The 115343-nt window shown below is 43.5% G+C and carries 119 protein-coding genes (2 of these 119 cut by a window edge); 97 read left to right on the top strand and 22 right to left on the bottom strand.

Annotated elements, in window-relative coordinates:
* Window positions 1-1298, top strand: the 3' portion of a protein-coding gene (gene gcvPB, locus ACIGG7_RS06075; RefSeq protein WP_224940222.1) for an aminomethyl-transferring glycine dehydrogenase subunit GcvPB. Its footprint begins 166 nt before the window's first position; the window shows 1298 of its 1464 coding nt (coding positions 167-1464); the start codon falls outside the window, past its left edge; the stop codon is at window positions 1296-1298.
* Between the two features lie 354 nt (window positions 1299-1652).
* On the opposite strand, the gene ACIGG7_RS06070 is transcribed toward gcvPB, so the two are convergent.
* The gene (locus tag ACIGG7_RS06070) at window positions 1653-2036 is read right to left on the bottom strand and encodes a rhodanese-like domain-containing protein (protein ID WP_224941290.1); all 384 of its coding nucleotides are present in this window, start codon (window positions 2034-2036) and stop codon (window positions 1653-1655) included.
* Window positions 2037-2238: 202 nt separating this feature from the next.
* Here ACIGG7_RS06070 and ACIGG7_RS06065 point away from each other — a divergent pair, with 202 nt between their 5' ends.
* From ACIGG7_RS06065 to ACIGG7_RS06055, 3 genes are all read left to right on the top strand, one after another.
* Window positions 2239-3075, top strand: a complete 837-nt coding sequence (locus ACIGG7_RS06065; protein ID WP_224940223.1) for a lipoate--protein ligase family protein — start codon at window positions 2239-2241, stop codon at window positions 3073-3075.
* Window positions 3076-3423: 348 nt separating this feature from the next.
* Window positions 3424-5994 carry a vitamin B12-dependent ribonucleotide reductase gene (locus tag ACIGG7_RS06060; protein WP_224940224.1) on the top strand — a complete coding sequence of 857 codons (2571 nt, stop codon included), beginning with the start codon at window positions 3424-3426 and terminating at the stop codon, window positions 5992-5994.
* 107 nt (window positions 5995-6101) lie between these two features.
* Window positions 6102-6983 carry a patatin-like phospholipase family protein gene (locus ACIGG7_RS06055; protein ID WP_224940225.1) on the top strand — a complete coding sequence of 294 codons (882 nt, stop codon included), beginning with the start codon at window positions 6102-6104 and terminating at the stop codon, window positions 6981-6983.
* A gap of 16 nt (window positions 6984-6999) precedes the next feature.
* Here ACIGG7_RS06055 and ACIGG7_RS06050 read toward each other — a convergent pair whose 3' ends face one another.
* On the bottom strand, window positions 7000-7362 hold the full coding sequence (locus ACIGG7_RS06050) for an SA1362 family protein (RefSeq protein ID WP_224940226.1): 363 nt from the start codon (window positions 7360-7362) through the stop codon (window positions 7000-7002).
* Between the two features lie 299 nt (window positions 7363-7661).
* Here ACIGG7_RS06050 and ACIGG7_RS06045 point away from each other — a divergent pair, with 299 nt between their 5' ends.
* The 16 genes from ACIGG7_RS06045 (at window position 7662) to ACIGG7_RS05970 (ending at window position 18580) form a co-directional block, all read left to right on the top strand.
* Window positions 7662-8231, top strand: coding sequence for a YqhR family membrane protein (locus tag ACIGG7_RS06045; protein ID WP_224940227.1), 570 nt, complete (start codon window positions 7662-7664; stop codon window positions 8229-8231).
* A 94-nt stretch (window positions 8232-8325) separates the two neighbouring features.
* Window positions 8326-8772, top strand: coding sequence for a type II 3-dehydroquinate dehydratase (gene aroQ, locus ACIGG7_RS06040; protein WP_397549170.1), 447 nt, complete (start codon window positions 8326-8328; stop codon window positions 8770-8772).
* A gap of 1 nt (window position 8773) precedes the next feature.
* Window positions 8774-9838: a M24 family metallopeptidase gene (locus tag ACIGG7_RS06035; RefSeq protein ID WP_224940229.1), complete on the top strand. Its 1065-nt coding sequence runs from the start codon at window positions 8774-8776 to the stop codon at window positions 9836-9838.
* Between the two features lie 39 nt (window positions 9839-9877).
* A complete protein-coding gene (gene efp, locus ACIGG7_RS06030) occupies window positions 9878-10435 on the top strand; it encodes an elongation factor P (protein WP_224940230.1) in 558 nt (185 codons plus the stop codon).
* A 248-nt stretch (window positions 10436-10683) separates the two neighbouring features.
* Window positions 10684-11607 carry a stage III sporulation protein AA gene (gene spoIIIAA / locus ACIGG7_RS06025; RefSeq protein WP_224940231.1) on the top strand — a complete coding sequence of 308 codons (924 nt, stop codon included), beginning with the start codon at window positions 10684-10686 and terminating at the stop codon, window positions 11605-11607.
* Entirely contained in the window at window positions 11608-12123 is a 516-nt protein-coding gene (spoIIIAB, locus tag ACIGG7_RS06020; protein WP_224940232.1) for a stage III sporulation protein SpoIIIAB, read from the top strand. It abuts the gene before it with no gap.
* Window positions 12124-12176: 53 nt separating this feature from the next.
* Window positions 12177-12383 (top strand): stage III sporulation protein AC, encoded by a 207-nt coding sequence (gene spoIIIAC / locus ACIGG7_RS06015; RefSeq protein WP_034758004.1) that lies wholly within the window; start codon window positions 12177-12179, stop codon window positions 12381-12383.
* A gap of 14 nt (window positions 12384-12397) precedes the next feature.
* A complete protein-coding gene (gene spoIIIAD / locus ACIGG7_RS06010; protein ID WP_224941291.1) occupies window positions 12398-12790 on the top strand; it encodes a stage III sporulation protein AD in 393 nt (130 codons plus the stop codon).
* A 24-nt stretch (window positions 12791-12814) separates the two neighbouring features.
* Window positions 12815-14014: a stage III sporulation protein AE gene (spoIIIAE, locus tag ACIGG7_RS06005; protein WP_224940233.1), complete on the top strand. Its 1200-nt coding sequence runs from the start codon at window positions 12815-12817 to the stop codon at window positions 14012-14014.
* 18 nt (window positions 14015-14032) lie between these two features.
* A complete protein-coding gene (spoIIIAF, locus tag ACIGG7_RS06000) occupies window positions 14033-14662 on the top strand; it encodes a stage III sporulation protein AF (RefSeq protein ID WP_224940234.1) in 630 nt (209 codons plus the stop codon).
* The gene (gene spoIIIAG / locus ACIGG7_RS05995) at window positions 14652-15302 is read left to right on the top strand and encodes a stage III sporulation protein AG (protein WP_397549169.1); all 651 of its coding nucleotides are present in this window, start codon (window positions 14652-14654) and stop codon (window positions 15300-15302) included. Before spoIIIAF ends, spoIIIAG begins: the two co-directional genes overlap by 11 nt.
* 14 nt (window positions 15303-15316) lie before the next feature.
* Complete coding sequence (locus tag ACIGG7_RS05990) at window positions 15317-15865, top strand: SpoIIIAH-like family protein (RefSeq protein ID WP_224940236.1); 549 nt, start codon at window positions 15317-15319, stop codon at window positions 15863-15865.
* 244 nt (window positions 15866-16109) lie between these two features.
* The gene (accB, locus tag ACIGG7_RS05985) at window positions 16110-16613 is read left to right on the top strand and encodes an acetyl-CoA carboxylase biotin carboxyl carrier protein (RefSeq protein ID WP_224940237.1); all 504 of its coding nucleotides are present in this window, start codon (window positions 16110-16112) and stop codon (window positions 16611-16613) included.
* Between the two features lie 15 nt (window positions 16614-16628).
* Entirely contained in the window at window positions 16629-17981 is a 1353-nt protein-coding gene (gene accC, locus ACIGG7_RS05980; protein WP_224940238.1) for an acetyl-CoA carboxylase biotin carboxylase subunit, read from the top strand.
* 23 nt (window positions 17982-18004) lie between these two features.
* Entirely contained in the window at window positions 18005-18415 is a 411-nt protein-coding gene (locus ACIGG7_RS05975) for an Asp23/Gls24 family envelope stress response protein (protein WP_138775478.1), read from the top strand.
* A gap of 36 nt (window positions 18416-18451) precedes the next feature.
* Window positions 18452-18580: a hypothetical protein gene (locus tag ACIGG7_RS05970; RefSeq protein WP_397549168.1), complete on the top strand. Its 129-nt coding sequence runs from the start codon at window positions 18452-18454 to the stop codon at window positions 18578-18580.
* A 128-nt stretch (window positions 18581-18708) separates the two neighbouring features.
* Here ACIGG7_RS05970 and ACIGG7_RS05965 read toward each other — a convergent pair whose 3' ends face one another.
* Window positions 18709-18981: a hypothetical protein gene (locus tag ACIGG7_RS05965; protein ID WP_397549167.1), complete on the bottom strand. Its 273-nt coding sequence runs from the start codon at window positions 18979-18981 to the stop codon at window positions 18709-18711.
* A 241-nt stretch (window positions 18982-19222) separates the two neighbouring features.
* Between ACIGG7_RS05965 and nusB the strand changes: the two genes are divergently transcribed.
* The 13 genes from nusB (at window position 19223) to ACIGG7_RS05900 (ending at window position 33987) form a co-directional block, all read left to right on the top strand.
* Window positions 19223-19609 carry a transcription antitermination factor NusB gene (nusB, locus tag ACIGG7_RS05960; RefSeq protein ID WP_397549166.1) on the top strand — a complete coding sequence of 129 codons (387 nt, stop codon included), beginning with the start codon at window positions 19223-19225 and terminating at the stop codon, window positions 19607-19609.
* A 21-nt stretch (window positions 19610-19630) separates the two neighbouring features.
* Window positions 19631-20497, top strand: a complete 867-nt coding sequence (gene folD, locus ACIGG7_RS05955; protein WP_224940241.1) for a bifunctional methylenetetrahydrofolate dehydrogenase/methenyltetrahydrofolate cyclohydrolase FolD — start codon at window positions 19631-19633, stop codon at window positions 20495-20497.
* A 114-nt stretch (window positions 20498-20611) separates the two neighbouring features.
* A complete protein-coding gene (gene xseA / locus ACIGG7_RS05950) occupies window positions 20612-21979 on the top strand; it encodes an exodeoxyribonuclease VII large subunit (RefSeq protein WP_397549165.1) in 1368 nt (455 codons plus the stop codon).
* Entirely contained in the window at window positions 21966-22199 is a 234-nt protein-coding gene (gene xseB / locus ACIGG7_RS05945; RefSeq protein WP_224940243.1) for an exodeoxyribonuclease VII small subunit, read from the top strand. Before xseA ends, xseB begins: the two co-directional genes overlap by 14 nt.
* Window positions 22200-22202: 3 nt before the next feature.
* Complete coding sequence (locus ACIGG7_RS05940; protein WP_397549164.1) at window positions 22203-23093, top strand: polyprenyl synthetase family protein; 891 nt, start codon at window positions 22203-22205, stop codon at window positions 23091-23093.
* A gap of 704 nt (window positions 23094-23797) precedes the next feature.
* Window positions 23798-24427, top strand: coding sequence for a hypothetical protein (locus ACIGG7_RS05935; RefSeq protein ID WP_224940244.1), 630 nt, complete (start codon window positions 23798-23800; stop codon window positions 24425-24427).
* 21 nt (window positions 24428-24448) lie between these two features.
* Window positions 24449-26341 carry a 1-deoxy-D-xylulose-5-phosphate synthase gene (gene dxs, locus ACIGG7_RS05930; RefSeq protein ID WP_397549163.1) on the top strand — a complete coding sequence of 631 codons (1893 nt, stop codon included), beginning with the start codon at window positions 24449-24451 and terminating at the stop codon, window positions 26339-26341.
* 2 nt (window positions 26342-26343) lie between these two features.
* Window positions 26344-27177, top strand: coding sequence for a TlyA family RNA methyltransferase (locus tag ACIGG7_RS05925; protein WP_397549657.1), 834 nt, complete (start codon window positions 26344-26346; stop codon window positions 27175-27177).
* 645 nt (window positions 27178-27822) lie between these two features.
* Window positions 27823-28272: a transcriptional regulator AhrC/ArgR gene (gene ahrC / locus ACIGG7_RS05920; RefSeq protein ID WP_060672439.1), complete on the top strand. Its 450-nt coding sequence runs from the start codon at window positions 27823-27825 to the stop codon at window positions 28270-28272.
* A 109-nt stretch (window positions 28273-28381) separates the two neighbouring features.
* Window positions 28382-30091, top strand: a complete 1710-nt coding sequence (gene recN / locus ACIGG7_RS05915; protein WP_397549162.1) for a DNA repair protein RecN — start codon at window positions 28382-28384, stop codon at window positions 30089-30091.
* Window positions 30092-30216: 125 nt separating this feature from the next.
* Entirely contained in the window at window positions 30217-31506 is a 1290-nt protein-coding gene (gene spoIVB / locus ACIGG7_RS05910) for a SpoIVB peptidase (protein ID WP_224940247.1), read from the top strand.
* 324 nt (window positions 31507-31830) lie between these two features.
* Window positions 31831-32610, top strand: a complete 780-nt coding sequence (gene spo0A / locus ACIGG7_RS05905) for a sporulation transcription factor Spo0A (RefSeq protein WP_206849709.1) — start codon at window positions 31831-31833, stop codon at window positions 32608-32610.
* Between the two features lie 642 nt (window positions 32611-33252).
* A complete protein-coding gene (locus tag ACIGG7_RS05900; RefSeq protein WP_397549161.1) occupies window positions 33253-33987 on the top strand; it encodes a glycerophosphodiester phosphodiesterase in 735 nt (244 codons plus the stop codon).
* A gap of 14 nt (window positions 33988-34001) precedes the next feature.
* Here the strand turns inward: ACIGG7_RS05900 and ACIGG7_RS05895 are convergent, their stop codons facing one another.
* Entirely contained in the window at window positions 34002-34241 is a 240-nt protein-coding gene (locus ACIGG7_RS05895) for a DUF2627 domain-containing protein (RefSeq protein ID WP_224940249.1), read from the bottom strand.
* 126 nt (window positions 34242-34367) lie between these two features.
* Here ACIGG7_RS05895 and ACIGG7_RS05890 point away from each other — a divergent pair, with 126 nt between their 5' ends.
* From ACIGG7_RS05890 to ACIGG7_RS05805, 18 genes are all read left to right on the top strand, one after another.
* On the top strand, window positions 34368-36437 hold the full coding sequence (locus tag ACIGG7_RS05890) for a sigma 54-interacting transcriptional regulator (RefSeq protein WP_397549160.1): 2070 nt from the start codon (window positions 34368-34370) through the stop codon (window positions 36435-36437).
* Window positions 36438-36572: 135 nt separating this feature from the next.
* Window positions 36573-37478, top strand: a complete 906-nt coding sequence (gene yqiS, locus ACIGG7_RS05885; RefSeq protein WP_397549159.1) for a phosphate butyryltransferase — start codon at window positions 36573-36575, stop codon at window positions 37476-37478.
* A 46-nt stretch (window positions 37479-37524) separates the two neighbouring features.
* Window positions 37525-38622, top strand: coding sequence for a branched-chain amino acid dehydrogenase (bcd, locus tag ACIGG7_RS05880; RefSeq protein ID WP_224940252.1), 1098 nt, complete (start codon window positions 37525-37527; stop codon window positions 38620-38622).
* A 152-nt stretch (window positions 38623-38774) separates the two neighbouring features.
* Window positions 38775-39881 (top strand): butyrate kinase, encoded by a 1107-nt coding sequence (buk, locus tag ACIGG7_RS05875; RefSeq protein ID WP_219168466.1) that lies wholly within the window; start codon window positions 38775-38777, stop codon window positions 39879-39881.
* A gap of 19 nt (window positions 39882-39900) precedes the next feature.
* Window positions 39901-41325: a dihydrolipoyl dehydrogenase gene (gene lpdA / locus ACIGG7_RS05870; RefSeq protein WP_397549158.1), complete on the top strand. Its 1425-nt coding sequence runs from the start codon at window positions 39901-39903 to the stop codon at window positions 41323-41325.
* A 106-nt stretch (window positions 41326-41431) separates the two neighbouring features.
* A complete protein-coding gene (locus tag ACIGG7_RS05865) occupies window positions 41432-42430 on the top strand; it encodes a thiamine pyrophosphate-dependent dehydrogenase E1 component subunit alpha (RefSeq protein WP_224940254.1) in 999 nt (332 codons plus the stop codon).
* Between the two features lie 14 nt (window positions 42431-42444).
* On the top strand, window positions 42445-43428 hold the full coding sequence (locus ACIGG7_RS05860; RefSeq protein WP_397549157.1) for an alpha-ketoacid dehydrogenase subunit beta: 984 nt from the start codon (window positions 42445-42447) through the stop codon (window positions 43426-43428).
* A gap of 44 nt (window positions 43429-43472) precedes the next feature.
* Complete coding sequence (locus ACIGG7_RS05855) at window positions 43473-44786, top strand: dihydrolipoamide acetyltransferase family protein (RefSeq protein ID WP_397549156.1); 1314 nt, start codon at window positions 43473-43475, stop codon at window positions 44784-44786.
* 515 nt (window positions 44787-45301) lie between these two features.
* Window positions 45302-49639, top strand: a complete 4338-nt coding sequence (locus ACIGG7_RS05850) for a S8 family serine peptidase (protein WP_397549155.1) — start codon at window positions 45302-45304, stop codon at window positions 49637-49639.
* A 211-nt stretch (window positions 49640-49850) separates the two neighbouring features.
* A complete protein-coding gene (locus ACIGG7_RS05845) occupies window positions 49851-51647 on the top strand; it encodes a methylmalonyl-CoA mutase family protein (RefSeq protein ID WP_397549154.1) in 1797 nt (598 codons plus the stop codon).
* A complete protein-coding gene (gene scpA, locus ACIGG7_RS05840; protein ID WP_397549153.1) occupies window positions 51628-53790 on the top strand; it encodes a methylmalonyl-CoA mutase in 2163 nt (720 codons plus the stop codon). The genes ACIGG7_RS05845 and scpA overlap by 20 nt, the downstream gene beginning before the upstream one ends.
* Window positions 53790-54839 carry a methylmalonyl Co-A mutase-associated GTPase MeaB gene (meaB, locus tag ACIGG7_RS05835; protein WP_397549152.1) on the top strand — a complete coding sequence of 350 codons (1050 nt, stop codon included), beginning with the start codon at window positions 53790-53792 and terminating at the stop codon, window positions 54837-54839. Before scpA ends, meaB begins: the two co-directional genes overlap by 1 nt.
* A 105-nt stretch (window positions 54840-54944) precedes the next feature.
* Window positions 54945-55382 carry a BrxA/BrxB family bacilliredoxin gene (locus ACIGG7_RS05830; protein ID WP_169213592.1) on the top strand — a complete coding sequence of 146 codons (438 nt, stop codon included), beginning with the start codon at window positions 54945-54947 and terminating at the stop codon, window positions 55380-55382.
* Between the two features lie 557 nt (window positions 55383-55939).
* Window positions 55940-56716: a transporter substrate-binding domain-containing protein gene (locus ACIGG7_RS05825; protein WP_397549151.1), complete on the top strand. Its 777-nt coding sequence runs from the start codon at window positions 55940-55942 to the stop codon at window positions 56714-56716.
* A gap of 77 nt (window positions 56717-56793) precedes the next feature.
* On the top strand, window positions 56794-57450 hold the full coding sequence (locus ACIGG7_RS05820) for an amino acid ABC transporter permease (protein WP_224940261.1): 657 nt from the start codon (window positions 56794-56796) through the stop codon (window positions 57448-57450).
* Window positions 57443-58159, top strand: coding sequence for an amino acid ABC transporter ATP-binding protein (locus tag ACIGG7_RS05815; protein WP_397549150.1), 717 nt, complete (start codon window positions 57443-57445; stop codon window positions 58157-58159). The genes ACIGG7_RS05820 and ACIGG7_RS05815 overlap by 8 nt, the downstream gene beginning before the upstream one ends.
* Window positions 58160-58264: 105 nt before the next feature.
* Complete coding sequence (locus tag ACIGG7_RS05810; RefSeq protein WP_397549149.1) at window positions 58265-59242, top strand: aromatic acid exporter family protein; 978 nt, start codon at window positions 58265-58267, stop codon at window positions 59240-59242.
* A 20-nt stretch (window positions 59243-59262) separates the two neighbouring features.
* Window positions 59263-59766, top strand: coding sequence for a L,D-transpeptidase (locus ACIGG7_RS05805; protein WP_397549148.1), 504 nt, complete (start codon window positions 59263-59265; stop codon window positions 59764-59766).
* A gap of 47 nt (window positions 59767-59813) precedes the next feature.
* On the opposite strand, the gene prli42 is transcribed toward ACIGG7_RS05805, so the two are convergent.
* Complete coding sequence (prli42, locus tag ACIGG7_RS05800) at window positions 59814-59909, bottom strand: stressosome-associated protein Prli42 (protein WP_397549147.1); 96 nt, start codon at window positions 59907-59909, stop codon at window positions 59814-59816.
* 187 nt (window positions 59910-60096) lie between these two features.
* Between prli42 and mce the strand changes: the two genes are divergently transcribed.
* The 11 genes from mce to ACIGG7_RS05745 all read left to right on the top strand — a co-directional run bounded on the left by mce (window position 60097) and on the right by ACIGG7_RS05745 (window position 70893).
* On the top strand, window positions 60097-60510 hold the full coding sequence (gene mce, locus ACIGG7_RS05795; RefSeq protein WP_397549146.1) for a methylmalonyl-CoA epimerase: 414 nt from the start codon (window positions 60097-60099) through the stop codon (window positions 60508-60510).
* A gap of 5 nt (window positions 60511-60515) precedes the next feature.
* Window positions 60516-62063, top strand: coding sequence for an acyl-CoA carboxylase subunit beta (locus ACIGG7_RS05790; RefSeq protein ID WP_397549145.1), 1548 nt, complete (start codon window positions 60516-60518; stop codon window positions 62061-62063).
* Between the two features lie 76 nt (window positions 62064-62139).
* Window positions 62140-63264 carry a tripeptidase T gene (locus ACIGG7_RS05785; protein WP_397549144.1) on the top strand — a complete coding sequence of 375 codons (1125 nt, stop codon included), beginning with the start codon at window positions 62140-62142 and terminating at the stop codon, window positions 63262-63264.
* Window positions 63265-63691: 427 nt separating this feature from the next.
* Window positions 63692-64162, top strand: coding sequence for a chemotaxis protein CheW (locus ACIGG7_RS05780; RefSeq protein WP_397549143.1), 471 nt, complete (start codon window positions 63692-63694; stop codon window positions 64160-64162).
* A gap of 20 nt (window positions 64163-64182) precedes the next feature.
* Window positions 64183-65436: a DNA polymerase IV gene (locus tag ACIGG7_RS05775; protein ID WP_397549142.1), complete on the top strand. Its 1254-nt coding sequence runs from the start codon at window positions 64183-64185 to the stop codon at window positions 65434-65436.
* A gap of 152 nt (window positions 65437-65588) precedes the next feature.
* Window positions 65589-66995 carry an NADP-dependent phosphogluconate dehydrogenase gene (gndA, locus tag ACIGG7_RS05770; protein WP_224940271.1) on the top strand — a complete coding sequence of 469 codons (1407 nt, stop codon included), beginning with the start codon at window positions 65589-65591 and terminating at the stop codon, window positions 66993-66995.
* Between the two features lie 140 nt (window positions 66996-67135).
* The gene (locus ACIGG7_RS05765) at window positions 67136-68059 is read left to right on the top strand and encodes an AAA family ATPase (protein ID WP_397549141.1); all 924 of its coding nucleotides are present in this window, start codon (window positions 67136-67138) and stop codon (window positions 68057-68059) included.
* Complete coding sequence (locus ACIGG7_RS05760) at window positions 68056-69156, top strand: DUF58 domain-containing protein (protein ID WP_397549140.1); 1101 nt, start codon at window positions 68056-68058, stop codon at window positions 69154-69156. Before ACIGG7_RS05765 ends, ACIGG7_RS05760 begins: the two co-directional genes overlap by 4 nt.
* Before the next feature lie 22 nt (window positions 69157-69178).
* Window positions 69179-69850: a hypothetical protein gene (locus ACIGG7_RS05755; RefSeq protein ID WP_397549139.1), complete on the top strand. Its 672-nt coding sequence runs from the start codon at window positions 69179-69181 to the stop codon at window positions 69848-69850.
* 110 nt (window positions 69851-69960) lie between these two features.
* On the top strand, window positions 69961-70350 hold the full coding sequence (locus ACIGG7_RS05750) for an iron chaperone (protein WP_397549138.1): 390 nt from the start codon (window positions 69961-69963) through the stop codon (window positions 70348-70350).
* Between the two features lie 90 nt (window positions 70351-70440).
* Window positions 70441-70893: a GNAT family N-acetyltransferase gene (locus tag ACIGG7_RS05745; RefSeq protein ID WP_397549137.1), complete on the top strand. Its 453-nt coding sequence runs from the start codon at window positions 70441-70443 to the stop codon at window positions 70891-70893.
* Window positions 70894-70946: 53 nt separating this feature from the next.
* On the opposite strand, the gene ACIGG7_RS05740 is transcribed toward ACIGG7_RS05745, so the two are convergent.
* Genes ACIGG7_RS05740 through ACIGG7_RS05730 form a run of 3 tightly spaced genes read right to left on the bottom strand, consistent with a single transcriptional unit; the run spans window position 70947 to window position 74636 of the window.
* The gene (locus tag ACIGG7_RS05740) at window positions 70947-72044 is read right to left on the bottom strand and encodes a Ger(x)C family spore germination protein (RefSeq protein ID WP_397549656.1); all 1098 of its coding nucleotides are present in this window, start codon (window positions 72042-72044) and stop codon (window positions 70947-70949) included.
* A gap of 5 nt (window positions 72045-72049) precedes the next feature.
* Window positions 72050-73129, bottom strand: coding sequence for a GerAB/ArcD/ProY family transporter (locus ACIGG7_RS05735; protein WP_397549136.1), 1080 nt, complete (start codon window positions 73127-73129; stop codon window positions 72050-72052).
* Window positions 73130-73139: 10 nt separating this feature from the next.
* A complete protein-coding gene (locus ACIGG7_RS05730) occupies window positions 73140-74636 on the bottom strand; it encodes a spore germination protein (RefSeq protein ID WP_397549135.1) in 1497 nt (498 codons plus the stop codon).
* A 121-nt stretch (window positions 74637-74757) separates the two neighbouring features.
* Here ACIGG7_RS05730 and ACIGG7_RS05725 point away from each other — a divergent pair, with 121 nt between their 5' ends.
* A complete protein-coding gene (locus tag ACIGG7_RS05725; protein ID WP_397549134.1) occupies window positions 74758-75594 on the top strand; it encodes a DUF2935 domain-containing protein in 837 nt (278 codons plus the stop codon).
* A 323-nt stretch (window positions 75595-75917) separates the two neighbouring features.
* On the opposite strand, the gene ACIGG7_RS05720 is transcribed toward ACIGG7_RS05725, so the two are convergent.
* Both ACIGG7_RS05720 and zwf read right to left on the bottom strand, forming a co-directional pair.
* The gene (locus tag ACIGG7_RS05720; RefSeq protein ID WP_397549133.1) at window positions 75918-76538 is read right to left on the bottom strand and encodes a cyclase family protein; all 621 of its coding nucleotides are present in this window, start codon (window positions 76536-76538) and stop codon (window positions 75918-75920) included.
* A gap of 16 nt (window positions 76539-76554) precedes the next feature.
* Window positions 76555-78063 (bottom strand): glucose-6-phosphate dehydrogenase, encoded by a 1509-nt coding sequence (zwf, locus tag ACIGG7_RS05715; RefSeq protein ID WP_397549132.1) that lies wholly within the window; start codon window positions 78061-78063, stop codon window positions 76555-76557.
* Between the two features lie 280 nt (window positions 78064-78343).
* On the opposite strand from zwf, the gene rnz reads away from it, so the two are divergent.
* The 4 genes from rnz to ACIGG7_RS05695 all read left to right on the top strand — a co-directional run bounded on the left by rnz (window position 78344) and on the right by ACIGG7_RS05695 (window position 81048).
* Window positions 78344-79270, top strand: a complete 927-nt coding sequence (gene rnz / locus ACIGG7_RS05710; RefSeq protein WP_397549131.1) for a ribonuclease Z — start codon at window positions 78344-78346, stop codon at window positions 79268-79270.
* Window positions 79271-79280: 10 nt separating this feature from the next.
* Window positions 79281-79820, top strand: a complete 540-nt coding sequence (locus tag ACIGG7_RS05705; RefSeq protein WP_397549130.1) for a histidine phosphatase family protein — start codon at window positions 79281-79283, stop codon at window positions 79818-79820.
* A gap of 263 nt (window positions 79821-80083) precedes the next feature.
* Window positions 80084-80227, top strand: coding sequence for a hypothetical protein (locus ACIGG7_RS05700; RefSeq protein WP_397549129.1), 144 nt, complete (start codon window positions 80084-80086; stop codon window positions 80225-80227).
* 65 nt (window positions 80228-80292) lie between these two features.
* Window positions 80293-81048: a GNAT family N-acetyltransferase gene (locus ACIGG7_RS05695; protein WP_397549128.1), complete on the top strand. Its 756-nt coding sequence runs from the start codon at window positions 80293-80295 to the stop codon at window positions 81046-81048.
* 54 nt (window positions 81049-81102) lie between these two features.
* On the opposite strand, the gene namA is transcribed toward ACIGG7_RS05695, so the two are convergent.
* From namA to proC, 3 genes are all read right to left on the bottom strand, one after another.
* Complete coding sequence (gene namA, locus ACIGG7_RS05690) at window positions 81103-82119, bottom strand: NADPH dehydrogenase NamA (RefSeq protein ID WP_397549127.1); 1017 nt, start codon at window positions 82117-82119, stop codon at window positions 81103-81105.
* A 96-nt stretch (window positions 82120-82215) separates the two neighbouring features.
* Window positions 82216-83367, bottom strand: a complete 1152-nt coding sequence (locus ACIGG7_RS05685; RefSeq protein ID WP_397549126.1) for a glycosyltransferase family 2 protein — start codon at window positions 83365-83367, stop codon at window positions 82216-82218.
* A 74-nt stretch (window positions 83368-83441) separates the two neighbouring features.
* Window positions 83442-84260: a pyrroline-5-carboxylate reductase gene (proC, locus tag ACIGG7_RS05680; protein WP_397549125.1), complete on the bottom strand. Its 819-nt coding sequence runs from the start codon at window positions 84258-84260 to the stop codon at window positions 83442-83444.
* A gap of 515 nt (window positions 84261-84775) precedes the next feature.
* On the opposite strand from proC, the gene ACIGG7_RS05675 reads away from it, so the two are divergent.
* The 5 genes from ACIGG7_RS05675 (at window position 84776) to ACIGG7_RS05655 (ending at window position 88964) form a co-directional block, all read left to right on the top strand.
* Entirely contained in the window at window positions 84776-85735 is a 960-nt protein-coding gene (locus tag ACIGG7_RS05675; protein WP_224940289.1) for an MBL fold metallo-hydrolase, read from the top strand.
* A 16-nt stretch (window positions 85736-85751) separates the two neighbouring features.
* On the top strand, window positions 85752-86546 hold the full coding sequence (locus ACIGG7_RS05670; protein ID WP_224940290.1) for an SDR family NAD(P)-dependent oxidoreductase: 795 nt from the start codon (window positions 85752-85754) through the stop codon (window positions 86544-86546).
* 49 nt (window positions 86547-86595) lie between these two features.
* A complete protein-coding gene (locus ACIGG7_RS05665; RefSeq protein ID WP_224940291.1) occupies window positions 86596-87117 on the top strand; it encodes a DUF3221 domain-containing protein in 522 nt (173 codons plus the stop codon).
* A gap of 197 nt (window positions 87118-87314) precedes the next feature.
* On the top strand, window positions 87315-88166 hold the full coding sequence (locus ACIGG7_RS05660; protein ID WP_224941294.1) for a GRP family sugar transporter: 852 nt from the start codon (window positions 87315-87317) through the stop codon (window positions 88164-88166).
* Window positions 88167-88178: 12 nt separating this feature from the next.
* The gene (locus tag ACIGG7_RS05655) at window positions 88179-88964 is read left to right on the top strand and encodes a glucose-1-dehydrogenase (protein ID WP_397549124.1); all 786 of its coding nucleotides are present in this window, start codon (window positions 88179-88181) and stop codon (window positions 88962-88964) included.
* Window positions 88965-89012: 48 nt separating this feature from the next.
* Here the strand turns inward: ACIGG7_RS05655 and ACIGG7_RS05650 are convergent, their stop codons facing one another.
* Window positions 89013-89315, bottom strand: coding sequence for an EthD family reductase (locus ACIGG7_RS05650; RefSeq protein ID WP_224940293.1), 303 nt, complete (start codon window positions 89313-89315; stop codon window positions 89013-89015).
* Between the two features lie 522 nt (window positions 89316-89837).
* Here ACIGG7_RS05650 and ACIGG7_RS05645 point away from each other — a divergent pair.
* Together ACIGG7_RS05645 and ACIGG7_RS05640 are read left to right on the top strand one after the other, a co-directional pair.
* Window positions 89838-91100: a Y-family DNA polymerase gene (locus tag ACIGG7_RS05645; protein ID WP_224940294.1), complete on the top strand. Its 1263-nt coding sequence runs from the start codon at window positions 89838-89840 to the stop codon at window positions 91098-91100.
* Between the two features lie 19 nt (window positions 91101-91119).
* Window positions 91120-91452: a YolD-like family protein gene (locus ACIGG7_RS05640; RefSeq protein ID WP_224940295.1), complete on the top strand. Its 333-nt coding sequence runs from the start codon at window positions 91120-91122 to the stop codon at window positions 91450-91452.
* Window positions 91453-91491: 39 nt separating this feature from the next.
* Here the strand turns inward: ACIGG7_RS05640 and ACIGG7_RS05635 are convergent, their stop codons facing one another.
* On the bottom strand, window positions 91492-91707 hold the full coding sequence (locus ACIGG7_RS05635) for a CDGSH iron-sulfur domain-containing protein (protein WP_224940296.1): 216 nt from the start codon (window positions 91705-91707) through the stop codon (window positions 91492-91494).
* Window positions 91708-91836: 129 nt separating this feature from the next.
* Here ACIGG7_RS05635 and ACIGG7_RS05630 point away from each other — a divergent pair, with 129 nt between their 5' ends.
* A complete protein-coding gene (locus tag ACIGG7_RS05630; RefSeq protein ID WP_224940297.1) occupies window positions 91837-92175 on the top strand; it encodes an iron-sulfur cluster biosynthesis family protein in 339 nt (112 codons plus the stop codon).
* A gap of 102 nt (window positions 92176-92277) precedes the next feature.
* On the opposite strand, the gene ACIGG7_RS05625 is transcribed toward ACIGG7_RS05630, so the two are convergent.
* From ACIGG7_RS05625 to ACIGG7_RS05610, 4 genes are all read right to left on the bottom strand, one after another.
* Window positions 92278-93177 (bottom strand): aminoglycoside phosphotransferase family protein, encoded by a 900-nt coding sequence (locus ACIGG7_RS05625; protein ID WP_397549123.1) that lies wholly within the window; start codon window positions 93175-93177, stop codon window positions 92278-92280.
* Complete coding sequence (locus tag ACIGG7_RS05620; protein ID WP_397549122.1) at window positions 93174-94100, bottom strand: alpha/beta hydrolase; 927 nt, start codon at window positions 94098-94100, stop codon at window positions 93174-93176. The genes ACIGG7_RS05625 and ACIGG7_RS05620 overlap by 4 nt, the downstream gene beginning before the upstream one ends.
* Before the next feature lie 121 nt (window positions 94101-94221).
* A complete protein-coding gene (locus ACIGG7_RS05615; protein ID WP_263628056.1) occupies window positions 94222-94353 on the bottom strand; it encodes a hypothetical protein in 132 nt (43 codons plus the stop codon).
* 61 nt (window positions 94354-94414) lie between these two features.
* A complete protein-coding gene (locus tag ACIGG7_RS05610; RefSeq protein ID WP_397549121.1) occupies window positions 94415-95317 on the bottom strand; it encodes a hydroxymethylglutaryl-CoA lyase in 903 nt (300 codons plus the stop codon).
* A 173-nt stretch (window positions 95318-95490) separates the two neighbouring features.
* On the opposite strand from ACIGG7_RS05610, the gene ACIGG7_RS05605 reads away from it, so the two are divergent.
* The 5 genes from ACIGG7_RS05605 (at window position 95491) to ACIGG7_RS05585 (ending at window position 98962) form a co-directional block, all read left to right on the top strand.
* Window positions 95491-96678: an acetyl-CoA C-acetyltransferase gene (locus ACIGG7_RS05605; protein ID WP_224940300.1), complete on the top strand. Its 1188-nt coding sequence runs from the start codon at window positions 95491-95493 to the stop codon at window positions 96676-96678.
* Window positions 96679-96715: 37 nt separating this feature from the next.
* Window positions 96716-97408 (top strand): CoA transferase subunit A, encoded by a 693-nt coding sequence (locus ACIGG7_RS05600; RefSeq protein ID WP_224940301.1) that lies wholly within the window; start codon window positions 96716-96718, stop codon window positions 97406-97408.
* An 18-nt stretch (window positions 97409-97426) separates the two neighbouring features.
* Window positions 97427-98089, top strand: coding sequence for a CoA transferase subunit B (locus ACIGG7_RS05595; RefSeq protein ID WP_224940302.1), 663 nt, complete (start codon window positions 97427-97429; stop codon window positions 98087-98089).
* Between the two features lie 115 nt (window positions 98090-98204).
* Window positions 98205-98435: a YqkE family protein gene (locus ACIGG7_RS05590; RefSeq protein ID WP_224940303.1), complete on the top strand. Its 231-nt coding sequence runs from the start codon at window positions 98205-98207 to the stop codon at window positions 98433-98435.
* Window positions 98435-98962, top strand: coding sequence for a GrpB family protein (locus ACIGG7_RS05585; RefSeq protein WP_397549120.1), 528 nt, complete (start codon window positions 98435-98437; stop codon window positions 98960-98962). Before ACIGG7_RS05590 ends, ACIGG7_RS05585 begins: the two co-directional genes overlap by 1 nt.
* Before the next feature lie 27 nt (window positions 98963-98989).
* Here ACIGG7_RS05585 and ACIGG7_RS05580 read toward each other — a convergent pair whose 3' ends face one another.
* Window positions 98990-99913, bottom strand: coding sequence for an aldo/keto reductase (locus ACIGG7_RS05580; protein WP_397549119.1), 924 nt, complete (start codon window positions 99911-99913; stop codon window positions 98990-98992).
* Between the two features lie 80 nt (window positions 99914-99993).
* Window positions 99994-100119: a Z-ring formation inhibitor MciZ gene (gene mciZ, locus ACIGG7_RS05575; protein WP_224940306.1), complete on the bottom strand. Its 126-nt coding sequence runs from the start codon at window positions 100117-100119 to the stop codon at window positions 99994-99996.
* Window positions 100120-100200: 81 nt separating this feature from the next.
* Here mciZ and ACIGG7_RS05570 point away from each other — a divergent pair, with 81 nt between their 5' ends.
* The gene (locus ACIGG7_RS05570; RefSeq protein WP_397549655.1) at window positions 100201-100749 is read left to right on the top strand and encodes an NUDIX hydrolase; all 549 of its coding nucleotides are present in this window, start codon (window positions 100201-100203) and stop codon (window positions 100747-100749) included.
* A 442-nt stretch (window positions 100750-101191) separates the two neighbouring features.
* Here ACIGG7_RS05570 and ACIGG7_RS05565 read toward each other — a convergent pair whose 3' ends face one another.
* The gene (locus ACIGG7_RS05565; RefSeq protein ID WP_224940307.1) at window positions 101192-101773 is read right to left on the bottom strand and encodes a GNAT family N-acetyltransferase; all 582 of its coding nucleotides are present in this window, start codon (window positions 101771-101773) and stop codon (window positions 101192-101194) included.
* Between the two features lie 125 nt (window positions 101774-101898).
* On the opposite strand from ACIGG7_RS05565, the gene spoIIM reads away from it, so the two are divergent.
* The 16 genes from spoIIM to lysA all read left to right on the top strand — a co-directional run.
* On the top strand, window positions 101899-102552 hold the full coding sequence (spoIIM, locus tag ACIGG7_RS05560) for a stage II sporulation protein M (RefSeq protein WP_224941297.1): 654 nt from the start codon (window positions 101899-101901) through the stop codon (window positions 102550-102552).
* 111 nt (window positions 102553-102663) lie between these two features.
* On the top strand, window positions 102664-103122 hold the full coding sequence (gene fur, locus ACIGG7_RS05555; protein ID WP_224940308.1) for a ferric iron uptake transcriptional regulator: 459 nt from the start codon (window positions 102664-102666) through the stop codon (window positions 103120-103122).
* Between the two features lie 195 nt (window positions 103123-103317).
* Window positions 103318-103545 carry a YqzK family protein gene (locus tag ACIGG7_RS05550; RefSeq protein ID WP_224940309.1) on the top strand — a complete coding sequence of 76 codons (228 nt, stop codon included), beginning with the start codon at window positions 103318-103320 and terminating at the stop codon, window positions 103543-103545.
* Between the two features lie 6 nt (window positions 103546-103551).
* Window positions 103552-104445, top strand: coding sequence for a site-specific tyrosine recombinase XerD (gene xerD, locus ACIGG7_RS05545; protein ID WP_224940310.1), 894 nt, complete (start codon window positions 103552-103554; stop codon window positions 104443-104445).
* A gap of 209 nt (window positions 104446-104654) precedes the next feature.
* Window positions 104655-105839 carry a phosphopentomutase gene (deoB, locus tag ACIGG7_RS05540; RefSeq protein ID WP_397549118.1) on the top strand — a complete coding sequence of 395 codons (1185 nt, stop codon included), beginning with the start codon at window positions 104655-104657 and terminating at the stop codon, window positions 105837-105839.
* 85 nt (window positions 105840-105924) lie between these two features.
* Window positions 105925-106740 (top strand): purine-nucleoside phosphorylase, encoded by an 816-nt coding sequence (locus tag ACIGG7_RS05535; protein WP_224940312.1) that lies wholly within the window; start codon window positions 105925-105927, stop codon window positions 106738-106740.
* A 31-nt stretch (window positions 106741-106771) separates the two neighbouring features.
* Window positions 106772-108076 (top strand): pyrimidine-nucleoside phosphorylase, encoded by a 1305-nt coding sequence (locus tag ACIGG7_RS05530; protein WP_397549117.1) that lies wholly within the window; start codon window positions 106772-106774, stop codon window positions 108074-108076.
* A gap of 470 nt (window positions 108077-108546) precedes the next feature.
* Window positions 108547-109713 carry a D-alanyl-D-alanine carboxypeptidase family protein gene (locus tag ACIGG7_RS05525; protein ID WP_397549116.1) on the top strand — a complete coding sequence of 389 codons (1167 nt, stop codon included), beginning with the start codon at window positions 108547-108549 and terminating at the stop codon, window positions 109711-109713.
* Between the two features lie 121 nt (window positions 109714-109834).
* Window positions 109835-110185: an anti-sigma F factor antagonist gene (spoIIAA, locus tag ACIGG7_RS05520; protein WP_044340116.1), complete on the top strand. Its 351-nt coding sequence runs from the start codon at window positions 109835-109837 to the stop codon at window positions 110183-110185.
* Between the two features lies 1 nt (window position 110186).
* Window positions 110187-110630: an anti-sigma F factor gene (spoIIAB, locus tag ACIGG7_RS05515; RefSeq protein ID WP_224940315.1), complete on the top strand. Its 444-nt coding sequence runs from the start codon at window positions 110187-110189 to the stop codon at window positions 110628-110630.
* Between the two features lie 12 nt (window positions 110631-110642).
* Window positions 110643-111407, top strand: a complete 765-nt coding sequence (sigF, locus tag ACIGG7_RS05510) for an RNA polymerase sporulation sigma factor SigF (RefSeq protein ID WP_224940316.1) — start codon at window positions 110643-110645, stop codon at window positions 111405-111407.
* Window positions 111408-111643: 236 nt separating this feature from the next.
* Complete coding sequence (locus ACIGG7_RS05505; protein WP_224940317.1) at window positions 111644-112264, top strand: stage V sporulation protein AA; 621 nt, start codon at window positions 111644-111646, stop codon at window positions 112262-112264.
* Window positions 112254-112676, top strand: a complete 423-nt coding sequence (locus tag ACIGG7_RS05500) for a stage V sporulation protein AB (protein ID WP_224940318.1) — start codon at window positions 112254-112256, stop codon at window positions 112674-112676. Before ACIGG7_RS05505 ends, ACIGG7_RS05500 begins: the two co-directional genes overlap by 11 nt.
* 22 nt (window positions 112677-112698) lie before the next feature.
* On the top strand, window positions 112699-113295 hold the full coding sequence (gene spoVAEA, locus ACIGG7_RS05495) for a stage V sporulation protein SpoVABEA (RefSeq protein ID WP_224940319.1): 597 nt from the start codon (window positions 112699-112701) through the stop codon (window positions 113293-113295).
* Complete coding sequence (locus ACIGG7_RS05490) at window positions 113261-114739, top strand: spore germination protein (protein ID WP_224940320.1); 1479 nt, start codon at window positions 113261-113263, stop codon at window positions 114737-114739. The genes spoVAEA and ACIGG7_RS05490 overlap by 35 nt, the downstream gene beginning before the upstream one ends.
* Window positions 114740-114815: 76 nt before the next feature.
* Window positions 114816-115343, top strand: partial view of a diaminopimelate decarboxylase gene (lysA, locus tag ACIGG7_RS05485; RefSeq protein WP_397549115.1) — the 5' portion only. The gene runs 774 nt beyond the window's last position; the window shows 528 of its 1302 coding nt (coding positions 1-528); it begins with the start codon at window positions 114816-114818; its stop codon lies beyond the right edge, outside the window.

Here is a 115343-nt window from a genome sequence, read left to right as displayed (position 1 = left end):
TCATGCGCCATTATACAGCATTATCGAAACGCAATCATGGGGTGGATTCAGGTTTCTATCCACTTGGATCCTGTACGATGAAATACAATCCAAAAGTGAATGAGAACGTTGCGCGACTGAACGGATTCGCCCACATCAACCCTCTTCAGGAAGCTGAAAGCGTTCAAGGTGCTCTTGAACTGATGTATGATCTCCAGGAGCATTTGAAAGAAATCACGGGCATGGATGAAGTGACGCTTCAACCTGCTGCGGGAGCTCATGGAGAGTGGACCGGTCTGATGATGATACGCGCCTACCATGAGGCGAATGGGGATACCCATCGTACGAAGGTAATTGTACCTGACTCGGCTCATGGAACGAACCCTGCCAGTGCAACAGTTGCTGGGTTTGAAACGGTGACGGTAAAGTCGAATGAAAACGGTTTGGTCGATTTAGAAGATTTGAAGCGGGTAGTAGGGGATGATACAGCTGCCCTAATGCTGACAAATCCAAATACTCTTGGTTTATTCGAAGAAAACATCATGGAAATGGCTTCCATCATTCATGAAGCGGGTGGAAAGCTGTATTATGACGGAGCCAACCTGAATGCGGTCCTCTCAAAAGCAAGACCGGGGGATATGGGATTTGACGTCGTGCATTTGAATCTTCATAAGACGTTCACCGGTCCTCACGGAGGCGGCGGTCCAGGAAGCGGCCCTGTAGGAGTGAAGGAAGACTTAATCAAATATCTTCCAAAACCTGTCCTTGTAAAAAATGGTGACCAATATGAATTCGATTATAACCGTCCTGATTCTATCGGCCGTGTAAAACCATACTATGGAAACTTTGGAATCAACGTCCGTGCCTATACGTATATCCGCACCATGGGGCCGGACGGACTGAGAGCGGTGACGGAGAATGCTGTCCTGAATGCAAACTACATGATGCGCCGCCTTGCTCCTTACTTTGACCTCCCGTATGACCGTCATTGTAAGCATGAGTTCGTCATCAGTGGAAAACGCCAGAAGAAGCTTGGCGTACGTACGCTCGATATTGCGAAGCGACTGCTGGACTTCGGGTATCATCCGCCGACCATTTACTTCCCATTAAATGTGGAAGAGTGCATGATGATTGAACCAACGGAAACTGAATCAAAAGAAACCCTTGATTCTTTCATTGATGCCATGATCCAAATTGCCAAAGAAGCAGAAGAAACACCGGAAATCGTCCAGGAAGCTCCACACACGACCATCGTGAAGCGTATGGATGAGACACTTGCAGCAAGAAAACCGGTACTGCGCTATACGAAAGAAGGCTAATACGTATAACTAAACCCCTCCGTCTTATGACGGAGGGGTTTTTATAAAGGGACGGACCTTCAAAGGTAATTCAAGTCTTTAAAAGGATGGTGATTGTGGAAACATGGATAATCATGCAGATAAAATGGATTCATCTTTAGAGTTGTGATGCCGAATCCGAAAATGCGGAAAGGGAATCGTGCCGATTTGGCTGATTATCCAGCGGAAATGTGAAGGAATCCAGTCGATTCTCCCTTCAAAACAGCCATTTTCATCAAAAATTTAGCGGATATACATTTAATTCCATTTTCATCAAATGATGAACAAAACCCCATCCCACAAAAAAAGGATCACCCCAAGGTGATCCTTTCACAATCATTTTTTATGTTTTACTTTTCCTGTCCACTTTTTGAATCCGCCTTGCAAATGGTGAAGGTCGCGGTATCCTTTACGGTGCAGCATTTGGGCTGCCCTCCCGCTGCGTAGTCCGCTTTGGCAGTAAAGGTAAACGGGTTGATCCTGACGAATTTCCTTTTGTCTCATTTTGATCTGTGATAATGGAATATTTCGTGCACCCAGGACATGACCGTTTTCAAATTCATTCGCTTCACGTACATCTATCAATTGAGCTTTACGATAACCAGCTCGGAATTCCTCTTCAGTCAGTGTTTTCACGATTCTCTTTTGATAGAAGAACGTAAAAAGTGAATAGATGATGATTCCACCAAGTACGACTAAAAGAATATATAATCCTTCCATCATTCATGCTCCTTTCTACAAATGCGCTACCTTCTATTATATTCATGAAAGCCATGATAATCAAAACATATTTTTTATTTTACAGCAAAGACTTTCCAATCTGTTTTTCTTTGTTTTTCGAAGTGGATTTGATAGACTAGTAACGGACTTAAAAGATTACATATGAATGATCAATACAGAACACGCAAATGAGGTATGATGCATGAAAAAGGAAACATGGAGATTCATTGACTCAGGAAATTGTTCCCCTTCTTATAATATGGCCTTAGATGAGGCGCTGCTCGATTGGCACAGTGAAGGGAAGATTCCCCCAACGATCCGTTTTTACGGTTGGGATCCGGCTACACTATCAATCGGTTATTTTCAAAAGGTAGAAAAAGAAATCAATCTTGATGCCGTAAAAGAACACGGACTTGGATTTGTGAGACGTCCTACAGGTGGCAGGGGGGTTCTTCATGAACATGAATTGACGTACAGCGTCATTGTGTCTGAGGATCATCCTGAAATGCCTAAAACCGTTACGGAAGCGTACCGGGTCATTTCAGAAGGGATACTGAAAGGGTTCCAAGGTCTTGGTCTAGAAGCCTACTTTGCGGTACCGAAAACAGCAGAAGAGCGGGAAGGGTTAAAAAATCCCCGTTCGGCCGTTTGTTTCGATGCACCAAGCTGGTATGAGCTGGTGGTTGAAGGCAGAAAAGTGGCAGGTAGCGCACAGACCCGTCAAAAAGGCGTCATCCTTCAGCATGGTTCCATCCTGTTGGACCTGGATGAAGACAAGTTGTTCAGTCTGTTCAAATATCCATCCGACAGGGTGAAAGAGCGTATGCAGCGTGCATTTAAAAATAAGGCCGTTGCCATGAACGAAATCAGCTCTGAAACGGTCACGATGGATATGGCGAAGGAAGCATTCAAAAAAGGGTTTGAAGAAGGATTGAACATCCAGCTCGAACCATATGAGCTTTCTGAAGAAGAGACACAATATGTTGTGGATCTTGCCGAGTCCCGATATGAATCAGACGATTGGAACTTTAAACGATAAAAAATTTTGTAGAAAAAAAGCGATGATTGTCGCTTTTTTCCTATTTTACCAACGATTACGCGACTTTCTTTTATATCAAGTTCTAAATTAATAGAAATGGCCGGAGTATTATATGATTTTCTATTATTTTCTCCTGTTTTCTATTTTTATTGGCATATTATCCGTTTGACAAACAAATGACCTATTGACCTGAAACACAATATATGGTGTGTCGAATAATTTTTTGCACACAATATGTTGTGTTTATTTATTGCTTTTCCAGATTGGCTATGATATCTTAATACTTGAAATAAGACATCAGCGAAAAAAACAGAAACTGAAACATTTGAGATAGAAGGAGTTGTCTTTATGACTGTTGCGTCGAAAAACACGATGAATTTAAACACCGAGAGATTAAATAAGGATATTGGATTGTTTCCTCAAGTACATCCCATCACCCCGGATATGAAAACAACACACAAAGGTGTATCCCGTCTGGTCATGATCGATCGTTATTCTTTCAAAGACACCGAAAAGATCACTCTATCAGAAGGTGACTTCGTGGTCCTCACCATCAAGGAAGATCCCAAGTTCCCTGCAAGGGGATTAGGCTACATCTCAAGCATCGATTGGGAAACGAAAAAAGCATCCGTCTGGATCGAAGAAGAATACAGAAGCGCCATCGACAAGCCAGAGGAAATGGAGACGGGGATTGTTTCGAGGACATTGGATGTCATTGAGAAACCACTTGAAGTCTACTATGAACAAATTGCGAAGCGTAACGCAACAGGCTTGGCAGAAGTGGAAGAAACTCCTGAAAAGAGACAGGTTTGGTTTGAAAAATTCTATCATGAACTAGTGAATCTTCATTTTGTTCCTGCAGGACGTGTGCTATACGGAGCTGGTGCAGGTACGGATGTAACGTACTTCAACTGTTATGTGATGCCTTTTGTACAGGATTCCCGTGAAGGCATTTCAGAACACCGCAAGCAGGTCATGGAGATCATGAGCCGTGGTGGGGGAGTCGGAACGAATGGATCGACCCTTCGTCCTCGTAACACCCTTGCGAAAGGCGTTAACGGTAAATCCTCTGGTTCTGTTTCATGGCTGGATGATATTGCGAAATTGACACATCTGGTTGAGCAGGGCGGTTCAAGGCGTGGGGCACAAATGATTATGCTTTCAGATTGGCATCCCGATATTATCGAATTCATTATTTCCAAAATGCAAAACCCGCGTATCCTGCGTTATCTTCTTGAAAACACAGAAGATGAAACCATCAAAAAGGCTGCACAGGAAAAATTAAAATTCACGCCGCTGACAGAACAAGAGGAAGCGATGTATCAAGGGATCCTGAACTATAGACAAATCCCTGGTTACGGTGGATTTGATGCAAAGATCCTTAAGAATGCAGAAGAAAAGCTCCGCACAGGTGGAACATACAGCGTCCATAATTCAGAGTTCCTGACAGGAGCGAATATTTCCGTGTGTCTGACGAGCGACTTTATGGAAGCCGTGGAAAACGATACAGAATATGAACTGCGCTTCCCTGATGTGGAAAGCTACAATGAAGAACAGATGAAGTACTATAACGAAGAATGGCATAACGTCGGGGATGTCCGCGAGTGGGAAAAGCTTGGCTACAAAGTGCGTACGTATCGCAAGATCAAGGCTAAAGAGCTTTGGAACTTGATCAATGTGTGTGCAACATACTCCGCTGAGCCTGGAATCTTCTTCATTGATAACGCAAATGATATGACGAATGCGAAAGCATATGGCCAAAAGGTTGTTGCCACCAATCCATGTGGCGAACAGCCCCTTGCTCCATATTCCGTGTGTAACCTGGCAGCCGTCAATCTTGCTCAATTCGCGGATAAAGAAAAGAAAACCGTTGATTTTGAAAAATTGAAGCGTACCGTTGAAGTTGGTGTCCGAATGCAGGACAATGTCATTGATGCGACTCCATACTTCCTGGACGAAAATAAGAAGCAGGCACTTGGTGAGCGTCGTGTTGGCCTTGGAGTAATGGGTCTCGCCGATTTATTGATCTACTGTGAGAAAGAATACGGTTCAGAAGAGGGCAATAAACTTGTGGATGAAGTGTTTGAAGTCATCGCCACAACGGCTTACCGTGCATCGGTTGAATTATCGAAGGAAAAGGGAAGCTTCCCATTCCTCACAGGAAGCACCGACGAAGAAACAAAAGCCTTAAGAAAAGCGTTTGTGGAAACAGGATTTATGAAGAAAATGCCTGAAGATGTACGTGAAGACATTGAACAATATGGTATTCGAAACTCCCATCTGTTAACCGTCGCTCCAACGGGCTCTACGGGTACGATGGTCGGGGTTTCAACTGGTCTTGAACCATACTTCTCCTTCACGTATTACAGAAGTGGACGCCTGGGTAAATTCATTGAGGTGAAAGCGGATATTGTAGAGGATTATTTGAAGAGAAATCCAGAAGCAGATGCTGACAATCTTCCAGAGTGGTTTGTATCTTCCATGAGCCTTGCACCACAAGCACATGCAGACGTTCAATGCGTCATTCAGAACTGGATCGACAGCTCTATTTCCAAAACCGTCAATGCCCCTCGTGGTTATACGGTTGAGCAAGTGGAAAAAGTGTATGAGCGTCTTTATAAAGGTGGCGCCAAGGGAGGTACCGTTTACGTTGATGGAAGCCGTGATTCACAGGTATTGACCCTAAAGGCGGAAGAAAACAGCTTTGATGATGAAGAGGTACAGGATAAACATGATATTCCAACATCCAAAAAGCCGATTGTATTACTGGATACGATCCAGGATGTGCGTGCAACGGATGTGACCATCGGTTCTGAGGTGGGGAATACATGCCCTGTCTGTCGTAAAGGGACGGTAAAAGATATGGGCGGATGTAATACTTGTACAAACTGCGGTGCTCAGCTGAAGTGTGGACTATAATAATAGAAATGGGTAAGAGGGGACTGGTTCCCCTCTTATTTTTTTAGTCTAAAATCCTTCACGGTGAATTAAAGATGTAGTAATACACCTCAGAAGGAGTGGAGCCTATGGACATAGATGGCGTATTTTCCGGTGGAGGAATAAAGGGGCTTGCCCTGATTGGAGCCTATCAGGCTATTGAGGAGAAAGGATACACATTCAAGAGGCTTGCAGGAACAAGTGCAGGTGCTGTGATTGCCGCTTTTATTGCTGCTGGATACTCAAGCCGGGAACTTCTCGACATAATGGACGATATTGATTTGAAAGAACTAATGGATTCAAACGCAATCATATCCCTTCCAATTCTGAAGTGGTTTCGTGTCTATTATCGTTTAGGTTTATACAAAGGGGTGGCACTTGAAAACTGGCTGGAAGAAAAGCTGAAAGCGAGGGGGATTTATACGTTCGCTGATTTACCCCCTCATTCCCTCCGTGTCATAGCATCCGATTTGTCCAATGGCCGATTACTGGTTCTCCCGGATGATCTCGAGAAATATGGAATTGCCAAAGAAACCTTCCCCGTTGCACGGGCGATCAGGATGAGTGCGAGTCTTCCTTATTTTTTTGAACCAGTGAAGCTCCGCTCGTTGGAAGGAATCAGTTTCATGGTGGATGGAGGGGTGCTCAGCAATTTTCCCATATGGCTTTTTGACAGTGAGAATGTGAAAATGGAAAGGCCCGTTCTTGGAGTAAAACTGAGTCACGATGTGATCGGAAAACCGAAAAAACAGATCAACAATGCCATAGATTTATATGAAGCACTCTTCACAACCATGAAAGATGCCCATGATTCAAGGTACATCTCGAGAAAGCATGAAAAGAATATCATCTTTATCCCGACAGAGGGAGTTCTGACCACCGAATTCCAGCTGACTCCCGAAAGGAAAGCGGAACTCATTCAATACGGTAAATTAAAGGCTGAATGCTTTTTGCGAAAATGGCCGTATTAATAAAACAATCGAGCTCTTAAAAAGAGGCTCGATTGTTTTTTTTATTCTTTTTTCCTTCAATTACAGTTAGTTTGGCATTGGATTTTTTGCGAATCGGGCGCTTTTTAGACATATTGGATACTTGTGGCTTACTGGCCGATTTCTTTTTATGCCGTTTTTTTGATTGTTTGGCTGCTTTAACAAACGCTCTCTGTTCATTGCTATTACCAGCCCTTCTTCCACTGAACCATCTTCGGTATATAAAGTAGATGATCCCGATGACGGCTGCTGTTACCAGCAGTTTTCTTGCCAGCCCTAAAGGATTTCCGAACAGGGAAGCCCCAAGCCCGATCATAGCCAATAATATTAGTGTAGAGACAAAGATATTACGAGCGTTCAACAAAGCCACCTCCTTACATGACTATCCATCTTAAATAATATCTATACTATTATTCTAGACCATTTCTGTGTTCTTTAACCGTATTAATTGATTTTTTATAGTGTATTGAATGGAAGATGTTCGCATCTTTTTTCAGAAGTTTTGAAAGATATACTCTATTTTACTAAAAAAAGATGAAAAGCACTAGGAAGAAGGGTATTAAATCATGTATTTCGGTGGATTCTTGTGTAATTGAAAATTAAGCAATAATGTGCAAAGTATTCAAGCAATGGGACATACTACGAATGGAGGTGTTACAGATGGCAGAACAAAAAGGTCAACATGAAAAAGTCCAGGAGGGCACGGAAGAAAGCAAAGAAAATCCCCGCTTAGAACAGAATCAGAGTGAAAAGCCCCTTTCCTTCACGGCAATGGTCGTCGTCACCGGTTTTATCGGTGGGATGTTTTGGAGTTCGATTGCATATCTATGTTATTTCTTTTCCTTTACCAAAATTGAACCTAATATCATATTCGAACCTTGGGCTGTAGGAGATTGGGTCGACAAGTGGATCGGAATTGTCTTATCCATCGTCGCCTACGGTGTCATTTCGATCGGTGTGGCTCTCATTTATTATGGAGGTTTGCGGAAATTCAAATCTATGTGGGTAGGTGCTGGCTATGGGATTGTTCTTTATCTGGCTTTTTTCCTGGTACTTAATCCGCTTTTCCCGAGTATTAAATCCTTTACAGCGATAGATTATCATACATTGATCACCATTTTCTGTTTATATATTCTTTACGGTGTGTTCATAGGTTACTCGATTTCTTATGAAGAAAATGAATTGAGGCACCAGGATAATAAGGAGAAATCTGGAGAAGTATCTCATTAAGAAATGCTATTTATCAGACAATTATGTAGGTATAGGTAAATGGTTTATGTTAGAATGTTCATGATGAACATTCTATTTTTTTAGGAGTTTACATATGGTGAAAATTTTACTGTTGAATGGCCCGAATTTAAACAGGTTAGGAAAACGGGAGCCCGCAATTTACGGCCACGTCACATTAACCCAACTAGAAGAAAATGTCAGAATACAGGCAGAAAAAGAAGGGTTTCAATTGGTTTCAGCGCAGTCGAATCACGAAGGGGAAATCATTGATATGATCCACAAGGCGGAGGATGAAGGATATGGGGGAATTATCATGAATCCCGGCGCCTTCACCCATTACAGTTATGCCATAAGAGACGCGGTGGCATCCATATCCGTCCCGGTTGTGGAAGTGCACATATCCAATATTCATGCCCGTGAAGAGTTCAGGCATCAATCTGTCATAGCAGCTGAAACCATTGGGCAGATCGTGGGATTCGGCCTGTTTGGTTACGAGTTAGCCCTGCAGGCTATTATAAAGAACATTAAGGGAGTGGAGTAAAATGAAAATTGAACGATTACGTAAGACTTTTTCAGAAAATGCACTTGACGGGATTTTATTAACAAGTACGTATAATCGCCGCTACATGACGAACTTTACGGGTTCATCCGGTGTCGTGTTGATTTCCAAAGAAAAAGCCCTGTTCATTACAGATTTCAGATACATAGAGCAAGCGACAGAACAGGCGTCTGATTATGAAATCGTACAGCACACTGGACCGATTCATGAAGAAGTGGCGAAGCAGGCTAAAAATCTTGGTATTCAAAAGCTTGGCTTTGAAAAGAACGACATGACTTACAGTGCATATGAAATCTACCGTGATGCAGTAGAAGCGGAAATGGTGCCGGTATCCGGTCTAGTGGAAAAGTTACGCTTGATTAAGACACCTGAAGAGCTTAATATAATTAAGGATGCGGCGGATATTGCCGATGCAGCATTTAAGCATATTTTAGATTTTATCAAGCCGGGTGTGACAGAGTTAGAAGTTTCCAATGAATTAGAATTCTTCATGAGAAAAGCAGGAGCGACGTCATCATCTTTTGATATCATCGTAGCCTCAGGAAATCGTTCAGCACTTCCTCATGGAGTTGCCAGTGACAAAGTCATTGAAAAAGGTGATTTTGTAACATTGGATTATGGTGCATACTATAAAGGATATTGCTCCGATATGACACGCACTTTATCTGTAGGGGAACCAAGTGAGAAATTGAAAGAGATCTACGATGTCGTTCTCCAATCACAGCTTCTTGCAATGGAACAAATCAGACCTGGGATGACAGGGAAAGAAGCGGATGCGATCGCTCGTGATTACATAACAGAAAAAGGTTATGGTGAGTATTTCGGTCACTCGTTAGGACATGGAATCGGTCTTGAAGTACACGAAGGTCCAGGATTGTCCTCGCGCTCAGACGTGGTACTTGAGCCAGGAATGATCGTCACGGTTGAACCAGGTGTCTATGTTCCTGGTGTTGGCGGAGTACGTATTGAAGATGATACACTCATAACTGAAGATTCCAATGAAACACTGACACACTCAACAAAAGATCTAATCATTCTGCCATTTTAGTCCTGTCAAAGGGCCTACTAGACAATAGGAGGAAAAAATATGATTTCAGTAAATGATTTTCGTACAGGCTTAACGATTGAAGTCGATAACGGAATTTGGAGAGTAATGGATTTCCAACACGTTAAACCGGGAAAAGGAGCAGCATTCGTCCGCTCGAAACTACGTAATCTTCGCACAGGTGCCATCCAGGAAAAAACATTCCGTGCCGGTGAAAAAGTAGGGAAAGCCCAAATCGACAACCGTAAGATGCAGTACCTGTATGCAAATGGTGACATGCATGTATTCATGGACAATGAAAGCTACGATCAAATCGAGCTTCCTGCTTCTTCAATCGAAGAAGAATTAAAATACTTAAAAGAAAACATGGAAGTATCCATCATGATGTACGGTGGAGAGACTCTTGGAGTCGAGCTTCCGAACTCAGTAGAATTGAAAGTGACGGAAACAGAGCCTGGTATCAAAGGTGATACTGCTTCCGGTGGTTCAAAACCTGCGACTGTTGAAACAGGATTAGTGGTTAACGTACCATTCTTCGTCAACGAAGGGGATACATTAATCATCAATACGACAGACGGATCTTACGTATCACGTGGATAAATAATGTTAAAGCCTGAACGGGAACTTTCCCGCTCAGGCTTTTTTTATGTCAATCTGCTACAACTCCTCCCATTCTTTTCATTAATCGCGTTAATTTTATTTCGCGCTTCTGCTTCTCCAGAATTCTTCCATCTCCATTGTCATAATCTTATATTGCTAGAATACATTGTATTATCGGGAAGCATGTACGAGGGATCGTTCTCTGTTTCATTCATCCCGAAGTGGAACAAGATTAGGAGGTACTACAAATGCAAGAAGTTCTAGCCTTACTACCCAGCACTATTTCTGACAAAGTCCTGACCCTTCCACGAGATCTCATTGACCGGATTGAAGAAATCAGGGTTCGTACCAACCGAGTGCTGGAAGTCACAGCACGAGGTAAACCATACTTTCTTCCCTATACCGTGACAGAGGAAGATTGTGAACAGCTTATTAACAAGTTATCTCGTCATTCATTTTATACATTGGAAGAAGAATTAAAGCGAGGCTATATCACGATCGAAGGCGGACACCGTGTCGGACTTGCAGGGAAGGTGATACTCGAAGGAGGTATCGTTAAGGGGATTCGAAACCTTTCTTCCTTTAACATCCGCATCGCAAGAGAAAAAGTAGGCATAGCACAGTCTATATTTCCTTATGTTTACAACGATGGCTGGAAACATACGATGATGATCGGCTCCCCCCAGACCGGCAAAACAACACTGCTCAGAGATCTTGCCAGGATGATTTCGACGGGAGTACCTGAAAAAAACATCCCGCCGTATAAAGTAGGAATCGTCGATGAGCGATCTGAAATTGCCGGATGTGTGAATGGGATTCCTCAGCTGATGTTTGGACCGAGGGTGGACGTGCTGGATGCCTGTCCAAAAGCAGAAGGCATGATGATGTTGATTCGTTCCATGAGTCCCGAAGTCCTGATCGTCGATGAAATCGGTCGGGTGGAAGATGGCCAAGCCATCCAGGAAGCCGTAAATGCCGGTATCACTCTTATTATGACGACCCATGGAGCTACCCTGCGTGAAGTAAGTAAGAGACCAGTGATTAAAGACATAGTGAAACTTCAAACCATCGAGCGATTCGTGGAACTAAGGAGAGGAGATGAACCTGGTAAGGTTCATGAAGTGTGGGATCAAAACGGTCAATCTCTTCTCAAAAAAGTGAGTGTGACATAAATGATTAAACTGATTGGTGCTGTATTCATTCTATTATCCACTTCCTGGGCGGGCTTCGAGGCTTCGAAATACCTCACGGAACGACCTCGGCAGCTTCGGTTGCTGAAAGTCGCCCTTCAGTCATTGGAAGCTGAGATTACCTACAGTCATACCCCTTTGCATGAAGCAACGAGAAAGATTTCCAAGCAGCTGCAAAAGCCTGTTTCCTGGTTCTTTGAAACGTTCTCCAAGAAATTGACAGAGAAGGAGATTTCAGTGAAAAAAGCATGGGAAGAGAGTCTCAATGACATTTGGAAATTAACAGCTTTCAAGGCAGGAGAGTTTGAAATTCTGAAGCAATTTGGAGAGAACCTCGGCAGACACGATATGATGACTCAACAAAAACATATCCAGCTTGCTCTCAAACATCTTGAAAGGGAAGAAACAGAAGCTGTAGAAAAGCAACGGAAATATGAAAAGATGACGAAAAGCTTAGGTTTTCTATCGGGACTGCTGCTGATCATCCTATTACTATAATTTAGTCAATCCCCATTGGGGGATGAGCGTTTAGAGACCAGGAGGGAATGAATATGGGAATTGATGTAGATATTATTTTCAAAATTGCAGGAGTAGGGATAGTGGTGGCCTTTTTGCACACAATCTTAGATCAGGTAGGGAAAAAGGAATATGCTCAGTGGGTTACACTTTTCGGATTCATTTATATTCTGTTCATGGTGGCATCGATTGTTGATGATTTGTTCCAGAAGATTAAATCGGTCTTCTTATACCAAGGATAGAGGGGGCGTCCGCGATTGAAATCATCCAAATTGTAGGGATAGCACTGGTTGCGACCTTTCTCGCTTTAATCGTAAAAGAACAGAAACCAAATTTTGCATTCTTGCTCATTGTGTTTACAGGTTGTTCGATTTTTTTATTTCTCATCGACCAAATCTACTCCATCATTCATATGATTGAAAAACTTGCTGCTAACGCAAATGTGAACATGGTGTATGTGGAAACCATTCTTAAAATCATCGGCATCGCCTACATAGCGGAATTTGCTTCTCATATTACGAAAGATGCCGGACAGGGGGCTCTAGCCGCGAAGGTGGAACTTGCCGGGAAGATATTAATATTGGCAATGGCTGTTCCCATTCTTACAGTGATGATTGAAACCATCATCAATATGATTCCAACGGGATAAGCGAAACGTTAAGAGGTGGTAAAAATGTTGCAGCTATATCGAATTTTCGTCATGGCACTCGTTCTATTCATGATGGGCACCTCAAGTGGACAAGCAGAAGAAGGAGAAGGGCAAAGCCATCCCGATTCTACCATTCAGCAGGAGATGATCGATACCCAGCTTGATCGGTTAGGGATTGAAGAATTAACAGGGTACTGGAATGACATCGTGGATCAGTATGGGGGGTATCTCCCAGAAAGTCAAAAAGGCAGTCTAATTGATTTCATGAAGGGTGAGAAAGAGTTCTCATTCAAAGTGTGGTTCAGCGGAATCTTCAAATTTGCGTTTCAAGAACTTGTGATGAATGGGAAATTGTTAGGAACCCTGATCATGCTCACAATCTTTAGCATGTTTCTCCAATCCCTGCAGAATTCGTTTGAGGGAGGAAGTGTCAGTAAGGTGGCGTACAGCATTATATTCATGGTGTTGATCATCATCGCCCTGAACAGCTTTCATGTGGCGATTGACTACACGCGGGATGCCATCTCCACCATGGTTCATTTCATCATCGCTCTCATTCCCCTTTTGCTCGCCCTGATCGCCGCTTCTGGTGGAGTGGTTTCGGCAGCATTCTTTCATCCTGTCATCATTTTTCTGATGAATACAAGTGGCTTACTCATTCAGAATATCGTGCTGCCTCTCTTATTCCTATCTGCCCTCCTGAGCATCGTAAGCACCCTTTCCGTACATTATAAAGTGACTCAGTTGGCACAGTTATTACGGACATGGAGCATTGGGCTGCTAGGGGCTTTCATGACGGTCTTTCTCGGGGTGATTTCCGTGCAGGGAGCGACGGCAGCCGTGACGGACGGAATTACGATTCGCACGGCGAAATTTGTGACAGGCAACTTTGTCCCTGTTATTGGAAGGATGTTCACGGATGCCACGGATACTGTGATCAGTGCCTCGGTTCTATTAAAAAATACGGTGGGGATAGCGGGAGTCGCCATCGTATTGATCATAGCAGCCTTTCCTGCCATCAAGATCTTAATGATTGCATTCATCTATAAACTGGCTGCAGCCCTCCTGCAACCTCTCGGGGGTGGCCCGGTCATAGAGTGCCTGGATACCATTGCAAAGAGCGTCATCTATGTATTTGCAGCCCTTGCTATAGTATCTTTCATGTTTTTCTTGAGTCTCACCGTCATCATAGCAGCAGGAAACATCACGATGATGATGCGATAAGGAGGAAGGAGTTCCGTCATGTCATTTCTAACCGATTGGATTACAAATATCATAATCTTTGTTCTCTTAGCTACCGTCATTGACATGCTTCTTCCCAGCTCCAACATGCAGAAGTATACAAAGATTGTGACGGGCTTATTATTGATCACCATCATCCTTACCCCCCTCTTCAAACTAATGTCCACGGATTTTGATGAAGTAATGAAATCGATTGATTTTAATGGACAATCTCAGAATAAATCTGTGGAAAATGAAATAGAAATGAAGAAAAAAGAAATACAAGCCTCACAACGTGCATATATTTTAGAACAGATGGCTGTCCAAATGAAACAACAAGCAGAAAAGGAGCTGATGGATGAGCACGGTAAAGTCATTGAGAAGATTACGGTACAAGCAGAAGACCTGGAAAAAGTTCCAGATAGTATTACTGAAGTATCAGTAGTGATGAAAGACAAAGAAAGTGAAGAAGACAGCAGCATTGAAACAGTCCAACACGTGGAAATTGATACGGGGTCTGAAGCGAGAATGAAAGCACCCGAAGAGGATACGTCCCAAATGGCCTCCTTACTTGCCAAACAATGGAATCTTACACCAGACAAAATATTCATTACCGTTGAAGGGGGGACTGGGGAAGGAAATGAACTTTAATAAAGGTCCACTAAACGCATTAAAGGAATGGTTGTCAAAGGATAATGCGAATTCTCCGCCCAATGTAAAAAAAGGAAAAAGGCTTCATTATTTTCTCATCGTATTGCTGGTAGGTGTCGCCTTTATGTTGATCAGTGATCTTTGGAGCAGTGATAAAGGGATCGAAGTGGCAAAGCCTCTGGATGGGGGAACATCAGATGTAGCGACATTCGGTTCCGGTCAGAAGGAATCAGACGGTTCGATGAGGGGTTACGAGGATCGATATGAAAATCAGTTGAAAGAAGCCCTTGATCAAATTGTCGGGGTAAGCGATGTGTATGTCGTAGTCAATGTGGAAGCGACGGAATCAAAAGTGTATGAGAAAAAAGAATCAACCAAGGTGCAATCCACTAATGAAGAAGATAAAGAAGGTGGAAAGCGATCGATAGAAGATAAGTCCCAGGAAGAAGAAGTCGTCATTGTCAATAACGGAGACAAGGAAGTTCCCATTGTGAAAGAAACGAAAAAACCTAAAGTCAGCGGTGTCCTTGTAGTAGCAAAAGGAGCCGATAATATACAAATCAAAAAATGGATTATAGAGGCGGTCACCCGGGCACTCGATGTTCCTAGTCACCGGGTATCGGTCCTGCCCAAACAATAAGGGGGAAATGATAGATGTTACTTAAAAAACAAACAGTTTGGTTATTAACGATGTTGAGCCTTGTGATCGTGCTTTCGGTTTACTACATTACGTCACCAACGCAGCAAGCAACGGATATGGCCTATCAAGAAAAAGATGGAAAAGAGCAAGCGGGGGGTGGAGATAAAGAAACGATGTCTGACATGGAAGTGGTGACAGACGCTGCCGGTAATGAAATGTTCGAAGCACTCCGTCTTGAAGTGACCGACGAGCGTGAACAGCTTCGAGAAGAGCTCGAAGCGAAAGTAGCGAACGCAGATGTATCAGCAGAAGAAAAAAGTGCAGCATATGAGCAGATGGAAAACCTTCGTGAACTCGCCATGACAGAATCCGTCCTTGAGACTATGATCAAAACAATGGGGTACGAGGATGCATTGGTCAGAGCAAACGGAGAAAACATCCGTATCACAGTGAAATCTGACAAAGAGCACTCGAAGGCAGATGCCAACGAAATCATCCGTCTCGTCATGAGTGAAGTAGGACAAATGAAGCCAGTAGCTGTAGAATTCCAACCGGCAAATTAATCGATTCAAAAAAGACTGCCGCCTAAAGCATATCTTTAGGCGGCTTATTTATGTCTTTTTTAGCGGATAAATGAAAAATCCCTTTCTATTATTTTATTTTTTTCCGAAAAAGGTCTAGAATAGAGGAAGAGTTGTATGCGCTTTTACAGGATGGTAGGAATCGCATATTGAATTTATACGTGGTATTATCGTATGATATTAGTAGCTAGTCATAATTTTTTAAACTATAAGAGGGGTGTCAACAGTGTTGAAAATTCAAGAAATTCGCGAAATAATCAAACTCGTAGATCAGTCTAGTGTTGAAGAGTTTACATACGAGCATGATGGATCAAAGATCAACTTAAAGAAAAATAATGGTGTAACCGTTTCTGCCCAACCGCAAGTGGTACAGGCAGTGGAAGAAGTGAAGCCTGCTGCACAAGCCGTTCAACAAGCTCCTGTACAGGAAGCAGCAGCTCCTCAACAGCAAGTAAAAGAAGCTCCACAAGCTAATGTTGAGGATGCAAACTTACATAAAATCACTTCTCCGATGGTTGGTACGTTCTATCAATCTTCTTCTCCGGAATCAGGTCCATACGTGAAAGTCGGAGATAAGGTAGACGAGAGCTCAGTTGTATGTATCGTAGAAGCGATGAAACTGTTTAATGAAATTGAAGCCGAGGCGAAAGGCGAAATTGTAGAAATCTTAGTAAAAGACGGTCAATTAGTTGAGTATGGACAGCCGTTATTCTTGGTTAAACCTGAATAAGGAGCGAAAACAGATATGATTAAAAAGGTGTTAATTGCCAATCGAGGAGAAATTGCTGTACGAATCATTCGTGCATGCCGTGATTTAGGCATCGAAAGTGTAGCCGTTTATTCAGAAGCCGATAAAGAAGCGCTTCATGTACAATTAGCAGATGAGGCGTATTGTATAGGGCCTACTGCATCGAAAGACAGTTATCTTAATTTCACCAATATCATCAGTGTGGCAAAATTGACGGATTGTGATGCAATCCACCCAGGGTATGGATTTTTAGCTGAGAACTCTGACTTTGCCGATTTATGCCGCGATTGTAATATCATCTTCATTGGACCTTCTCCTGAAGCGATCTCGAAGATGGGTACAAAAGATGTGGCCCGTGAAACCATGAGGGAAGCGGGAGTTCCGATTGTACCTGGTTCAAAAGGGATTGTGAAGGACACCGAAGATGCCGTGAAACTTGCTGATTCCATGGGGTATCCTGTTATCATCAAAGCCACTGCCGGTGGTGGAGGAAAAGGGATCCGGGTCGCAAAAAGTGAGGAAGAACTGGTTAAAGGGGTTACGATCACCCAACAGGAAGCGATGACAGCATTCGGTAACCCGGGTGTCTATATCGAGAAATTCATTGAGGACTTCAGGCATGTTGAGATTCAGGTCCTCGCAGATAATTTCGGAAATGTGATCCATCTTGGGGAGAGGGACTGTACGATTCAGCGTCGCCTTCAGAAACTGATCGAAGAAACGCCGTCTCCTGCATTAACCGAAGAAATTCGCGTTAAAATGGGGGAAGCAGCGGTAAAAGCAGCCAAAGCGGTTGATTATACCGGTGCAGGCACGGTAGAATTTATATATGATTACGTAAATCAAACCTTCTACTTCATGGAGATGAATACACGTATCCAGGTGGAGCATCCAGTAACGGAACAAGTGACAGGAGTCGATTTGATTAAAGAACAGATTCTTGTTGCTTCAGGAGAGAAACTTTCTCTTACTCAAGAAGAAGTAACCTTCACTGGTTGGGCCATTGAGTGTCGTATTAATGCAGAGAACCCGGAGAAGAATTTCATGCCTTCAGCTGGCCGGATTGAAATGTATCTTCCACCAGGCGGCATTGGCGTAAGAATCGACTCAGCCGCATATCCTGGTTATATGATCCCTCCATATTACGATAGCATGATCGCTAAAGTCATTACCTATGGAGCGACTCGCGAAGAAGCCATTTCAAGAATGAGACGCGCCCTAAGTGAATTTGTGGTTGAGGGTATCCACACAACCATTCCGTTCCATCTGAAAGTGTTAGAACATGAAACCTTTGTTGGTGGAGAGTTTAATACGAAATTCTTAGAAAAATATGAAGTAATGAAATCTTAGTGTGAATTCAGGAGGTGCCATACATGGCGGAAAATCAAAACCTTTTACAAATGTCTCACGGTAAAGACGGTCTTGGGAAGATTGAAATCGCACCTGAAGTCATCGAAGTCATCGCAGGTATCGCCGCATCAGAGGTCGAGGGCGTATCCCAGATGCGTGGAAACTTCGCCACAGGTGTCGTCGAGCGTCTCGGCAAGAAAAACCACGGTAAAGGTGTAAAAGTGGAGCTTGCCGAAGAAGGAATTATTGTAGACGTATACTGCATCATGAAGTTCGGTGTAGCGATTCCGACGGTCGCTCAAAAAATTCAGGACAATATTCGTCAAGCCCTGCTTAATATGACTGCTCTGGAAGCAGACGAAGTCAATGTTCATATTGTAGGGGTTCAATTTGAAAATCAAAAGTATGAAGCTGAAATTGAAGACGAAATGTAATGGGGAAGGACGGTCCTTTAGGGGGCCGTTCTTTTTTTGTTGATTGTGCGGATATTTGGTGTGAATGCGAGGATGGATATTATTGTGAAACGGCTGGATTATTGCTTGAATCGGCGGGATTATTTGCTGAAACAGCTGGATAATCAAGGGCATTGGCTGGATTAGTTTGGTGATGGTAGGTCTTCTGCGTGATCAAAGCCCCTCCGCTTTTCGTTGTCCAGCTGCGCCTCCTTGTCCCTCGAGGTCATAAGCTAAATGGTCCATGAAGGCAAAAGAACGCCTTCTTGGCCCATTCATCTTATGCTTGTCGGGGCAACCCAGTCGGCTCCGCTTTTCTGATTGTCCAGCTCCGGCGGGTAGCCCCTCGAGGTCATTTCTGAAAAATCCCCAAAGGCAAAGAACGCCTTCAGGGATTTCCCAGAAATGCTTGTCGGGCCTGACCAACCCGCCTCCGCTTTTCTTTGTCCAGCTCCGGCGGGTAGCCCCTCGTGGTCATTTCTGAAAAATCCCCAAAGGCAAAGAACGCCTTCAGGGATTTCCCAGAAATGCTTGTCGGGCCTGACCAACCCGCCTCCGCTTTTCGTTGTCCAGCTCCGGGGCTTAGAGGCTCGAGGTCATAAGACAAACCATCCAAAAAGGCAAAAAACGCCTTTCCGGATGGTTCGTCTTATGCTTGTCGCCTCTGATCAAAGCCCCTCCGCTTTTCTTTCAGAATATTGATTTTTTTACATTGACGTGCGTATTGCCCTTGGTTTGTGCTATTATCAAAGGTATGAAAATTGATGGAGTAAAAGGAGTAATTATAAGATGAAGAGAAGAGTTGCCCGTGAAAAGGCCTTACAGGCGTTATTTCAAATAGATATGAGTGGGATTGAGCCGGATGTAGCGTTAAGGAATGTGTTGGAAGAAGAGGAGCAGTTGGATGTCTATCTAGAACAGCTCGTTCTGGGATTCATTGAAAATCAGGAGCGTATCGACGGACATATCCGTGAAAACCTTGAGAAATGGTCATTTGACCGTTTAGCGAAAGTGGATCGCAATATTTTGCGTATGGGGGTTTACGAGCTTCTGTTTGTAGACGATGTTCCGGATAAAGTCGTCATTAATGAAGCGGTTGAAATTGCCAAGGTCTTTGGCGATGATCAGTCCAGTAAATTTATCAATGGTGTTCTTTCAAAGGTAAGTCAATCTTAACAATGTTAGGGGACGAGTGAAATGTCAGCTTCCATCATTGATGGCAAACTCATTGCAGAACATTATCGGCAACAATTAAAGGGTCAGATTGAACAGTTGAAACACCAAAATGTCACTCCAGGCTTGGCTGTTGTCCTTGTCGGGGATAATCATGCCTCTCATTCCTACGTGAAAATGAAGAGAAAGGCCTGCAGTGAGCTGGGAATCCATTCAGAGCTTTATCCATATGAATCCAGCCTTACCCAAGAAGAACTATTAACCAAAATCAGGGAGCTGAATGAACAAGAGCATATTCATGGCATTCTTGTACAACTTCCCCTTCCTGAGCACATCAACCCGATCACAGTGATTGAAACGATTTCACCGTCGAAGGATGTAGACGGTTTTCATCCTGTCTCCATCGGGAAGATGGTCACAGATCAAGATACTTTCTATTCTTGTACGCCACTTGGGATCATGAAGATGCTTGAATATGAAAAGATATCGGTTGAAGGAAAGCATGTCGTGATTTTAGGCCGCAGCAATATCGTCGGGAAGCCGGCAGGTCATTTATTCCTGAATCGAAATGCGACAGTGACGTATTGCCATTCAAAGACAGCCGATATGTCATCTTACACGAAGCAGGCAGATATTATCGTTTCAGCAGTTGGTAAAGTTAACCTGATCGGTGCTGAAGATATTAAACCAGGCGCAGTTGTCATCGATGTAGGAATGAATCGTGATGAACAAGGTAAGCTTTGCGGGGATGTAAATTTTGCAGATGTGAAGGAAAAAGCAGGGAAAATCACACCGGTTCCTGGTGGTGTCGGACCGATGACGATCACGATGCTACTCTATAACACCGTGAAATCTGCTGAAACGGCCGCACAGAATCGCCAAAATGGTTAAATAATAGTACAATATAAGATACAAATGAGGGAAAGGGACAGGCTAATCGCTGGTCCCTTTCCGTCTTCTTACATAAAAAATTAGAACATGAACGGAACAAAGGAGTCAGTGAGCATGGAACTCGATCAATCACGTTATTTAACGGTACAAGCTCTGACAAAATACATAAAACGAAAATTCGATAGGGATCCCCACTTGTCCAACCTGTTTGTGCGAGGGGAAATTTCCAACTTTAAAAGGCATTCAAGCGGTCATATGTATTTCACCTTGAAAGATGAAAAGGCCCGCATTTTATCTGTGATGTTTTCAAGCCATAACCAATCCTTGAAGTTCAGACCTGAAAACGGAATGAATGTATTGATCCGTGGAGATATCTCTGTATATGAATCAGGTGGACAATATCAGATTTATGTGAAAGAAATGCAACCTGATGGGATAGGTGAACTGTATCTTGCATATGAACAGCTAAAGGAGAAGCTTGAAAAAGCGGGTTACTTTGATCAAAGTCGCAAACGGATGATCCCTAAATTTCCGAAGCGGATAGCCGTTGTCACTTCTCCAACGGGTGCTGCAATACGGGATATCATTACAACAATCAAACGGCGTTTTCCGATTGGTGAAATTCTTGTATTTCCCGCTCTGGTCCAAGGTGATCAGGCGGCGGCATCGATTGCCGGGGCAATGAGTAAGGCAAACGGTGTTGGGGATATTGACGTGATGATCATCGGCCGAGGTGGCGGATCGATTGAAGAATTGTGGGCGTTTAACGAAGAAATTGTGGCAAAGGCCATCGTCGAATCAGACATTCCTGTCATTTCAGCTGTCGGACACGAAACGGATTTTACGATCGCCGATTTTGTAGCGGATCTTCGTGCAGCGACTCCAACGGCTGCCGGGGAACTAGCAGTACCACATATTGATGATTTATTGGAAAGAATCATGAATCGTAAACTACGCCTTATTAAGTCCTTTAAATCCAAACTGCAAACGGAAAGAAATCGATTGAACGGTTTAACAAAATCGTATGCTTTAAGAAATCCACGAACACTTTATCAGCAGAAGATCGAGACCGTCGACCGGTTGACGGATCAGCTTCAAAGAAACATCAGTCTTCATGTGAAGGGGAACAGGGATCAATTAAGCGGGTTTCATTCGAGGCTGCAGCGCGTTCATCCATCACAGATCATCAAGGTGCAGAATGAACGGGTCCAGTTCATGCAAACACGGTTGGAAAAGCAATTTAAACAAGTGCTGAAGGAAAAGAATCATCGATTTAGTTCAGCCCTCTCTACCTTACATGCCCTAAGCCCTTTGAAAATCATGGACAGGGGATATAGTTTAGTTTATCAGGATGAAGGTCAATTGATTAAATCATCGAGACAAGTTAAAACAGGCGATCGCCTGGAGATCAATGTAAGAGATGGAAAAATACATTGCGAAGTGGAATCTGTCGAGGAGCGTGAGGAAAATGGCAAAGCCTAAAGAAGAGCAATCATTTGAAACAGCTATGGAACAATTGGAAGAAATCGTGGAGAAGTTGGAAGAAGGGGAAGTTCCTTTAGAAAAGGCACTGGAATTTTATCAAAAAGGAATGGACCTTTCAAAATACTGTCATGATACGTTGCAGAAAGCAGAAAATCAATTAACGAAAATGATGACAGATGAAGGGGAAAAATCCTTTGATCTTGATGAGGAGGAATAATCAGTGAACCCTCCGATTTCATTAAAGCAGTTTCAACAAGAACATGGAGAATGGATGACCAATCATATGGCTGAAACGGTGTCGGGCCTTTCGATGCCGGGAGTTTTAAAAGAAGCGATGGTGTATTCCTTACAGGCAGGTGGGAAAAGGATTCGGCCGATCCTTCTATTAGCAGTGATAAAGGCCTTTGATCATAACACGATGCTGGGACTGAATACTGCCGCTGCCCTTGAAATGATACATACCTATTCGCTGATCCATGATGATCTTCCCTCCATGGATGATGACGACTTAAGGAGAGGGAAACCGACCAATCACAAGATATATGGGGAAGCCGTCGCGATTTTAGCAGGTGACGGTTTGCTCACTTATAGCTTTCAGCTCATAGCTGAAGATGATGGGTTACCAAGTGATATAAAGGTAAAGCTGATCGCCCTTCTCGCTAAATGTGCCGGTCCGGAAGGCATGGTCGGCGGTCAAGTCGCCGACATTGAAGGGGAAAACAAGCAATTAACTGTTCAAGAACTGGAAAACGTCCACGTTCACAAAACTGGGAAGTTACTCACATTCAGTGTCTTGGCCGGGGGGATCATTTCCGGGGCTTCGCAGAAGGAACTCGAGCTCCTCGAACGATTCTCTCATCATATCGGCCTCGCCTTTCAAATCCAGGATGACATATTGGATATTGAAGGACTGGAAGAAATGATTGGTAAACCTGTTGGTAGTGATGAATCGAAACATAAGAGTACCTACCCGAGTCTCCTGACGATGAAAGGGGCAAAGGATAAGCTTCAATACCATTTGGACGAAGCGCTGACGGCACTCGACAAACTGCCGGTTAATACAAGTCTTCTGGCAGAAATTGCCCAATTAATCGTTACCAGGAATCATTGAAGCCAATCTATATTTGAGCAAAAGATTTAACATATGGTATAATACGGTTAGAATAAATTTTGGGGTGGTGCAGTATTCTAGTCAGTCCACCAATCCTGAAGGTGGGCCTAAAAATCCACTAAAGGGCACATCGATGAAGTTCCTGGAATTGGCTTGAGGCGCCCAGCTTTGGGTCATATCTGGGAGTAAGGCTTGAGGGCGATCCACAATGGCATGTGGGCGTTGACCCGCGAGCCGCGGAGGCTTTGTTTCTTATGCTGGCATCAAAGCATGTGCTATAAGAACAAAGTATGAACCTGCGATGTGATGATTCACTAGCAGCGTAGCCTGCCTTGAGTGAAGAGTGAGGGGATTATGGTTACAGGGTACACATCAGTTGGCCATTGATATGTGCTTTTTCGCCCATATGAAATCCTCTTTGCAAAAGAGGCTAAGGATTGCGTTAAGGACTGTTGAGGAAAACTCCTAGACTGTTCATATTCGGACATATAAAGAGGATTATAGTGCGGACTAAGTGGTAATCCAGTCTAGCTTGTGGTGACGCGGCTAAGTCGGGTTTAATGGGAAACCGCCGGTATGGCAACATCCGGTACCTGATTGGGAAAACCTACTGGACCTAAGCTGCAATTTTTACTTTTTATATGACCCCCCAATTACATATAAACAAACTATTTACACAGTAGAAACGGTGTGTTTAAACGATAATGAATGAAACGATGAAAAACTCAATAAAGTGGAGTGTCAGCATTGCCGTTATCACATTTGTGTTAGCGGCTATTTTTTCAGTTACATCAAATATGGTTTTAAATGGGGTTGCGTGGGTAACCGGTCTCGTGGTCGTGTTGATCATCGTCTTTATTGGGATCTTTTTTGATATGCTGGGAATCGCTGCAACAGCGGCTGATGAAACACCCTTTCATGCCATGGCGGCAAAAAAAGTGTACGGGGCCAAATATTCCATAAAAATAGTACGGAACGCTGATCGCTTCGCGAGCTTCTGTAATGATGTGATCGGTGATATTTCAGGGATCATAAGTGGAACGGCATCGGCCATTGTCCTGGTTCAACTGGCCCTTTCATTTCACCTTGAAGGCGGATCTCTAAGGGAATATATCGTTAGTGTCACGTTAACGAGCATCATCGCATCTTTGACAGTTGGAGGCAAAGCACTTGGAAAAACGTTTGCTATCACCTATTCTAAGGATATAATATTTAGAGTTGGTAAAGTTCTACAATTCCTTGAAGATCGATTCCATATTGTCATAATAAAAGATAAAAAAGACAAAAAAGATAAGAAGAAAAAGGGATATAAGCGTGAGAAACAAAATATTTAGTGATGAAAGTGAGTGGACCCCATGGATTTATTGTCAATAAAGGAGCCTTCTTTTCTAAAAAGCATGTCAAATGAACAATTGGAAGAGCTCAGCCAGGAGATTCGCCAATTCTTAATCAAGAATTTATCCAAAACCGGCGGTCATATTGGTCCAAATTTAGGGGTGGTCGAATTAACCGTTGCCCTTCATAAACATTTTAATAGTCCAAAAGATAAAATCCTTTGGGATGTAGGTCACCAATCGTATGTCCATAAAATTCTGACCGGCAGAGCTTGTCAATTTGATACTCTTCGTCAATATAAGGGATTATGCGGATTTCCCAAGCGAAACGAAAGTGAGCATGATGTTTGGGAAACCGGGCACAGCTCGACTTCGTTATCCGCAGCCATGGGTATGGCGATTGCAAGAGATGTGAAAAAAGAGGATTCCTACATCATCCCGGTAATCGGGGACGGTGCATTGACGGGTGGAATGGCCCTTGAAGCCCTTAACCACATCGGCCATGAAAAGAAGGACATGATCGTGGTGTTAAATGATAATGAAATGTCCATCGCTCCCAATGTAGGGGCCCTACACAGTGTCCTTGGACGGTTGCGGACGGCTGGAAAATACAACTGGGTCAAGGATGAAATGGAATACATCCTTAAGCGCATCCCTGCCGTAGGAGGTAAGTTGGCTAGTACTGCGGAGCGGGTGAAAGACAGCTTAAAGTACTTGTTCGTATCGGGCATGTTCTTTGAGGAGTTAGGATTTACGTATCTTGGACCGATCGATGGTCATGATTATAATGACTTGTCCGAAAACATCCAATATGCAAAGAAAACCAAAGGGCCCGTCCTGTTACACGTGATTACGAAAAAAGGAAAAGGGTTTCATCCGGCGGAATCTGATAAGCAGGGGACTTGGCATGGCACAGGACCTTACAAGATCGATACAGGGGATTTAATTAAACCAGTGAATGCACCTCCTTCATGGAGCGGACTTGTCAGTGAGACGGTTCGAAAGGTTGCCCGTGAGGATGAGAGGATCGTTGCCATCACGCCGGCCATGCCGGTAGGCTCGAATTTACTTGGATTCGCAGAAGAATTCCCGGATCGGATGTTCGATGTAGGGATTGCCGAACAGCATGCGACGACGGTTGCAGCCGGCCTTGCAACTCAGGATATGAAGCCGTTTTTAGCAATTTACTCTACCTTCCTGCAAAGGGCATATGATCAGGTGGTTCACGATATCTGCCGTCAGAATCTGAATGTCTTCATTGGAATTGATCGTGCCGGTTTAGTCGGGGCCGATGGTGAAACCCATCAAGGCGTATTCGATATCGCATTTTTAAGACATTTACCTAACATGGTCATTATGATGCCAAAGGATGAAAATGAAGGTCAACATCTTGTCAATACGGCCCTTCAATACAATGATGGTCCAATCGCGTTACGTTATCCACGTGGAAATGGATATGGAGTCAAGATGGATGCGGACTTAAAAACCATCCCTATTGGCACATGGGAAGTGCTGAAGCAGGGAACGGATGCTGCAATCCTGACCTTTGGTACAACGATTCCGATGGCGATGGAAGCTGCAGCTGACCTTGAAAAGCAGGGGGTCTCGGTTCGGGTTGTAAATGCCAGGTTCATTAAACCGATGGACGAGTGCATGCTGAAGAGTATCCTTGAAGAAGAAATGCCTGTACTGACAATTGAAGAGGCTGTCCTTCAAGGTGGATTCGGAAGTGGGGTTCTTGAATTTGCACAGGAACAGGGCTTCCATGATGCGGTGATCGACCGCATCGGTATCCCGGATTATTTCATCGAGCATGGAAGCGTGAAGGAATTATTGAATGAAATCGGCATGACCAAAGAAAATGTTGTGGATCGTATCTTAACAATCACACCAAAAAAACAAAAAAGGGCTTAATGATGAAAGTAAAAAAACAACGTGTAGATGTACTTCTGGTAGAAAGAGGATTAATTGAAACAAGAGAAAAAGCAAAACGCGCTGTCATGGCGGGTCTTGTTTATTCGAATGAAATGAGATTGGACAAGCCGGGGGAAAAAGTCAGTGAAGATATCCCCCTCACAATGAAAGGGAAAGTCATCCCCTATGTGAGCCGTGGTGGCTTAAAGCTTGAGAAAGCCTTGCAGGTCTTTGATGTGGATGTAGACAGCAAAGTCATGATTGACATCGGTGCATCCACCGGTGGATTTACCGATTGTGCCCTTCAAAATGGCGCGAAGATGTCTTATGCCCTGGATGTAGGCTACAACCAATTAGCATGGAAGCTGAGACAGGATGAGCGGGTAGTGGTCATGGAGAGAACCAACTTCCGATATGTCACCCCGGCTGATCTGGAAGGGGAAATGCCGAGCTTTGCATCCATCGATGTATCCTTCATATCCCTTTCCTTGATATTGCCTGTCCTGAAAACACTACTTGTGCCTGGTGGAGATTGTGTCGCATTAATCAAGCCTCAGTTTGAGGCCGGGAAGGACCAGGTAGGGAAGAAAGGAATCGTTAGAGATCCTGCTGTCCACAAGATGGTCATAGAGAAAATCATGACCTTGGCGCTTAATGAAGGCTATCATATTGCCGGATTGTCTTATTCCCCTATTACAGGCGGGGATGGGAATATTGAATTCCTTATCCATCTGAAATGGTCGGGGAATGAGGGAGAGGGAGAGTCCCTTTTAGACTATACCCCGGATGAAGTGATTGACGAAGCGCATAATCAATTAAAAGCAAAAACGCAGTGAGGAATTGCCGCTCTTCGACATAGGAGGGTGGCTTTTTTTATGAAGTCAAACACTGCTTTTGAAAATAAAATCCTAAAATTGAAAATAAGTTAGTCTGTTTTGAAAATAAAACTCTAAATTTGAAAATAAATGGGTCAGTTTTGAAAATAAAACAGCAAATTGATTCGATTACTGCATCTTAAAGCCTATCTAAATCAGGATTACTAATGAAAATAACACTCTGTGTAATCGAATAGAAGCAAATTAGGTTGAAACTTCATGAAATTGTTTCTTTGTTACGGTTAAACCTCCGCTTTTCCTAATGTTCAGCCCCGGTCGCATGAAATACAAGTCCATAAGTCAATTACCTTAAAAAAGGAAAAGGGGTACCTTTCCGAGTAACTCGCCTAATGCTTGTCGGGCCTACCCAAGCCCCTTCCGCTTTTCGATTGTCCAGCTCCAGGGGCTTGGGGCTCGAGGTCATAAGTCAAGCAACCCAAAAAGGCAAAGAACGCCTTTCCGGGTTACTCGTCTTATGCTTGTCGCCCCAGTGCGAGCCCCTTCCGCTTTTCTTTTTTATTGTACTTCGATACAAAATAGGCTAACATAAGCGTAGAGGTATATTTATACAGGCTTTAATCAAATGTAAGAGGTGTATGTTCTATGATGAACAAAGGGCAAAGACATATTAAAATCAGGGAAATCATTACGAATCGAGATGTGGAAACACAGGATGAGCTGGTGGAAAGCCTGAAGAATGCAGGGTTTAATGTGACCCAGGCAACCGTATCCAGGGATATCAAGGAGCTGCATCTTGTCAAGGTACCGCTGATGGATGGCAGATACAAATATAGCTTGCCTGCGGATCAGCGATTCAATCCACTTCAAAAATTAAAGCGGACATTGACCGATGCATTCGTGAAAGTGGATCAGGCAGGACATATGCTTGTGATGAAGACGTTACCCGGAAATGCGAATGCGATTGGTGCATTAATTGATAATCTGGACTGGGAAGAAATTCTTGGAACCATTTGTGGTGATGATACTTGTTTAATCATCTGCCGTACGGAAGAAGAAACGAAAGTCGTTTCAGAACGATTCTTAGATATGCTGTAATTTAAATAAAATATAAGGGTATTAGAATACCCATGATACAAAATCCAATAGGAAGCTTTTCTTTTGCGTTATTGAAAGGAAAAGTTCCTTTTTATTTGAGGTGAATGTTTTGCTACAAGAACTATCAATCAAAAATTTCGCCATTATTGATTCCCTCTCGCTTTCCTTTGAGGAAGGATTGACTGTGTTATCAGGTGAGACGGGCGCAGGTAAGTCGATCATCATCGATGCCATTCATTTATTGGTTGGCGGGAGGGGATCCTCGGAATATGTTCGGCATGGGGAGAAAAAGGCTGAAATTGAAGGGTTATTTATTCTTGATAATGAAACTCATCCTTGCTTTCATAAAGCGGCGGACTTCGGGATTGAAATTGAAGAGGGCATGATCATCCTCAGAAGGGATATCTCGAGCACGGGAAAAAGTGTTTGTAGAATCAATGGCAAGCTGGTGACCATCGCCATAATGAGGGAGATCGGGGCATCTCTCATCGATATCCACGGGCAGCACGAACATCAGGAGCTCATGAATGAAAGCCTTCATCTATCCTTATTGGATCAGTTTGGGGGCAAGGAAATCACATCCGGTTTATCGACGTATGGACAAGTATACAAGGAGTATCTCACCATTTATAACCAGCTGAAAAGACTGAATGAAAATGAGCAGGAGATGGCCCATCGCCTGGATCTCATACAATTTCAGCTGAAAGAAATCAATGATGCTAATCTTCAGCTTAATGAAGATGAAGAGCTTCAGGAAGAAAAACGAAAGCTCATGAACTTTGAACGCCTTTTTGAAGCGCTACAAACCTCCTATGACAGCATTCAGGGAGAGAGAAAAGGGATGGATTGGGCAGGACTTGCCATGAGCCACCTTGAGACTGCTGCAGAGGTTGATTCGCAGTATGAAAAGACACTGGAGTCTGTGTCGAATGCGTACTATATCCTGGAAGATGCCGCCCATCAAGTAAGGGGAGCTCTTGATGAGCTTGAATTTGAGCCGAATCGCTTAGATTTGATTGAGGCAAGGTTGAATGAAATGAATGGTCTTAAGAGAAAATATGGATCGTCAGTAGAAGAAATCCTAGCGTACAGTTCAAAAATCGAAGAAGAAATCGAAACGATCATGAATAAGGATTCTCATGTAGAACATTTACAAAGTACATTACGCTCATTAGAGAAGGATTTATCTTTAGAAGCGAAAAATTTGTCCCAAACAAGAAAGCAATGGGCAAAGAAATTGACTGCCAGTATTCATGAACAGCTTAAGCAGCTGTATATGGATAAGACGAAGTTCGAAGTACGGTTTGTGAAGAGTGGTGAGGGTGAATCATTCTCCTTCCAACATTTTAAAAAGGATGGATGGGATACGGTTGAATTTTATATATCCACCAATCCCGGAGAGCCTTTAAAACCATTGTCTAAAGTGGCTTCTGGTGGAGAGCTCTCACGTATCATGCTCGCCCTTAAAACCATTTTCTCGAAACATCAGGGGATTACTTCGATCATATTTGATGAGGTGGATACGGGTGTAAGCGGAAGAGTCGCTCAAGCGATTGCTGAAAAGATTTATCAGGTCGCGGTCCATTCTCAGGTTATGTGCATTTCCCACTTGCCACAGGTGGCTGCCATGGCTGACTGTCACCTATTTATTTCGAAAAAGCTCTCTGGAGGCAGAACGAGTACAATGGTGAAACGTCTTCAGGAGAAGGATAAGATCAAAGAAATCTCACGTATGATTTCAGGTGTGGAAATAACAGACCTGACTTTGGAGCATGCTAAGGAATTACTACAGTTGGCAGGTTCCATTAAACAAACATGAAAAGCTATCCAATTCGGGTAGCTTTTTTTCATGATTCCCAGTTATAAATGTGGCTTTTAAAGGCAAAATTAAAACTGTAGCCAATAGTTAGTGTGTGTGGATTAGAAGCGAGGAGAGTGAATATATTGAGTTTAGATTGGTTAAGGAAATGTATAGGTGGAATTCTCCTTGTTTCGCTTTGTCTTATTGGTTTTTACAAACCGGTTCAACAATATATCAATACACCGAACACTGTAAGAATGATGGAAGGGGATCAAGTTGCTCTCCCTAAGGCTGCATCCGTCACTACTATGGGTTCGTCGCATAATGAACATGTTCAAGTAAAAGAAGGGAAGGGGCAGCTCTCCATCCAGGGAAGTTCTGTAGGGAAGGACGAAGTGGTATTTGAGCTTGCCGGATTACCCGTTAAAAAAGTAGATGTAGAAGTACTGAAAGATTTCAAAGTGATTCCAGGTGGGCAATCCATCGGAGTCAAATTAAATACTGTCGGGGTGTTAGTCGTTGGCCACCACTTGGTCGATACAGCTGATGGGAAAATGTCTCCCGGCGAAAAAGCTGGAATCCAGGTAGGGGACATGATTACAGAAATTAACGGATCGAAAATTGAAGAGCTTGCTGATGTTGCTCCTTTTGTTCAGAAAGCAGGAGAAGAATCGAAATCTCTTGCCGTCGTTATCAAACGTGAACAAAAGACAGTAAAGACACAATTGCTTCCGATGAAAGAAAAAGGGGACAAAAACTATAAATTAGGGCTGTATATCCGTGATTCAGCAGCGGGTATCGGCACAATGACATTTTATGATCCTAAGTCAAAGAAATACGGAGCACTCGGTCATGTGATTTCCGATATGGATACAAAGAAGCCGATTGTCGTTGATAATGGTGAAATCGTGAATTCTGAAGTAACATCCATTCAAAAAGGGACGGATGGAAAACCAGGGGAAAAATTGGCGCGTTTTTCTTCTGATCGCAATGTCATTGGTAACATCACACGAAACAGTCCTTTTGGCATCTTTGGTAAATTAAATCAAGGAATTGAAAATGACTTGATGGATAAACCGATGCCCATTGCGCTTTCTCATCAAGTGAAAGAAGGACCTGCACAGATTCTAACCGTCGTAGATGGGAAAGAAGTTGAAATGTATGACATAGAAATTGTCAGCACCATACCACAAAAATACCCGGCAACCAAAGGGATGGTCTTGAAAGTGACCGATCCTGAACTTTTGAAGAAAACAGGTGGGATTGTACAGGGGATGAGTGGTAGTCCGATCATCCAGAACGGGAAAGTCATCGGGGCTGTGACCCATGTGTTTGTAAATGACCCTACCAGCGGGTATGGAGTACACATTGAATGGATGTTAAGTGAAGCTGGAATCGATATTTATAAAAAAGATCATAACCGAGCAAGCTGAAGTCAAAACCCTTACCAAAGTACCGATTCCGGGTACTTTTAAGGGTTCTTTTTTTGGGGGGAATTCAGGTACATCGTAGAATATTACACCATATCAGTTTGCCAAAAAGAGTCTCTCCTTGTTAAAATAAAGATTATTCGACAAATGAAAGTGCGAATATCGAATGGGGTCGAAATATAAAGAAATCTTTAGAAAATCAAAGAAAATATAATATTTTTCAAGTTTTTTTCAAAAATAAAAGGAATTTAGGTTGCATTGTCGAAAAAGTAATTTAGAATAAAAATTACAGAGATGTATTAATTAGGATTGAGGAGGAAACCTGTAGTGAAATCGATAAAAGTATGTGTTGTGGATGATAACCGTGAACTAACGTCATTATTGGAAGACTACATTGCTTCGCAAAACGATATGGAAGTAGTAGGGATTGCTCATAATGGTCAAGATTGCTTAGATTTATTAGAAGAAGTGGATCCGGATGTTCTGGTCTTGGATATCATTATGCCTCATTTGGACGGGCTGGCGGTGCTTGAGCGGCTTCGTGAAAAGAAAAGCATTCCTAACGTCATCATGCTCACGGCATTCGGTCAGGAAGATGTGACGAAGAAAGCTGTCGACCTTGGAGCCTCTTATTTCATTCTAAAACCATTCGATATGGAAAACCTTGTGAGTCATATCAGACAAGTTAGCGGAAAATCAAACCCAATCATCAAAAAACCTTCCTCATCCAGAATGAATACAGAACAAAAGCCAAGAAATTTAGATGCAAGTATTACAAGTATCATCCACGAAATCGGTGTGCCGGCACATATTAAAGGGTATTTATATTTAAGAGAGGCCATTTCGATGGTTTATAACGATATCGAACTACTGGGTTCTATAACGAAGGTTCTATATCCGGATATTGCAAAGAAATATAATACGACAGCATCACGTGTGGAGCGGGCGATTCGTCATGCGATCGAAGTGGCCTGGAGCAGAGGGAATATTGATTCAATTTCTTCTTTATTTGGGTACACTGTCAGTATGTCTAAGGCAAAACCAACGAATAGCGAGTTCATTGCCATGGTAGCTGACAAGCTACGCCTCGAGCATATGGCTTCATGAAAGAGTAAGGAATAATCCAATTGTTAAATGAAATGATAGACCAATAACCCTGTGTACCTGTTTGGTGCATGGGGTTATATTTTTTTGTTTAGCTATAGAGTTAAGCGCCTGTAGCCAAGTACCTCGATCACATAGTCCCTTTCCTGAACCATCACCCAGTAACAATCGCCTCTTTTTTAATTTTTAGTGTTTAGCCCTTACAGCTCGTCCACTCAAACATAAGATACAGAGTAGTGCGATAAAAGATAGGGGAGGTGAAAGAATGGGATACTACCGTAATAATGATGATGTAGCCGGGGCTTCAAACCGATGCAGAAACAATGATGTTGCAGGCGCTTCAGACAACAATAACGACTTCAGAGTTCCTGTCAGAGCATATATCAGAGGGGAAGATTTCTGTAGAGCCGTGCGCCGTTGCAGAGACAACGATGTAGCTGGTGAGATGGACAACCGCCGCAGATGTCGCTGCCGCTGGTTCTAATAAACCGCCCTTAACAAAAAATCCTGAGCTTCTCAGGATTTTTTTGTTGGATCGTCTTTAAAAGGTTCATCCTTTGAGATGGGGTGAAATATGTATATAATGAAGACAGTCTTAGTACTACAGATGAAGGATGTACATATAGAAACGAAGGAAGTGAATTCATGACACTGATCTTTGCTCACCGTGGCTCTGCTGGTACACACCCTGAAAACACAATGGAAGCTTTTTATGAGGCTGAAAGAGTGAACGCTGATGGAATCGAGTTAGATGTTCAGTTGACAAAAGACGGAGAAATTGTCGTGATACATGATGAAACAGTCGATCGGACGACGAATGGAAAAGGGTTTGTCAAAGATTATACATTAAAGGAAATTCAAAGGCTCCAAGCGAACTTTACATTTAAAAGTAAATTATTCAAGAAAAATCGTGTCCCTTCATTAAGGGAAGTCTTTCAATGGCTGAAGGGGAATGATCTCCTTTGTAATATTGAACTGAAAAACAGTATCATGGACTATCAAGGTCTGGAAGAAAAGGTGATTGCGCTTATCAGGGAGTTCGGATTTGAAGAGAGGATCATCATCTCCTCCTTTAATCACTATTCAATCGTGGCATGCTATCGTTTGGAACCTGCCGTTGAAATAGCCCCTCTCTATTCATCACGCTTATTCATGCCCTGGGTGTATGCCAAATCCTTAAGGGCTAAAGCTATACATCCCAACTTGAAAGCTGTAAAGGATGATATGATTATAGAGGCAATGAACAATGGAATTTGTGTCAGGCCTTATACGGTGAATAAAGTAGAACATATGGAACGATTATTGAACATAGGCTGCACCGCAATGGTAACGGACTACCCTGAAAAGGCAAGAAAATTGAGGGAAAGTAAAAAAGGCTAGCGCATATTTACGCGTTAGCCTTTTTTGTTGAATCGGGATTGAACTTTATTGCGCTTACGATCACGATGCAGCACGAACCCTGCGATGAATCCTAATCCACAAATAAAGAAAATCAACCCAATGATGAATTGCAGCCATAAATAAGGAATGGGGGGCTGCAGAATCCCAAATAACATATCTCTCATCAATTTAATCCCGAGGGCAGCAAATGCACCGGGAATCAGCATAATAATTAAGGCGATAAGACGGACCATTAGATGCATAACTCCTTTTTCGTTTCCATATTAAAATTCTAACCCCAAGCAGAAAATTGTCAAGTTTCGAAAAGTAGTGTAACATTATGGGTGTGAAAAAAATTGCAGGCGTCGGGGTGAAGAAAGTTGCAAGAGGTTTTAATTGTCGGTGGCGGTAAGGGTGGTACAGCTATTTTGCAGATCCTCCATGAAGTCACGGTCATGAAAGTGATTGCCGTTGTAGACCTAAATGAACAGGCTCCTGGGATCAAGCTCTCAAGAGAGCTGGGGATTCCGGTGGGTACAGATTGGCGACCGTTCCTCAGTGATTCTGTGGACATTGTCATTGAAGTGACCGGAGATCAGGAAGTTTTCGAACAGATAAGGGACAAGCGTGGTAAAAGCACGGTCATCATACCTGGAAGTGTGGCATTCCTCATTTCGAAGCTCCTTGAAGAAAAGGAAGACCTTATCCACCAATTGACGAGTGAATCATTTAAAAGGGATCTTATTTTCAATTCGACGGATGATGGTATGGTCGGAATCGATGATCAAGGTATCGTAATGCTATTCAATAAAAGTGCAGAGCGGATGATTGGAAAGAATCAGGAAGATGTAATGGGACTGCATATTTCAGAAGTGATCCCTGAAAGCAAACTGACAAAAACGATTCAGACAAGGCGGACAGAGATCAATCAGGAGGTCATCCTGGGGAATGGGTTGAAGATCATCTCAAACCGGATTCCGATGATCACGGACCAAGATGAAATCATTGGGGCCTTTTCGGTATTCAAGGATATTACGGAAGTAGTAAACCTGGCAGAGGAAATAACCAACCTTAAAGAAATACAGACGATGCTTGAAGCTATTATCCATTCTAGTGACGATGCAATCTCTGTGGTAGATGAAGAAGGGAAAGGGATCTTGATCAATCCCGCCTACACGAGGATTACAGGGCTTTCGCAGGAGGAAGTGATCGGGAAGCCTGCCACTGCAGACATTTCTGAAGGGGAAAGTATTCATCTGAAGGTATTGCAAACGCGGAGGGCGATCCGTGGAACGAAAATGAGAGTAGGACCGAAGCGGAAAGAAGTCATCGTCAACGTTGCACCCATCATTGTGAACAATAAGCTCAAGGGGAGTGTCGGGGTCATACATGACATGTCGGAAATCCAGTCACTAACCCAGGAATTGGACCGAGCCAGAAGAATTATCCGCACACTTGAAGCAAAGTATATGTTTGAAGATATAATTGGTGATTCCGAGGAAATGATGATTGCCGTTGAGCAGGCAAAACTAGGGGCGAAAACGCCCGCTACCGTTCTTCTTCGCGGTGAATCGGGAACCGGGAAAGAATTGTTTGCCCACGCAATACATAATGCCAGCGACCGTAAATTCAATAAATTCCTCAGGGTTAACTGTGCAGCTTTGTCAGAGAACCTGTTGGAAAGTGAGTTATTCGGGTATGAAGAAGGTGCGTTCTCGGGAGCGAAGCGTGGAGGTAAGCGTGGTTTATTTGAAGAGGCGAATAATGGCAGTATTTTTCTTGATGAAATAGGAGAATTAAGTGCAAATACACAAGCGAAATTATTAAGGGTCCTCCAGGAAAATGAAATTGTGAGAGTTGGGGGGACAAAGTCTATTCAAATAAATGTCCGTGTCATCGCTGCCACGAACGTAAACCTCGAAAAGGGAATTGCTGATGGATCATTTAGGGAAGATCTCTATTACCGCCTGAACCGGATGCCGATACAAATATCTCCTTTAAGACAGCGTAAATCCGATATACCCCTCATTTCTGAAGCGTTGATTGCAAAGATCAATCAAGATTATGGGAGAAATGTAGAGGGGATAACGGAAAGCGCCATGTACAAGTTGATGAATTATCATTGGCCTGGAAACGTGAGGGAACTTGAGAACGTGCTGGGAAGAGCCATCATCTTTATGAAATACAATGAAGTGAAGATCGATGGGAATCATTTACCTCAATTAGAACCTTCAGTCAAAACCGTTGTCAATACGGTGGAATTACCCTCGCCAGACTCTGTCGAAGATCTTGCCACCCAAGTTGAGGTTTTTGAAAAGAATATAATTCTAAAGGTTTTAGAGCAGAATAATGGTAACAAAACGGCTACGGCCAAAGCGTTGAATGTGTCTGTGAGGAACTTATATTATAAAATTGAAAAATATAACATTGAAATAAATAGCATGAAATAATTTGCATAGTATGAAATAATTTGCGTGTTAATATTTATGATTGTAAAGCGGTTTCAACATTTTAAAGTTGGCACGCTTCTTGCATATAGTTTTATGGGAACAAAAAAACAGAAAAAAGGGGTTGAAACGACATACATGAATCTACATTCTTTAGTGGAAAAAGCAACCCGAATTGAACACTCCACTGTAGCTGTTGCCGCTGCAGAAGATAAAGAAGTCCTGGGTGCTGTCGCCATGGCGGTTGAAAAGAAGATGGCAGACTTTTTATTGTTCGGGGATAAAGAAGAAATCCTCTCCCTTTTAGAAGAGGTTGCTCCACACCTTATCTCCCACAGCAATATTAAGATCAAGCATGCTTTTTCTCCGCAAAAAGCAGCGGAACTTGCAGTGAAAGCTGTTAAGGAAAATGAAGCAGGGGTTTTAATGAAAGGAAATGTACCTACTGCTCTCATATTGAAAGCAGTATTAAATAAGGAATGGGGTCTTCGTACAGGGAATGTCCTTTCCCATGTTGCAGCATTTGAGGTCTCTGGATTCGACAGACTCACATTTATTACAGATGCAGCGATGAACCTTGCTCCTGATCTTCAGCAGAAAGCACAAATTATAGAAAATGCAGTAGGTGTTGCGCGATCAATCGGTGTGGACATGCCGAAAGTAGCACCGATTGCTGCTGTGGAAGTAGTGAATCCTGCCATGCAGGCTACAGTCGATGCTGCATCTCTTACTTTGATGAACCAAAGGGGACAAATTCGTCATTGTACCGTTGATGGACCATTGGCCCTCGATAATGCTGTTTCTCACCATGCAGCAGAACATAAAGGGATCGAAAGTGCTGTTGCAGGGCAAGCGGATATCCTGCTCGTGTCCAATATCGAAACAGGGAATGCTTTATACAAGTCCCTGATCTATTTTGCCAAAGCAAAGGTGGGGGCAGTGATTGCCGGGGCAAAAGCACCAATCGTATTAACATCCAGAGCAGACAGTGCAGAAAGTAAATTATATTCATTAGCACTGGCTATATGCTCTGCTTCAAAATAAATGATGTAACACAACTAATATTATAAGATTACAGGGGGAAATAATAATGAAAATTTTCAGCTATATGGAACAATATGATTATGAGCAATTGGTATTTTGTCAAGATGAAGCTTCAGGATTAAAAGCGATTATCGCCATCCATGATACAACACTTGGACCAGCGCTTGGTGGTACACGTATGTGGACATACGAATCTGAAGAAGCGGCCATTGAAGATGCACTTCGACTTGCGAAAGGAATGACGTATAAGAATGCAGCTGCGGGTCTAAACCTAGGTGGAGGAAAGACGGTTATCATCGGTGACCCTCGCAAAGATAAGAACGAAGAAATGTTCCGTGCATTCGGTCGTTATATTCAAGGTTTAAATGGTCGTTACATTACAGCAGAAGATGTAGGAACTACAGTTGCAGATATGGACTTGATTCATGAAGAAACTGATTATGTAACAGGTATTTCACCTGCTTTCGGTTCATCAGGTAACCCGTCTCCTGTGACAGCTTATGGAGTGTACCGTGGAATTAAAGCAGCAGCCAAAGAAGCATTCGGAACAGATTCTCTTGAAGGAAAAACAATTGCCGTTCAAGGGATCGGGAATGTAGCGTACAATATGTGCCGTCATCTTCATGAAGAAGGTGCAAACCTGATTGTAACAGACATCAACAAAGAAGCTGTTCAACGTGCAGTTGAAGAGTTTGGTGCTAAAGCTGTTGACATCAACGATATCTATGGTGTTGATTGCGATATCTTTGCTCCATGTGCACTTGGGGCAATCATTAATGATGAAACGATTCCTCAGCTTAAGGCGAAAGTCATTGCAGGGGCTGCGAATAACCAGTTGAAAGAAACGCGTCACGGTGATGCTATCCATGAAATGGGTATCGTTTATGCACCTGACTATGTCATCAACGCTGGTGGGGTCATCAATGTAGCGGATGAATTATACGGATACAACAGTGAGAGAGCGATGAAGAAAGTCGAGCAGGTATACAACAACGTAGAACGCGTAATCGAAATTGCGAAACGTGATAACGTCCCTACTTACGTGGCTGCTGACCGCATGGCTGAAGAAAGAATTGAAAAAATGCGCCGTTCAAGAAGTCAATTCCTGCAAAATGGACACCACATCCTTAGCAGACGTGGATAATTGAGAAGAGAAAAACGCTTTACTTCCTCAGAAAGTAAAGCGTTTCTTCCCTGTTAATACGAACATGGAACAGACTAAGGGGTTATCTATCATAGGGGAAAATTCTTTCATGCAAACAATACAATATAGCTGCCCAAATGGAGGTAACAACAGTGCAAGAAAACAAACATCGAATACTCGTTATTAATCCTGGATCGACATCAACCAAAATTGGTGTCTTCGATGATGATCGCTCCATATTTGAAAAGACGATCCGTCATGATTCAGAAAAAATAAATGAATTCCCAACTATTATTGATCAATATGAATTCAGAAAAAACACCATTCTACAAACATTGGACGAAGAAGGGATCAATGTTTCAAAGCTGAGTGCCGTATGTGGCCGTGGGGGACTTCTAAGACCGATAGAAGGCGGTACTTACCTCGTGAACGATGACATGTTGAAGGACCTGAAGGAAGGGTACTCTGGTCAGCACGCTTCGAATCTGGGAGGAATTCTGGCATTTGAAATCGCTTCCGGATTAAATATTCCATCGTACATCGTAGATCCTGTTGTCGTGGACGAGCTTCAATCTCTTGCCCGAGTGTCAGGGTTCTCCCTGATCGAAAGAAAGAGTATATTCCACGCGTTGAATCAGAAAGCGGTTGCCCGGAGAGTTGCGAAAGAAATCGGAAAGAAATATGAAGATTTGAACCTGATCATCACTCACATGGGTGGAGGTATCACCGTCGGGGCTCACCGGAATGGAAAAGTCGTAGACGTGAATAATGGATTACACGGCGACGGCCCGTTCAGTCCCGAAAGGGCAGGAACCGTACCTGCTGGGGACTTGGTTGATTTATGCTTCTCCGGGGACTATTACCGGGATGAAATCATGAAAAAACTTGTTGGTCAAGGCGGCCTGGTCGGTTATCTTGGTACCAATGATGCTGTAAAAGTAGAGAAAATGATCGAAAATGGCGATGAAAAGGCTAAAGCCGTATATGATGCGATGGCATACCAGATCGCCAAAGAAATCGGTTCGGCAAGCGCCGTCTTAAATGGAAAAGTAGATGCGATCGTATTAACGGGAGGACTTGCATATGGCAAAGAATTCGTCAAAGCGATCAGCGACCGGATCAACTGGATAGCAGATGTCGTCATCCATCCAGGAGAAAATGAACTTCAGGCTCTTGCTGAAGGGGCACTAAGGGTATTGCGGAAAGAAGAAGACTATAAAGTATACCCTGGAAATGTGAAAAAAGAAGCAAGAGTATAAGAGCAAGGAGGACTCAAGATTGGCAGAAGAATATGATTTAGTCATTCTAGGAGGAGGGACGGGTGGTTATGTAGCGGCCATCCGTGCTTCTCAACTTGGATTAAAAACAGCAATCGTTGAAAAAGGAAAGCTCGGCGGAACATGCCTTCATAAAGGATGTATCCCTAGTAAAGCTCTCCTTCGCAGTGCTGAAGTATATGCAACAGCGAAACATAGTGAAGACTTTGGTGTGAAAATCAATGGGGTTGAGCTTGATTTCAGCAAAGTTCAATCAAGAAAAGATGGAATCGTCGAACAGCTTCACAAAGGCGTTCAACACTTGATGAAACAAGGGAAGATCGATGTTTTTGAAGGTCTGGGGCGTATTTTGGGACCATCCATCTTCTCTCCGATGCCCGGGACGATTTCCGTGGAAATGAACAACGGTGAAGAAAATGCAATGCTTATTCCGAAGAATGTGATTGTGGCAACAGGTTCAAGACCGCGTTCACTGCCCGGACTTGAGATTGATGGTGAATATGTTTTATCTTCGGATGAAGCGCTTTCACTCGAAGAGCTTCCAAAGTCGATCATTATCGTCGGAGGTGGTGTCATCGGTATCGAATGGGCATCTATGCTTTCTGACTTTGATGTTGAAGTAACCGTTGTAGAATACGCTGATAAAATCGTACCAACGGAAGATCATGAAATCTCCAAAGAAATGCAGCGCCTGATGAAGAAAAAAGGCGTCAAAATCGTGACAGGTGCCAAGGTGCTTCCTGAATCCTTAGAAACAGGGGATGGAACCGTCACGATTAAAGCAGAGCATAAGGGAGAAGAGAAATCCTTTACCGCTGATAAAATCCTGGTATCCGTTGGCCGTCAAGCAAATGTGGAAGGGATAGGACTTGAGAATACAGATATTAAAGTCGAAAAGGGATTCATTGAAGTGAATGAGTTCTTCCAAACGAAGGAATCCCACATCTACGCAATCGGTGATGTGATTGGTGGACTTCAATTAGCCCATGTTGCTTCTCATGAGGGAATCACGGCAGTTGAACATATGGCCAATGAAAAGCCGGAACCAATAGACTATTCACTGATCTCTAAATGCATCTACAGTAATCCGGAAATCGCAAGTGTCGGTATCACAGAGCAGGAAGCGAAAGAAAAAGGATACAACTTGAAGGTTGGAAAATTCAGCTTCAGAGCCATCGGGAAAGCACTTGTTTACGGAGAATCGGACGGTTTCGTGAAGATCATTGCCGACAAGGACAGTGATGATATCCTGGGTGTTCATATGATCGGCCCTCATGTTACGGATATGATTTCCGAAGCGGGACTGGCGAAAGTATTAGACGCCACACCATGGGAGATCGCCCATACCATCCATCCACATCCATCCTTATCAGAAGCGATTGGAGAAGCAGCGCTTGCTGTTGATGGCAAGGCGATTCACTCCTAAAAAAGCGGAGATGGCTATTCTAGCCCTCTTCATTAAAGAAAAACATAATAAAGGTAGAGAGTTTCTCTACCTTTCCAACCAATAGATTGTGTAGGAGGTAAATAAAATGGCAGAAAATCGTCATGAAGAATTAGGGCTTTCCAATGAGAAAGTATTAGAAATGTATGAAACCATGCTCCTTGCCAGAAAAATCGATGAGCGTATGTGGTTATTGAACCGTTCGGGTAAAATTCCTTTTGTTATTTCCTGTCAAGGTCAGGAAGCGGCTCAAGTAGGTGCTGCATTTGCCTTGGATCGCGAAAAAGACTACGTTCTTCCTTACTATCGCGATATGGGTGTTGTTCTGACATTCGGAATGACTGCAAAGGAGTTAATGCTATCTGGTTTTGCCAAGGCAGAAGATCCAAACTCTGGCGGACGTCAAATGCCTGGTCACTTCGGTCAAAAGAAGAATAATATCGTAACGGGTTCCTCTCCTGTAACGACGCAAGTTCCGCATGCCGTTGGTATCGCTCTTGCAGGTAAGATGGAGAAGAAAGATGTTGTAACGTTTGTAACGTTCGGTGAAGGATCGTCCAATCAGGGAGATTTCCATGAAGGGGCAAACTTTGCAGGTGTACATAAGCTTCCTGTTATTTTCATGTGTGAAAACAATAAATATGCGATCTCCGTTCCGATTGAAAAACAATTGGCATGTGAGAAAGTATCAGACCGTGCCATTGGATATGGAATGCCTGGTATCACAGTAGATGGAAATGATCCTATCGAAGTATATAAAGCAGTAAAAGAAGCAGCGGATCGCGGTCGTCGTGGTGAAGGGCCGACGCTTGTTGAAACAGTTTCTTATCGATTAACTCCTCACTCTTCCGATGATGATGATCGCAGCTACCGTTCTCCTGACGAAGTGGCAAAAGCGAAAACAAATGATCCGATCATCACCTTTGGTGCTTACTTAAAAGAAACAGGCGTCATGAATGATGAGATTGAAAAAGAAATCAATGACCGCATTATGAAACTTGTGAACGAAGCAACGGATTATGCAGAAAATGCTCCATATGCTGAAGCTGAATCAGCGATGAAGTATGTATACGCAGAAGAGAAGTAAGGGGGAATTCAATCATGCCAGTAATTTCATACATTGATGCCGTAACGATGGCAATAAGAGAAGAAATGGAACGAGATGAGAAAGTATTCGTTCTTGGAGAAGACGTCGGTAAAAAAGGTGGGGTGTTCAAAGCAACCCACGGATTGTACGATCAATTTGGGGAAGACCGTGTCATTGATACGCCACTTGCGGAGTCTGCGATTGCAGGAGTCGGGGTTGGAGCTGCCATGTATGGTATGAGGCCGATTGCTGAAATGCAATTTGCTGATTTCATCATGCCTGCAGTTAACCAGATCATTTCTGAAGCGGCACGTATTCGTTACCGTTCGAATAATGATTGGAGCTGTCCGATGGTCATTCGTGCTCCTTACGGTGGCGGAGTGCATGGAGCTCTATATCATTCACAATCGGTTGAAGCTGTGTTCGCGAATCAACCAGGATTGAAGATTGTCATGCCTTCAACTCCTTACGATGTGAAGGGCTTATTGAAAGCTGCTATCCGTGATGAGGACCCGGTATTATTCTTTGAGCACAAACGTGCATATCGTCTGATTAAAGGTGAAGTGCCTGAGGATGACTACACTCTTCCAATCGGGAAAGCAGACGTGAAGCGTGAAGGAGAAGACATTACCGTGATCACTTACGGTCTGTGTGTACACTTTGCTCTTCAAGCAGCGGAAAAGCTTGCCCAGGACGGAATCGAAGCTCATATCCTGGATCTTCGTACCATCTATCCATTAGATAAGGAAGCCATCATTGAAGCGGCATCCAAGACAGGTAAAGTTCTTCTTGTGACAGAAGACAATAAAGAAGGAAGCATCATGGGTGAGGTTTCTGCAATCATCGCTGAAAATTGTCTCTTTGAGCTGGATGCTCCTATTAAACGTCTTGCTGGTCCAGATGTGCCTGCTATGCCATATGCGCCGACAATGGAAAAATACTTTATGATTAACCCGGACAAAGTAGAAAAAGCAATGCGTGAACTTGCAGAATTTTAATCACAGTTAATACCTATTAAACGCACAGTAAGGAGGGTTCCTCATTGGGTATTGAAAATATGAAAATGCCTCAGCTAGGGGAAAGTGTTACAGAAGGTACAATTAGTAAATGGTTGGTGTCACCAGGAGATACCGTTAATAAATATGATCCGATTGCAGAAGTTCAAACGGATAAAGTAAATGCAGAAGTTCCATCTTCCTTTACAGGTACTATCAAAGAATTGATTGCCGAAGAAGGGGATACGCTTGAAGTCGGGGAAGTCATTTGCTCGATCGAGATAGAAGGTGGAGGCTCTGCACCTAGTGAAGAAGCTCCGAAAGAAGAGCCTAAAAAAGCTGGGGATGAGTCGGCTGGAACTAAACCAAAGGCACCAAGCAAAGATAGCGGAAATAAAGCAAGATATTCTCCTGCAGTATTAAAGCTATCTCAAGAGCATGATATAGATCTGAATCAAGTGGAGGGCACTGGAAACGGCGGCCGTATCACTCGCAAAGATTTAAAGAAAATCATTGAATCTGGCTCCATTCCGAAGGCAGCAGAAGCTCCTGCACCTAAAGCTGAAGCACCGGCTCCACAACAAGCGCCAGTGAAAGAGACAGCTTCGGCACAGCCGGCCAAGTCTTCAGCACCAGCAGCGAATGTTCCTGTCGTACCTGGCGACATTGAAATCCCGGTGTCAGGAATCCGTAAAGCGATTGCATCCAATATGGTACGCAGTAAGCACGAAGCACCACATGCCTGGACAATGATGGAAGTGGATGTAACCAACCTGGTAGACTACAGAAATTCACTTAAGACAGAATTCAAGCAGCGTGAAGGATTTAATCTGACATTCTTCGCTTTCTTCGTGAAAGCTGTCGCTCAAGCACTTAAAGAATACCCGCAAATCAATTCTATGTGGGCTGGCGATAAGATTGTACAGAAGAAAGATATTAATCTTTCCATCGCAGTAGCGACAGACGATGCATTATATGTTCCTGTGATCAAGAATGCAGATGAAAAAACGATCAAAGGAATCGCAAGAGAAATCACTGAACTTGCGGGGAAAGTCCGTAGTGGTAAATTGACATCCCAAGATATGCAGGGAGGCACATTCACCGTTAACAATACTGGGTCATTTGGTTCGGTACAATCGATGGGAATCATCAATTACCCACAGGCAGCGATCCTGCAAGTCGAATCGATCGTCAAGCGCCCTGTTGTCATGAACAACGGAATGATTGCCGTTCGAGATATGGTGAACCTGTGTATGTCCCTTGACCATCGTGTTCTTGACGGTCTGGTATGCGGAAGGTTTTTACAGCGCGTGAAAGAAATCTTAGAAAATACGTCAAAAGAAAATACATCCGTTTATTAATCGAAGTAAGGACTAACCCTGTGAGGTTAGTCCTTATTTTTTTAACATATGGATAGAATGGCATACAAAAGTGCTGTAAGAGCCCGAAATGATTCGGGAAAAATGAATGGGAATATAACTGGAAGAATATTCAAAAGGTATTTCTGTTTTATTCAATAGGACGATTTTCTAATTTTAAGATGCCTTCTTTTCCCCGATGGCACTTCTCTCTCATTTCTTTCTTATCCTCCTTCTCTGATATGAAATATTCGACCCTTTTACCCTGTCAAATGATTCAAAACATCCTGATTATTCCTTGAGTTATAAAAGAGGTGTGACTTTCTGCATATTGAAAAGGATGCTGATCGTGACTTTCTTATTAATTACTGAATATTCAGATTTATTTCGACACATACCTACAACATTATACATATCTTCTTGGTTATCTTTGGTTTAACACCTACATTTTTCCATTAAAGGTGTTGAAGGAGGTGCAGGTTACCGGATCGATTCAAATATGATTGGGAGGGAATCGGATGTCAGGAAGAAAACGTAAGGCAAGATGGTTATCCATTATACTCACTTTAGTCATGTTTGTCCCCTTGATGTTTCCATTCAATGCAGGGGCGGCAAATACCCCACAAGCATCTCTAGCAAAAGAAAAACCATCCACGTCAGCAAAAGATTCAGCAAAAGTCAGCCCACAGTCAAAAATCACATCGAAACTACAGGATCAGTTCAAGAAAGAGAATCACGTCACATACTTAGTGAAATTCAAGGATCAGCTGGATGCTGAAGCAGTAGCTGAAAAAGCGTCCGAGACAGCGAAAAAGCAGAAGTTATCTGCTAATAGTAAAAAGTTATTAAAACGGAATATGGTTGTCTCTGAGCTTCGTGCCAAAGCCCTTGAGTCTCAAGCACAAGTGAAAGAATACTTAGCGAAAGAAAAGAAGTCAGGTGCAGTGAAGGAAATCAAAGACTTCTATGTTGTTAACGGAATGGCGGTTACAAGTACGAAGAAAGTCATGGAGAAAATTTCGACCTTTGCTGAAGTTGAGAAAATCCTGCCGAACGAAACAAGACAGATTATCCAGCCGGCGAAGACAACTTCTACAGCAGTATTGGATAAAGAAGCCCCGAATACACCTGCTTCAATTGAGTGGAACATTGATCGGGTTGGAGCACCAGCTGTTTGGGACATGGGAATCGATGGAGCGGGAACCGTCATTGCTTCCATTGATACTGGAGTTCAATGGGATCATCCGGCGTTAAAAGAAAAGTATAGAGGCTATGATCCTCAAAATCCTGACTCTCCAGACCATGAATTCAACTGGTTTGATGCAACTGCAGGACAGAGCGCGCCATATGATGATCAGGGACACGGGACTCACACTGTTGGAACAATGGCCGGTTCTGAACCTGATGGCAGTAATCAAATTGGTGTTGCCCCAGGTGCTAAGTGGATTGCCGTTAAGGCGTTTACAGCCGATGGTGGAACGGATGTTGATTTACTGGAAGCCGGGGAATGGATTCTGGCTCCGAAAGATGCAGAAGGAAACCCTCATCCTGAAATGGCTCCAGATGTTGTCAATAACTCATGGGGCGGCGGAGCAGGACTCGATGAATGGTACCGGGATATGGTAACTGCGTGGAGAGCGGCGGAAATTTTCCCTGAGTTCTCGGCAGGAAATACAACGTTATTCAATCCTGGTGGGCCAGGTTCGATTGCGAATCCGGCTAACTATCCAGAGTCATTTGCAACGGGTGCAACGGATATTAATGATCAATTGGGAAGCTTCTCGTTGCAGGGACCTTCTCCTTATGATGAAGTAAAGCCAGAGATTGCCGCACCGGGAGTAAACATTCGTTCTTCGGTTCCAGGGGGCAATTATGAAGGCGGATGGAATGGAACATCGATGGCTGGGCCGCACGTAACGGCAGTTGCAGCTTTATTGCGACAAGTGGATGCCAGTCTGACAGTAGATGAATTGGAAGAAATCCTTATGTCAACCGCTGTACCGTTAACAGACGGCGCATTCCCGGAATCGCCTAATAACGGGTATGGACACGGCTTGGTCAATGCGTTTGACGCTGTTTCCTCCGTTATAAGCGGGATCGGAAAAGTGAAAGGACAGGTTTCAAAGGAAGGTGAAGACACAGAAGCTCCTGTCATCAGTCATGAAGCACCACAAGAAGCATTTAAAGAAATGAATCTTCCATTACAGGCAGAAGCAAGCGATAACGTAAGTGTAACAAATGTTGCTCTTCACTATCAAAATCAGGACGGTGAATGGGTTCAGGTAGAAGCGACCAGAACGTCAGGCGATTATACAACGGGAACGTATGAAGCGGTCATCCCAGGTGACGCTCTCACTGGAGACCAGGTTACGTATAAATGGACGGCAATGGACTTCGGTGGAAATGAAGTCGAGTCGGATACCTACACTATAGATCTTCTGCCAGGAATTAGTGTCGGGTATGAACAGGATTTTGAATCCCCTGCAGCAGGGTGGACTTCGTATGGCCCAGGCAACAGCTGGGAGCGCGGGGTTCCGGAGAGTGGTCCGAGAACGGCAACTTCCGGTGAAAACGTATATGCCACGAATTTAGGCGGAACGTATGAAAACAGTGCAAATATGTCGCTACAAATGCCGCCGATCGATTTACCTGAAGGGGCGAGCTTCCTTCAATTCAAACAGTGGCATGAGCTCGAACGTAACTATGATTATGGTCACGTCTTTGTATCTACTGATGGGGAAGAGTGGACGCAGACACTAAGGGTAAATGGCAACACAGAAGGTTGGATTGAAGGAGAAGTCGATCTGAGTCAATATGCCGGTCAGCGTGTATACGTGGCGTTCAACGTGACAACTGACGGAAGTGTTACGAAACAAGGATGGTATCTGGATGATGTGAAGCTAAGCGCGGAATCCATTCTTCCAGCTAAGAAGATGAATCTTGGTTTGAAGTCGAAGGATGAGAAATCATCTTCATTGTCGAAAAAGCCAAGTGTAAATCCAGATAATATCACTCTCAAACATGCAGTAAAGAATGATGAAAATGCGGGTCAGTCAGCCCCGGTACTGCTTCCTTTACAAGCTGAAGTAAGCGTTCTGGAAACGGGCCGTTCTGTCTATACGAATCCTGCCAATGGATCATATGAAATGACTCATGCAGCAGGAGAATTCACATTACAGGCATCCACATACGGTTATAGATCAGAAACGCAACGTGTGACGATCGAAGCTGATCAAACATCGACTGCCAACTTCACCCTTGAAGAAATCCCTCAAGGGAATATCACTGGAACCGTGACCAACGAAATAACGGGTGAACCGGTCGAAGGGGCAACAGTGCTCGTTCTTGAAGATGCAGTAGTTGAGCCTGTAGCAACAAATGCAGATGGAGAATATGAATTAGAAGCTTATGAAGGGGATTACACCCTGAAGGTGGTTGCGCCTTACTACTATAGTAAGGAAATGAGTATTACAGTAGAAGGTGGAGAAGTTACGACCGCCGATGTAGCTTTGGATCCATTTATCGGGTATCCAGGCGAGATCGGTTACGATGATGGCACAGCTGAAAATGCACGTGCATTCTATGATGCTGGAAACGGCTGGGCTGTTAAGATGTCCCTTGAAGAAGGAAATGATACGGCACTCGTGACAGGAGGACTATTCCGCTTCTGGGATACGGAATGGCCTGTACCAGGAGGAACTGAATTCCAGGTTGCCGTTTATGATGCGACTGGTCCGGACGGGGCGCCAGGTAAGAAAATCGCCGGCCCGTTCAATGAAACTGCGCTGCGTAACGGCGATTGGACGCATGTAGATCTCAGTCAGCATGGCATTATGGTGGAAGGAGACTTCTATATGGTGTACATTCAATCTGCTCCAAATCCTAATGCACCTGGACTAGGAACGGATGAAGATGGTGAATATGCAGCAAGAAGCTGGCAATTCGTTGGTGGAGCATGGTCTCCGTCCCCAGAAGATGAAGGGAACTACATGATTCGTGCCACAGTGAATTATGAAGTGACTGCACCGGTCATCACTTCACCGAAGGATGGATCTTTCACCAATAAAGATTCCGTTACAGTGGAGGGGACCTCTGCACCGACCACGACCGTTCACCTCTTTAATGGAGATGAGGAAGTAGGTACTGCCGATACAACTGAGGATGGAGCATTCTCACTTGATGTTTCACTGCATGAAGGCGAGAATGTATTAACCGCCAAGGCAGCGACTGAACAGGGAATGACTGGTCCATCGGATGCGATTACGGTCATCCTTGATCAAGTCAAGCCGGAACTGGCCATCACTTCACCAGAAAATGACATGAAAACCAATCGTGAAGCCATCACCGTTAAAGGAACGGTTACGGATGAGAACCTAGCATGGGTGAAAGTGAACGGTGAGAAAGCTTCGATCAGCGGTGGCGAATTTAGTCATCGAATCCTTCTAAATGAAGGTGAAAATGTCATACAGGTAGTGGCAAAAGATAAAGCAGGAAACAAAAAGAAACAACGTGTAACCGTCTATGCGAAATTCGGGGACATTGAAATTGAAAATCTTCTCCCAAGAGAGGATAAAGAGCTGAAGAAGGGTGAATCCGTCAAGATCGAATTTGACAGTGAACCTGGCCTGGATGCGACATTTGTCATTCAAATGCCTCTGACAAATGCAGGTCAAGTAACAAACGTCAATGAACTGCCAATGATGGAAACATCAGAAGGACATTACGTAGGTTACTACACGGCTACTTCTAATGTTAAGGCACCAGGAGCGGTGATTGAAGTGAAGATTGCCGATGATTATGGAAATGTCACAACGCAACGTGCAGAAGGAAAACTGTATATCAATACAAAGAAATAAGTGTGACGGGAGAAGAGTCGGAAAGCCGACTCTTCTTCTTTTTTTGCACTCATTTTTCTGAGAGATTGAAGTAAGACGGTTTTTTTTATATACTAAAATAGTATTAGTATAAACATTTCGAATTTTCAATGAGAAATCATGATATTTCAGTTCATTTTTTTTAACTAGTTTTGTAAACGATTACAAAAATGTGTGATGGAAGAGGGGTACTATGAAGCTTAGTGAAATGAAAAATCAATCATTCAGTCAACGCACGCTGACAGATTGGCAGGAAGCCGCTGAAAAAGCATTAAAGGGGAAAGGGATACATTCTTTACATACGAACACTTATGAAAATATTAAACTTAAGCCGTTATATACAGGGGAAGATGTTCCTAAGCGGGATAGAGTGAAGGACTATATTCCAAATATTGAGGGGGAAATGGACCGTGATTCGAAATGGTTCATCGCTCAACCGATCAATAGGGGTTCATGGGGAGAACTTACAACGGCCATAAAGGATGCACTATCACGTGGGCAGAACTGTCTTTCTTTCACTATTGGAGATGTAAAGATGACAGAACATTTCCAGCAATTCATGAAAGAAATGAAAGAATTCGATACTCCCATCTTTATCATTGATAAAAAAACATCATTATCCATCCTTGAAATGGAAGAGTTCCCAGATAGGGAGGGGCTTATAGGAGTCATTGGGTTCGACCCACTTTCAGAAGGAGAATGGCTGAATAATGATAGATTAGAAGAATGGATAACGGTTGTCAATGAAGCGGATCATCTCCATCCTGAAGTGAAGACCATCATCATCAATGCTGCACCGTATCATAATAAAGGTGCAAGTGCCACCCAGGAGTTGGCCTATGCACTGAGTGAGGGTGTCGTTTATATTGAAGCACTTCAAGAAAAAGGGTGGACTCTTGAGAAAATAGCTAAAAAGATGCATTTTCACTTTTCAGTTGGAAGTCAATTTTTCATGGAAATGGCAAAAATCCGGGCATTTAAGAAATTGTGGCAAGAGGTATTGTCTTCATATGGAGTGGCAGAAAGCACGATTTCCCGAAGTATCAGTATCAGTGCAGAAACGTCCCGATTTAATAAATCAACATTAGATCCTTATGTCAATATGCTTCGCGGAGGCGGAGAAGCTTTTTCAGCCGTTCTCGCAGGTGTCGATTACTTGCTGGTTGCGCCCTTCAATGAAGTGAGTGGGGAAGTAAATCCATTCTCTGAAAGGATAGCCCGGAATACTCAATTGATTCTGGGAGAAGAAGCGCACCTGGATAAAGTCATCGATCCCGGTGGAGGCTCCTATTATGTTGAGTGGCTTTCAGAAGAGGTCGGCAAGCTTGCATGGAAAGAATTCCAACAAATCGACGAGGAAGGAGGAATCATTGTTTCACTGGAAAATGGTTCTATACAGCATAAAATTGATAGAGTGAGAGACTCCCGAATACAGGATTTAGCCACTCGAAAGAATTCGATGATCGGAACGAATATCTATGCGAATCTTGAAGAAACCCTCGCGGATACAACGTCAACGGCAGGTGAGCGATTATCCCTTCCTTTCGAAGCGTTAAGGAGTAGGTCACTGAAGCTGGCAAGGAAACCGGTGGCCGGTCTGATCGGATTGGGTGAGCTGAAATCCCACAAATCACGTGCGGACTTTGTAAAAGGCTTTTTGGCCACTGGAGGCATTCATACTGATCAGAGTAAAGAGTGCTTCTCAAAAGAAGATATCCTTCATTTCGTAGAAGAAACCAGGTATCCGTACTATGTCGTATGCGGGAAAGATGAAGAGTATCATGATCAACTATCGATGATGGTTGAATCCATCCATCAAATAGGTGCAAACATTGTGATCGACATAGCAGGGAAAATACCCGATGAGAGAAGAAGTGAATGGGAGCTTATGGGATTGAACGGATCCATTTACAATAAACAGAACATACTTGAAAAAATGGATGAGCTTTTGACCATTTGGGAGGAGGGAAATGACCGTGAAGAAGCCTGATTGGCAACAAATCAACCCATATTCAAACGAGGGAGCAGCGAGTAAGGTCTCCCTTTCAGATAAAACCTATGAGACAAATGAAAAAATCTCTGTAAAACCACTTTATTCAGCGGAAGACACAAAGGATATTTCTCATGGAGAGGACCTTCCAGGTCTTGCTCCATACACAAGGGGCCCTTACCCGACAATGTATGTGAACCGTCCTTGGACGGTCAGGCAATATGCAGGATTTTCAACTGCAGAAGAAAGCAATGCTTTCTATCGAAGAAACTTGAGTATGGGGCAGAAAGGGTTGTCCGTCGCATTTGATCTGGCCACTCATCGAGGCTATGACTCAGATCATCCAAGGGTAGTGGGAGATGTAGGGAAAGCCGGTGTAGCCATTGATTCAATACTGGATATGAAGATTCTCTTTGATGGCATTCCCCTCGACCAGATGTCTGTTTCCATGACAATGAACGGAGCGGTGCTGCCCATCCTTGCCTTTTATATAGTGACGGCAGAAGAGCAGGGTGTTTCCAAGGAGAAGCTTTCGGGTACGATCCAGAATGACATATTGAAAGAATACATGGTACGAAATACGTATATTTACCCACCTGAAACGTCCATGAAGATCATTGCGGATATCTTTGATTACACATCCAATCATATGCCGAAATTCAATAGCATCAGTATTTCGGGGTATCATATGCAGGAAGCTGGAGCACCTGCTGATATTGAGCTTGCCTATACGTTGGCGGATGGCCTTGAATACGTTCGGACCGGACTGAAAGCCGGAATTGATATCGATTCCTTCGCACCAAGACTCTCATTTTTCTGGGCAATCGGCATGAATTATTTTATGGAAGTGGCCAAAATGAGAGCTGCGCGGAGAATCTGGGCGAAAATGATGAAAACATTCAGCCCTCAAAACCCAAAATCAATGGCCCTCCGAACCCACTCCCAGACATCCGGTTGGAGTTTAACGGAGCAGGATCCGTATAATAACGTCGTTCGTACATTACTTGAGGCACATGCAGCAGCGATGGGGCATACTCAATCCCTTCATACGAATGCGCTTGACGAAGCGATTGCCCTGCCGACAGACTTTTCTGCCCGAATCGCCCGTAATACACAGCTATTCCTTCAAGAAGAGACCGGTATTACGAAAGTCATCGATCCATGGGCAGGTTCCCATTATGTAGAATCGTTGACTCATCAGCTGATGGAAAAGGCGTGGGAGCATATTGAAGAAATTGAAGAGCTCGGCGGCATGACTAAGGCGATCGAGACGGGACTGCCGAAGATGCGGATCGAAGAAGCGGCGGCAAGAAGGCAAGCAATGATTGATTCAGGTGATGAGTCGATCATAGGGGTAAACAAATATCGCCTTGAAAAGGAAGATCCGATCGAAACATTGGACATCGACAATACGGTTGTCAGAAAGAAGCAGATTGAACGGATTCAAACGTTGAAAGAAGAACGAAATGATGATCGAGTCATTGAAACCCTCGAAGCATTGACATATGCAGCAGAAACTGGCGAAGGGAATCTTCTCGAAAAAGCTGTTGATGCCGCTAGGGCACGCGCTACATTAGGGGAAATCTCCGATGCGATCGAAAAGGTATCAGGTAGACATAAAGCAACGATTAGGAGCATAAGCGGGGTGTACAGCTCGAACTTTTCAAATGAACAGGAAATCAATGTCGTGAAAGAAATGACGGAAGAATTTTTGGAGAATGAAGGAAGAAGACCCCGTATTCTTATTGCGAAGATGGGCCAGGATGGGCATGACAGGGGTGCGAAAGTCATCAGCACGGCATTTGCCGATCTTGGATTCGATGTGGACATCGGACCATTGTTCCAAACACCTGAAGAAACGGCTCTACAGGCGGTTGAAAACGATGTGCATGTGATTGGAGTCAGCTCGTTGGCTGCCGGTCATAAAACGCTACTGCCCCAATTAATAGCGGAGCTTGAGAAATTTGGCAGGGAAGACATCCTTGTCGTCATCGGAGGAGTGATTCCCGCGAAGGACTATGATTTCCTTTTAAGCAATGGGGCATCGGCCGTCTTTGGTCCTGGTACGATTATTCCTGTAGCCGCCCAAAAAGTGATCAAAGAAATATATGAGGTGCTTGGCTATGAGGAAGTGGCTGAGTAATGACAGAGTATCAGCCGGGAAGAAAGAAGCGGTTTGTGAAAAAGAAAAAGGATCCCATTTCAATTGCCGAATTAAAGGCCGGAATCCTGAACGGTGACCGCAGCCAATTAGCAAAGGCCATCACACTGATTGAAAGCAATGCAGAAGATCATTACGCATCAGGGCAAGAGCTGCTCCAGGAACTCCTGCCCCATACGGGCAATAGCTTTCGGATCGGGATTACCGGTGTGCCGGGAGCAGGAAAAAGTACATTTATCGAACAGTTCGGTGAGATGTTATGTGACGCGGGCCTTCGCGTTGCCGTTCTTGCCATCGACCCAAGCTCTTCTATTTCGGGCGGAAGTATTCTTGGTGATAAAACGAGGATGGAGCAGCTATCGAAAAACCCACGTGCTTTTGTCAGGCCATCCCCGACCGCAGGGACGCTCGGCGGGGTTCATCGTAAAACAAATGAAACGCTTCTCTTATGTGAAGCGGCAGGTTATGACTTTATCATCATAGAGACGGTGGGGGTCGGTCAGAGTGAGGTGATGGTGAGGCAGATGGTCGACTTCTTCTTACTGCTCGTCATCACCGGTGCAGGGGATGAGCTTCAGGGAATGAAAAAAGGAATCATGGAGCTTGCCGACACATTACTCGTGAATAAAGCAGATGGAGAAAATAAGGCGCTTGCTGAGAAAACCAAGAGGGAACTCAATCAGATCCTTCACTTTCTCGTCCCAGCAACGAAAGGCTGGAGTTCAAGGGCCTATACCTGCTCGGCTTTAAAAAATGAAGGTCTGAACGAATTATGGTCCGTGATCCAGCAGTTCGAAACACAGACAAAAGAACAGGGTGTATTTGAAGATAGAAGACGTCGCCAAAAACAGGAATGGTTTCATACCATGCTGAAGGAAAGAATCTTATCAGACTTCTTCTTTCGTAAAAACATCAAATCGTCCCTAACGGATATGGAAGTCCGGGTGAGAACGGGAGACTTCACAACTTCTCAGGCAATAGAAGAATTGTTGAAACAATACAAAGAAGCGATACTTCATGAGAATAGTTAATTTTAATTGAAAGATATGGTTTGAAATTGTTATGATAAGGGTATATCAAATCCCTTCGTTTTTAGTGGAATTATGATTAAGTCAGCGATTAAAGGAGAGTTCAGCATGGATATAGATTTCAATTTATTAATGAACGACGTTGTCCGTCAGGCACGTCAGGAAATCGAGACAGCAGGTTATACGCAACTGACAACAGAAGAAGAAGTAGATCAAGCATTCTCTAAGGAAGGTACAACATTGGTGATGATCAATTCCGTCTGCGGTTGTGCAGGGGGAATCGCCCGTCCGGCAGCGGCTCATTCCATTCACTTCGATAAGCGACCGGATCAATTGGTAACGGTATTCGCTGGTCAGGATAAAGAAGCGACTGCGAAAGCACGCAGCTACTTTACAGGATACCCGCCATCCTCACCGTCTTTCGCACTGCTTAAAGACGGAAAGCTGTTAACGATGGTCGAAAGACATGAAATTGAAGGACACGACCCAATGTCCGTCGTAAACAAACTTCAATCCTACTTCGATCAGTATTGTGAAGAAGTATAAGAAGATGTAATAGCCCGTCAGGTTTCTCGCATGTAATGTGAGAAGCTTGACGGGTTTTTCTATGGGTTTGCTGTTGGGGAGTATGAATATCCGTTTTTTACCAAAATACGCAATTCCTGATGAAAACGACGCAATAAAATTAATAATGACGCAATCACCTCCCAAAATGACGCAATTCTATAGTATGAAGAGGAATTGGCCGATAAAATGCCAGGAAACTTCACTACTTTATCCAAATCTCCATCTGCATGTTCCTTCTATACCAAATCCCTTCACCATTTCTTTCTGTAAATAGTCGAAAGTCAAATGTAACTCTTTCGTTTCGCTGCCATCCAACTACACCATTAATGCATAGATATTGAATAATATTCATCCCTTCCTATTTTTACTATTGATAAAACACTCCCTAATAAGCACGGTAATTTTCAGAATATATAAACATTTATCTATAATTATAAAACATATTGCATAAAAATTAATCTCTGTTACAATACGAATATAGTAATTAATATACATTATAAATTATAATTATACATTCCAACATAGGAGGAACCACAATGAAAAAGCTATTATCTTTCGTATTATTATTGACCCTTTCTACTACTCTAGCGGCTTGCGGCTCAGGAGAAGAGAAGGCGGCCTCAGGAGATTCAAAGAAACTGATTATGGGTACGTCGGCTGACTATAAGCCATTCGAGTATGTCGATACGGCCAATAGTGACAAAATCATTGGATACGACATTGATCTTGCCAATATGCTTGCTGATGAAATGGGGTATGAAATCGAAATCAAGGATATGGAATTCAGCGGTTTGATTTCAGCCTTAAAAACCGGCCAGGTCGACTTCGTGCTATCTGCCATGACTCCAACCCCGGAACGACAAAAGAACGTTGATTTTAGTGATGTTTATTATACCGCTAAAGATATGATCATCTCGACCAAAGAAAGCGGAATCCAGAGTGAAAAAGATCTCGACGGAAAAACAGTGGGAGTTCAATTAGGCTCCATTCAACAGGATGCTGCAGAGGAGCTTTCTAAAACGATCAAGTTGAAAGTGGATACACGTGACCGAATTCCTGAGCTGATCCAGGACCTGCAAAACGGACGATTTGACGCCATCATCATTGAAAATACGGTAGCAAACGGCTACCTCGACAAAAACGATGAGCTTCAAGGAAATACAATGAATGTAAATGAAGAAGAGGCCGGTTCTGCTGTTGCCCTTCCAAAGGACAGCGAGCTTACAAGTGAATTCAATGATGCATTGAAGAAGCTTAAAGACGCGGGGGAATTGGATAAACTGGCTGAAAAATGGTTTAACGGAGAACAGTAGATTAATAGAAGGGCTAACCTCTCATCCGGTTAGCCCTTCCTTATTAAAGGCACAACACATATTTGGAGGAGATTTTCATGCCGCTAGATTTTGAACAATTGATCCCTTCAATCCCTTTTATTCTGGAAGGATTGAAGGTCACGCTTAAGATTGTCGCGTTATCAGGGGTACTTGGATTTGCATTCGGTATCCTTCTTGCTCTCTGCAAAATAAGTTCCATCAAACCCTTAACACTGCTTGCCGACCTTTATACGTCCATCTTCAGGGGAACACCTCTCGTTCTTCAGCTGATGATCATTTTTTACGGTTCGCCTCAGCTGTTCGGGACACAAATTGAACCATACTCAGCCGCTATTCTAGCGTTTTCACTGAATTCGGCTGCTTATATATCAGAAATCATCCGAGCTGGGATCAATGCAGTGGATAAAGGGCAAAAGGAAGCTGCAATGGCTCTTGGAGTCCCTTATCGTTTAATGATGAAAGATGTGATCTTGCCGCAGGCGATCAAGAATATCCTGCCTGCGTTGATGAACGAATTCATCACCCTTACTAAAGAATCCGCCATCGTCACCGTCATCGGTGCAGCAGATGTAATGAGACGTTCTTATATGGTGGGAAGTGACTTATACTCCTTCTTTGAACCGTTATTATTCGCTGGGCTGATCTACTATGTGCTTGTCATGATTTTGACTCTACTCGGGAAAGTGCTGGAAGGGAGACTTCGTAATGATTAATGGAGAAAACATTACTAAATCGTTTGGAAAACTGAAAGTACTTAAAGGGATTGACTTCTCGGTTGAAAAAGGGGAAGTCGTTGCGTTGATCGGTCCCTCCGGTTCTGGGAAATCCACCTTATTGCGATGCCTGAATCATTTAGAAGAGCCTACTTCAGGATCGATATACTTTGAAGAAGCCCTCGTAAAGGGAAAAAACATTAACAAAGTCAGACAGGACGTCGGGATGGTATTTCAGCATTTTCACCTCTTTCCTCATATGACCGTTTTGGAAAATGTCATATACGCTCCAGTGAAAGTGAAAGGCTTGAACAAAGCAGAAGCGAAGAAACTGGGGACGGACCTCTTGATAAAAGTTGGTTTGAAAGAAAAAAGTGAAGAATATCCGAACCGTTTATCGGGTGGGCAGAAACAGCGTGTGGCAATTGCAAGAGCACTTGCCATGGAGCCAAAGGTCATGTTATTTGACGAACCGACGTCTGCCCTTGATCCTGAAATGGTGAAAGAGGTTCTCGACGTCATGAAATCTCTTGCTCAATCAGGCATGACGATGATCATCGTCACCCATGAAATGGGATTTGCAAGGGAAGTAGCGGATAGGATCCTCTTCATGGATGATGGGAAGATTGTTGAAGAGGGACAGCCTAAAGCATTTTTCTCTAGTCCTCAAAGTGACAGGGGAAAGGAGTTTCTCGAGAAGATATTGTAGTCTAAAAGGATTAACGGCACGGGCCGTTAATCCTTCTTTTTATGTTCAACACAGTTTGTGGTATTCTAAAGAAGCTAAAAAATGAAGTAGTAAGGAGAAAGATGAATGTTTCGAATCGGATATCGGACACTAAAGACCGGAATCGGTACCGCGGCTGCCATCAGCCTCGCACAGTGGTTCCATCTGGATAACTTCGTATCGGCCGGGATATTGACGATCCTGTGCATTCAAAATACGAAGAAGAAATCGGTTAACGCATCATGGAGCCGCTTCCTGGCATGCGTCATTGCGATGATCTTTTCTGCCGGATTTTTTGAGTTCATCGCCTATCACCCTGCGGTCATCGGTTTGCTGCTCCTCGTGTTCATTCCCATTACCGTCCAACTGAACATAAAAGAGGGGATTGTCACAAGTTCCGTCATCATCCTTCATGTTTACTCAGCGGGACACGTCACTCTTGGGCTGTTTGAAAATGAATTGGGAATCATCGTGATCGGGATCGGAATTGCCCTCCTGATGAACTTGTATATGCCAAGTGTCGACAAACAGATGATCGACTATCAGGAGAAAATCGAAGCCAACTTTTATAAGATCTTCTGCGAAATGATCAATTACTTAAAGACAAATGACAGCGATTGGGACGGCAAGGAAATCACGGATACGGAGCAATTGCTCAAAGAGGCGAAGACGATTGCCTTCAAAGATGTAGAAAACCATTTTTTAAGAGACGAGAACTTATACTATTTATATTTTAAAATGAGGGAGAAGCAATTTGAAATCCTTCAGCGTATCCTGCCGATTGCCACATCCATATCGCTAACGGTTGAGCAGGGACATCGTATTGCAGAATTCCTGGAAGAACTGAGCGATCATATTCATCCTGGAAACACGGCGCTCTTTTACTTAAAAAAACTGTATGATATGAAAGTGGAGTTCGAGCAGATGGAGTTACCCAAAACGAGGGAAGAATTCGAAACCCGTGCCGCTCTTTATCAGTTTGTTCAGGAGATGGAGCAGTACCTCCTCCTTAAGAGTTCGTTTAAAGGAATAAAAAAGCATGAAAGTGAAGCAAACTACACCTAAAACATGAAAAAGGTGATAAGATGCGTTTACTTCTTGCCATCCTATTGTTTGCCTCTCCCATCTGGCCTCTCGGAAGGAACCCGATTCCTGGAGATCCATTTATGATTGTGAACAAGGAAAATAATCAATTAGCATTCATAGCCGAAGGCACCATCCATGGACCTTTCCCTATCGCAACGGGGAAAACTACAGAGCTGACTCCAGAAGGCTTATTCAATGTGACGGTCAAAGCCAAAAATCCTTATTACCGCAAAAAAAACATTCCAGGCGGAGATCCAAGAAACCCGCTAGGGACACGCTGGATCGGTTTTGATGCCAAAGGAACGGACGGCAGGATTTACGGGATTCACGGGACAAATCAGCCTTCAAGTATAGGCAGATATATTTCCAACGGATGTATCCGGATGCACAACAAACAGGTTGAAGCTCTTTTCGATAAAGTCCCCATCGGTACAAAAGTACTCGTGGTGAGAACAAATAAAAGCTTTCAACAGCTCGGAAAAGAGTATGGGGCAATAAAATAAAGAAGGATCTGCTTTTCGACCAATCGAAAAGCAGATCCTTTTATTTTCTATAATAAGAACGTCAACCCTGCCATGATCGTGGTTGCAATCATCGCAAACAGCATGACTAATACAATGATCTTTTGAACTTTTTTATTACCCATCGTATCGCTCCATTCTCCCAATTAAGCATGAGATAATTTTCAACTCTATTTTATCGTGAATGGTGATAGAAGACAACCACCGGAATAAAAGAAAACGCTTTAATTATTCGGCGAAATAGGAGGAAATCCGACACCGTGTATGGAATACTATAGGGTGGAGCATGCAAACAACAGGGGGATGATAGGGATGAAAAAGGTAGATCATATCGGAATAGCAGTATCATCAATAGACAATGTTCTCGCATTTTACGAAGGTACTCTCGGTCTTACATTACTCAAGATTGAAGAAGTGGGAAATCAAGGTGTGAAGGTAGCATTCCTGGATAGCGGGAACCTTAAGCTGGAGTTACTGGAGCCACTACATAAAGAAAGCCCGATTGCATCATTCATTGAAAAAAGGGGAGAAGGAATTCACCATATAGCCTTTGGGGTTGAAGGAATCGAGGAACGAATCGAGGAACTACGAACCAAAGGCGTACGAATGATCAATGATACTCCGAAGCCGGGTGCAGGCGGGGCTTCCGTCGCATTTCTGCATCCGAAATCGGCACACGGCGTGCTATATGAACTTTGTGATAAAACCAACATCAAGGGGGAGTAACCATAATGGATATCTATGAAAAAATAAATGAATTATACGATCGCAGAAGAGAAGTGGAGCTTGGCGGCGGTGATAAAAAAATAGATAAACAGCACGAGAAAGGAAAGTTGACAGCAAGGGAACGAATCGATCTGTTAGTCGATCCGGGAAGCTTTGTGGAATTGAACCCATTCATCGAGCACAGATGCTCAGACTTTGGGTTGGATGGAATGCAAGGTCCAGGGGACGGGGTCGTGACTGGATACGGGAAAGTAAACGGTAAGCCGATTTACTTATTCTCACAGGATTTCACTGTATTTGGAGGGGCATTGGGAGAGATGCACGCAAAGAAGATTTCCCATGTGATGGACCTGGCTGTTAAAAACGGTGCTCCGTTCATCGGATTGAATGACTCAGGCGGAGCAAGGATCCAAGAAGGAGTCGTCTCCCTGGATGGCTACGGTCATATCTTCTACCGGAATGCCATCTACTCTGGGGTGATTCCTCAAATATCCGTTATTATGGGGCCATGTGCCGGTGGAGCGGTCTATTCACCTGCCATCACGGATTTCGTCTTCATGGTGGATGATACCAGTCAAATGTTTATCACGGGACCTAAAGTGATCGAAACCGTGACAGGTGAAAAGATCAGTTCAGAAGACCTTGGCGGAGCAAAGGTTCATAACTCCATAAGCGGCAATGCCCATTTCAGGGGGAAGACCGAGGAAGAAGTGTTACAAGAGGTTCGAAGACTGTTAGCTTATTTACCTCAAAATAATGAGGAAAAAGCTCCGCGTCTGAAAGTGAATGAAGAAGATGATTACCGTGCCAACTTAACGGATCTTATTCCATTCGATGCCATCCGTCCGTACGACGTCCGAACGGTCATCAACGAAATCGTCGATGAAGGCAGCTTCATGGAAGTACAGAAGGAATTCGCGAAAAACATTGTGGTTGGTTTGGCCCGCATCAAAGGCGAGGTTGTCGGCCTTGTATGCAACCAGCCGAAATTCATGGCAGGGGGACTTGACATCGATTCTTCTGACAAAGCGGCCCGCTTCATCCGGTTCTGTGATTCCTTTAATATTCCTTTGATTACATTCGAGGATGTAACAGGATTCTTCCCAGGTATCAAGCAGGAGCATGGAGGAATCATTCGCCATGGTGCGAAAATTCTTTATGCCTATTCAGAAGCGACGGTTCCGAAAATGACCGTGATCCTACGAAAAGCTTATGGAGGGGCGTATGTAGCCCTCAATAGTAAATCGATCGGGGCAGATTTAGTATTTGCATGGCCGAATGCCGAAATCGCCGTCATGGGACCTCAAGGTGCGGCAAATATTATTTTTGCCAGGGAAATCGCAGGCAGTGAGAATCCGGAAGAGCTTCGTGAACAAAAGATCGAGGAATACCGTGAGAAATTTGCGAATCCTTATGTGGCGGCATCACGTGGTATGGTCGATGATGTCATCGACCCACGTGAAACCCGCATCAAGCTGATACAGGGGCTGGAAATGATGCGAAACAAGAGGGAAGAGCGTCCGAAGAAAAAGCACGGCAATATTCCATTGTAAAAGTGATTCCATTTGTTGTCCTTGACTATTCACGCTATACTATAGGAGTGAATACATATTTGTGGAGGTCTACTAAATGATAAATCATGAACGTTTATTAAATGAATTCCTGGAATTGGTTCAAATTGATTCCGAAACGAAAGAAGAAGCGGAAATTGCGAAAGTCTTAACCAAGAAGTTCTCTGATCTTGGGGTAGAAGTGTTCGAAGATGATACGATGGGTGAAACAGGACATGGTGCCGGAAACCTGATCTGTACATTAAAGGGGAATAAAGAAGGAGTCGATACGATTTACTTCACTTCCCATATGGATACGGTGGTTCCTGCAAAAGGGGTGAAGCCGACCCTTAAAGAGGATGGCTACATCTACTCTGACGGTACGACCATTCTTGGAGCAGATGATAAAGCAGGTCTTGCGACGATGCTTGAATCTGTACGTGTATTGAAAGAAAACAATATTTCTCACGGTGATATCCAGTTCATCATTACCGTAGGGGAAGAATCTGGCCTTGTTGGAGCAAAAGCCCTTGATTCATCGCTCGTAAAAGCGAAATACGGTTTCGCACTTGATAGTGATGGAAAAGTAGGGAACATCATCGTAGCAGCGCCTACTCAGGCTAAAGTAAAAGCGACGATCTACGGGAAAACAGCCCATGCAGGTGTTGCTCCTGAAAAAGGGGTTTCGGCGATCACGATTGCAGCCAAAGCCATCTCCAAAATGCCTCTAGGACGGATCGATGAAGAAACGACTGCGAATATCGGTCGCTTTGAAGGCGGAAAAGCAACGAATATCGTATGCGAGCAAGCGGATATCTTAGCGGAAGCACGTTCACTTGTCCCTGAGAAAATGGAAGCACAAGTAGAGAAAATGAAAGCGGCCTTCACATCCGTAGCCGAAGAAATGGGCGGCAAAGCGGAAGTGGAAGTACAGGTCATGTACCCTGGATTCAAGTTCAAAGACGGTGACGAAGTAGTGGAAGTGGCGAAGCGTGCCGCAAAGAAAATCGGTCGTCCAAGCGAACTTCTTACTAGCGGAGGCGGCAGCGACGCAAACGTCATCGCAGGATTCGGAGTGCCTACTGTCAATCTTGCAGTAGGCTACGAAGAAATCCACACGAAGAGTGAAAGAATGCCTGTAGAAGAACTAAACAAACTCTCTGAAATGGTAGTAGCCATCATTCAGGAAGTCGCTGGGGAATAGAAAAGCGGAGGCGGCTTTGGTAGGCCCGACAAGCATAAGCTGAATCCGGCGGAAAGGCGCTCTTTGCCTTTTTGCCGGATTTAGCTTATGACCTCGAGGGCCTAGCCGCCGTAGCTGGACAAAGAAAAGCGGAGGGGCTTTGCCCAGATGCGACAAGCATAAGGTGAACCTACCGGAAAGGCGCACTTTGCCTTTTTGGTAGGTTTAACTTATGACCTCGAGCCTCTAAGCCCCGAAGCTGGACAAAGAAAAGCGGAGGGGCTTTGCCCAGATGCGATAGCCCCTAAAATACATTCAAATGTCCACGAACAATAGGGTATCCCTTCGTTCGTGGACATTTTCTTCTTTCAAACCAGCACCTATCCTTTCTAAATTATGGTACATTAGTAGTATACATATCTAGAGTTTGAGAGGGGACGTTAGTAAGATGCCGAAAGTCGTCGTATTTCATGCCGGAAAAGAAGAATATGCTCTACCTATTGAAAATGTAGTATCAATCGAAAAAGTAGAAGAAGTGAGGAGTATCCCTCATTTGCCTTCATTTGTACGCGGAATCACCAAGGTGAGAGGAGAGCTGATTCCAGTACTGGATTTATCGGATATCCTGTATCATACTTCTTCAGAATCTTTAAAAGGATTGTTTCTTCTTGTCATCGACACAGAAACGATGCAGGTTGGCCTGGTCGTGAAGGAAGCAAAAGAAATCATTGAAGTACCTGTTGACTCGTTCACGGATGTAGGTCTGCTTGCCTATTCTAAAACCAACTATTTTTCAGGAGTCATCAACCTTGAGGATTCGATGATCACCCAAATTGATCCCAATGTTTTAGTTAAGAGCCTCGATGGTATGAAAGAAGTAAAGGACTACGTAAACGAGCAAAAAACTCATCAAAATTAAACAAAGAAAGCGCGATTGCAATGAACTCTCATTATCCAAAAAACGGACGAGTGATCCTTCATGTTGATATGAATAGTTTCTATGCCTCGGTCGAGATGGCCTTTGATCCAACATTGAAGGGAAAGCCTTTGGCCATAGCAGGAAATCCCGAAGAAAGGCGGGGCATCATCGTGACATGCAGTTATGAAGCGAGAAGCTTTGGCGTGAAAACGACGATGCCTCTTTGGGAAGCCAAAAAATTATGCCCGAATTTGATCATCATGACGCCTAACTTCGACCGCTATCGTGCAGCCTCCAAAGGAATATTTGATATTCTCAGACAGTACTCAGAATTAGTGGAGCCTGTTTCTATAGATGAAGGGTATGTCGATATCACGGACTCATATGATAAGGGAACTCCTCTACAAATTGCCTCGGATATCCAATCCCAGATTCAAGGACAACTGGATTTACCCTGCAGCATCGGGGTGGCTCCTAATAAATTTTTGGCTAAAACCGCATCTGATATGAAAAAACCGATGGGAATCACCGTACTACGAAAACGTGATATCCCTGAGAAGATTTGGCCTCTTCCCGTCATTGAAATGCATGGGATCGGCCAAAAAACCGCCGAGAAGCTGAATTCGATCGGCATTCACACATGCAGTGATTTGGCTCATGCCAATGATATTCAGCTTAAGTCCCTACTTGGGATCAATGGAGTTCGTCTTAAGGAACGTGCCAATGGGATCGATCGAAGAAATGTGGATCCGGAGTCCATTTATGATTACAAGAGCGTCGGAAATTCGACTACGTTACCCAAGGACACAACAAATCAACATGAGCTTTTAATTGTTGTAGAGAAACTATGTGCAAAGGTGTCTTCCCGTCTTCAACAAAAAGACGTTCTAGGAACGACGATTCAACTGATGATTCGTGATAAATTCAGGAAAACCATCACACGTAGCAAAAAAGTAGAAAATCCGATTTACAAAAAGGAAGATCTATACCACCATGCAAAAGACCTTTTCTTAAAGCATTGGGATGGCGATCCTGTAAGGCTATTAGGGGTCACTGCCCAGGATGTGGTGGAAAAAAGTGAAGCCACGGAGCAGCTGGACATCTTTTCTTTTGAGAAAGTGGCTGAAAAGGAACCGCTATACAACGTATTGACCAAGCTTCAGGACAAATTTGGGAAAGACTCCATCTCCCAGGGTGTAAAGGGGAAAAACAAGAAGAGGTCCTTTGACTCAAAACAGGACACAAGCTTCAATAAAGATTTTTTGAGGGAATGACATGGCCAAAAGGGGACACCTTATAATAGATGACAGACTCCGCGGGACGGATTATTTGCATCACAACTCCATTCTTGTTAGATTGAAATAGACTTTAGTCGTGACATTGAAAGATGAATAATCATGAATCTATAGATGAAAGGACGTTGACTATGCCTCAAGAAATTGGTGTGATCGGCTTAGCCGTAATGGGTAAAAATTTAGCATGGAATATTGAAAGCAGGGGATACTCTGTTTCTGTTTACAATCGTTCCCGTGAAAAAACGGACGAGATGATGGACGAATCAAAGGGCAAGAATGTCGTTCCTACATATACGATTGAAGAATTTGTCAACTCGTTGGAAAGACCCCGAAAGATCCTTTTGATGGTCAAGGCGGGAAATCCGACAGATGCGACAATTGAACAATTGAAGCCTTTCCTTGAAAAAGGGGATATCCTGATCGATGGAGGAAATACGTTCTTCGAAGATACGCGTCGACGCAATCAGGAATTAAGCGAACTAGGCATCCATTTTATCGGGACAGGTGTATCCGGTGGGGAAGAAGGTGCTCTTACGGGTCCTTCCATCATGCCTGGTGGACAGAAGGAAGCGTATGATCTTGTCGCTCCTATCTTGAAAGACATCGCGGCGAAGGTAAACGGAGATCCTTGTACCACGTATATCGGTCCAGATGGTGCAGGTCACTATGTGAAGATGGTTCACAATGGAATCGAGTACGGAGATATGCAGCTGATTGCAGAATCGTACTTCCTGATGAAGAATGTCCTCGGCTTAAGTGCCGAAGAACTGCATGAAGTATTTGCCGACTGGAATAAAGGCGAGCTTGACAGCTACCTGATCGAGATTACCGCCGATATCTTCACGAAGAAAGATGAAGAAACCGGAAAACCTATGGTTGACGTCATCCTTGATAAAGCCGGTCAAAAAGGGACGGGTAAATGGACAAGCCAAAGTGCTTTGGATCTTGGCGTTTCCTTACCGATCATCACGGAGTCCGTCTTTGCCCGCTTCATCTCTGCCATTAAAGATGAGCGTGTGAAAGCGAGCAAAATGCTGAAGGGTCCTGATGCGAAAGCTTTTGATGGTGATAAAGAAGCATTGGTTGAATCGATTCGGAAGGCTCTTTATATGAGTAAGATTTGTTCGTATGCACAAGGGTTTGCGCAAATGCGTTCTGCTTCTGATGAATATAATTGGGATCTCCAATACGGAGATATCGCGATGATCTTCCGTGGAGGGTGCATCATCCGTGCTCAGTTCCTTCAAAAGATCAAAGAAGCGTATGACCGTGAATCTAAACTGGCGAACCTTTTACTGGATCCATACTTTAAAGAGATCGTCGAAAGTTATCAATACGCACTTCGAGAAGTCATCAGTGTAGCCGTCCAGAACGGTGTACCGGTACCTGGTTTCTCAGCGGCCCTCTCTTATTACGACAGCTACCGGACAGAGACGCTTCCTGCGAACCTGATCCAGGCTCAACGGGATTATTTCGGTGCACACACTTATGAGCGTGTGGATAAAGAAGGTATTTTCCATACCGAGTGGATGAAATAATAGAACGAGAAAGCCCCTTTTCTATTCGATAGGAGAGGGGTTTTTTTGTATGTGAAATAAACAGAGTTTTCGAAAATTTGCACCTCTAATGAAATAAGATATGTTACCATTATATTACATATAAATATAGGGGTGGAGACATGCTTCAATCGATAAAAGAAAATATAGCCAAAGTCATGATCGATAAAGAGAAAGAAATAGAATTAATGATCATCGCCTTATTGAGCGATGGTCATGTGCTGCTGGAGGATGTACCGGGTACGGGGAAGACCACCATGGCGAAATGCTTTTCAAGAAGCATCGACGGGTCATTTAACCGTCTCCAGTTTACTCCAGATACTCTACCTTCGGATATCGTGGGGCAGGAATACTTTGATGTGAAAACGAGCGACTTTAAAGTTCGGAAGGGACCTGTGTTCAATAACGTCCTCCTCATCGATGAGATTAATCGTGCCGTTCCAAGGACCCAGTCCGCCCTTCTCGAACTGATGGAAGAGAAGCATGTCACGCTTGGGGGTTCCACGTATCATTTGCCCAAGCCCTTTTGTGTCATTGCCACGCAAAATCCATATGATTCCATTGGTACCTTTCCCTTGCCGGATGCTCAGCTCGATCGTTTCCTCCTCACCATCAGGCAAGGGTACCCCTCGCCAGAAAAAGAAAAAATGATGTTAAGGAGATTCCGTTCTTCAAACCCTTTTGAAATTATCGAGAGTGTCATCTCCATTGATGAGATTCTCCAGTTAAAGCAGAGAGTAAAAAATGTCCTGGTCTCAGAAGAAATAGAAGATTATATGATGGACATCGTCCAAAAGACGAGGCAGCATAAATATGTGGATGTAGGGGTAAGTCCCCGTGGTTCCCTTGCCTATATGAAGGCGATCCAGTCAAGGGCTTTCCTGTACGGAAGGGATTTCAGCACGCCGGAAGATGTGAAGGAACTCGCCCTGCCTCTGTTGGCTCATAGAATCTCATTGAATGTGGAAGGGGAAGTAAAGACATCGAAAGAAGCCATCCTACACGAGATACTTGACAGCACGTCCGTCCCGGTAGAAACACAATGAAACTACATAAGGAACCACCCTTTTTCTTCGCCCCGATGGTCTTGCTCTTGAACGGGATCCTGCTCATTATCAGCAGTTTCGCAGGATATAGCTTCCTTGTATTTCTTTTCTTCCTGGTTCTTTCAATGGCTCTATGCTCGAGGATTTACTTGAATATCCAGTATAAGAAACTTTCATGGATCGTAAAGAAATACCATGACGCTTCAAGCATCGATGAAACGTTTACCTGCCATATTGAGGTCAGAAATGACTCTGCTCTCCCATTGTATCGCCTCAAATTGAATATAGAGACGAGGAGTGACCGTGAGCTCGTGTTCACAAGCAGTAAAGGTGAGAAAAGCATCTACTCCTTGTTCCTAGACCTCCCGGCTAAATCTCAAAAAACGTTTACCGTATCCTTGAAAGGGAAAAGCAGGGGGATTCATCGATGGAGCAATCTTGAATTATTACTTGGAGATCCCATGTTCCTGCAAACGTATCGAGTGGAATATAGAGAGGTTGAACTCCCTTCATTTAAAATCCTTCCACGGATAGGAGAGATTCATGATATGAAGTTGAAATCCATGCTTCAGGGATTTAGACAGGCCAATACCTCTTTGTTTCTAGATGAGACGAGCATAATAGGAACAAAAGATTATGAAAATGAAAGTTTCAGACATATTCACTGGCTTGCGACAGCCAAAGAGAATAGGCTCCTTGCGAAAAAATATCAAAAAGTTCACGGGGATGCCTATTCCATCTTTCTTAACATGGTCGGAACGGGCCAGTTTCACCTCAGGAAGGACATGGAAGAGTTGATCGAATACACCGTGTCTGTCTGCTTGTACTTGATAAAAGAGGGGTGCAAGGTAGAACTGTGGGTGAATTATGCGACCGAACATCATGAAATCATGCGTCTCAAGAACGATCTCGACCGCACGCAATTGAGGAGGTTGATCGAGACGCTTGCACTTATCGACCCCAATGGAAGATATTTTTCAACCGAACACTTCTTTCATCATTCACAGAAGGGTAAAGACAAAAGGTCACTAGGTTTGATTATCGGAACTCCGCCTGAACCAGCCAGGCGCAGAGAGCTTCTACACATCAAACGGTGAAAACGTTATGAGGGGAGGGTTCATGTTGAAGAAAGCAGGGGTATCCGTTCTTTTTATTCTCATCTGTGCCGTTTCTAGTCTGTTATTAATGACTATATCTAATAACACGACTGAAAAAATCAAGAAGTATTACTATGTAGAGGATAGCGGCGGGGAGAGTAACCTCAGTCTGGGTCCCGGGGAAGAAGGGAGGACCCTTGAACAGAAGAGACTCGATAAGCCTATTGAGGTGGATGAACCTTTACCCTGGTTCGTGGATCCCTTTTTCGGTGAAAATGGTAGTAGTGGTAAAGGAATTCTGGATGCTGCAAAGAAGTATGGGGTCTTCGTAGTTCTAACAGCTGCGTGGCTCTTATTGTACCATCGCCGCAAGAAAAAGAGGAAAGAGAAAAAAGAAGATATAGCACAAATATCTAACAACCAGCATGTCATTAAACAAGATCAATTAGAGCCTCTAAAGGATGGCGTCATTACCCTCTCTGAGGAAAAGTTGAACGAAATCCGTCAAATGTTGAAAGACTGGGAGACTCAATTAAACATCATAAATAGAAAAAAGAACCACGAGACAATCCAAGAGTGGTTCAAGCGGATTAAAGGACCAACTGAGGTCATACCGGTTTATGAAAAGGTTCGCTACGGTGGGAAGTCATTTACTCATAAAGAAATACGCTTATTGAAGAAATTATTAAAATAGAGATTATAAGTCCGTTTGGGGAGATGACACCACCGGATTTCTTACGATAAAATGAATGAAGCATCCCTTTGTTTTAGACCATTTTTTTCGTTTTGAAAGGAGCCATAATAATGGAAGAAAACAAGAAGTCTTTTACGACCGTCGATGAATATATTTCACAATTCCCAGAAAACGTCCAGGAACGTTTACAATCCTTAAGAGAAGTTATTACTATGACGGTCCCTAATGCAAAGGAGAAGATCAGCTATCAAATGCCTACCTTTGCACTACATGGAAACCTGGTTCATTTTGCGGCTTATAAAAATCATATTGGATTCTACCCAACGCCTAGTGGAATCAATGCGTTTAAAGATAAAATGACAGAGTATAAGACCGCAAAAGCATCCGTGCAATTTCCGTTGAATAGGCCCATTCCCTATGAGTTGATTCGGGAAATCGTAACATTCAGGGTGGCCGAGAATGAAGAGAAGGCGGAAAATAAATCAAAAAAGAAAAAATAGTTTAATCTTCTATTTCACTAATTGAGGACTTGAACGATAATAAAATACAGACCCAATACAGCCATTATGGTCCATAGAGGAGAAGATAGAGTGTATTTTACATTTAAACCAATCAATATGGTGTATTTAAAAGAAATTGACGCTTGGAATTATGAGGGATTTATAGAGGAAGTACTGATGACTCCTTATTTTGATTCATTCAATAAGACGGGGAGGTTGATAGGTCCTGGTGGTTGCGAGGGGTTTGCAGCTATCTTGGAAAATGACACGGTTGGATTATTCGAATTCAATTCAGATGGAAGCACTTTGGAGATTGGGTTAGCTTTAAAACCTTCTTTAGTAGGGAAAGGACTGGGAGCGAAATTCGTGCGAGAGGGGATAGAGTTTGGCATCCAACATTATAACGGTAAACATGACGAGGTAAAGTTAGTTGTGGACGCACAAAATAAAGCAGCCATTCGTGTTTATGAAAAAGTAGGATTTACAACAATCAATCAATCTGAAGATGAAATTGAAATGAGTTTAGTTTTGAAAGAAAGATGATTTACTTAAGCACCCTACGAGGTAGGGTGCTTATCTTTATTATCATACTCTATTTATTTTGTTTGTCCTGTATTTACTAATTGCATTTTTATATCCACGTTGGTTTCAATAGTAGGATAAACCTCATCCCAATTTAATTTCTTCCAATCCTCATAGGAGAGTTTGTTTCGTACATAGCTACCTATTCCAATGGGATCTACTCCAAGCTCCTGGGTGAGCTTCAGTAATTCCTTGGATTTTCCCATTAAATATTCATTGATTTCTTTTTCCATCTTCTTTTGTGTTTTTTCGGAATCTGTCAGTTCATCCTTGGTGTACTCCAGAACGCTTCCTCTAAGCTCAATAGCTATGTTGACAGAAATCGGCTTATGATCCTTTATTTCAACATCAATATCCCATTTTGTTTTTCGATAATCAAACATTAATTGGTAAGGAAAGGCATGTTTATCATCAGGGGGAGCGATTTCAAAGCTGAACGTTCCTTTCGGTGTTTCTTTACGCAAGGTGAATAGAACGCCTGAAAGAGTGGGGGAGAGATGATGAACAAAATGGTCATCATCAAATAACGCATATCCATCAATGTTAATATTCTGATCCTTGATCGTGTAATAGGGCATAATTGGATCGATGCCATCATCAAAATAATCCCGGTTAAATTGGTAGGTGTTATAGTTTATTCTTTCATTTTCATTGTCCAGTTTTTCTAAAAATGTGCGCAGATATAATGAACTGTTCGTGTCTTCAACTGGCTTAAACTCCAATATCTCTCGAGCTGTTCCTTCTGCGACGGCAAGGTATACCCTTGTACCGAGACTCGGATCTCTCATATAAGTATCTAAAATTTCTTTAACCCCTATCTTTGCTAAATCGGATCCAAACAGTGCTACATTTATCTGACCACTTACAATTTTTAGATTCGAACGGTGGTTGAATCGAATTCTTGAATCCTTGCTGGATTTGGCGTCCACTGAAAGGATCTTGTTTTGATACAATCCCTGTTTCGTTACATTAGGGTAGTTAATAGTAACCATAAGCGGTTTCTCCTTATCATCTGAAAGGTCATATCCGACTGCATCCAGCATACCTAATTTATCAATAATATTTTTTTCGCAACCTGAAAGTATGCATAGAAGTAAAATGAACACATACATAAATTTCATAATGTCACCTTTTTCTGTTTCACCTTATTCAGCCCTATCAAAAGAAGTAAAAAAATCGGCAATAAAAAAGCGATTCCAATATCAAAATAAGTTAACCAAGTGAGCCATTGATCGACCTCTCTAATAATATCCGGTATGAAGGAAATGAGCGTTCCGACCGTTAACAGGAGTAAACTGATGAAATTTGGTCGGAGTTTCTGAAATGAGTGTGAAATCAACTCTTTGCTTGCCCATAAATACATGACCACGGTAATCAAGACCTTTAATGCAAATAGGGTGAAAATGAGATTCTCCACTCTTTCTACAAAGGGAAACTTCACATATTCGATTAATGAGATAACAGGATATAGATCATGGATGATGTATTCAAAGCTGAAGAATCCATAACAAACAAAACTGACGGAGATGTAGATGAACGACGTGATGGCATTTCCAAAGAAAACTCCTTTTGTAAAATTCTTTTGGACATATGGAATGAGAAATAAGCTCAGTTCGTAGCCGAGAAAGGCTGAAAAAACATTTATGCCTCCTGAAAATAGATCTTTATCCCCCTTCATCATGAAGGTTGTCATTCGTGTAAAACTGAATTCAGAAAGATGAAAGGTAAGTAAGAGCATGGTCCATATCGTCATAAAGAATAAAATGACGGTCGCTTTTCCTATTTCATAAATGCATCCTTTCAATAAAAAGAAGCTGAGAATAAAAAACATGCCCACAAAAACGATGGAAGGGGTATCCCTGAAAAATAACATTTGTAATAGCAAAATATACTTTTTCGTAACCAGGGTTGCGAGAAGGGTAAAGATAATACTTAAAAAAAGGTAAAAAGGAACGAACAGCCACTTTGGAAAAATATTTTCAATGATTATAAAGAGTGATTGGCCGTGCCCATATTTGTTTACTAATCCAATCAATAATATATTTAAGGTAACTATTCCAAATAAAATGACGATCCCGATCCATCCGTTCGTGCCAAAGGCTTCCGCGGATAGTCTCGGAATGCTAAATAGTGTTACGCCTGATTGAATCATGTATATGAGTAACGCTACTTGAAAGGGATGGAGCTTTTCTTTCATATTGCATCGCCTACTTTTTCATCTTATTAATCGTTTCATTTCTGGTTTTGATTTGTTCCGGGCGATCCTTGATGAACATGTAAGGTGCCCTGATGATTGTGTCGAGCCAATCGTTAAAGAAGGTTGGAGAAAATGGAATCATGTAAGGTGTTTTAAGTGATGTCAATGTAGTCAAGTGAATGACCAACAATCCCAGTCCGAATACCAAGCCCATGTTTCCCCAGAATCCAGCCAGTAAAATAAAAGAAAAACGGACGATTCTGATGGAAGCACTCATCACATAGCTGGGGATGACAAAAGAAGAGATGGCAGAAACAGCAACAGCGATAATAAGGATGTTACTTGTTATGCCAGCTTCTACAGCCGCCTGTCCGATGACAATCCCCCCTACAATTCCGATCGTTTGCCCGATCTTAGTAGGGAGGCGGGCTCCCGCCTCTCTTAGAAGTTCAATGACCAATTCAAGAAAGATCGCTTCAATTAATGGAGGAAACGGTACTTTACTACGAGATTCAATGAGACTTGGCAGTAATTCCTGAGGCACCATTTCATAATGAAAAGTCGTAACGGAAACATAGATGGCTGTAAAAGCAACCGTTATGACGAAAGCGAACATCCTCAGTAATCGTATAAAGGTTCCGGTTATCCATCTTTGACTGTAATCATCCACGGACTGAAAGAAGTCAAAAAAACTGACCGGTGCACAAAAAACGTAAGGACTTCCATCCACGATACCGACCATTTTCCCTGACAACAATTTAGAAGCACTTACATCTGGGCGTTCTGTTGTGAAAAATTGGGGAAAAGGAGAGAGCGGCTGATCATCAATCATCTGTACGAGAATGTTCGTGTCGAGAATTCCACTATATTCAATATCGTTGATGCGTTTCTTTAAGTATTCCAATTCCTCTTTAGGGGCAATATCTTCAAGATACATGATTGTGATAGAGGTTTTCGTAATTTCACCTGCACTTAAGTTGATGGTTTTTAAATGAGAGCTTTTTAAGCGTTTTCGAATCATAGAGATATTCACATCTGCTGATTCAATAAAGGAATCATGTGGTCCTAAAATAATTGATTCTGTTTCAGATTCTTCTATGCTCCGGTTCTCCGCACCAACAGCCTGTAAAGAAAATACTCGATCTTCAAATGAAAGAACGACATCCCCATTGAGAACGTCAATCACTGCTTGCTTATTTGATGTGATTTCCTTTAGTCCGGATGAATCTATTTCACGGTGTAATTCATTGGTGTTTCCTTTGTTGATCCAGTTCAATATCCCTTCGTTAAGGATCTGTTTATCTACAAGGTTGTCAAAATAAATAAGTTGAATGCCTAGCTCCTTAAAATGGCGGAATCGTAAATCTTCGCAGTTTTGAAATTGGTCTACTATATGGCTGAAATCCAGGGAATGTATGTCAATGTCAGACGAAGATATTGGATGTCTTTCAGTTGGTATGCTTTCCTCTTTTAAAGTCATTTTTTTCACGAATGATAGTAAGCCCATACTAAACCCTCTTTATTTGCAGTTTGTGCTATTTTTTCCTAAAAAGACTTTTCTATTCTAAGCATGAAGCCTTATTTCTCTTAATAAGGTTAAGTAGAAGAATGTTGGAGGAGGAGTATATATGGGGTTTGAGAATATAACACCTTGGCAAGAACATGAATTCTGGCTAGGGATCCTTAAAGATCATGCTTATTTTATCCGAGATTATTTAAGCCCGACAGAAGTAAAGTGGGTCACTCAAGCAGAGTACTACATTGAATGGTTTGAAAATGTTGAGAAAGAGATGATGAAAATTCCTAGAGACCTTCCGGTATCAGCTCCTGAAATGATTCAGCTTTCAGAATGGGCACAGGAGGTTTCGTATCAATATTACACATTTGAAGGGCATCTTCTACATTTACGGCTGTACAATCAGGTGAACTTAAATTTATCACCGAGCTATTTGAATGGAACTTTGGCAGAAAACAGGGAATACCTAAGAATTTTACAAAGCTATACGAGAGGTGAGGAGTATCCATTACTTCCACTAGTGGATTTAATGGACTTGTGGCTTGATGACCAACGGGGGCATGCAGCATTGCTCGTAGATATATTGGATAGCGCGGAAATTGATTTAATTGAAAAGGGAAATGCGTTAATGGTACAGTTTTCTCAATTTATGGTTAAAAATGATATGTTCAAGGGATATTTGCATTTTACTCAGCCTGGTTTCCCCGCTCAAATACGATTCGCAGAAGACGTTTCGATCCAGGTAGTCGCCTTTACCCAATTAGTAGAGGAAGTATTAAATCAGTATGTTAATGATGAAGTACTTAATAATTCGACACTCCGATTTCTTGAACATCACTTTCCTGAAGCCTGTTATTTTATGAAGAAGCTTTCTTATTATGCACCTGCCATTCACTATCCGGATTGTAAGCTGACAAAACCAACTTTGAGGAAAGATAACAAAGCCTGAGGAAGTGTCCCTCAGGCTTTGTGTATGTTGTAAAGTCTAAAGAACACCATGATGGACCATTACAATCATTTTCATTCACCTTTTGGCTCAAGTTTAATAGGAAGTGGCACAAGTTTTCTCGAAGGTGGCGCAAGTTTCCCATGAACTGGCACAAGTTCACCCAAAACTGGCACAAGTTCTGCTGAAAGTGTCTCATCTTTCAAAAAACAACTTGTTTTAATCCATTCACGATTAAATTGGGGGCAAAGGGAATGTTTGTAGAAGGACTTTCCTCTACATAAAAAGACTCCCCGGCGATATGCCAGAGAGTCTGCAACAAATAGTTACCCAATCATTTCATCAAACAACAGCACGCGTGCCGGTGATGCATCGGTGTTTTGGATTTTAAGAGGTGCTGCCACCATGAAGTACTGACCTGCTTCGATATCTTTCAGTTGAAGGCCTTCCATGATGATGACGCCGCTTCCCATCAGGCTGCGGTGGGTCGGGTGTCCTTCCTGGGCTCTTTCAATTCCCAGTGCATCGATTCCCACACCTGAGATTTTCTTCTCAGCAAGGTGTGCTGCAGCGTCTTCCGCTACATAGATGAAGTCAAAGTTGAACTCAGTATCCCATGAATTCTTCGTTTTGAAGAGGATAAAATCATTCTCTTCAATTTCCAAGCCTTGAATATCCTTCAGGCTAATCTTTTCATCGACCTCTGTTAATTCAAATACTTTAACGGGGCGAACGAGCTTTTCGATTTCAATGGTTTCGATGGTTTCTCCATCGTTGATCATGTGAAGTGGAGCGTCAACATGAGTTCCTGTATGAACATCCATCGAGAGTCTTGACTCCGTCACATGGCCGTTTGTATTCGTTTCGATACTCGGTTGTTTCTCTGGTTTGTTTTTGTAAACGGGCATCCCGTTAAAAATCGGGGCTGTTACGTCATAAATTTTCATTGGTTCCACACCTTTCTTAGCATTGGTCTACATCGAGGTTGGCAATCGGCCACCAGGAGAAGCCGTCTTTCGCCAGCAGATTGTCAGCGGCTTTGGGCCCCATTGAGCCTGCTTCGTAGTTCGGGAATTCTCCGTCACGTGTATGTTCCCATACTTCAGAGATTTTGTCGACAAATGCCCAGGACAGCTTCACTTCATCCCAATGAGTGAAGTTCGTTGCGTCTCCGCGAAGGCAATCGAAAAGGAGTTTTTCATATGCTTCCGGTGTATTCATCCCATCCACGCTTGTGTTGGCAAAGTTCAGTTTCACCGGAGTCGTTTCGATGTTCTGTCCGGATTTCTTCACGTTCAGGTGAAGGGTGATGCCTTCTTCAGGTTGGATGTGAATGACCAGCAGGTTCGGAGCAAGAGGTTTGTCCGGATTGTAATAGAGATTCATCGGGATATCCTTGAACTGGATGACGATTTTCGTTGATTTTGCCTCCATTCTTTTTCCCGTACGGATATAGAATGGGACACCTGCCCAACGGAAGTTATCAATCATCAACTTACCGGCAACATAGGTTTCCGTATTGGACTGTTCATCGACGTTTTCTGCTTCACGGTAGCCTGGTAAATCCTGATTCCCAACTTTACCTGGTCCGTATTGGCCACGAACGAAGTAATCCTTGACCTCTTCTTGTTCAAATGGACGAAGTGATCTTAGAACACGCACTTTTTCACTGCGGATCTCATCCGTTGTCAATTTGATCGGCGGCTCCATGGCTAAGAGGGCGACCATTTGAAGCAAGTGGTTCTGAACCATATCGCGCAGGGCCCCGCTTTTCTCATAATAGCGCCCGCGATCTTCTACACCAAGTTCTTCAGAGGAAGTAACCTGGATGTTGGAAATATAACGGTTGTTCCAAAGAGGTTCGAACAGCGCGTTGGAGAAACGGATGACTTCGATGTTCTGCACCATTTCTTTTCCAAGATAGTGATCAATACGATAGATTTGATCTTCAGAGAACGATTCACGGATTTGGCTGTTCAGTTTTTCAGCTGAAGGCAAATCGTGACCGAACGGCTTTTCAATCACAAGTCGCTGGAAGCCATTCGTATCGGTTAATCCTTGGTTTTTCAACTGCTCTGTAATCGTTCCGAAGAATTCAGGAGCCATCGCTAAGTAGAAGACGCGATTTCCTTCTAGTTCATATGTTTCATCCAGCTCATCTGATAAGTTCTTGAGTGCTTTGTATGAATCACTGTTTGAGACATCATTCGGCTGATAATAGAAATGGGAAACAAATTCATCGATGTTTTCGTTGCTGCCTAACGCCTTATGTACCGATGTTTTAACGTGTTCCTGGAATTCTTCATTAGACCATTCCCGTCGTGCTACACCTACAACGGCAAAACGCTTTGAAATTTTCCCTTTACGGAACAAATGATAAAGAGATGGATATAGTTTTCTTTTGGCTAAATCACCAGTCGCTCCGAAGATCGTAATCAGAGATGTTGGTGTTGTTGGATTATTCAATGTCATGACCTCACTTTATCTTGTTGTAACCCTTATTTACGCGTTTCTTCTTATTTAATATCCTATACAATTACTTAATTTTAAAGACTTCTGATTCATTTAGCAAATTATATGCTGAGGACTTTTTCCATGCATTTTCTTGAAAACGTTTTATTGTGTGTGCAAACATCTTCGTCCTTATGTTGGCTTTAATTTTCATTCTTATGACTCCTTTTCCGTGAAAGGGTAAAAAGACGGGGATTATGCTAAAATGGAGACAGAATAGCTCATCTGAGGAGTGAAAGAAGTGGAATTGTTATTTTTGGGTACGGGTGCCGGTGTGCCTGCCAAACTCCGCAATGTGACCAGTATCGCACTGAAGTTATTGGAGGAACGTGGTGCCGTGTGGCTCTTTGATTGCGGGGAAGCGACACAGCATCAAATTTTACATACAAGCTTAAAACCGAGAAGAATCGAGAAGATTTTCATCACCCACCTGCACGGTGATCACATCTACGGATTGCCTGGGCTACTTGGGAGCCGTTCATTCCAAGGGGGAGAATCGCTACTGACGGTGTATGGTCCGAAGGGGATCAAAGAGTATATTGAGGTATCCCTCTCCGTCAGCAGGACCCATCTTCAATACCCACTAGAAGTGATGGAAATCGAGGAGGGTGTCGTCTTTGAAGACGATGGCTTCCGTGTAGAAGCAATGGAGCTTGATCACGCACTGCCGACCTTCGGATACCGTGTGATTGAAAAAGATAAGCCTGGTGTTCTGAAAGTGGATCAATTACGGGAACAAGGGGTTGGGCCAGGTCCTCTGTATAGGCGGTTAAAATTAGGGGAAACGGTTCTTCTGGAAGATGGAAGGGAGATTCATGGACAGGATTTTCTCGGGCCGTCGATTCCCGGACGGGTCGTCACCATTTTAGGGGATACAAGGATTTGTTCTAATGCAGTGGAGCTTGGGAAGTGTGCGGATGTCCTGGTCCATGAAGCAACCTTTAACAGGGATCAGGAAGACATGGCCCGGGAGTATTTTCATTCCACGACGAAACAAGCAGGCGAAACGGCCCTGAGAGCCGATGCCAAGCGTCTCTTCCTGACCCATATTTCTTCCCGCTATGCCAAGGAATCATGGGAGGAACTGGAGAAGGAAGCAAGGGACGTCTTCCCTGAAACGTATATAGCAAGGGATTTCTTAGAGTATGTCATACCTATAAAGAAGTAGGGGTGAGGAAATGAAGACGATTTACGTTGTGCGTCATGCGAAAGCAGAAGGGCAGCCGATTCAGGCTCCTTTAACGAAAGAAGGGGAATGTCAGGCGGTGCGATTAGCGGCATTTTTAGAAAACTGTTCTGTCGAGGCGATTTATTCAAGTCCGTTCGTAAGGGCAGTAAACACCATCACCCCCTTTGCCGAACGTTCCGGCCTAAGAATTCAGCAGGACGACCGACTGGGGGAAAGAGTACTGAGTGATCAAGATCTTCCCGATTGGATGGAAAAGTTGAAGATGAGCTTCGAGGATTTTTCCTTATCCTTACCTGGTGGCGAGTCCAATCATATGGCGATGGAGCGGGCGAAATCCTTTATTGATGAAGTAGTGAAAAAGAAAGAGGACAGAATCGTTTGTGTGAGTCATGGCAATTTAACGACGCTGATTTTGAGGTTATTTGATGAACGCTATGGTTATGACGAGCTGTTTGCTCTTTCGAACCCGGATGTATATGTCGTAGAAATAGAAGAGAGGAGTGCCTCTGTACGACGTATTTGGGAGTAGGGAAGTTTATTATAATGGCTGTTTTCGTAAACATTGTTGCTTTTGGATGTAGAGAGTAGTGGTTGGTTTCCGCTCCAATCAACTGTCTAAGCATAAATGTTTCAGTAATACCAGTGTAAATGTCAGAATAAATTACACCAACTCTTTTTTTCTTGTAGTTGCAGTGACCAATTATAGTAAATAGTACTTATATTCTTCTTAACTGATATTGATGAACCATTTTGCTCTGTCAATGCTTGCTACATTAGAGGGGGAAGGGAACTGTGGAGACTCCTATGGAAAACGGGCGTGCCGAGACCCCGGAAGCGTTTTTTGCTGAGGAGGCTTGGCCGAACGTCCCTGGAAAGCGGAGCAGTTCCCTTCACCCTCTTCCATACACTCAGGTGACAGAGCTTTGCAAATCATAGTCTGTGCAAGAACAACATTCTTTGCGAAAAGAGCGTAATAAATAGACAAATGGGGTCCATATTCTATGAAAACATTTACATTTGAAAATATCTATAATCCGGGTCATTTGATAGCAAATAATGCACTCTATCAGCACATACATTATCCGGAAATGTTGACGAGGTATGATAGTAACTTCCTGGAATTCATGAAACAGCCGACTCTTGACGAGTTCCAAGAGGCCGCCCGTTTCTTGAGGGGATTTCATCAATCGAAAGGTCAGAAACATGTAAAGTTTCTTTTTCCTCAAGACCACAAGCCTTCAGAAGAACTGATGGACTATTTTAAACAAGAGGGATTTGACGTCGGATTCAATGAACTTTATTCCATTGATCCGGATCGATTTCCATCAGTGGGTGTGAATCCCGACATCGAAGTCATGGAAGTGAGCAAGAAGGAATTGAATGATTACCTTGCTTTTCAGTCCGAACAGGATTTGGACTATGGCCCGGACTTTGCCGATCAAAAGGTAGACATGCATAAGCGTAATTTTGATAATCCCTGTATCATGCAGGTACTTGCTTTTTATAAGGGTGCTCCTGCCGGGTCCGTGGATGTAATCATTGAAGAAGATTCTGCAGAAATCGACGGATTGATGGTTCACGAAACCTTTCAAAAGAAAGGAATCGGCAGCAGACTGCAACGATTTGTCATGGACCGGTTCCCTGACAGGAACGTCATTCTGGTTGCGGACGGGGAAGATACGCCGAGACTGATGTACCAAAAGCAAGGCTACACTTGTTTAGGTTTTCGGTATGAAGTGCAGAAGGTGTTTAAATAAAGGGAGCGCGGAACCCTGGGGTTCCGCGCTCTCTTTATTTCTTCTGATTGACCATTACCATCCGCGCTCATACTGTTTAGGCGCTTCGATCTCCACGCCTAACTCTTTCGCTGCCGTTCTTGGCCAGTAGGGGTCACGCAGAAGTTCGCGTGCAAGCAGGACTAGGTCCGCCCGTTCATTTTGCAGGATTTCTTCCGCCTGAATGCCGGTTGTAATCAGTCCGACCGCTCCAGTATCAATGCCTGCTCCGTTCTTGATGGTCTCTGCAAGCTTCACCTGATAGCCTGGAAATACCGGGATGCGTGCCGGTACGAGGGCACCTGAGCTTACGTCGATCAAATCGACACCTTGTTCTTTCATCCACTTTGCAAACACCACATAGTCCTCGACGTCTAAGCCTTCGTCGTTATAATCCTTTGCAGAAACTCTGACGAGGAGGGGGCCGTCCCACACCTGCTGGATCCCGTCAATGATTTTACGGAGGAAGCGGTAGCGATTTTCTGCAGATCCGCCATATTCATCCGTTCGTTTATTGGATAAAGGGGAGAGGAACTCATTGATAAGATATCCATGGGCTCCGTGAATCTCGATTACATCAAAGCCCGCTTTCTTTGCTCTTACGGCTCCCTTAATGAAGGAGGTGACAGTTTCTTCTATGTCATTCGCTGACATTTCCACCGGTGTTTTCATCTCATCGTTAAATGGGAGTGCAGAAGGTGCCAGGATATCGCCTTCAAGGACGGCTTTTCTTCCTGCATGGGCAAGCTGGATACCCGTCTTTGCCCCTTGCTCTTTCATCAGATCTACTAATTCTTTTAAACCTTCAATGTGTTCATCATCCCAAATCCCTAAATCTTGTGGCGAAATTCTTCCCTGTGGCGTAACCGCCGTTGCTTCTTGGATGATGAGTCCAACTCCTCCGACCGCACGGCTTGTATAGTGGGTGCGATGCCAGTTTTCGACTTTTCCATCTTCATTGTGGGAAGAGTACATGCACATTGGGGCCATGACGATTCTGTTCTTCAGTTCAACATTTTTAAGCATATATGGCTCAAATAATTTTGCTTTCATCTTCAATCACCTTCCAGGCCTCATTTATTTCGGGTTTCTAAATAGTCATACACAGTGATTATATCAACAACATTTTTGCCCGAAAAGAAATGTGCTCTATTTTCTTTTTTGCTTCAAGTCCTTCAATGGATAAATCGTTCCACGCCATTCAATGCCTCCCCGCTTGAAGGTTAGAAATGTTGCTCTTGCTATGGAATAGATGAATATCATGGCGGTTACGGGCAGGGTAAGAAATAGGGTGGGAGACTCGTTCGTCATTTCCTTTATCACTTTCAGGTAGGTGATGCCGATGAAGAAGACGATCAGCAGGCTGATCGTCGCAATGAGCGGATCTCCTGAGAATAACGTCAAGAAAGGCAGTATAGTGGAACAGAATACGCCCGCCATGGCAAATGATACAAGCAGGATAGAATAATGGAGACCGGCAAACGTATTTTTCTCAAGGCCTTTAAAGGCTTCGTTCAACGAGTGGTACCATTCAACTTCGAGGGACCTTAGGGCAGTGAGAAATGCCTGGCTTTTTCCCTTTTTTTTTATGATGATGCCGAGCTGCAGATCATCGTCGGGCATATGTTTGAGCTTCTCATGTGTTCCGATCTCCTCGTACGCTGAACGGGTGACGAGATTGAAGGCGCCGATTCCCATCCCTGTCTTAGAGGAAGGATCATTTGCTTTCCAGGGTCGCTTATAAAAGGCAAAGCCGAATAAAAAGAATGCAACAAAGCTTTTTAGCCAGAAGGTTTGTGACTTGATGCCGGGAGCCAGTGTCAGGTGGTCGAGCTTCCGTGATTGTAAGACCGCTACCGCCCTGGAAAAGGTGGATGGATCTTTATAAAGGATATCTGCATCGGTAAACAGGATGAGGGACCCTTTTGAGATCCCGTATCCTTTAAATAAAGCGTGGTTCTTTCCAAGCCATCCTGCTTCCAGATAGTCGATGTGAAGTATTCGGATCCTCTTGTCCATTTCGGCTAGTGCTTCAAGCTTCTCCGGTGTCGAGTCCGTTGAACGGTCATTGACGAGAATCCATTCAATTCGGCTATAGTCCTGCTTCAGCTGGGATACAATGCTTTCTGTGATGGTTTCTTCTTCATCCTTTGCAGGCACAATAACAGAAAGAAGGGGTCCATTATCCGTTACCGGTAATCCTTCAATGGACGTAAGCTTTGAAAGGCCTCTCCACACATCGATGGACAGGACGATCCAGACAATTAGGACAGCTGATAGTAAGATGAGTAGGAGATTCATGTGCGTCGACCTTCTTTTTTGCTTTGATTGTACCAATGAAAATTGTTGTTCGCGATCACTGGTGGGCTCTTCATCTATTTTTTCATAGATTGTTTTTTTAATTCACTGCCTAGCACCTGTGAGCGGTTCTTTGCCGAAGTAATACATTGAAAGAAGGCTTCTTTTACTTGAAAGTCTTCCAGGGCAGCGATTCCCGCTTCGGTCGTCCCCCCTGCACTGGTTACGTTATTTCTTAATTCCACTGCTTCTAATCCGGATTCGGATAGCATGGCGCTTGCTCCGGCGATCGTCTGGGTGACAAGACTTTCGGCAAGATCCTCTTCCAGTCCCAACTCTACTGCAGCATGTTTCAGTATTTCGGCGACATAATAAATATAGGCCGGGCCGCTCCCCGACAGAGCCGTGATGAGGTCCAATTTCTCTTCCTCCACTTCCGCTGCGATGCCGACAGATTGAAAGAGTGTCTTCGTCCACTGCTTTTGGGAATTTGAGAGGCTGTGATTAAATGAGACGGCCGTTGCCGATTTTCCCATGGCTGCACTTGTGTTCGGCATGGCTCTTGCAATTGCCCCTTTAAAGGTGAGTTTGTCGCTGATATGTTCCATGGTGATGCCCGCCAGTACAGAAATGATCAGCGTGTGTTCAGAAAGGTAAGGGGTGATGGATTCTGCTGCCTCATGAAAGTCCTTTGGTTTCATGGCAAGGACAATCACATCATATTCCTCCTCCAGATTCACCTTCTGAACACAGAATTCCTGCATGATTTCATCTAATCGCTCCTTGTTGCTCCGGTTGGTTACATACACTTCGCCGCTATTCAATACGCCTGCCTTCAATGCTCCGCCCATTAAAGCATGAGCCATCGATCCCGCTCCTATAAACAAGGTTTTCATTCCCTTATTCCTCCTTTATTATCCGAAAAAAAAGCAGACCCTCTCATCCTCAAAGGACGAAAGGGTCTGTCTTCCGTGGTACCACCTTGCTTTGTCCAAATTCAATGATGAAGATGGACACACTCGAAGTCCATTAACGCTGGAACACGTTCTGGTTTAAGACGCTCAAAAGGCAGGTTCACGAATAGAGAGGACGACGGGACCTTTCAGCCGGTGGACCCCGATCTCTTACATCATCTATTTCATTACTAATCTTTATCATCGCTTTTTCTTGTATCAATATGTAAAGTGGATGTAGACCAAATGGATATTATAGGTGATTATCTTTGAAAGACAGCTTATCTGTCAAGTGTTTATTTCAGTATATTCAATCATTTTAAAAAATGACATCAGACAGGAAAAAATGTACACTAGATAATGAAGGGTCATTCATTTTTTTGGAAATGACTGACAAAACGGGAAGGGTACCGTATTTCAAGGCTGTACCCTTTTATTATGAAGAATGTGGTGAAAATATGACAACCTTAGTGAATGATATTGCGAAACTCACACTCTCCACACCATTTGCCGTAGGAGATGTGAACGTTTATTTAGTGAAGGGGGATGCCTTGACATTGGTGGATGCCGGCCCCCTTACAGATACCGCCTGGGGACAGCTCACTGAGCAATTATCCCTTTTAGGATATACGCCTCAGGATATTGAGCAAATCGTCCTGACGCATCATCATCCCGATCATGCAGGATTGCTTGACCGTTTCTCACGCTCCGTCACAGTGTATGGTCATAGATATAATCGATTCTGGCTCTCCCGTGACCAACATTTCCATGATGTATACGACCAGTTTTTCTTGCAGTTGGCGCTGGAATCAGGGCTGCCTCATGAGTATTTCGCAGCCATCCCGAAATTCAAGAGTCCCCTGAAGTTCATGGGAAACCGGAAGTTAGATGTGGAGATAAGGGAAGGGGATGCCATTCCTGGAATGGTAGGGTGGTCGGTCATAGAAACCCTCGGCCATGCCCAGAGTCACCTATCCTTTTACCGGGAAAGCGATGGTGTATTGATAGCAGGAGATCACATACTCGCATCTATTTCACCCAATCCCCTCATTGAACCGCCATTTGAAGGAGAAATCGCACGTTCGAAGCCATTGTTGCAGTACAATGAATCATTAAAAAAGCTTTTGGATTTTCCGGTTTCCCTTGCTTATACAGGGCATGGAGATAATATCATGGATGTACATGGATTAATTCCAAGGAGATTAGGGAAACAGGATGAAAGAGCACAAAGTGTACTGGAAATGATCCGTGGCAACCGAGTGACGGTCTTTGATATATGTAAGAGGTTATTCCCTTCCGTGTATCGGAAGGAGCTTGGCCTGACACTGTCCGAAACGATCGGGCAATTGGACTACCTGGAATCCCTTCATGCTATACGAAAAGAAAAACACGAAGGAATTTATTATTATTTTGCTTAGAAAGATGTGACCTTACATGAACAGAAGAATCAAAGGAAAAACGATTGTCATTACTGGTGCCTCTGGAGGAATCGGGGAGCAAATGGCCATCAAGGTGGCAGAGAATGGCGGGAATCTTGCATTGATTGCACGTCGCGCTCATCTGCTTCAAGCATTGAAGGAAAAGCTGACAACAAAATATAAGTGTAAAGTGGAAGTGTATCCATTAAACGTAACGGATTACGATCAAATCCCGGATGTCTTTCATTCCATCCTCCAGGAATTTGGATCGATTCATGCCTTGATCAATAATGCCGGGTATGGGATTTTTCAAGAAGCGCACGAAACCTCCTTTCAAGATGTGAAAGGGATGATGGATGTAAATGTTCTTGGACTTATGGCATGTACTGGGGAAGTCCTTCCCCATATGCGTGAACAAGGCTATGGACATATCATAAATATCGCTTCTCAAGCAGGCAAGTTTGCGACCCCGAAATCAAGTGCATACTCAGCTTCCAAGCATGCTGTCCTGGGATATACTAACAGTGTAAGGATGGAAGCCAAACGGTATGGGGTAAAGGTGACGGCTGTAAACCCGGGTCCGATCGCCACGGACTTCTTTTCCATTGCCGATGAATCCGGGACATATGTGAAGAATGTGCAGAAGTTCATGCTTGATCCCGCTTATGTCGCTGATACTGTGGTGGGTGCCCTCTTCACCAATAAGAGGGAAATTAACCTGCCCCGGTGGATGAATATGGGCAGCAAGGTTTATCAGCTGTTTCCATCTTTTGTCGAAAAAGTAGGAAATAACCTTTTTTTCAAAAAATAGTGAAACCAAATAGTGCCGTTAATCGTCTAATTCTATAAGGGGGGAGTCTATGAAGAAATGTTTGACTGTTCTGATACTTTGTTTCTGTTTATTATTTACCGGCTGCGGGCCTTCATCTGTCAATTCATCTCAGGATAGTACAGATTTCATAGGCTTTGTGACCCGTATGGAGAACAACGAGGTGCTGATCAATGATATTTGGTTTTCATTCGATCAACAAACTGTCATAATGACAGATCAAGATAATAAGCTACATAAAGAAGATATAGAATTGGGCAAGAAAGTGAATGTGACCTTCAATGGGGAACTTCAGGAATCGTATCCCAGGAGAGCTTCAGCGGATCAACTTGTATTCCTGACAGACGAGCAAAGCAAAATCGAAGAGGCTGTCGTGCAATTAGTCATGAGAGATCCCCGGTTTTCACAGGTTGTCATCCAGTCCATCGAAAAAAATCCTACGGGCTTATATTCCTTACGATTCAAAGATCTTTCCATCGACCGGGATGTCCACGTCATAGTGAATGTCGAAAATGAAAGAGTCATTGTCCCGATACATACTTCAACAAAATGACAAAGAAGAAAGCGCCGATGAGGAATCGGCGCTTTCTTCTTTGTGTCCGCGTGTCCGCTTTTCAAGATTAAACCCAACGAAAGAAGGGTATGCATCAGGGAGTGGGAACTATTTTAGGTTTTTCCAGTCGAAACGGCTAGAATTCCTGTTTCAGAGGAAAACTATGATCATTGTCGGAAAAAGGATGTGGATGTATGATAGGGATTCTTTTAGCCCTTATCCCTGCGGTCGCGTGGGGAAGTCTTGTGTTTGTAAGTGTAAAGCTCGGTGGGAATGCCTACAGCCAGACGGTTGGGATCACGGTTGGGTCATTGCTGTTTGCGATCGGCGTCTTCTTCATTAAATCCCCGGAATTAACGCTATTCGTTTGGGGGATCGGCTTTATTTCCGGCGTCTTCTGGGCAGTCGGGCAAGTGAACCAGCTTGCAAGTGTAAAATTCATCGGTGTTTCGAAAACCGTCCCGATTTCAACCGGAATGCAGCTGATCGGAACCACGCTCTTTGGCGTATTGGTATTTAAAGAGTGGAAAACGACTGAAACAATCATCCTTGGAAGCGGGGCGGTCTTAGCTCTTATCATCGGTGTCGTTATGACATCATTCACCCAAAAATCTGAAGGGGATGAAGATTCTCAACTGAAAAAAGGTTTATTGACGCTTCTTCTTTCAAGTTGTGGATACATAGCCTATGTCGTCATTTTAAGGTGGTTTGATATTGATGGATGGGAAGCAATCTTGCCTCAGGCGATCGGTATGTTCATCGGAGCCGTCGTCATCACATTCAGGCATAAACCATTTAACAAATATACGATTCGGAATATTTTAACCGGACTCATGTGGGCATCAGGGAATCTCGGACTGCTGCTTGCCCTTCCACGTATCGGGGTCGCGACAAGCTTTTCCCTTTCCCAAACGGGAATTGTCATTTCCACCCTTGGAGGTTTGTTTTTCTTAGGAGAAAAGAAATCGAAAAAGCAGATTCTCCTCGTCATAGCCGGATGTGCTCTAATCATTATCGGCGGTGTTCTATTAGGCTTCACGAAAGAATAAGGAGGAATGGATATGTATTCAGATCTGACAAATAAGGTGGTCGTTATAACCGGAGCTGCTACTGGTATAGGAAAGGCGATCGCGAAACGGTTCGCCGGGGAAGGCTGCAAAGTGGTCATTAATTACTTCAAAGAAGAAGAGAATCCTCAAGAACTAGTAAAAGAAATCGAGAAAGACGGGGGAACGGCCTCCATCATTCAGGGGGATGTGTCAAAAGAAGAGGACGTCCAGGGCTTTGTCAGCTTTGCACATGACACATACGGAAGTCTGGATATCTATGTGAATAATGCAGGTATCGAAAATGAAGTCCCGTCTGAAAACCTCTCGATTGAAGATTGGCAAAAGGTCATCAATACGAACCTGACCGGTACATTCCTTGGATGCCGTGAAGCGGCAAAATACATGCTCGAGCATCATATCAAGGGATCAATCATCAATGTTTCTTCCGTACATGAAATCATTCCCTGGCCTCATTTTGCCCACTATGCCGCCAGTAAGGGTGGGGTCAAATTATTAATGGAGAGCCTGGCATTAGAATTCGCCCCCGATGGGATCAGGGTGAATAATATCGCTCCCGGTGCCATCGATACACCGATCAATGCAGAGAAATTTTCCGATCCGGAGAAGAAAAAGGGAGTGGAGAAACTCATCCCTCTCGGTTATATCGGAGAACCCGAACAGGTTGCCTCCTGCGCGGCTTTCCTTGCATCTGATCAAGCGAGCTACGTTACGGGAACCACTCTCATCGCCGATGGTGGCATGACGAAATACCCTGGATTCCAGGCTGGAAAAGGGTAATCAATAAAAGCCGAAATCATGATTGATTTCGGCTTTTTTCGCTGTGTTTCAATCTACTATGGTGATGATTGGCGGTTTTTCTAAATATTTCATAAAGTTTGGAACGTCATCCTCTACGGCCTTCCACTGTTCGGAAGCGAACGCTTCTTTCATGTCCCTTTTATTCTCAAATTCTATTTCCGTTATTAAGTATAGGGCTAAATCGGTATTTTGATTTGAGAGAACCCGCTGTACCTTTGCGCTTTTTACATTGGGCACCTTTTCTACTTTCGGCATATGGGTATTGAAGTAATACTCCTCGAACTTTTCCTGATCTTTTGGCTTTTCATACATCACAATCACTTTCGCCATCAAAACCCCTCCTTGTCCTCGCAATTACATTCAATTGAATTTTAGCAATTATAGGAAAATGAGACTATTCAATTCATAACAAAAATATCGACAGGATTTGACTTTGGGGTGTGTTTTTCATGCATGTCGGGCCTACCCGAGCCGCCTCCGCTTTTCTATGTCCAGCTCCGGCGGCTAGAGGCTCGAGGTCATAAGTCAAACCAGCCAAAAAGGTAAAAAGCGCCTTTCCGACTGGTTCGCCTTATGCTTGTCGCCTCTGAACGAGCCGCCTCCGCTTTTCTATGTCCAGCTCCAGGGCTTAGAGGCTCGAGGTCATAAGTCAAACCTGCCAAAAAGGCAAAGAACGCCTTTCCGGCAGGTTCGTCTTATGCTTGTCGCCTCTGGGCAAAGCCCTTCCGCTTTTCTTATTATTCTCTCCGTTTCCAGTAATTTAAGTTGAAAGGGAACGTATATTCGTATAGAATCATAACTATACTATATAAGAACGTTTGTTCTATTTTAGGTAAAATGGAGGACGAAGATATGACTGTCGATTACAGTGTGCTACCACACCACAAGATTTTGTGCATCGATATGAAGAGCTTTTATGCTAGCTGTTCGGCTGTCATGGAGGGGCTGGATCCCCTTGAATGTCACTTGGCTGTAGTGGGGGATAGAAGCCGGCAGGGAAGCATTGTACTGGCTGCCTCGCCCAGGATGAAGAAGGACTTTGGTATCAAAACAGGTTCGCGGATGTTTGAAATTCCGAACGACCCCAGAATCCGGCTTGTAGAGCCGAAAATGGCGACATATGTACGGATTTCAACAGAGCTTACCCGTCTGTTTCATCGCTATGTACCGAAGGACGCCATTCATACGTACAGCGTAGATGAAAGCTTCATACAGATTGATGGGGCGACGGATCTCTGGGGAGATGCGACCACCATCGCCCGCAAGATCAAAGATGATATGGAAAGGGAGTTTCAACTCCCGTGCGCCATCGGCATTGGACCCAATATGCTCCTGTCTAAGCTGTGTCTGGATCTTGAAGCAAAGAAAAAGGGGATTGCCGAGTGGACATATGAAGATGTTCCGGAAAAGCTGTGGCCCCTGTCGCCGCTGAGTGAGATGTGGGGGATAGGCGGACGCCTCGAGAAGACCCTCAATCGCATGGGCATCTTTTCTGTCGGACAATTGGCGAAGTATGATCTCGAGAAGCTTGAGGCAAAGTTCGGTGTGATGGGAAATCAGCTTTATTATCATGCATGGGGAGTGGACCTGTCTGAAATTGGGGCACCGATCATGGATGGGCAGGTCAGCTTCGGCAAGGGGCAGATCCTCCTCAGGGATTATAAGGAGAAAAAGGAAATCAAACGCGTCATTTTGGAGATGTGCGAAGAAGTCGCGAGACGCGCCCGGACCCATCGTAAGGCGGGAAGGACTGTAAGTTTTGGGATCGGCTACAGCCGCGAAGAATTCGGAGGTGGGTTCCACCGGTCACGGACGATAGAGGAACCGACCAATATCACCATGGATCTGTACCGTGTGTGTCTCGAACTATTCGAAGAGAACTACAATGGAAAAACCGTCCGGAAAATCAACATTACTCTTTCGAATATAGTGGAGGATGGAGCGATGCAGGTGTCCCTTTTTGAACCTGACCGTTGGGAAAAACGGGAACTTGGGTATGTGGTGGACCGCATCCGAAATAGATATGGATCAGGGGCCCTGCTCCGGGCTGTATCCTACACGGAAGCGGGAACAGCAAGGCATCGTGCCCGCCTGGTGGGTGGACATAAATCGTAACGCATAGGAGGTGAGAGAGTTGATCCGTGATCGAGGAAGAATCAAATGGACATCTATGATGCTCCCGGAGCATGTGAAGCTCCTCAGGGATTGGGCCAAGGAAGATACCCATGAAAAGAGGGTTGAACTTGATGAGCAGGAGCTGGATCGGATAAATGAAGTGGTGGCAGAAGCGATGGAGTTCGGGAAGCTGGTCTCGATTACTCATTATGCAAAGTACCGTCATCAATTATTGATTGGAACCGTTCATCATGTCGACTCAATGGAAGGGAAGCTGCATGTGGTCGACAGGTTTGAAGATGTACACTATATTCCACTGACAAGCGTTGTAGACATTCGTTTTTTTGAATGAAAAGAGAGGCTTCGGGTGAAGCCTCTCCTTTCATTCCATTTACTCTTCGTCCAATACCTTTTCGGCACGCACGCAGGAATCGAATTTTCCCTTGTGTGAAGCGTCGCAAAACGGCATATTAGCAGATAGACCGCAGCGACAAAGGGTAAATACTTGTTTCGTTTGAAATACATTTCCGTCAGCATCAATCAGTTCCACATCACCGCTTACGCGGAAGGAACCGTTATCATTCACTTTGATTTGAGCTTTTGTCATGAAAAACCACCCTTTCTAAAAAATACAAAAGAATCCCCACTATCGATAGTAAGATGAAAACCGTAAAAAAGCAATATTCTAAAAGAAGCAAATGAAATGTGATAGGATAAGGAACGAGGAGGTCATCGAATGAAAATTCAACTGACGAATGAAGCAACGCGCAAAATTCAGGATAAAATGAATATAGAAAACAAACCAGGTTACCTGAAACTGAAATACGATACAGAGGGCTGTGGCTGTGTGGTCAGCGGCATTCCTACTTTATGGTTTGTCAGTCATCCCGTTGAAGGGGAAGATGTACAAATAGAAACGAACAGCTATCCGATTCTCGTCGAAAAGTCAAAGATGGTTTTCCTTGATGAAGAATTGAAAATTGACTTTTCTCCACAAAGCAACACATTTCAATTGAAAAGCCCGGGTCAGATCATAAATGGGAGAATGAGCTTTGTGATGTTTCCGGGGGAATAGAATGAAAGCCTTCGGTTGGTGTCAACCGAAGGCTTTCGCTGTTTTTAAAGCAAATACCACCAACCAAACGTAACAATTAAACCACAGGCAGAAAATAAGTGGTTATTCCTCCAACAGATCTTCAAACATCCTCGCCAATGAAACCCCGTTTTTCCATCCATCCAAGCCGTCGTCCACAGACCAGCTGGCAGACAGAATCGAATGGCAAAATCCGTATGAGATCAACCGCTCGTAGGAGAGGGAAAGGAGAGAAGCTAATGTCCTGGTCCTGTATCGAAGAAGTTCGATCGGAACCTCCCACTTCTCCCACTCATTCAACATGAACTGAATGCAGTCATATTCTCTCTCGCCGATCAACCCTTTGGGATCGATGGCTGTCCAGCCGGAACAATCGGAATAGAGGATGTTTCCGTGATGAAGGTCACCATGAAGAAGAAAGCGATCTGTCGATGTATCGAGCAACTCCGTATAGAGGTTTTCCGCTTTTAAGACGAGCTCTTCAGGGATAGGTCCGCTTCCGCCGTTAAATCGTTCCCGTACCCTACCGATTCCCTTTGACCAGGATTGAACGGTAGGGTAGGAATGAACACTTACAGGCTTATGCCAAAGTCTCTTAGCAGTAAGGGCGAAGATAGAAAGGACCTCTTCTTCATCGTAGATGGAGTGGAGGGAAGCACCAGGGAGGAGACGATCTAATAAGATCCAGCCTTCTACCTTATTATAATCGAGGACCTCCACCATCCCCCTCCCTTGAAAATCCTGGAGGGCATGAAACTCATTGGAGAAATCGTTGTTCGGATACCCGATCTTTAATACGGCCTCCCGTTCCTGCCTGATCCGAACGGGTACCACGAAATTATAGCTTAATGAAAAAGGCTCATCATATGTTAACTGAAGCCGGTCTTTTAATGACTCCAGCAAACCTTCTACATAAGCCATCCAGTCATTCCCGGAATCTCCATAAATCGTTTGCATTTTTAATCTGAAATCGGTTGGGATCATGAGACGACATCCTTTCCATTTGATACAAATTGGTCTAGAAACCTTTGAATCACTTCTTCGTATTTCTCCGGGTTGTCGTTATATGACTGGGCATGGGTCCCGCGGAAATCAAGGAACAGTTCCTTTGGACCAAGCTTTTTTTCAAAAAGGTCCTTTGTCATTTGGGGAAGGATGTAATCATCATTTTGGCTGTGAATAAATAACACAGGTTTTTGGATATTTTGAACAACTGAAAGGGGTGATAGATCCTTTAATGTATACCCTTGTCGCAGTTTAAGAGTCCCATTTACGAGGGGAAGAAGAAATTTTGCCGGCATCTTCACCTCTGCACTCATGCGATAGGCAAGCTGTTCACCAAAATCGGAGAAAGGGCAGTCTGCAATATAAAAAGCAGCCCGGTCTTCCACACTACCGGCATAAAGAAGCATCGTCGCAGCCCCCATGGACTCCCCGTGGATCCCAAAGAATGCATCGTCCCCTTCGCGGCAGATCAGTTCATCGACTACAGCCTTCAGGTCATACTTTTCAAAATAGCCATAGCTCGTTGTCTTGCCACCTGATTCCCCGTGACGCCTGTGGTCATAGATCACGGCATTGAACCCAAGTTTGATAAAAAGGTTCATGTATTTAATGGAATTCCATTTATTCTCCGTCACTCCATGGGAAAAGATCATGAATTTTTTATGAGGATGGGGCTTCACGAATACCGCTTTAATATCGTAACCGTACTTTGAAGGAATCAGCACTTCTTCTTTAGGAAGGGAGTCATAATCCTCTTCGATCAGCCGGGTCGATTCGACTTCACGTGCCCGAATGAAATCATCCCTTTTTTTCGGTAAATACATAAATCGATTAGTAATATAAACTCCGAGCAGCCCGATAGAGGAAAGGGTGCCACCAAGGATCGCCAGTTTTTTTCTCATTCGTCATCACCTCAGGAGGAATATCGTTTATTCTTATTGTAGCAAACAAAGGAAAAAAGAGGAATTTTCAGGACAAAAAAAGCGCCTCGGGAAGAGACGCTTTTTTCAATAGGTTTAGAACTTAAGATCTGGCATTTTGCCCTTTCGTTGGATGGATCGCTTTATCCAGTTCTTCTTTTGCCATGGTGTTTGATGTCGTATCTGCATTCGGTTTTCCCTTTTGACTGAATCCTTTATCGCGTTTTTGGCTCATATGACTCATCTCCTTAAAGGTTATCACCTTTAGAATGCTCGAAGGAGAGAGGGGGTATGCATTACTGGTTCAATTCGTGCAGGCGATAGTAACCGCTTTCAATGGGGCGGCTGACATAGGACTCAACGACCTCGATGGCAGCAGCGAGCTTCTCAAGGTCAACCCCTGTGGAAATCCCCATTTCTTCGAGCATATACACAACATCCTCTGTTGCAACATTTCCGGTCGCCCCAGGTGCGAAAGGACATCCGCCGAGTCCGCCGGCACTTGTGTCAAAGCGGTCGATCCCCGCCTGCAGGGATGCCAGGATATTCGCAAGGGCCATCTTACGGGTGTCATGGAAATGAGCGGTCAGTAATGTATGTGGTAATTCCTGCTTTAATAACGTGAAGAGATGATAGGCTTCGGATGGATTCGCCCGGCCGATCGTATCGGCAACGCTCAATTCATCCACTCCCATAGCCACAAATTTTTTGCAAAGGGCAAGCGTATCCTTCGGTGGGATCTTTCCTTCATATGGGCAGTAGAAAGCGGTTGAGATGCAGGCTCGCACGAAATAACCCCGTTCCTTCAATTCTGTAAGGAGAGGTTTTAAGCCTTCAAGGGCTTCCTCTGTCGTTTTGTTGATGTTTTTCTGATTGAAAGAATCGCTGACACCGACAAATACGGCAACAGAACGGCAGCTTGTTTCAAACACACGCTCCATCCCCTTCTTATTAGGGGCGAGAACGAAGTCTCGTGAATCCATGGTCATACAGGAATCGACAATTTCACTGGCATCCTGCATTTGTGGAACCCATTTGGGAGAAACAAAGGAAGTCAGCTCCATTTCCTTGATTCCTGCTTGCTTCAAACGATAGATAAACTCTTTTTTTACGTCCGTCGGGACAAAATTCTTCTCATTTTGTAAGCCGTCTCTCGGACCGACTTCGATAATGGTAGCTTTTTTAGGTAATTTCATCATTTCACTCCTTCCTCTTCATTTTAAGAAAATTTCGACATGTAAATCAATATAAAAATTTTTTGACAAATTTAGAGGAATTTAACCGCTTACATAGAATGAGTTAAAGTGGAACTGTTTTCAGAAGGTAATGAATAGGCAAGCACATCAGTCAGAAGAGAAAGGGAGGAAGAAAGATGTCGAATGAAGTTGTCATTGTGAGTGCAGTACGTACAGCCATCGGAAGCTTTAACGGATCTTTAAAAGGTATTTCCGCTCCGGAACTTGGAGCGATTGTGATTAAAGATGCCCTTGAAAAGGCTGGTTTAAATGGTAGTGATGTGGATGAAGTGATCATGGGGAATGTGTTGCAGGCAGGCTTGGGTCAAAATCCCGCCCGTCAAGCATCCATCAAAGCGGGACTTCCTGAGCAAGTACCTGCCATGACAATTAATAAAGTATGTGGATCAGGATTAAAAACGGTTCATCTAGCGACACAGGCAATCCTCGCAGGGGATGCAGATATCATCGTTGCAGGTGGAATGGAAAATATGAGTCAGGCTCCTTATTTATTGAAAGGAGCAAGAGAAGGATACAAAATGGGAGACCAGAAAGTCGTCGACAGTATGATATCAGACGGCTTATGGTGTGCCTTTAATGATTATCATATGGGTGTGACGGCAGAGAATCTATGTGACCGTTACTCTCTGACAAGAGAAGAACAGGACGAATTCGCTGCATGGAGTCAGCAAAAAGCGGCTGCTGCCATTGAATCCGGCCGATTTGATGATGAGATCGTTCCGGTTTCTATCCCGCAACGAAAAGGGGATGCGCTCGTGTTCAGTCAGGATGAGTTCCCACGTAAAGGGTCAACGGCGGAGAAGTTGTCTGGCCTTCGGGCTGCCTTCAAAAAAGAAGGCTCTGTGACAGCCGGTAATGCATCGGGCATCAATGATGGAGCCGCTGCTGTTGTCGTCATGTCCAAGAAGAAAGCAGACGAGCTGGGCATCACGCCTCTCGTTACGATTAAAGGGAACGCCAATGCCGGGGTCGATCCGAGTGTCATGGGAATTGGACCTGTTGCCGCAGTAAAGAAAGTGTTGGAAAAGACCAGACTGACAATGGAAGATATCGACCTGATTGAAGCGAATGAAGCATTTGCTGCCCAATCACTGGCCGTAGATAAAGAACTTCAGTTCAAAAAGGATGCCCTGAATGTGAATGGAGGAGCCATTGCCCTCGGCCATCCAATTGGAGCAAGTGGAACGCGTATCCTCGTGACGCTGATTCATGAAATGAAGAAGCGGGGCGTAGAGAACGGACTCGCTACCCTATGCATCGGTGGGGGACAAGGGGTTGCAACCGTCGTAGAGCTGCACAAATAAATAAGGTCTGAAGAGATAGATTCGAGGAGGGAAAATAATGAAAGAAGTATATACTTCATATGACGAAGCCGTGGCAGACATCCACGATGGCGCCACTTTAATGGTCGGAGGATTCGGTCTGTGCGGAATCCCTGAAAAGCTCATTCTTGCCCTTGTAGAAAAAGGTGTGAAAAACCTGACCGTCATCTCAAATAACTGTGGGGTAGACGATTGGGGATTGGGGTTATTACTGAAAAATAAACAGATTGATAAAATGATAGGCTCCTATGTAGGGGAAAACAAAGAATTTGAAAGGCAGGTTTTATCTGGAGAGCTTGAGGTGGAACTGGTTCCCCAAGGGACGCTTGCTGAGAAAATCCGTGCAGGGGGAGCAGGGATCCCTGCATTCTACACGCCTGCAGGAGTCGGGACTCCTGTAGCGGAAGGGAAGGAAACCCGCACTTTTAATGGAAAAGAATATTTACTGGAAGAAGCCTATACGGCAGACTTCTCCCTGGTACGGGCGTGGAAGGCCGACAAGATGGGGAATCTGATTTATAACAAAACGGCGCAAAATTTTAACCCGATGATCGCGGCAGCGGGGAAAGTGACGATTGCTGAAGTAGAAGAGCTTGTTGAAATCGGGGGCATTAACCCGAATGAAGTGCATACACCAAGCATCTATGTGCAGCGGTTGATTCAGGCAGATCAGGAAAAACGCATTGAAAGAAGAACAGTGAAACAAGCATAGAAGGGAGAGTGGAACAGGATGGATCGTGCCAAAATGCGTGAAAGAATTGCAAGAAGAGCAGAAAAGGAAATCGAAGATGGTTTCTACGTGAACTTAGGAATCGGGATGCCTACACTGGTAGCCAACTATATAACAGAAAACAAACAGGTTGTCCTTCAATCTGAAAATGGCTTACTTGGAATCGGCCCTTATCCAGTGGAAGATGAAGTCGATGCAGACCTGATCAACGCAGGAAAAGAGACCGTTACGGCAATTCCAGGATCCTCTTACTTTGACAGCTCAGAATCATTCGGGATGATTCGAGGCGGGCATATTAATATCGCCATCCTCGGTGGGATGGAAGTAGCCGAAAATGGAGACCTTGCCAACTGGATGATCCCTGGTAAGATGATCAAAGGAATGGGAGGAGCGATGGATCTCGTCCACGGGGCCCAGCGAATCATCGTCATCATGGAACATGTCAATAAAGCGGGTGAAAGCAAGATCCTGAAAGAATGCACATTACCTTTGACGGGTAAAGGTGTCGTGGACCGCATCATCACGGATCGCGCCGTGATGGATGTAACGGATGAAGGGCTTCTTCTTCGAGAAGTAGCGAACGGTTTCTCGGTGGAAGATATTCAATCATCCACCGATGCCAAACTGATCATCGGGGAAGATGTGAAACTCGAAGCCTTTTGATGCAAAAAGCCGGTTAGGAGGGGTGTATAACCCTTTTAACCGGCTTTTTTTGAGCCTTGCTTTTGACTAAAATCATAAAAAGATTTATAACTATGACAGATGGGGGGAATCACACATGTCCAAGAAAAAGAAACAAGAAGCAGAGTTGACGCTAAAGAACTCAATCAGCGGAGACCTCTTCGAACAATTAAAAGAAAAGAAAGCAGAGCTTGAAAAAGTAGAGTCGGTGAAAAAGGAAGAAGAGCGCCTCAGGAAAATAGAAGAGAAAAAACAGCGCGAGAAAAATAAGAGCTTTGAAGAGCTGTTAAATGAAAGCAATATGAATTGGAAGAATTTCAAAGATTAATGAGAGATGTAAACGTAGTACCTCATCAAGGTGACTGGAAAACGAAATTTAAAAAAGAGAAACGGAGTCTGAGTAACCTTCTTCCTGACGCAACCATCCACCATATAGGTTCCACTTCTGTACCCGGTTTAGCCGCTAAACCAATCATAGACATATTAATTGAAGTTCCTGGTTTGGAAAGCATTGACGACCGGATAAAAGAATTCAATCAACTGGATTTCGTGGGGAAAGGGGAGAACGGCATCCCTAACCGCCGCTTTTTCTATAAGGGAGAAGGGAATGACAGAGCTGTACATCTTCATATTTTCCCTTATGGAATACAACATGTGATCAGGCACTTGGCATTCCGCGATTATTTAAGAGAACATGACGGAGAAGCACGACGATATGGTGAACTAAAATCAAGTCTTGCGAAGAAATTTCCACATGATATAGAAGGATATATCCATGGGAAAGACCAATTTGTAAAGGACTTGGAGCGAAAAGCGTTGAATTGGTATGAAAAAAATAAGCGGGCAGGGAAGTAAGAATCCCTGATCCGCTTATTTTTTCATTCAATCTCTGTGCTGTTCATACCGTGATAATTTTGTTAATTGTTTAAGCATCTCAAGCTCTTCAGAGGATAAAGGCGCTGAAGTAACAGCATCGATATTCTCCTGGAGCTGTTGAACAGAACTTGCCCCCGGGATCACGGCAGCCACCGAATCGTGGGAGAGGTTGTATTGAAGGGCCAGTTCATTCATGGAACGATTGTCTCCCAATTTCCTATGAATGGACTCGATTGTTTCTTGAAGCTCTTGATAAGAATAGTCCAGATAGCCATTCTCTTTCATTTTTGCAGAAGCTTTGGCAAGCATCTTTTCAGAAAGAAGACCTTTTGCCAACGGCCCCCTGGCCACGATACTCACTTTATTTTCATCCAGAAGGTCCATCCATTCTTCCGGGCGGCGATCGAGTAAGCTGTACTGCATCATCACGCTCTCAATGGAGGCTGAACGCAAGAAACGCTTAATGACATTCGGCCGAATGGAAGAAATGCCATAATAGCGTATAAGTCCTTCTGTCTTTAATTCTTCAAATGCCTCAATTGTTTCTTCAAAGTGATCTTCAATTGTACCACCGTGTAGCTGATAAAGGTCGATATAATCCACGTTAAGGCGTGATAAGCTGTCCTTCACGGCCGTCTTGATATAGGACTTGGAAGGGTCCCAACGCCAGCCATCCTTCACATCATTCCAGCGGTTCCCCACTTTTGTGGCCAGGATGATGTCGTCCCGGACTTCATGTATGGCTTTTCCGACCATTTCTTCGTTTTGACCAAAGTCATATAAATCAGCAGTATCAAGATAGTTGATTCCATTCTCTATAGCGTGGTGCACAATTTCTTTGGCAGCTCTCTCTTCGGTGCCAAGGGACATGCAACCAAGTCCCATCTTTGATACATGTAAATCGGAGTTTCCAATTTGTCTTTTTTCCATTGTATCCGTCCTTTCGGGATTAGCACTTCTCTATTATATTAACGAAAGTGGGGACGAATAAACAAAGAAAACGAACGGAATCAACGATTGGATTCAATCCATTCCTTCACTGTGGAGAAATGTTGACTGTATTGCTTCAACTTTGCCTTGATTTCCCATGCTTTGCCTACAAGAATGATCCGGTCTTTTTCAGCAATCACCTTCAAGGGTTTTCACCTCGATCCTCAGATGGGATATGGTAAAATGTATGAGGACAAGGTCAATGAAAGAACAAGGAGAGTTGAATGATGAGAAAATTCGAAGAAAAAACAATCACAACAGAAACGATCTATCAAGGAAAAATCATTGATCTACAGGTGGATGAAGTAAAGCTTCCAAATGGGAAGACATCTAAGCGGGAACTGATCAAGCATCCCGGGGCTGTGGCGGTTATAGCGTTAACACCGGAAGGGAAAATGGTGATGGTGGAGCAGTATCGGAAAGCGCTGGAGAAATCCATCGTCGAGATACCGGCAGGAAAACTTGAGCCGGGGGAAGAGCCGGATAAAACCGCCATACGAGAGTTGGAGGAAGAAACGGGATATGGCTGTGAGCAACTGGAGCATCTGATTTCGTTTTACACGTCTCCAGGGTTTGCTGATGAGCTGGTTCATTTGTATGTCGCTCACGATATTTACCCGATTCAGGAACCTAAAGAAACGGATGAAGATGAATTTGTTGAGTTGATTGAAGTGACAGTAGAGGAAGCACTGCAGCTAATCAAGGAACAAAGAATATATGATGCGAAAACGGCTTATGCGGTTCAGCATCTGCAACTTAAGAAGCTGATGAGATAAGAGGGAATGGTAATGGAAGTCAGGCTCCGTTTGAGAAGGGGTCTGGCTTTTGAGTGGAAATGGTTTAAAATGGTAAATGACGCAAAAAATAAAAAAACGACGCAAATACGCCTGGTTTTGACGCAAATAATTAAATAATGACGCAATTACTATGGAAAATGACGCAATAAATAGTATAACGACGCAAATAAGACTTCCTACACGGCTATTTAGGAGCAACTTACCCCTCACATAAAAGCATAACTCAATCAATCTTCTATACTCGTCTGATAAAAGCCCTTAAATAACTGTTTTTTACTTCAAATACAAATAAAATGACAAATTTTAAGAAAGAGAGAGATTAATCAGATATTCAGAAGCACTGTCATATCCTCAATCCCCCAAATATGCAGCATCCACCACACCCAGGCCAGTCAAAAACCGGCCTGAATATTGGCAGATATCAAATCTCAATGAGATCATCAGGAATAAGAGAGTACACACATGTATCACGTCCATCGATCCCGTTCTCATCAAGATGATCATGCCTTAAAATCCCCTCATGCTTGAACCCCAGCCGCTCAGGCACCCTCCGCGAAGCAGTATTCCTCTCATCGCAGCGAATCTCCACCCGCTTGCAGGAAAGATCATGCAGGGCGAAACGGGTCAGCGCTTTCACGGCTTCCACGATATATCCTTTTTTCGTATGCTTGGTATGTAGCCAGTACCCGATTTCCACTTTAGGCACATCCCAATCGATGCGGTGTAACCCGGTGGACCCGATGAATTCATCCGTTTCTTTGAGGTAAATATGTAGTCGGATGTCGGCCTTTTTAATGAATTCAGCATAAGAATCCCGGACCCCGGCCTCCACCTCTTCAAGGGTTTGTTCCTTCCGCGCAAAGGGAAGCCACGGCTTTAATTCGTTCCTTGATTCAGAAATCGCCTTGAAAACGTCTGGCCCGTCACCAGGCATACACGGCCGGATATAAAGGCGTGAAGTTTCAATCCTTGTGGGAAATTCGATTAAGTTGGGTGAATTCATATTTTCTTCCTCCAATACAGGTTTCTATGATTATACGTTTATCTGTATGGAAGTTCAATAGAATAGAATAAACGTGTCCCGCCTTACATATAGATTAGTAATCGATATCTAGGAGGAGCACTGTGATGCGTAAAAAAATATCAAATTCAAATCCACTCGTCCAACATGTACAAACACATTCCTCAATCTATTTATTTATCATTACATTGTTTTTAATGGGGATCATTTTTGGTGCCATTGTCGTTAATTCCCTGTCATTTGCCCAAAAAGAGGACCTGTATTTCTATTTGAGTAAGTTTTTCAGTGAAATGGAAGATGGGAGTATGACGTCGGCAGAAGAGCTTTTCCGTCAGAGCTTCCTTCATAATGTGAAGTATCTCGGCTTGATGTGGCTGCTCGGAATCTCGATCATCGGACTTCCGCTCATCTTCGTCTTGTTATTTATGAAAGGTGTCGTGGTCGGTTTTTCAGTCGGGTTCTTAGTGAATCAAATGGGATGGAGCGGATTTTTATTATCATTTGTCAGTGTGCTGCCGCAGAATATTATCATCATTCCTGCATTCATCTTCATCGGGGCGATCAGCGCAAGTTTCTCCCTTACATTGATCCGAAAGATCTTTATGAGGCAAACATCGTCCATGCAATTCCAGATGATCCCGTTCTTATCCAGGTATGTTATTTTCATGGTGATGGCCATCGCGATTGTTACTGTCGCCGCAAGCATCGAAGCCTATCTCTCTCCTAATTTAATGGAAGCTGTCATATCCAGAATAAAATAAAGTTATTATTAAATGATAATCATTTCAATTAGTTAATTATAATAATTTTATTTTGCTTATTCCTCCCTTTTTGATATAATAGTAAAGACATTGACGAGGGAGGAGAGGACTATGGAAAGCCGCATTGAACGAATAAAAAAACAGCTTCATTCTGCCAGCTATAAGCTTACGCCACAGCGGGAAGCAACGGTACGCGTGTTACTAGAACATGAAGAAGATCACCTCAGCGCCGAAGATGTATACCTCCTCGTTAAGGAAAAATCTCCGGAAATTGGACTGGCAACCGTATATCGTACATTGGAATTGCTGTCTGAACTAAAAATTGTGGATAAGATCAATTTTGGCGATGGTGTATCACGCTATGATCTCAGGCAAGAAGGGGCAGCCCACTTCCATCACCATTTGGTGTGCATTGAATGTGGAGCGGTTGATGAAATTCAAGAAGATCTCTTAGAAGATGTAGAAGCGATTGTTGAAAGAGACTGGAAGTTTAAAATAAAAGATCACCGACTCACCTTTCACGGCATTTGTTCCAGATGCCAGGATAAAGAAGAGGACCATGAAGAATAAGATGAAGCCCGAAAGCCTTAAAGACCTCTGTGTTGTTTCTTAATTGGAAGCATCCCATACATATTCTTTAAGGCTTTTTTTCATACCCATATAGAATTTTTTACAGTTTCTGATTCCATTAGGTATAAAACGCTTGAAAACCGTCATAGCTTGTATTAATAAGCGTTAGTACCAGCGAATATGGAGGACGACAGGATGTTTAAAGGGGTTCAATTGGTATGGCAGACCATAAAGGTATTTATATTATTTACGGGATCAACGATTTTGTTCTACTATGGTATCATGTGGATAAGTGAAGAATACGAAGGCTATCACAGATATGATGAGCCCGAGGGAGCAGCAGTAAAAGTATATTCTTCCGTGACAGATGAAGAAAACCATTGGTATGACCGATTATTATTTTTCTATATGAACGGGGAGTAATGCAGTGTGGAAGACCATATACAAGATTTCATGCACTTTTTAATTGTAGAAAAAGGGCTTGCCAAGAATACGATCGATTCGTATCAGCGAGATTTAAAGAATTATGCGCTATATTTAACGAAGGTTGAGGAAGTGGCTGAACTGAACGCCGTTTCAAGGGTGAATATCCTCCAGTTTCTCGGTCATCTGAAAAACCAGGGGAAGTCCTCGAAAACCGTCGCACGGCATGTAGCATCCATCCGATCCTTTCATCAGTTCCTCTTGAGGGAAAAGGCGACGGAACAGGATCCTACTGTACATATCGAGACGCCGAAAACCGAAAGGACACTTCCTAAGATTTTAAGTATCGCCGAAGTGGAGGCTTTACTTGAAGCACCTGAAGAATCGACCCCTTTAGGGATGAGGGATAAAGCCATGCTTGAAATCCTTTATGCGACAGGGATACGGGTAAGTGAGCTCATCCAGCTGAAGTTGGATGATGTCCATTTGACGATGGGATTTGTACGGTGCATCGGGAAAGGAAACAAAGAGCGGATCATCCCGATCGGACAGACGGCCATGAATGTTCTGGAGAAATATTTGGGGGATGCCCGGCTGAAATTACGGAGCAAGAAACACCGTGATGATCATTTGTTCCTGAATCATCATGGTAAAGGTCTTACAAGGCAAGGCTTCTGGAAGAATTTAAAGGCACTTGCCAAGAAAGCCAATATCGAGAAAGATTTGACGCCTCATACACTTCGCCATTCTTTCGCCACTCATTTACTTGAGAATGGGGCAGATCTGCGGGCAGTACAGGAAATGCTTGGTCATGCAGACATTTCTACCACTCAAATCTATACACATGTGACGAAAACACGATTAAAGGATGTTTATTCACAATTTCATCCTAGAGCATAATAGAAGATAGGGAGATCCCATAAAGAAATTACGATTCTTTAAGGGATCTCTCTTGTTTTTTTTAAAAGGGAAAAGTAGAATATAGATGTCAGACTTCTGACGTTAAATCCTGTCGATTGCTTCAAAGCAGTTAAGGGTAAGATACGATTGAAGGTCGAAAATGTAACCGCTTTTTTAAAAAAGGATCAATATATAGGAGGTTTACGTGAATGAGTAACTATACATACAAACGAGTTCACTTGATTGTAATGGATTCTGTCGGTATTGGTGAAGCGCCGGACGCTGATCTATTCAACGACAAGGGGGCGGACACGCTCGGTCACATTGCTGACCATATGAACGGGTTGAACATGCCGAATATCGGAAAACTGGGACTTTCAAACATTGAAGAAATAAAGGGAATCGAAAAGGCAGAAAAGCCCCTTGCTTACTTTACAAAAATGCAGGAGGCTTCAGTCGGGAAAGATACAATGACTGGACATTGGGAAATTATGGGTCTGAATATCGATAAACCGTTCAAAACGTACCCAGATGGGTTCCCTGAAAAATTAATCCAAAGACTTGAGGCAGAAACAGGCAGAACGATTATTGGAAACAAGCCTGCGAGTGGAACTGAAATCATCGAAGAGTTGGGTAAAGAACATATGGAAACAGGGGCGTTAATTGTCTATACGTCAGCTGACCCTGTCCTGCAGATTGCTGCTCATGAAGACATCATTCCGATTGAGGAACAATACAGGATCTGTGAGATAGCCCGTGAAATCACGAAAGAAGAGGAATATCTCGTAGGTCGTGTAATCGCTCGTCCATTTGTCGGAGAACCGGGTGCGTTTAAACGAACTTCCAACCGTCATGACTACGCGTTGAAACCTTTTAACCGTACCGTAATGAATGAACTGAAGGATTCCGGATTCGACGTGATCGCCATTGGTAAAATATCAGATATTTTCAATGGAGAAGGAGTGACTGAATCGATTCGTACAAAGCATAATATGCACGGTATGGATGGACTCATTCAATCATTCGATCAAGATTTCACAGGCTTAAGCTTCCTAAATCTTGTTGATTTTGATGCATTATACGGACATCGTCGCGATCCAGAAGGATATGGAAAAGCGCTAGAAGAGTTTGATGCACGACTGCCTGAAGTGTTTGAGAAAATGACGGAAGATGATCTTCTTATGATTACAGCCGATCACGGGAACGATCCGACTGCTCCAGGTACGGATCACACTAGAGAGTACGTTCCCCTTCTCGTTTATTCAAAGCGTTTTGAAGAAGGGAAAGAACTGCCTATCTCTGAAACATTCGCAGATATCGGGGCAACAGTTGCTGATAACTTTAATGTGACCATGCCGAAATTCGGTAAAAGCTTCTTAACACAATTGAAATAAGTGATAGAAAAATAAAACAGGAGAGGGATGAAGCTGAAAGCCAGGGCTCATTTCCTCCTCTTTACGTTGAAAAGGAGTAATGAAGATGAATTACGAAAACATTCAAAATGCAGCCAATCACTTGAAAAATCAATACACAGGTCAGCCGAAGGTCGGATTGATCCTTGGATCTGGACTAGGTGTTCTTGCAGATGAAATCCAAAACGCTGTGAAAATTCCTTATAAAGAAATTCCTGATTTCCCTGTTTCCACGGTGGCAGGACATGCAGGGCAGCTGGTGTTCGGACAGTTATCCGGACAGGAAGTCGTCGCTATGCAAGGTCGCTTTCATTACTATGAAGGGTATGGATTCGATAAAGTGACATTCCCGGTTCGCGTCATGAAAGAATTAGGAGTGGAAGTTCTGATTGTGACGAATGCAGCCGGCGGAGTAAACGAAAGCTTCCAGGCAGGGGACTTGATGCTCATTTCAGATCATATCAACAATATGGGAGGCAATCCTCTCATTGGAGCGAATGACTCCCGCTTAGGGCCGAGATTCCCTGATATGTCAGAAGCATATTGTAAAGAACTTCGTCAAAAAGCGAAAGAAATCGCTGGGAAACTATCCATTGAAGTACAGGAAGGTGTCTATGTAGGAAATACCGGTCCTACGTATGAAACACCTGCTGAAGTTCGCCTTGCCCGTACCCTTGGCGGTGACGCAGTAGGGATGTCAACTGTACCAGAAGTCATCGTGGCTCGTCATGCTGGAATCAAGGTACTAGGAATTTCATGCATTTCAAATATGGCAGCTGGAATCCTTGATCAACCTCTTTCACATGATGAAGTCATGGAAACAACGGAAATGGTACGTGCTAACTTCCTTTCATATGTAAAAGAAATCGTGAAATCTTTATAATAATTGAAATTTACAAGAGTGGGTGAAAACAATGAGAATGGTTGACTTAATTGAGAAAAAGCGTGAAGGAAAAGAATTGTCTACTGAAGAAATCAAGTTCATCGTGGAAGGTTATACAGATGGAACGATCCCTGATTATCAGGTAAGTGCCCTTACAATGGCTATTTTCTTCAAAGATATGAGCGATAGAGAACGTGCAGACTTAACGATGGCGATGGTAGAATCAGGCGATCAAATTGATTTATCTGCCATTGAAGGCATTAAAGTGGATAAGCACTCCACAGGCGGTGTTGGTGATACAACCACACTTGTACTTGGACCACTCGTGGCATCCGTCGGTGTTCCTGTTGCGAAAATGAGCGGAAGAGGACTGGGGCACACTGGAGGAACCATCGACAAGCTTGAATCTGTAGAAGGATTTCACGTAGAAATCGAAAACGATGAGTTCATCCGCTTGGTGAATAAGAATAAATTGGCGGTCATTGGCCAAAGCGGGAACTTGACCCCTGCTGATAAAAAACTTTACTCATTGCGTGATGTAACAGCAACGGTCAACAGCATTCCCTTAATTGCAAGCTCAATTATGAGTAAAAAAATCGCAGCAGGTGCAGATGCCATCGTCCTTGATGTCAAGACCGGTGCAGGTGCCTTCATGAAGACGCTGGACGATTCGAAGGACCTTGCTACAGCAATGGTGAACATCGGAAACAACGTTGGAAGAAAAACGATGGCGGTCATTTCCGATATGAGCCAGCCTCTTGGATACGCCATCGGGAACGCGCTTGAAGTGAAGGAAGCGATCGATACGTTAAAAGGAGAAGGTCCGGAAGATTTAACAGAACTTTGTCTTACTCTTGGAAGCCATATGGTATTCCTTGCGGAGAAAGCCTCGACTTTAGAAGAAGCAAGAGCGTTATTACAAAAAGCCATCGAAGACGGATCGGCTCTTGAGAACTTCAAGGTATTCCTTGAATCACAAGGTGGAGATCCTACCGTAGTGGATGAACCATCCAAGCTTCCACAAGCAAAATACAAAATCGAGCTTGACGCGAAACAGGATGGCTATGTGTCTGAAATTGTGGCCGATGCTGTCGGAACGGCTGCCATGTGGTTGGGTGCAGGACGCGCGACGAAGGATTCTGTCATTGACCTGGCAGTAGGACTGGAGCTTCGTAAAAAGATCGGAGATGCCGTCAAAGCCGGTGAATCGCTTGCAACCATTTACAGTAATGACGAAAACATCGACAATGTGAAAGAAAAGTTATATGAAAGCATTAAAGTGACAGATGAACATGTAGAAGCACCTACGTTGATTCATACTGAAATCACAGGGTGATTCATCAGTTTGATCGAGGCCTTTGCCGAGAGGATTATTTCTCTTCGGCAGAGGCTTTTTTTATTTGGAATATGGGTGTGGGATTTCTATATTTACATTAAAACGCAATTAAGGATGGAATTGACGCAATAGTTGTAAAAATGACGCAATTCGTGATCGAAACGACGCAATAAATTAAAAAATGAGGCAATTAAGATAGAAAACAACGCAATTAACAAATAAAGCAATTTCTTTTCATTATGCAGGAAGCATCAAAGGACGTTCAAAGTCCAATCCTCAAGCAATATAATAAATTCTCAGATTCAACTTAATCGTACCTCTTGATAAAAACAAATCAGCCTCACAATCTCCACATGCTTCGCTTTTACTCGACCACTTTTTTACCAATGATTGTATAAAAATGATGCAGTTGGAAAAAATGGATCTATGAGTATTGAATTTTAACGAGATTTTGATTGGAGGACAGTTGGATGAAACGTTTAGCGTATATAGTAGTGACATTTGTTTTGACAGCTTTTCTTTTTCCTGCGACGGGATTTGCCCAGGAGAATAAATCTGAATTGGCTGATGTGGCAAAATCAGCGATATTGATTGAGCGTGATACAGGATCGGTGCTTTACGAAAAGAATAGCCATGAAAAACTGGCACCAGCGTCCATGACGAAAATCATGACGATGACCCTGATCATGGAAGCACTTGAAAAAGGTCAAATAAAGTGGGATGACAAAGTTCGTGCAAGTGAATATGCTGCGTCGATGGGAGGATCACAAATTTTCCTCGAGCCTGGTGAAAGCATGTCTGTTGAAGAGATGTTGAAGGGAATCGCCATAGGATCGGCCAATGATGCATCAGTAGCCATGGCAGAGTATATCGCGGGCAGTGAAGAAGCCTTTGTTGAGAAGATGAACAAAAAGGCAAAAGAATTAGGGTTAAAAGAGACTCATTTCAAAAACCCTACAGGTCTGCCTTCGAAAGATCATTACAGTTCGGCACATGATATGTCCATGATGGCCAAGGAACTTCTGAAATACGAAGGGATCACAAAATTCACCGGAAGCTACGAATCGTATTTACGCGAAGGGTCGGATAAAAAATTCTGGCTAGTGAATACCAATAAGTTAGTCCGCTTCTATGACGGAGTAGACGGATTGAAAACGGGCTTCACGAATGAAGCGAAGTATTGTCTGACAGCAACGGCAAAGAAAGACAATATGAGAGTGATTGCGGTGGTGTTCGGTGCCCCTACACCAAAAGAGCGGAACAATGAGGTCAGTAAAATGCTGGATTATGCCTTCAATCAGTATGCAACCAAACCTCTCTTCAAGAAAGGGGATTCCCTGGCAGAGGTGAAGCTTTCAAAAGGGAAGGAAAATAGGGTGGAGGCCGTGACGGATGAGCCAATCTCCCTTCTGACGCAGAAAGGGGAAAAGCTGGATGGGATCAAACAAAAGATCACCCTTTCAAAAGACTTGAAAGCCCCTATCAAAAAAGGAGACAAAGTCGGGACGCTCGTCGTGACGAATAAAGGGAAAAAAGTGGTGGAAAGCACCCTTGTGGCCAAGAGAGATGTAAGTGAGGCAGGCTGGTGGGGATTATATAAGAGATCTTTTGGTCTGTTCACGAAAGTAGGAAAGTAGTGAACGATTGAAAATAACCTCTAAATATGACGAATTCCTTCTAGTTTTGTCACGGAGAAGGAATTTGATAAAAGAATAGCGAAATGACTCACTATACGACAGAGAAGGAGGCTTTCTGATAGTGAGTCTTGCTATTAACTTAGAAGTCAAAAAAGATGTATTGTGTGTCCGTTTAAGTGGTGAGTTGGATCATCATACTGCTGATGAGCTTAGGGAAAAAGCTTCGAATCTGATTGAAAGTGAGAATGTGAAGCATATCATTTTGAATTTAGAAGAATTGAGCTTTATGGATAGTTCAGGTTTGGGAGTAATCTTGGGTCGATACAAGCAAATCAAACAAAAGCATGGAGAAATGGTGGTATGTGCGATTTCCCCTTCTGTAAACCGATTATTTGAAATGTCAGGGTTGTTTAAGATCATTCGTCTTGAACCGTCTGAAGAAAATGCATTACAAAGATTGGGGGTCGCATAACATGAGAAATGAAATGAACATTCAATTCAGTTCGTTAAGCCAAAATGAATCCTTTGCCCGCGTGACGGTTGCGTCATTTATTGCCCAGCTGGACCCGACCATGGATGAATTAACCGAAATCAAGACCGTCGTTTCGGAAGCCGTAACCAATGCCATCATTCACGGTTATGAAAACAGGCCTAATGGGACGGTATATATTTCTGTGATTATGGAGGAGGATGGTTATATCGATATGACCATTCGTGATGAAGGGATCGGGATTGGCGACGTAGAAGAGGCACGCCAGCCGCTTTTCACCTCCAAACCAGAGCTTGAGCGTTCCGGTATGGGATTTACCATCATGGAGAATTTCATGGATGAAATTGAAGTGTCATCTCACCCAGGTACAGGCACCACGGTTAGATTGAAGAAGCACTTGACCAATAGTAAAGCGCTATGCAATTAAGGAGTCGTGCCCATGGATGTCGAAGTGAAAAATGAAAAGGAACAGACCTTTTTGAAAGATCACGAGGTGAAAGAGCTAATCAAGAAGAGCCAGGATGGTGACCAGAGCGCAAGGGACCTGATTGTCCAAAAGAACATGCGCTTAGTATGGTCCGTCGTCCAACGGTTTCTGAATCGTGGCTATGAGCCGGATGATCTCTTTCAGATAGGCAGTATCGGGTTGCTGAAATCAGTGGATAAGTTCGATTTAAGCTACGATGTCAAGTTTTCGACGTATGCTGTTCCCATGATTATCGGAGAGATCCAGCGTTTCATCCGGGATGATGGAACAGTGAAGGTGAGCAGGTCCCTGAAAGAAATGGGGAATAAAATTCGTAAAGCGAAGGATGAGCTCTCCAAGAAATTCGGCAGGGTCCCAACCGTGAGTGAGCTTGCCGAGCATCTGGAATATTCCGTAGAAGAAGTGATCATGGCCCAGGAAGCGAGTCGTGCCCCTTCATCGATTCATGAAACCGTGTATGAAAATGATGGAGATCCCATTACGCTGTTGGATCAGATCGCTGATAATACGGATAACAAATGGTTTGACAAAATCGCCTTGAAAGAAGCCATCCGTGAATTGGATGATCGGGAGCGCTTAATTGTGTATTTGAGGTATTACAAAGACCAGACCCAATCCGAAGTAGCAGACCGACTGGGTATTTCACAAGTGCAGGTATCGAGGCTTGAGAAGAAGATATTACAGACGATGAAAGATCATATGCATACAGAGTCATAGGCGAAATAACCTTGTTGGTTCAATTCCTTTTGAACCAACAAGGTTATTTTTTTTGTCAACCGTGAGATTGAAATTGTTTCCAACTATTTGTATCGCCATCCTTATAAGCTACGTCGAATTGTCTTTGTGATCCCTTTATTTCATCTGAACACCCAGGTAGTGATTACATATTTAATGTTTGTTTATCCATACTATTGATACGAAGGGAAAATTATGTTTTCGGGGAAGTGAACTGGATGGAAGGAAGTTTATATATACGCTTACGTCATCGAGTGCAGGTAAGGGAAGAGAGCACGGTCAAGCTTGGACAGCTTGCTCAAATCATAGCACCTGAAAAAAGTGTAGAAGACATAAGAAACATCCCGATCCATAAAGTGACTCCTTCTGATAAGAATATTATCGTGGTCGATGTAATGAAAGTCATTAGGGAAATTTGCAAGGAACATCCAGATTTAGATATTCAAACGATCGGGCCGACACAAAGCATCATTGAAGTGATCTATGAGAAAAAGAAAGTCTCTCTCCCATTATTCATTGGCGTTTGGTTATTATTATTCATCGGTGCAGCCCTGGCCATTATGAATTTCCATGAAGACGTAAGTATGAGAGAAGTTCATCAAAGGCTGTATCATTTTGTAACAGGAGGGGTCGACCCTCATCCATTATTGTTCCAGGTTCCTTATTCGTTTGGTTTGGGCCTTGGAATGATCTTGTTCTTCAATCATGTGTTTCGTAAAAGACTTAATGAAGAGCCGAGCCCACTAGAGGTTGAAATGTTTAACTACCAGCAGGATTTAGACCAATATGTCATCATGCACGAAAATAAAGAAAGTGAGAAGAAATTGGATGACCATTAATGTATTGATTACCGTATTTATCGGTTTTGCTGGTGGACTTGCTGTAGGCTCGGGGTTTGTCGCTTTTTTAACGGTATTGGGCATTATACCTCGGTTGACACAACTGACAAAAACAATGAAAATGATTCACTATTATGAAATGGCAGTGATTACAGGGGCCCTCTTTGGAGGATTCATCAGCCTGAATGATTATACGTTTCACCTTTCTCCATTGGTCCTGATTCCGATCGGTCTTACGAGCGGGGTGTTTATCGGGCTGTTGGCTGCTGCGTTGACGGAAGTATTGAATGTGTTTCCCATCCTGGCCAAGCGGATTGGCATAGACGGCCAGATCGTCATTCTCATCATGGCGATCGTATTCGGGAAAATATTCGGTTCATTATTTCATTGGCTCTACTTGGTTCATCAATAAATAGCAAGGGGCAGGGGTTCATATGGACAACAAAAGGAAAGTGATCCTGATTACAGACGGAGATGAATACGCCAAACGTGCCATCGAATGTGTCGCCAAAGAGTACGGTGGACGATGCATCTCAAGCTCTAAAGGGAATCCTTCTGTGCTGTCAGGACCTGAAATCGTCAAATTAATTAAAAGAGCAAAGAATGACCCTGTCTTTGTGATGTTTGATGATAGTGGATTCATAGGGGAAGGTGCTGGGGAACGTGCCCTGAAATATGTTGCAAATCATTCTGACATAGACGTTCTCGGAATCATCGCCGTGGCAAGTAAAACACGACAGGCGGAATGGACCAGAGTGGATGTATGTATTGATAAATTTGGGGATTTGACTCCTTACGGGGTGGATAAATTCGGTGTACCTGAGATGGACGTAGGCAGACTGACGGGGGATACCGTATATTGCCTGGATGAACTGGATGTCCCTGTGATTGTGGGGATTGGAGATATTGGTAAAATGGCTAAACGAGATCATTATTCACAAGGTGCGCCCATCACGAAGAAAGCAGTGGAAATCATCTTAGAAAGGAGCGGGTATCATGCCTCAAAAGACGAAAGAAACACCGATTCCTAAGGATTTAAAAGTCATAGAAGATTACATGAAGAATCACGTTGGACTGAACACAAGTTTTGATATCGGTGTGCGGAAATTGATGATTTTGAAAAAAGGGGTTCATTTTTACTATATAAATGGACTGACCGACGCATCCTATATCATTGAAATTGTAGAAGAACTTGTTGAAATCAATGACCATGAAAGGGCGACAAGCCGACTATATGACATCGTACATAATCGACTTGTCCATCAATCCGTAGAACCGGTTAAAACGATCGAAGAAGCGGTGGATGAAGTGCTCTCCGGATTAATTGCCGTCTTTGTTGAAGGATATGAAGAAGCCTTGATCGTAGATGTGCGAAGTTATCCTGGAAGGCAGCCGTCAGAGCCGGATACCGAAAAGGTGGTACGCGGTTCACGTGATGGATATGTGGAGAATATTATTGTCAACACCGCTCTGACAAGACGAAGAATCCGGGATCCAAGATTACGGTTCGAAATCTTCCGCATAGGGGAGAGATCCAAGACGGATATATCGATTGCATATATTGATGATGTGGCAAACCCGAGTTTAATCGAGGTAATAAAAAAAGAATTAAAAAGTATTAAAATCGATGGACTGACGATGGCAGATAAATCAGTAGAAGAGTTTCTGGTGAAGCAGGGGTATAACCCTTATCCATTAGTGAGATATACGGAAAGGGCGGATGTAGCGGCTACCCATTTATTAGAGGGGCATGTCTTGATTTTTGTGGATACATCCCCGAGTGTCATCATTACACCTACAACGTTTTTTCACCACCTTCAGCACGCTGAGGAATACAGGCAGTCTCCGGCGGTCGGTACATTTGTAAGATGGACACGCTTTGTTGGGGTACTTGCTTCATTATTCCTTTTGCCATTATGGTATTTGTTTGTTCTAGACCCATCGCTGCTTCCGGAAGTGATAAAGTATGTCGGTCCCCAAGAACAAACCAATATCCCTGTTATCGTGCAATTATTCATCGCTGACATGGGGGTGGAAATGTTCAGGATCGCGGCGATTCATACTCCGACCCCTCTTTCTACCGCCATGGGTTTAATCGCCGCTGTATTAATCGGGCAAATTGCCATCGATGTCGGGCTGTTTCAGCCTGAAGTAATCTTATATGTAGCTGTAGCTTCAATCGGTACGTTTGCAACTCCTAGTTATGAATTAAGTGTAGCGAATAAGATGGCAAGACTTCTCCTCCTGGTGGCAGTTGCATTCTTCCATATACCAGGGTTGATGATAGGAAGTACCCTTTTCATCCTGTATGTATCAAATATTAAATCTCTTAATACACCGTACCTTTGGCCGCTATTGCCTTTCAGTCCGAAGGCATTTATGCAGATTCTGGTCAGGAAATCGGTACCAGGGTCAAAAATTCGACCAAGCATCGTTCAACCAAGAAATAAATACAAGCAGCCTGCGAAATCTTAGAATATTGCAACAATTCCCGTTCTATGGTAAATTACGTTTAATTAGTCGTGGATGACAGAGGGGAATGAGATGTTGCATGTATCTTCATGGATCAGCAGAAATCAAAGATGGCGATTTAGTGATAGGAGGGGTGAGTACCGTAGATTTGGCAGCACAATATGGTACACCCCTTTATGTATATGACACAACTCTTGTCAGAGAGCGTGCAAGGGGCTTTAAAGAAACATTTGAATCCCTTGGGGTGAAAGCAGAAGTTGCCTACGCTAGTAAAGCATTCTCCTGCATCGCCATCTTTCAGTTAATGAAGGAAGAAGGATTGTCCCTGGACGTCGTTTCAGGAGGGGAACTGTTTACTGCCTTGAAGGCAGGGTTTCCTGCTGAACGCATTCATTTTAATGGGAACAATAAGTCGAGGGATGAACTGAAGCTCGCCATTGAACATCAGATCGGCTGTATAGTCGTCGATAATTTTCATGAATTGGAGCTTGTAAGTGAGGTATCTCTTTCTCTTGAGAAATCAACCAGGGTATTGTTAAGAGTGACACCGGGGATTGAAGCTCATACCCATGATTATATCCTTACCGGACAGGAAGATTCGAAATTC

It is taken from the genome of Rossellomorea sp. NPDC077527 (assembly GCF_044542955.1).
Lineage (GTDB): Bacteria > Bacillota > Bacilli > Bacillales > Bacillaceae_B > Rossellomorea > Rossellomorea aquimaris_E.
Note: the sequence above shows the minus strand (reverse complement) of the source record. Positions and strands in the feature narration are given on the sequence as shown.

What these genes read in the sequence shown, in the direction of transcription:
- ACIGG7_RS05820 (WP_224940261.1), top strand. Translation starts at nt 56,794, where the DNA reads ATGCCGCTAGATTTTGAACAATTGATCCCTTCAATCCCTTTTATTCTG.
- accC (WP_224940238.1), top strand. Translation starts at nt 16,629, where the DNA reads ATGATTAAAAAGGTGTTAATTGCCAATCGAGGAGAAATTGCTGTACGA.
- ACIGG7_RS05900 (WP_397549161.1), top strand. Translation starts at nt 33,253, where the DNA reads ATGACACTGATCTTTGCTCACCGTGGCTCTGCTGGTACACACCCTGAA.
- proC (WP_397549125.1), bottom strand. Translation starts at nt 84,260, where the DNA reads ATGAAAACCTTGTTTATAGGAGCGGGATCGATGGCTCATGCTTTAATG.
- ACIGG7_RS05990 (WP_224940236.1), top strand. Translation starts at nt 15,317, where the DNA reads ATGTTACTTAAAAAACAAACAGTTTGGTTATTAACGATGTTGAGCCTT.
- yqiS (WP_397549159.1), top strand. Translation starts at nt 36,573, where the DNA reads ATGAATCTACATTCTTTAGTGGAAAAAGCAACCCGAATTGAACACTCC.
- namA (WP_397549127.1), bottom strand. Translation starts at nt 82,119, where the DNA reads ATGAAAGCAAAATTATTTGAGCCATATATGCTTAAAAATGTTGAACTG.
- ACIGG7_RS05570 (WP_397549655.1), top strand. Translation starts at nt 100,201, where the DNA reads ATGAGAAAATTCGAAGAAAAAACAATCACAACAGAAACGATCTATCAA.
- deoB (WP_397549118.1), top strand. Translation starts at nt 104,655, where the DNA reads ATGAGTAACTATACATACAAACGAGTTCACTTGATTGTAATGGATTCT.
- aroQ (WP_397549170.1), top strand. Translation starts at nt 8,326, where the DNA reads ATGGTGAAAATTTTACTGTTGAATGGCCCGAATTTAAACAGGTTAGGA.
- ACIGG7_RS06055 (WP_224940225.1), top strand. Translation starts at nt 6,102, where the DNA reads ATGGACATAGATGGCGTATTTTCCGGTGGAGGAATAAAGGGGCTTGCC.
- spoIIIAC (WP_034758004.1), top strand. Translation starts at nt 12,177, where the DNA reads ATGGGAATTGATGTAGATATTATTTTCAAAATTGCAGGAGTAGGGATA.
- spoIIM (WP_224941297.1), top strand. Translation starts at nt 101,899, where the DNA reads ATGCGTAAAAAAATATCAAATTCAAATCCACTCGTCCAACATGTACAA.
- ACIGG7_RS05535 (WP_224940312.1), top strand. Translation starts at nt 105,925, where the DNA reads ATGAATTACGAAAACATTCAAAATGCAGCCAATCACTTGAAAAATCAA.
- mce (WP_397549146.1), top strand. Translation starts at nt 60,097, where the DNA reads ATGAAAAAGGTAGATCATATCGGAATAGCAGTATCATCAATAGACAAT.
- ACIGG7_RS05760 (WP_397549140.1), top strand. Translation starts at nt 68,056, where the DNA reads ATGAAACTACATAAGGAACCACCCTTTTTCTTCGCCCCGATGGTCTTG.
- ACIGG7_RS05615 (WP_263628056.1), bottom strand. Translation starts at nt 94,353, where the DNA reads ATGAGCCAAAAACGCGATAAAGGATTCAGTCAAAAGGGAAAACCGAAT.
- ACIGG7_RS05750 (WP_397549138.1), top strand. Translation starts at nt 69,961, where the DNA reads ATGGAAGAAAACAAGAAGTCTTTTACGACCGTCGATGAATATATTTCA.
- ACIGG7_RS05975 (WP_138775478.1), top strand. Translation starts at nt 18,005, where the DNA reads ATGGCGGAAAATCAAAACCTTTTACAAATGTCTCACGGTAAAGACGGT.
- spoIIIAB (WP_224940232.1), top strand. Translation starts at nt 11,608, where the DNA reads ATGATTAAACTGATTGGTGCTGTATTCATTCTATTATCCACTTCCTGG.
- ACIGG7_RS05765 (WP_397549141.1), top strand. Translation starts at nt 67,136, where the DNA reads ATGCTTCAATCGATAAAAGAAAATATAGCCAAAGTCATGATCGATAAA.
- ACIGG7_RS05705 (WP_397549130.1), top strand. Translation starts at nt 79,281, where the DNA reads ATGAAGACGATTTACGTTGTGCGTCATGCGAAAGCAGAAGGGCAGCCG.
- ACIGG7_RS05850 (WP_397549155.1), top strand. Translation starts at nt 45,302, where the DNA reads ATGTCAGGAAGAAAACGTAAGGCAAGATGGTTATCCATTATACTCACT.
- ACIGG7_RS05720 (WP_397549133.1), bottom strand. Translation starts at nt 76,538, where the DNA reads ATGAAAATTTATGACGTAACAGCCCCGATTTTTAACGGGATGCCCGTT.
- ACIGG7_RS05825 (WP_397549151.1), top strand. Translation starts at nt 55,940, where the DNA reads ATGAAAAAGCTATTATCTTTCGTATTATTATTGACCCTTTCTACTACT.
- ACIGG7_RS05895 (WP_224940249.1), bottom strand. Translation starts at nt 34,241, where the DNA reads ATGGTCCGTCTTATCGCCTTAATTATTATGCTGATTCCCGGTGCATTT.
- ACIGG7_RS05500 (WP_224940318.1), top strand. Translation starts at nt 112,254, where the DNA reads ATGACCATTAATGTATTGATTACCGTATTTATCGGTTTTGCTGGTGGA.
- ACIGG7_RS05780 (WP_397549143.1), top strand. Translation starts at nt 63,692, where the DNA reads ATGCCGAAAGTCGTCGTATTTCATGCCGGAAAAGAAGAATATGCTCTA.
- ACIGG7_RS05740 (WP_397549656.1), bottom strand. Translation starts at nt 72,044, where the DNA reads ATGTATGTGTTCATTTTACTTCTATGCATACTTTCAGGTTGCGAAAAA.
- ACIGG7_RS05565 (WP_224940307.1), bottom strand. Translation starts at nt 101,773, where the DNA reads ATGAATTCACCCAACTTAATCGAATTTCCCACAAGGATTGAAACTTCA.
- ACIGG7_RS05865 (WP_224940254.1), top strand. Translation starts at nt 41,432, where the DNA reads ATGGCAGAAAATCGTCATGAAGAATTAGGGCTTTCCAATGAGAAAGTA.
- ACIGG7_RS05925 (WP_397549657.1), top strand. Translation starts at nt 26,344, where the DNA reads ATGAAAGTAAAAAAACAACGTGTAGATGTACTTCTGGTAGAAAGAGGA.
- spoIIAB (WP_224940315.1), top strand. Translation starts at nt 110,187, where the DNA reads ATGAGAAATGAAATGAACATTCAATTCAGTTCGTTAAGCCAAAATGAA.
- ACIGG7_RS06035 (WP_224940229.1), top strand. Translation starts at nt 8,774, where the DNA reads ATGAAAATTGAACGATTACGTAAGACTTTTTCAGAAAATGCACTTGAC.
- ACIGG7_RS05585 (WP_397549120.1), top strand. Translation starts at nt 98,435, where the DNA reads ATGAGAGATGTAAACGTAGTACCTCATCAAGGTGACTGGAAAACGAAA.
- spoIIIAF (WP_224940234.1), top strand. Translation starts at nt 14,033, where the DNA reads ATGTCATTTCTAACCGATTGGATTACAAATATCATAATCTTTGTTCTC.
- ACIGG7_RS05675 (WP_224940289.1), top strand. Translation starts at nt 84,776, where the DNA reads ATGACAACCTTAGTGAATGATATTGCGAAACTCACACTCTCCACACCA.
- ACIGG7_RS06070 (WP_224941290.1), bottom strand. Translation starts at nt 2,036, where the DNA reads ATGGAAGGATTATATATTCTTTTAGTCGTACTTGGTGGAATCATCATC.
- ACIGG7_RS05830 (WP_169213592.1), top strand. Translation starts at nt 54,945, where the DNA reads ATGGATATAGATTTCAATTTATTAATGAACGACGTTGTCCGTCAGGCA.
- ACIGG7_RS05580 (WP_397549119.1), bottom strand. Translation starts at nt 99,913, where the DNA reads ATGGAAAAAAGACAAATTGGAAACTCCGATTTACATGTATCAAAGATG.
- ACIGG7_RS05805 (WP_397549148.1), top strand. Translation starts at nt 59,263, where the DNA reads ATGCGTTTACTTCTTGCCATCCTATTGTTTGCCTCTCCCATCTGGCCT.
- ACIGG7_RS05810 (WP_397549149.1), top strand. Translation starts at nt 58,265, where the DNA reads ATGTTTCGAATCGGATATCGGACACTAAAGACCGGAATCGGTACCGCG.
- ACIGG7_RS05725 (WP_397549134.1), top strand. Translation starts at nt 74,758, where the DNA reads ATGGGGTTTGAGAATATAACACCTTGGCAAGAACATGAATTCTGGCTA.
- xseB (WP_224940243.1), top strand. Translation starts at nt 21,966, where the DNA reads ATGGCAAAGCCTAAAGAAGAGCAATCATTTGAAACAGCTATGGAACAA.
- ACIGG7_RS05860 (WP_397549157.1), top strand. Translation starts at nt 42,445, where the DNA reads ATGCCAGTAATTTCATACATTGATGCCGTAACGATGGCAATAAGAGAA.
- scpA (WP_397549153.1), top strand. Translation starts at nt 51,628, where the DNA reads ATGACCGTGAAGAAGCCTGATTGGCAACAAATCAACCCATATTCAAAC.
- ACIGG7_RS05670 (WP_224940290.1), top strand. Translation starts at nt 85,752, where the DNA reads ATGAACAGAAGAATCAAAGGAAAAACGATTGTCATTACTGGTGCCTCT.
- ACIGG7_RS05755 (WP_397549139.1), top strand. Translation starts at nt 69,179, where the DNA reads ATGTTGAAGAAAGCAGGGGTATCCGTTCTTTTTATTCTCATCTGTGCC.
- gndA (WP_224940271.1), top strand. Translation starts at nt 65,589, where the DNA reads ATGCCTCAAGAAATTGGTGTGATCGGCTTAGCCGTAATGGGTAAAAAT.
- ACIGG7_RS06045 (WP_224940227.1), top strand. Translation starts at nt 7,662, where the DNA reads ATGGCAGAACAAAAAGGTCAACATGAAAAAGTCCAGGAGGGCACGGAA.
- ACIGG7_RS05600 (WP_224940301.1), top strand. Translation starts at nt 96,716, where the DNA reads ATGAAAGAAGTATATACTTCATATGACGAAGCCGTGGCAGACATCCAC.
- ACIGG7_RS05605 (WP_224940300.1), top strand. Translation starts at nt 95,491, where the DNA reads ATGTCGAATGAAGTTGTCATTGTGAGTGCAGTACGTACAGCCATCGGA.
- zwf (WP_397549132.1), bottom strand. Translation starts at nt 78,063, where the DNA reads ATGACATTGAATAATCCAACAACACCAACATCTCTGATTACGATCTTC.
- ACIGG7_RS05590 (WP_224940303.1), top strand. Translation starts at nt 98,205, where the DNA reads ATGTCCAAGAAAAAGAAACAAGAAGCAGAGTTGACGCTAAAGAACTCA.
- spoIIIAG (WP_397549169.1), top strand. Translation starts at nt 14,652, where the DNA reads ATGAACTTTAATAAAGGTCCACTAAACGCATTAAAGGAATGGTTGTCA.
- ACIGG7_RS05645 (WP_224940294.1), top strand. Translation starts at nt 89,838, where the DNA reads ATGACTGTCGATTACAGTGTGCTACCACACCACAAGATTTTGTGCATC.
- ACIGG7_RS05505 (WP_224940317.1), top strand. Translation starts at nt 111,644, where the DNA reads ATGGAAGGAAGTTTATATATACGCTTACGTCATCGAGTGCAGGTAAGG.
- ACIGG7_RS05785 (WP_397549144.1), top strand. Translation starts at nt 62,140, where the DNA reads ATGATAAATCATGAACGTTTATTAAATGAATTCCTGGAATTGGTTCAA.
- sigF (WP_224940316.1), top strand. Translation starts at nt 110,643, where the DNA reads ATGGATGTCGAAGTGAAAAATGAAAAGGAACAGACCTTTTTGAAAGAT.
- ACIGG7_RS05695 (WP_397549128.1), top strand. Translation starts at nt 80,293, where the DNA reads ATGAAAACATTTACATTTGAAAATATCTATAATCCGGGTCATTTGATA.
- ACIGG7_RS05550 (WP_224940309.1), top strand. Translation starts at nt 103,318, where the DNA reads ATGTTTAAAGGGGTTCAATTGGTATGGCAGACCATAAAGGTATTTATA.
- ACIGG7_RS05610 (WP_397549121.1), bottom strand. Translation starts at nt 95,317, where the DNA reads ATGATGAAATTACCTAAAAAAGCTACCATTATCGAAGTCGGTCCGAGA.
- ACIGG7_RS05815 (WP_397549150.1), top strand. Translation starts at nt 57,443, where the DNA reads ATGATTAATGGAGAAAACATTACTAAATCGTTTGGAAAACTGAAAGTA.
- ACIGG7_RS05735 (WP_397549136.1), bottom strand. Translation starts at nt 73,129, where the DNA reads ATGAAAGAAAAGCTCCATCCCTTTCAAGTAGCGTTACTCATATACATG.
- ACIGG7_RS06060 (WP_224940224.1), top strand. Translation starts at nt 3,424, where the DNA reads ATGACTGTTGCGTCGAAAAACACGATGAATTTAAACACCGAGAGATTA.
- ACIGG7_RS05525 (WP_397549116.1), top strand. Translation starts at nt 108,547, where the DNA reads ATGAAACGTTTAGCGTATATAGTAGTGACATTTGTTTTGACAGCTTTT.
- ACIGG7_RS05625 (WP_397549123.1), bottom strand. Translation starts at nt 93,177, where the DNA reads ATGATCCCAACCGATTTCAGATTAAAAATGCAAACGATTTATGGAGAT.
- ACIGG7_RS05685 (WP_397549126.1), bottom strand. Translation starts at nt 83,367, where the DNA reads ATGAATCTCCTACTCATCTTACTATCAGCTGTCCTAATTGTCTGGATC.
- folD (WP_224940241.1), top strand. Translation starts at nt 19,631, where the DNA reads ATGTCAGCTTCCATCATTGATGGCAAACTCATTGCAGAACATTATCGG.
- ahrC (WP_060672439.1), top strand. Translation starts at nt 27,823, where the DNA reads ATGAACAAAGGGCAAAGACATATTAAAATCAGGGAAATCATTACGAAT.
- ACIGG7_RS05635 (WP_224940296.1), bottom strand. Translation starts at nt 91,707, where the DNA reads ATGACAAAAGCTCAAATCAAAGTGAATGATAACGGTTCCTTCCGCGTA.
- ACIGG7_RS05490 (WP_224940320.1), top strand. Translation starts at nt 113,261, where the DNA reads ATGCCTCAAAAGACGAAAGAAACACCGATTCCTAAGGATTTAAAAGTC.
- ACIGG7_RS05620 (WP_397549122.1), bottom strand. Translation starts at nt 94,100, where the DNA reads ATGAGAAAAAAACTGGCGATCCTTGGTGGCACCCTTTCCTCTATCGGG.
- nusB (WP_397549166.1), top strand. Translation starts at nt 19,223, where the DNA reads ATGAAGAGAAGAGTTGCCCGTGAAAAGGCCTTACAGGCGTTATTTCAA.
- ACIGG7_RS05845 (WP_397549154.1), top strand. Translation starts at nt 49,851, where the DNA reads ATGAAGCTTAGTGAAATGAAAAATCAATCATTCAGTCAACGCACGCTG.
- spoIIIAA (WP_224940231.1), top strand. Translation starts at nt 10,684, where the DNA reads ATGCAAGAAGTTCTAGCCTTACTACCCAGCACTATTTCTGACAAAGTC.
- bcd (WP_224940252.1), top strand. Translation starts at nt 37,525, where the DNA reads ATGAAAATTTTCAGCTATATGGAACAATATGATTATGAGCAATTGGTA.
- ACIGG7_RS05655 (WP_397549124.1), top strand. Translation starts at nt 88,179, where the DNA reads ATGTATTCAGATCTGACAAATAAGGTGGTCGTTATAACCGGAGCTGCT.
- ACIGG7_RS05935 (WP_224940244.1), top strand. Translation starts at nt 23,798, where the DNA reads ATGAATGAAACGATGAAAAACTCAATAAAGTGGAGTGTCAGCATTGCC.
- ACIGG7_RS05595 (WP_224940302.1), top strand. Translation starts at nt 97,427, where the DNA reads ATGGATCGTGCCAAAATGCGTGAAAGAATTGCAAGAAGAGCAGAAAAG.
- ACIGG7_RS05650 (WP_224940293.1), bottom strand. Translation starts at nt 89,315, where the DNA reads ATGGCGAAAGTGATTGTGATGTATGAAAAGCCAAAAGATCAGGAAAAG.
- ACIGG7_RS05665 (WP_224940291.1), top strand. Translation starts at nt 86,596, where the DNA reads ATGAAGAAATGTTTGACTGTTCTGATACTTTGTTTCTGTTTATTATTT.
- prli42 (WP_397549147.1), bottom strand. Translation starts at nt 59,909, where the DNA reads ATGGGTAATAAAAAAGTTCAAAAGATCATTGTATTAGTCATGCTGTTT.
- efp (WP_224940230.1), top strand. Translation starts at nt 9,878, where the DNA reads ATGATTTCAGTAAATGATTTTCGTACAGGCTTAACGATTGAAGTCGAT.
- ACIGG7_RS05775 (WP_397549142.1), top strand. Translation starts at nt 64,183, where the DNA reads ATGAACTCTCATTATCCAAAAAACGGACGAGTGATCCTTCATGTTGAT.
- ACIGG7_RS06065 (WP_224940223.1), top strand. Translation starts at nt 2,239, where the DNA reads ATGAAAAAGGAAACATGGAGATTCATTGACTCAGGAAATTGTTCCCCT.
- meaB (WP_397549152.1), top strand. Translation starts at nt 53,790, where the DNA reads ATGACAGAGTATCAGCCGGGAAGAAAGAAGCGGTTTGTGAAAAAGAAA.
- dxs (WP_397549163.1), top strand. Translation starts at nt 24,449, where the DNA reads ATGGATTTATTGTCAATAAAGGAGCCTTCTTTTCTAAAAAGCATGTCA.
- spoVAEA (WP_224940319.1), top strand. Translation starts at nt 112,699, where the DNA reads ATGGACAACAAAAGGAAAGTGATCCTGATTACAGACGGAGATGAATAC.
- spoIIIAE (WP_224940233.1), top strand. Translation starts at nt 12,815, where the DNA reads ATGTTGCAGCTATATCGAATTTTCGTCATGGCACTCGTTCTATTCATG.
- ACIGG7_RS05790 (WP_397549145.1), top strand. Translation starts at nt 60,516, where the DNA reads ATGGATATCTATGAAAAAATAAATGAATTATACGATCGCAGAAGAGAA.
- ACIGG7_RS05630 (WP_224940297.1), top strand. Translation starts at nt 91,837, where the DNA reads ATGAAAATTCAACTGACGAATGAAGCAACGCGCAAAATTCAGGATAAA.
- ACIGG7_RS05530 (WP_397549117.1), top strand. Translation starts at nt 106,772, where the DNA reads ATGAGAATGGTTGACTTAATTGAGAAAAAGCGTGAAGGAAAAGAATTG.
- fur (WP_224940308.1), top strand. Translation starts at nt 102,664, where the DNA reads ATGGAAAGCCGCATTGAACGAATAAAAAAACAGCTTCATTCTGCCAGC.
- ACIGG7_RS05730 (WP_397549135.1), bottom strand. Translation starts at nt 74,636, where the DNA reads ATGGGCTTACTATCATTCGTGAAAAAAATGACTTTAAAAGAGGAAAGC.
- xseA (WP_397549165.1), top strand. Translation starts at nt 20,612, where the DNA reads ATGGAACTCGATCAATCACGTTATTTAACGGTACAAGCTCTGACAAAA.